Source organism: Vitiosangium sp. GDMCC 1.1324 (genome assembly GCF_003044305.1).
Classification (GTDB): domain Bacteria; phylum Myxococcota; class Myxococcia; order Myxococcales; family Myxococcaceae; genus Archangium.
On sequence record NZ_PZOX01000011.1, the window covers coordinates 173015 to 288357 of the forward strand.

89 protein-coding genes and 2 pseudogenes (2 of these 91 running past the window's edge) are annotated in these 115343 nt (G+C 66.0%); 48 read left to right on the top strand and 43 right to left on the bottom strand.

Annotation, left to right across the window (positions count from 1 at the left end; genetic code table 11):
- The 3 genes in view from DAT35_RS61050 to DAT35_RS29850 are tightly spaced (at most 35 nt apart) and all read right to left on the bottom strand, a layout consistent with a single transcriptional unit that may run on beyond the window.
- Positions 1 to 1912, bottom strand: partial view of a vanadium-dependent haloperoxidase gene (locus tag DAT35_RS61050; protein ID WP_233261794.1) — the 5' portion only. Its footprint begins 383 nt before the window's first position; the window shows 1912 of its 2295 coding nt (coding positions 1–1912); the start codon lies at positions 1910 to 1912; its stop codon lies beyond the left edge, outside the window.
- Between the two features lie 8 nt (positions 1913 to 1920).
- The gene (locus DAT35_RS29845; RefSeq protein WP_108071272.1) at positions 1921 to 2295 is read right to left on the bottom strand and encodes a hypothetical protein; all 375 of its coding nucleotides are present in this window, start codon (positions 2293 to 2295) and stop codon (positions 1921 to 1923) included.
- A gap of 35 nt (positions 2296 to 2330) precedes the next feature.
- The gene (locus tag DAT35_RS29850; protein WP_108071274.1) at positions 2331 to 2588 is read right to left on the bottom strand and encodes a hypothetical protein; all 258 of its coding nucleotides are present in this window, start codon (positions 2586 to 2588) and stop codon (positions 2331 to 2333) included.
- Positions 2589 to 2871: 283 nt separating this feature from the next.
- Here DAT35_RS29850 and DAT35_RS29855 point away from each other — a divergent pair, with 283 nt between their 5' ends.
- The 4 genes from DAT35_RS29855 to DAT35_RS29870 all read left to right on the top strand — a co-directional run bounded on the left by DAT35_RS29855 (position 2872) and on the right by DAT35_RS29870 (position 6717).
- Positions 2872 to 3288: an organic hydroperoxide resistance protein gene (locus DAT35_RS29855; RefSeq protein WP_108071276.1), complete on the top strand. Its 417-nt coding sequence runs from the start codon at positions 2872 to 2874 to the stop codon at positions 3286 to 3288.
- Positions 3289 to 3437: 149 nt separating this feature from the next.
- Positions 3438 to 4244, top strand: coding sequence for an alpha/beta fold hydrolase (locus DAT35_RS29860; RefSeq protein WP_108071278.1), 807 nt, complete (start codon positions 3438 to 3440; stop codon positions 4242 to 4244).
- Positions 4245 to 4306: 62 nt separating this feature from the next.
- Positions 4307 to 5371, top strand: a complete 1065-nt coding sequence (locus DAT35_RS29865) for an alpha/beta fold hydrolase (RefSeq protein WP_108071280.1) — start codon at positions 4307 to 4309, stop codon at positions 5369 to 5371.
- A 119-nt stretch (positions 5372 to 5490) separates the two neighbouring features.
- Positions 5491 to 6717 carry a cytochrome P450 gene (locus DAT35_RS29870; RefSeq protein ID WP_158501938.1) on the top strand — a complete coding sequence of 409 codons (1227 nt, stop codon included), beginning with the start codon at positions 5491 to 5493 and terminating at the stop codon, positions 6715 to 6717.
- A gap of 41 nt (positions 6718 to 6758) precedes the next feature.
- Here DAT35_RS29870 and DAT35_RS29875 read toward each other — a convergent pair whose 3' ends face one another.
- Positions 6759 to 7190, bottom strand: coding sequence for an SRPBCC domain-containing protein (locus DAT35_RS29875; protein WP_158501939.1), 432 nt, complete (start codon positions 7188 to 7190; stop codon positions 6759 to 6761).
- Positions 7191 to 7412: 222 nt separating this feature from the next.
- On the opposite strand from DAT35_RS29875, the gene DAT35_RS58325 reads away from it, so the two are divergent.
- The 9 genes from DAT35_RS58325 (at position 7413) to DAT35_RS29905 (ending at position 14453) form a co-directional block, all read left to right on the top strand.
- Positions 7413 to 8360, top strand: a complete 948-nt coding sequence (locus tag DAT35_RS58325) for a hypothetical protein (RefSeq protein WP_146209940.1) — start codon at positions 7413 to 7415, stop codon at positions 8358 to 8360.
- Between the two features lie 80 nt (positions 8361 to 8440).
- On the top strand, positions 8441 to 8803 hold the full coding sequence (locus DAT35_RS59185) for a helix-turn-helix domain-containing protein (protein ID WP_158501940.1): 363 nt from the start codon (positions 8441 to 8443) through the stop codon (positions 8801 to 8803).
- Positions 8804 to 8865: 62 nt separating this feature from the next.
- Positions 8866 to 9390: an IS630 family transposase gene (locus tag DAT35_RS60070; protein WP_255415220.1), complete on the top strand. Its 525-nt coding sequence runs from the start codon at positions 8866 to 8868 to the stop codon at positions 9388 to 9390.
- A 441-nt stretch (positions 9391 to 9831) separates the two neighbouring features.
- Positions 9832 to 10584 carry a hypothetical protein gene (locus DAT35_RS29885; RefSeq protein ID WP_146209941.1) on the top strand — a complete coding sequence of 251 codons (753 nt, stop codon included), beginning with the start codon at positions 9832 to 9834 and terminating at the stop codon, positions 10582 to 10584.
- A gap of 259 nt (positions 10585 to 10843) precedes the next feature.
- Entirely contained in the window at positions 10844 to 11062 is a 219-nt protein-coding gene (locus DAT35_RS60075; protein ID WP_199243037.1) for a hypothetical protein, read from the top strand.
- 1 nt (position 11063) lies between these two features.
- Positions 11064 to 11756 (top strand): cytochrome c biogenesis CcdA family protein, encoded by a 693-nt coding sequence (locus tag DAT35_RS29890; protein WP_158501942.1) that lies wholly within the window; start codon positions 11064 to 11066, stop codon positions 11754 to 11756.
- Positions 11757 to 11758: 2 nt separating this feature from the next.
- Entirely contained in the window at positions 11759 to 12298 is a 540-nt protein-coding gene (locus tag DAT35_RS29895) for a thioredoxin family protein (protein WP_108071291.1), read from the top strand.
- Positions 12299 to 12363: 65 nt separating this feature from the next.
- Positions 12364 to 13104 (top strand): response regulator, encoded by a 741-nt coding sequence (locus tag DAT35_RS29900; RefSeq protein ID WP_108071292.1) that lies wholly within the window; start codon positions 12364 to 12366, stop codon positions 13102 to 13104.
- Entirely contained in the window at positions 13101 to 14453 is a 1353-nt protein-coding gene (locus tag DAT35_RS29905; RefSeq protein ID WP_108071294.1) for a HAMP domain-containing sensor histidine kinase, read from the top strand. The genes DAT35_RS29900 and DAT35_RS29905 overlap by 4 nt, the downstream gene beginning before the upstream one ends.
- A 16-nt stretch (positions 14454 to 14469) precedes the next feature.
- Here the strand turns inward: DAT35_RS29905 and DAT35_RS29910 are convergent, their stop codons facing one another.
- Entirely contained in the window at positions 14470 to 15438 is a 969-nt protein-coding gene (locus DAT35_RS29910; protein ID WP_108071296.1) for a quinone oxidoreductase, read from the bottom strand.
- Positions 15439 to 15491: 53 nt separating this feature from the next.
- The gene (locus tag DAT35_RS29915; protein ID WP_108071298.1) at positions 15492 to 16058 is read right to left on the bottom strand and encodes a TetR/AcrR family transcriptional regulator; all 567 of its coding nucleotides are present in this window, start codon (positions 16056 to 16058) and stop codon (positions 15492 to 15494) included.
- 227 nt (positions 16059 to 16285) lie between these two features.
- On the opposite strand from DAT35_RS29915, the gene DAT35_RS29920 reads away from it, so the two are divergent.
- From DAT35_RS29920 to DAT35_RS29930, 4 genes are all read left to right on the top strand, one after another.
- Positions 16286 to 17224 (top strand): hypothetical protein, encoded by a 939-nt coding sequence (locus DAT35_RS29920; protein ID WP_108071300.1) that lies wholly within the window; start codon positions 16286 to 16288, stop codon positions 17222 to 17224.
- Positions 17221 to 17520 carry a hypothetical protein gene (locus tag DAT35_RS29925; RefSeq protein ID WP_108071302.1) on the top strand — a complete coding sequence of 100 codons (300 nt, stop codon included), beginning with the start codon at positions 17221 to 17223 and terminating at the stop codon, positions 17518 to 17520. The genes DAT35_RS29920 and DAT35_RS29925 overlap by 4 nt, the downstream gene beginning before the upstream one ends.
- Positions 17521 to 17525: 5 nt before the next feature.
- Positions 17526 to 17672 (top strand): hypothetical protein, encoded by a 147-nt coding sequence (locus tag DAT35_RS59190; RefSeq protein ID WP_158501943.1) that lies wholly within the window; start codon positions 17526 to 17528, stop codon positions 17670 to 17672.
- Between the two features lie 252 nt (positions 17673 to 17924).
- A complete protein-coding gene (locus DAT35_RS29930; RefSeq protein WP_108071309.1) occupies positions 17925 to 18677 on the top strand; it encodes an SDR family NAD(P)-dependent oxidoreductase in 753 nt (250 codons plus the stop codon).
- A gap of 55 nt (positions 18678 to 18732) precedes the next feature.
- Here the strand turns inward: DAT35_RS29930 and DAT35_RS29935 are convergent, their stop codons facing one another.
- Both DAT35_RS29935 and DAT35_RS29940 read right to left on the bottom strand, forming a co-directional pair.
- Positions 18733 to 19788 (bottom strand): hypothetical protein, encoded by a 1056-nt coding sequence (locus tag DAT35_RS29935; protein ID WP_158501944.1) that lies wholly within the window; start codon positions 19786 to 19788, stop codon positions 18733 to 18735.
- Positions 19789 to 20112: 324 nt separating this feature from the next.
- Positions 20113 to 22014, bottom strand: coding sequence for a hypothetical protein (locus tag DAT35_RS29940; RefSeq protein ID WP_146209942.1), 1902 nt, complete (start codon positions 22012 to 22014; stop codon positions 20113 to 20115).
- A 41-nt stretch (positions 22015 to 22055) separates the two neighbouring features.
- Between DAT35_RS29940 and DAT35_RS29945 the strand changes: the two genes are divergently transcribed.
- Genes DAT35_RS29945 through DAT35_RS29965 form a run of 5 tightly spaced genes read left to right on the top strand, consistent with a single transcriptional unit; the run spans position 22056 to position 26645 of the window.
- Positions 22056 to 23240, top strand: coding sequence for an FAD-binding oxidoreductase (locus tag DAT35_RS29945; RefSeq protein WP_233261796.1), 1185 nt, complete (start codon positions 22056 to 22058; stop codon positions 23238 to 23240).
- Complete coding sequence (locus DAT35_RS29950) at positions 23240 to 24253, top strand: glycosyltransferase family 2 protein (protein WP_108071317.1); 1014 nt, start codon at positions 23240 to 23242, stop codon at positions 24251 to 24253. Before DAT35_RS29945 ends, DAT35_RS29950 begins: the two co-directional genes overlap by 1 nt.
- Entirely contained in the window at positions 24250 to 25041 is a 792-nt protein-coding gene (locus DAT35_RS29955; protein ID WP_108071319.1) for a glycosyltransferase family 2 protein, read from the top strand. The genes DAT35_RS29950 and DAT35_RS29955 overlap by 4 nt, the downstream gene beginning before the upstream one ends.
- Before the next feature lie 6 nt (positions 25042 to 25047).
- Positions 25048 to 25815: an NAD-dependent epimerase/dehydratase family protein gene (locus tag DAT35_RS29960; protein ID WP_108071321.1), complete on the top strand. Its 768-nt coding sequence runs from the start codon at positions 25048 to 25050 to the stop codon at positions 25813 to 25815.
- Positions 25815 to 26645 (top strand): sugar phosphate isomerase/epimerase, encoded by an 831-nt coding sequence (locus DAT35_RS29965; protein WP_108071323.1) that lies wholly within the window; start codon positions 25815 to 25817, stop codon positions 26643 to 26645. The genes DAT35_RS29960 and DAT35_RS29965 overlap by 1 nt, the downstream gene beginning before the upstream one ends.
- Before the next feature lie 53 nt (positions 26646 to 26698).
- Here the strand turns inward: DAT35_RS29965 and DAT35_RS29970 are convergent, their stop codons facing one another.
- From DAT35_RS29970 to DAT35_RS29980, 3 genes are read right to left on the bottom strand one after another with little or no spacing between them, the layout of a single operon-like run.
- Positions 26699 to 27223, bottom strand: coding sequence for a DUF1801 domain-containing protein (locus DAT35_RS29970; protein ID WP_108071324.1), 525 nt, complete (start codon positions 27221 to 27223; stop codon positions 26699 to 26701).
- A gap of 51 nt (positions 27224 to 27274) precedes the next feature.
- The gene (locus tag DAT35_RS29975; RefSeq protein WP_108071326.1) at positions 27275 to 27841 is read right to left on the bottom strand and encodes an SRPBCC family protein; all 567 of its coding nucleotides are present in this window, start codon (positions 27839 to 27841) and stop codon (positions 27275 to 27277) included.
- Entirely contained in the window at positions 27838 to 28170 is a 333-nt protein-coding gene (locus tag DAT35_RS29980; protein WP_108071328.1) for a helix-turn-helix transcriptional regulator, read from the bottom strand. The genes DAT35_RS29975 and DAT35_RS29980 overlap by 4 nt, the downstream gene beginning before the upstream one ends.
- Before the next feature lie 212 nt (positions 28171 to 28382).
- Between DAT35_RS29980 and DAT35_RS29985 the strand changes: the two genes are divergently transcribed.
- Positions 28383 to 29990, top strand: coding sequence for a hypothetical protein (locus DAT35_RS29985; RefSeq protein ID WP_146209943.1), 1608 nt, complete (start codon positions 28383 to 28385; stop codon positions 29988 to 29990).
- Between the two features lie 124 nt (positions 29991 to 30114).
- On the opposite strand, the gene DAT35_RS29990 is transcribed toward DAT35_RS29985, so the two are convergent.
- From DAT35_RS29990 to DAT35_RS30000, 3 genes are all read right to left on the bottom strand, one after another.
- Entirely contained in the window at positions 30115 to 32703 is a 2589-nt protein-coding gene (locus tag DAT35_RS29990) for a hypothetical protein (RefSeq protein ID WP_108071332.1), read from the bottom strand.
- Between the two features lie 261 nt (positions 32704 to 32964).
- Positions 32965 to 33630 carry a hypothetical protein gene (locus tag DAT35_RS29995; protein ID WP_108071334.1) on the bottom strand — a complete coding sequence of 222 codons (666 nt, stop codon included), beginning with the start codon at positions 33628 to 33630 and terminating at the stop codon, positions 32965 to 32967.
- A gap of 328 nt (positions 33631 to 33958) precedes the next feature.
- The gene (locus DAT35_RS30000; protein ID WP_108071336.1) at positions 33959 to 34699 is read right to left on the bottom strand and encodes an alpha/beta hydrolase; all 741 of its coding nucleotides are present in this window, start codon (positions 34697 to 34699) and stop codon (positions 33959 to 33961) included.
- Positions 34700 to 35105: 406 nt separating this feature from the next.
- Between DAT35_RS30000 and DAT35_RS30005 the strand changes: the two genes are divergently transcribed.
- Entirely contained in the window at positions 35106 to 36128 is a 1023-nt protein-coding gene (locus DAT35_RS30005) for an alcohol dehydrogenase (RefSeq protein ID WP_108071338.1), read from the top strand.
- Positions 36129 to 36234: 106 nt separating this feature from the next.
- On the opposite strand, the gene DAT35_RS30010 is transcribed toward DAT35_RS30005, so the two are convergent.
- Complete coding sequence (locus DAT35_RS30010; RefSeq protein WP_146209944.1) at positions 36235 to 38079, bottom strand: Hint domain-containing protein; 1845 nt, start codon at positions 38077 to 38079, stop codon at positions 36235 to 36237.
- 549 nt (positions 38080 to 38628) lie between these two features.
- Complete coding sequence (locus DAT35_RS30020) at positions 38629 to 39873, bottom strand: MFS transporter (protein ID WP_199243039.1); 1245 nt, start codon at positions 39871 to 39873, stop codon at positions 38629 to 38631.
- A gap of 106 nt (positions 39874 to 39979) precedes the next feature.
- Here DAT35_RS30020 and DAT35_RS30025 point away from each other — a divergent pair, with 106 nt between their 5' ends.
- Positions 39980 to 40438, top strand: a complete 459-nt coding sequence (locus tag DAT35_RS30025) for a helix-turn-helix domain-containing protein (protein WP_233261797.1) — start codon at positions 39980 to 39982, stop codon at positions 40436 to 40438.
- A gap of 546 nt (positions 40439 to 40984) precedes the next feature.
- A complete protein-coding gene (locus DAT35_RS30030; RefSeq protein WP_158501945.1) occupies positions 40985 to 42631 on the top strand; it encodes a carboxylesterase/lipase family protein in 1647 nt (548 codons plus the stop codon).
- 106 nt (positions 42632 to 42737) lie between these two features.
- On the opposite strand, the gene DAT35_RS30035 is transcribed toward DAT35_RS30030, so the two are convergent.
- A complete protein-coding gene (locus DAT35_RS30035; protein ID WP_108071346.1) occupies positions 42738 to 43511 on the bottom strand; it encodes an alpha/beta hydrolase in 774 nt (257 codons plus the stop codon).
- A 141-nt stretch (positions 43512 to 43652) separates the two neighbouring features.
- Between DAT35_RS30035 and DAT35_RS30040 the strand changes: the two genes are divergently transcribed.
- Together DAT35_RS30040 and DAT35_RS30045 are read left to right on the top strand one after the other, a co-directional pair.
- The gene (locus DAT35_RS30040) at positions 43653 to 44339 is read left to right on the top strand and encodes a response regulator transcription factor (protein WP_108071349.1); all 687 of its coding nucleotides are present in this window, start codon (positions 43653 to 43655) and stop codon (positions 44337 to 44339) included.
- A complete protein-coding gene (locus DAT35_RS30045; protein WP_233261798.1) occupies positions 44311 to 45540 on the top strand; it encodes a HAMP domain-containing sensor histidine kinase in 1230 nt (409 codons plus the stop codon). Before DAT35_RS30040 ends, DAT35_RS30045 begins: the two co-directional genes overlap by 29 nt.
- A 12-nt stretch (positions 45541 to 45552) precedes the next feature.
- Here DAT35_RS30045 and DAT35_RS30050 read toward each other — a convergent pair whose 3' ends face one another.
- The 4 genes from DAT35_RS30050 to DAT35_RS30065 form a co-directional block, all read right to left on the bottom strand.
- Complete coding sequence (locus DAT35_RS30050) at positions 45553 to 46143, bottom strand: DUF4291 domain-containing protein (RefSeq protein ID WP_108071353.1); 591 nt, start codon at positions 46141 to 46143, stop codon at positions 45553 to 45555.
- 70 nt (positions 46144 to 46213) lie between these two features.
- Entirely contained in the window at positions 46214 to 49615 is a 3402-nt protein-coding gene (locus DAT35_RS30055) for a carboxypeptidase-like regulatory domain-containing protein (protein WP_108071355.1), read from the bottom strand.
- A 57-nt stretch (positions 49616 to 49672) separates the two neighbouring features.
- Entirely contained in the window at positions 49673 to 50002 is a 330-nt protein-coding gene (locus tag DAT35_RS60080; RefSeq protein ID WP_199243040.1) for a hypothetical protein, read from the bottom strand.
- Between the two features lie 52 nt (positions 50003 to 50054).
- Positions 50055 to 50849 carry an AraC family transcriptional regulator gene (locus DAT35_RS30065; protein ID WP_233261799.1) on the bottom strand — a complete coding sequence of 265 codons (795 nt, stop codon included), beginning with the start codon at positions 50847 to 50849 and terminating at the stop codon, positions 50055 to 50057.
- 260 nt (positions 50850 to 51109) lie between these two features.
- Between DAT35_RS30065 and DAT35_RS30070 the strand changes: the two genes are divergently transcribed.
- Positions 51110 to 51769 (top strand): glutathione S-transferase family protein, encoded by a 660-nt coding sequence (locus DAT35_RS30070; protein ID WP_108071359.1) that lies wholly within the window; start codon positions 51110 to 51112, stop codon positions 51767 to 51769.
- Positions 51770 to 51945: 176 nt separating this feature from the next.
- On the opposite strand, the gene DAT35_RS30075 is transcribed toward DAT35_RS30070, so the two are convergent.
- From DAT35_RS30075 to DAT35_RS30085, 3 genes and pseudogenes are all read right to left on the bottom strand, one after another.
- Positions 51946 to 53424 carry a hypothetical protein gene (locus tag DAT35_RS30075; RefSeq protein ID WP_108071361.1) on the bottom strand — a complete coding sequence of 493 codons (1479 nt, stop codon included), beginning with the start codon at positions 53422 to 53424 and terminating at the stop codon, positions 51946 to 51948.
- 137 nt (positions 53425 to 53561) lie between these two features.
- Positions 53562 to 55034: a chitinase gene (locus tag DAT35_RS30080; protein ID WP_158501946.1), complete on the bottom strand. Its 1473-nt coding sequence runs from the start codon at positions 55032 to 55034 to the stop codon at positions 53562 to 53564.
- Positions 55035 to 55155: 121 nt separating this feature from the next.
- Positions 55156 to 55695, bottom strand: a pseudogene (locus DAT35_RS30085) (substrate binding domain-containing protein); the annotation flags it as partial.
- Positions 55696 to 56104: 409 nt separating this feature from the next.
- Here DAT35_RS30085 and DAT35_RS59195 point away from each other — a divergent pair.
- Genes DAT35_RS59195 through DAT35_RS30100 form a run of 4 tightly spaced genes read left to right on the top strand, consistent with a single transcriptional unit; the run spans position 56105 to position 61287 of the window.
- Entirely contained in the window at positions 56105 to 56281 is a 177-nt protein-coding gene (locus DAT35_RS59195; protein ID WP_158501947.1) for a hypothetical protein, read from the top strand.
- Positions 56282 to 56333: 52 nt separating this feature from the next.
- Positions 56334 to 57584: a serine/threonine-protein kinase gene (locus tag DAT35_RS30090; RefSeq protein ID WP_108071365.1), complete on the top strand. Its 1251-nt coding sequence runs from the start codon at positions 56334 to 56336 to the stop codon at positions 57582 to 57584.
- Positions 57497 to 60070 carry an ATP-binding cassette domain-containing protein gene (locus DAT35_RS30095; protein WP_158501948.1) on the top strand — a complete coding sequence of 858 codons (2574 nt, stop codon included), beginning with the start codon at positions 57497 to 57499 and terminating at the stop codon, positions 60068 to 60070. The genes DAT35_RS30090 and DAT35_RS30095 overlap by 88 nt, the downstream gene beginning before the upstream one ends.
- A 5-nt stretch (positions 60071 to 60075) precedes the next feature.
- Complete coding sequence (locus DAT35_RS30100; protein ID WP_146209945.1) at positions 60076 to 61287, top strand: HlyD family secretion protein; 1212 nt, start codon at positions 60076 to 60078, stop codon at positions 61285 to 61287.
- Here DAT35_RS30100 and DAT35_RS30105 read toward each other — a convergent pair.
- Positions 61257 to 63572, bottom strand: coding sequence for an endo-1,4-beta-xylanase (locus tag DAT35_RS30105; RefSeq protein ID WP_233261800.1), 2316 nt, complete (start codon positions 63570 to 63572; stop codon positions 61257 to 61259). The two genes, DAT35_RS30100 and DAT35_RS30105, sit on opposite strands and share 31 nt — an antisense overlap.
- 827 nt (positions 63573 to 64399) lie before the next feature.
- Between DAT35_RS30105 and DAT35_RS30110 the strand changes: the two genes are divergently transcribed.
- Complete coding sequence (locus tag DAT35_RS30110) at positions 64400 to 66040, top strand: cellulase family glycosylhydrolase (protein WP_108071371.1); 1641 nt, start codon at positions 64400 to 64402, stop codon at positions 66038 to 66040.
- A 127-nt stretch (positions 66041 to 66167) separates the two neighbouring features.
- Here DAT35_RS30110 and DAT35_RS30115 read toward each other — a convergent pair whose 3' ends face one another.
- On the bottom strand, positions 66168 to 67349 hold the full coding sequence (locus tag DAT35_RS30115; protein WP_108071373.1) for a hypothetical protein: 1182 nt from the start codon (positions 67347 to 67349) through the stop codon (positions 66168 to 66170).
- A gap of 169 nt (positions 67350 to 67518) precedes the next feature.
- Here DAT35_RS30115 and DAT35_RS30120 point away from each other — a divergent pair, with 169 nt between their 5' ends.
- On the top strand, positions 67519 to 71088 hold the full coding sequence (locus DAT35_RS30120) for a serine/threonine-protein kinase (RefSeq protein WP_108071375.1): 3570 nt from the start codon (positions 67519 to 67521) through the stop codon (positions 71086 to 71088).
- 6 nt (positions 71089 to 71094) lie between these two features.
- Here the strand turns inward: DAT35_RS30120 and DAT35_RS30125 are convergent, their stop codons facing one another.
- Both DAT35_RS30125 and DAT35_RS30130 read right to left on the bottom strand, forming a co-directional pair.
- Positions 71095 to 71550: a hypothetical protein gene (locus DAT35_RS30125; RefSeq protein WP_146209946.1), complete on the bottom strand. Its 456-nt coding sequence runs from the start codon at positions 71548 to 71550 to the stop codon at positions 71095 to 71097.
- 53 nt (positions 71551 to 71603) lie between these two features.
- Positions 71604 to 73238 carry a sigma 54-interacting transcriptional regulator gene (locus tag DAT35_RS30130; RefSeq protein WP_108071379.1) on the bottom strand — a complete coding sequence of 545 codons (1635 nt, stop codon included), beginning with the start codon at positions 73236 to 73238 and terminating at the stop codon, positions 71604 to 71606.
- 238 nt (positions 73239 to 73476) lie between these two features.
- On the opposite strand from DAT35_RS30130, the gene DAT35_RS30135 reads away from it, so the two are divergent.
- Positions 73477 to 75648 (top strand): Vps62-related protein, encoded by a 2172-nt coding sequence (locus DAT35_RS30135; protein ID WP_233261801.1) that lies wholly within the window; start codon positions 73477 to 73479, stop codon positions 75646 to 75648.
- Positions 75649 to 76641: 993 nt separating this feature from the next.
- On the opposite strand, the gene DAT35_RS58335 is transcribed toward DAT35_RS30135, so the two are convergent.
- The 3 genes from DAT35_RS58335 to DAT35_RS59200 form a co-directional block, all read right to left on the bottom strand.
- Entirely contained in the window at positions 76642 to 77001 is a 360-nt protein-coding gene (locus DAT35_RS58335) for a hypothetical protein (protein ID WP_146209947.1), read from the bottom strand.
- Between the two features lie 617 nt (positions 77002 to 77618).
- A complete protein-coding gene (locus tag DAT35_RS30145; RefSeq protein ID WP_108071383.1) occupies positions 77619 to 77897 on the bottom strand; it encodes a hypothetical protein in 279 nt (92 codons plus the stop codon).
- A 117-nt stretch (positions 77898 to 78014) separates the two neighbouring features.
- Positions 78015 to 78164 (bottom strand): hypothetical protein, encoded by a 150-nt coding sequence (locus DAT35_RS59200; RefSeq protein WP_158501949.1) that lies wholly within the window; start codon positions 78162 to 78164, stop codon positions 78015 to 78017.
- 699 nt (positions 78165 to 78863) lie between these two features.
- On the opposite strand from DAT35_RS59200, the pseudogene DAT35_RS62465 reads away from it, so the two are divergent.
- The 3 genes and pseudogenes from DAT35_RS62465 to DAT35_RS30170 all read left to right on the top strand — a co-directional run.
- Positions 78864 to 79196: pseudogene (locus tag DAT35_RS62465) on the top strand (MJ0042-type zinc finger domain-containing protein); the annotation flags it as partial.
- Positions 79197 to 79265: 69 nt separating this feature from the next.
- Entirely contained in the window at positions 79266 to 80336 is a 1071-nt protein-coding gene (locus tag DAT35_RS30160; protein ID WP_233261819.1) for a hypothetical protein, read from the top strand.
- 460 nt (positions 80337 to 80796) lie between these two features.
- The gene (locus DAT35_RS30170; protein WP_233261802.1) at positions 80797 to 81258 is read left to right on the top strand and encodes a Vps62-related protein; all 462 of its coding nucleotides are present in this window, start codon (positions 80797 to 80799) and stop codon (positions 81256 to 81258) included.
- A 182-nt stretch (positions 81259 to 81440) separates the two neighbouring features.
- On the opposite strand, the gene DAT35_RS30175 is transcribed toward DAT35_RS30170, so the two are convergent.
- The 3 genes from DAT35_RS30175 to DAT35_RS30185 form a co-directional block, all read right to left on the bottom strand.
- Positions 81441 to 82415: a polysaccharide deacetylase family protein gene (locus DAT35_RS30175; RefSeq protein WP_199243041.1), complete on the bottom strand. Its 975-nt coding sequence runs from the start codon at positions 82413 to 82415 to the stop codon at positions 81441 to 81443.
- A gap of 160 nt (positions 82416 to 82575) precedes the next feature.
- Positions 82576 to 83622 carry a hypothetical protein gene (locus DAT35_RS30180; RefSeq protein ID WP_108071385.1) on the bottom strand — a complete coding sequence of 349 codons (1047 nt, stop codon included), beginning with the start codon at positions 83620 to 83622 and terminating at the stop codon, positions 82576 to 82578.
- 86 nt (positions 83623 to 83708) lie between these two features.
- Entirely contained in the window at positions 83709 to 84497 is a 789-nt protein-coding gene (locus DAT35_RS30185) for an alpha/beta fold hydrolase (protein ID WP_108071387.1), read from the bottom strand.
- A 190-nt stretch (positions 84498 to 84687) separates the two neighbouring features.
- Between DAT35_RS30185 and DAT35_RS30190 the strand changes: the two genes are divergently transcribed.
- Entirely contained in the window at positions 84688 to 87360 is a 2673-nt protein-coding gene (locus tag DAT35_RS30190; protein WP_158501950.1) for a hypothetical protein, read from the top strand.
- A gap of 258 nt (positions 87361 to 87618) precedes the next feature.
- Positions 87619 to 88998 (top strand): DUF3943 domain-containing protein, encoded by a 1380-nt coding sequence (locus tag DAT35_RS30195; RefSeq protein ID WP_108071392.1) that lies wholly within the window; start codon positions 87619 to 87621, stop codon positions 88996 to 88998.
- Positions 88999 to 89106: 108 nt separating this feature from the next.
- On the opposite strand, the gene DAT35_RS30200 is transcribed toward DAT35_RS30195, so the two are convergent.
- The gene (locus DAT35_RS30200; protein ID WP_108071393.1) at positions 89107 to 90294 is read right to left on the bottom strand and encodes a S9 family peptidase; all 1188 of its coding nucleotides are present in this window, start codon (positions 90292 to 90294) and stop codon (positions 89107 to 89109) included.
- Between the two features lie 270 nt (positions 90295 to 90564).
- Entirely contained in the window at positions 90565 to 91482 is a 918-nt protein-coding gene (locus DAT35_RS30205) for a type II CAAX prenyl endopeptidase Rce1 family protein (protein WP_108071395.1), read from the bottom strand.
- A 478-nt stretch (positions 91483 to 91960) separates the two neighbouring features.
- Between DAT35_RS30205 and DAT35_RS59205 the strand changes: the two genes are divergently transcribed.
- Positions 91961 to 92113, top strand: a complete 153-nt coding sequence (locus tag DAT35_RS59205; RefSeq protein WP_158501951.1) for a hypothetical protein — start codon at positions 91961 to 91963, stop codon at positions 92111 to 92113.
- Here DAT35_RS59205 and DAT35_RS30215 read toward each other — a convergent pair.
- Positions 92107 to 92922 (bottom strand): DUF4440 domain-containing protein, encoded by an 816-nt coding sequence (locus DAT35_RS30215; protein ID WP_108071399.1) that lies wholly within the window; start codon positions 92920 to 92922, stop codon positions 92107 to 92109. The two genes, DAT35_RS59205 and DAT35_RS30215, sit on opposite strands and share 7 nt — an antisense overlap.
- A gap of 332 nt (positions 92923 to 93254) precedes the next feature.
- Here DAT35_RS30215 and DAT35_RS30220 point away from each other — a divergent pair, with 332 nt between their 5' ends.
- From DAT35_RS30220 to DAT35_RS30240, 5 genes are read left to right on the top strand one after another with little or no spacing between them, the layout of a single operon-like run.
- Positions 93255 to 95150 carry a LodA/GoxA family CTQ-dependent oxidase gene (locus DAT35_RS30220; RefSeq protein WP_146209948.1) on the top strand — a complete coding sequence of 632 codons (1896 nt, stop codon included), beginning with the start codon at positions 93255 to 93257 and terminating at the stop codon, positions 95148 to 95150.
- Positions 95151 to 95152: 2 nt separating this feature from the next.
- Positions 95153 to 96292 (top strand): tryptophan 7-halogenase, encoded by a 1140-nt coding sequence (locus DAT35_RS30225; protein ID WP_108071403.1) that lies wholly within the window; start codon positions 95153 to 95155, stop codon positions 96290 to 96292.
- A gap of 30 nt (positions 96293 to 96322) precedes the next feature.
- The gene (locus tag DAT35_RS30230) at positions 96323 to 99391 is read left to right on the top strand and encodes a hypothetical protein (RefSeq protein WP_108071405.1); all 3069 of its coding nucleotides are present in this window, start codon (positions 96323 to 96325) and stop codon (positions 99389 to 99391) included.
- Positions 99392 to 99438: 47 nt separating this feature from the next.
- Positions 99439 to 99963, top strand: coding sequence for an inclusion body family protein (locus DAT35_RS30235; protein WP_108071407.1), 525 nt, complete (start codon positions 99439 to 99441; stop codon positions 99961 to 99963).
- 60 nt (positions 99964 to 100023) lie between these two features.
- Positions 100024 to 100566 (top strand): AidA/PixA family protein, encoded by a 543-nt coding sequence (locus tag DAT35_RS30240; protein ID WP_108071409.1) that lies wholly within the window; start codon positions 100024 to 100026, stop codon positions 100564 to 100566.
- Between the two features lie 190 nt (positions 100567 to 100756).
- Here DAT35_RS30240 and DAT35_RS30245 read toward each other — a convergent pair whose 3' ends face one another.
- The 6 genes from DAT35_RS30245 to DAT35_RS30270 all read right to left on the bottom strand — a co-directional run bounded on the left by DAT35_RS30245 (position 100757) and on the right by DAT35_RS30270 (position 114060).
- Positions 100757 to 101758: a lytic transglycosylase domain-containing protein gene (locus DAT35_RS30245; RefSeq protein WP_108071411.1), complete on the bottom strand. Its 1002-nt coding sequence runs from the start codon at positions 101756 to 101758 to the stop codon at positions 100757 to 100759.
- Between the two features lie 204 nt (positions 101759 to 101962).
- Positions 101963 to 106525 (bottom strand): pilus assembly protein PilY, encoded by a 4563-nt coding sequence (locus DAT35_RS30250; RefSeq protein ID WP_108071413.1) that lies wholly within the window; start codon positions 106523 to 106525, stop codon positions 101963 to 101965.
- 11 nt (positions 106526 to 106536) lie between these two features.
- Positions 106537 to 106995 carry a hypothetical protein gene (locus DAT35_RS30255; RefSeq protein WP_108071415.1) on the bottom strand — a complete coding sequence of 153 codons (459 nt, stop codon included), beginning with the start codon at positions 106993 to 106995 and terminating at the stop codon, positions 106537 to 106539.
- A 778-nt stretch (positions 106996 to 107773) separates the two neighbouring features.
- Positions 107774 to 108202, bottom strand: a complete 429-nt coding sequence (locus DAT35_RS30260; RefSeq protein ID WP_108071417.1) for a hypothetical protein — start codon at positions 108200 to 108202, stop codon at positions 107774 to 107776.
- A 118-nt stretch (positions 108203 to 108320) separates the two neighbouring features.
- Positions 108321 to 110159 carry a hypothetical protein gene (locus tag DAT35_RS30265; RefSeq protein ID WP_108071419.1) on the bottom strand — a complete coding sequence of 613 codons (1839 nt, stop codon included), beginning with the start codon at positions 110157 to 110159 and terminating at the stop codon, positions 108321 to 108323.
- A gap of 193 nt (positions 110160 to 110352) precedes the next feature.
- Positions 110353 to 114060 (bottom strand): IPT/TIG domain-containing protein, encoded by a 3708-nt coding sequence (locus DAT35_RS30270; protein WP_158501952.1) that lies wholly within the window; start codon positions 114058 to 114060, stop codon positions 110353 to 110355.
- A 202-nt stretch (positions 114061 to 114262) separates the two neighbouring features.
- Here DAT35_RS30270 and DAT35_RS30275 point away from each other — a divergent pair, with 202 nt between their 5' ends.
- Positions 114263 to 115343: the 5' portion of a phosphatidylinositol-specific phospholipase C domain-containing protein gene (locus tag DAT35_RS30275; protein WP_108071423.1), read on the top strand. The gene runs 809 nt beyond the window's last position; only the first 1081 of its 1890 coding nucleotides appear in the window; the start codon lies at positions 114263 to 114265; the stop codon falls past the right edge of the window.

Here is a 115343-nt window from a genome sequence, read left to right on the forward strand (position 1 = left end):
AGGCCGGGTGGGTGGGGCACCCCTCGGAGTAGGCCTGCGGGAGCAGGAAGGAGCCCCAGCGCGAGGGAAAGTACGCGCTGAGCAGTCCGGTGGACAGCGAAGTGAGGATGGACGCGTCGAGCGGGTAGGTGCGCCGGCCGGACCGGTGGTTGTCAATGCGCCCGCCGTACTCCTCGGGGCGCAGCCTCCGGTGCACTCCCCACTTCTGCCACCACACCGCTCGCGCGGCCCGCCCGGCCACTTCCATGAGCAGTTGCAGCAGATGGACGGGTCCGAAGGTGGCGAAGCCCATCTGGGTGCGCGAGTCGTTGGTGGTGCCCGGCGGGTCATAGGGATTGCCCGGGCCGCAGGGGAACTCCTTGTCCACCTGGGGCCGGCTGGCGCCCGTGCCCGCGAGCTGGTTGCCCAGGGGCTCGGAAAGCAGCAGGAAGGCGGCGTTCCAGAACGCGTTCACCACCTGATCGAAGTGGACGAAGTTGGCTCCGTCGCGCAGGTTGCGGATGAAGCGGCGGCGCGTGGTGTCGAACTGGTCCTTGCCCCGGTCATCCCGGCCGTTCTGCACGGCGAGCCAGTTGGTGAAGGTGGTCAGGTAGTCGGCGGTGGCACCGATATCGGGGAAGCCCTTCACGGTCCACTGGCGCTGATCGATGACCTGGGAGCCGTAGGTGATGAAGCCCTCGTCGGCGTCGCGCCCCTGGCCGTCGGGCTTGCGTGGGTCACTGTTGCCCTTCCAGAAGAACTGGGAGATATAGGGGCCCACCTGCTCCCCGGGGAAGATGCCCCGGAAGAGGTTCTGCGCGGTGACGGGCGCGGGCCCTCCGAACGAGGGGAACTCGGTACCGAGCGAGCGGATGGCGCGCTCGATGATGCTGTTGGCGATGCCCGCCTCGGAGGCGTAGTTGATGAAGGGCACGTCGCGGGCGAGCGCCATCCAGTACAGCTCCCCCATCTCCGCCGCGGCCTGCTTGCCGTCGAAACGGGGAGCGGGTGGCTGGGTGACGGCCTGAGCGTCCAGTCCCGCCAGCTCGAAGGTGAGGCCGGCCTGGGGATTGGTGAGCTTCAGGGCTCCCGGAGGCTGGAGGATTTTCTCGAACTCCCCCGGGGTACGGCTCTCCAGGGCCCGGAGGAGCGAGCCATAGGAGATGGGATCGGGATCGCCCACCGCGTCGTGCTTCAGGCTCTTGGAGTAGTTGCCGATGAAGGGGCGGTCCGGGTAGTTGACCTCGTCGTTGTTGTTGAAGTGCTCGGGGTGGAGGCGCGCGGCGGCGAGCTGGGCGACCTTCTCGCGGGTGCCCAGCACGGACAGGCGCCGCTCCTCTATCCGCCGGGGCTGGCGGGTGCCGGAGGTGTTGAACGAATCGAAGATGGCCACGCCGGGTGACGGGGACACCGTGGCGACGCCTGCATTGATCTCGACGAAGATGGAGGAGACGGAGAAGGGAGGGGCCTTGGAGGCCAGGGCGGTCCAGGCCTGCCCGTCGGCCGAGACCTCCCAATAGAGCACGCCCCCGCTTTCGCGCAGACGCCACCAACGGTGGCCCTCCGGGTCGTAGGGGACGCGCGCGAGCTGCGTGGTGGAGCCCGCCACACGCTGGGAGCAGCCCAGGCTCCCACGTGAGGCATTGAGATAAACCACGTTGTTGCCATCCAGCCTGGCCACGAACGTCGTATCGGAGGGGACCGCGGACAGCAGCGTCTGGACGACCTCGATCTGGATGAAGGAGCCGGTCAGGTCGTACGCGGCCCGGGAGAGGTACGCCTGCCGCCCTCCCCGGGGCGCCAGTGGTGGCTGTACACGAGCTGTGGGCTCGAGCTGGTGCTCTGGCAGGACTTCGTCTCGGGTGAGGTGAGCGTGGACGGAGACGAGTCGGCCGAGCTGGAACACCTCCTGGTACACCTGCCTTTCGAGCATGAGCTCCGCTACGTCTTTCCCGTCCGGGAGGAGGAGGCGGAGCGTCTCTCGGTCGGGGACTGCTTGAGCGAGCCGTCCGCGTGGTACACGGCCCGATCGTTGATGACCTCCTGCAGGCCGTCCCCGTCGATGTCCGCGGCGAACGAGATGGCACCCGCGATGGCTGCACCACCCATTCCGTCGGAGCCGATCCACTTCAGGTCGCCCGTGCTGCTGAAGACATGGCTGCCGTCGAGGATCTCCACGTCGCCGTCATGGTCCAGATCCGCGAAGGAGATGCCACCCCAGATCTGAGCGGGCGTGGACGTGCGGAACTTGAACGTGCCGTCGTGCTCGAAGCAGATGAAGTGTCCAGCGGCAATCACTGCGAGGACGGGTTGCATTCGCAAGGTCGAATAGGGAACTGGGGCATCGTCGTCTACGGCGGTGACCAGGCTGGGTGTTTCACCGCCGCCTGAACGACTCGCTGGATGGCGAGCTTGCAATCATCCCAGGGCGTGCACGTAACCAGGAGTTCGTGCACGCCCACGGTGCCCACGTCCCCGGCCCGCTCTCCAATCCAAGAGAGCTCCCACAGTTCCCGCTCGACAGGGTTGAGGTGCTCGGACGCCTCCCCGAAGACGCGAGTCAGGCGCTTGGGCCACCCTCGGGTGTTCAGGAACGCCAGGCGCGTCACTTCTTGCCCTCCTGGTGGCCGGAAAGGGCCCTCTGGCGCGCGTTCTACCGGGGTCGAGCCGGAGATTTGTATCTCACTGTATCTGGAGCGGCTACAGACACACAGCATTGAACTGAGACCGGTTCGGGACACATCCCGGATACGTTGCGGGCCTTGAATGCCGTCATCAGAGATACAGGACCGCATGAGGAAACCGAAGCCGCCCTCCGCGCCCTGCTCGCCGAACCGAACCAAGTCTGTCGCTCCACCGTTGCATCACTCAATCCACCTGAAAGGAAACATCATGAGCAAGATCGAAAAAGTCCTCTACACCGGCAAGACCCACACCACTGGCGGCCGCGACGGTGTCGCGCAAAGCGGCGACGGCCGCCTGAACATCAAGCTGTCCGCCCCCGGCAGCCACGGCGCCGGCACCAACCCGGAGCAGCTGTTCGCCGCCGGCTGGTCGGCCTGCTTCATCGGCGCCATGGGCCTGGCCGCCAAGGAACAGAAGGTGGCCCTTCCCGCCGGCACTGCTGTCGATGCGGAAGTCGACCTCGGTACCGGCAACGGCGGCTTCTTCCTGCAGGCGCGCCTCAACGTGAGCCTGCCCGGCCTGCCGCGCGATGTTGCGCAAGCATTGGTCGATGCTGCGCACCAGACCTGCCCGTACTCGAAGATGACGCGCGGCAACATCGACGTGAGCATCACCCTGGCCTGAAGCCCCAGTCCGTACGGCCTGAACGAGGAACGTGACCATGGCATCGCTTGATCTCGCCCCCGTTACCGGGTTGCTCACGGGTCCTGCCCAGTAAGCGCGAAAACTTCCACACCCATCTTCTCAATCTGATCGATTGCAAAGGAACCATCATGAAGAACCTGCTGCTCTCTCTCGTCGCTTCGAGCGTCCTTGCCGCCGTCGTACCGACGGCCCATGCCGAAGCACCCATCACTGCCGTACAGGGCACCGTCGCCAAGCCCACCATCGTGCTGATCCACGGCGCCTTTGCCGACTCGAGTAGCTGGGACGGTGTGGTAAAGAAGCTCACGGCCAAGGGCTATCCGGTGCTGAGCGTGGCCAATCCGCTGCGCAGTGTCGGCAATGACGCGCAATATGCCGCCAGCGTGATCGGCGCCGTCAAGGGCCCGTTGGTCCTGGTCGGCCACTCCTACGGCGGCATGGTGATTTCCAAGGCTGCCGAGGGCAACCCCGAAGTGAAGGCGCTGGTCTACGTCGCCGCCTTCGCGCCCGAGCAGGGCGAGACCGTCACCGGCCTGGCCGGCAAGTTTCCCGGCGGCACGCTGGGCGATGCGCTCGCCGATCCGGTGACGCTGGCTGACGGCGGCAAGGAGCTCTACATCCGCCAGGACAAGTTCCACCAGCAGTTCGCCGCCGACGTGGCGCCGAATCAATCCGCGTTGATGGCCGCCGGCCAGCGCCCGGTGACCGTGGTCGCGCTCAATGAAGCCGCGAGCGGTTCTGCCTGGAAGCAGTTGCCGTCCTACTTCGTCTATGGCACCGCCGACAAGAACATCCCGCTCGAAGGCCTGCGCTTCATGGCCAAGCGCGCCAACCCGAAGGATGTCGTCGAAGTGAAGGGCGCTTCGCATGTGGTCATGGTCTCGCACCCGGATGCGGTAGCGAAGGTGATCGAAGAGGCTGCCCAAGCAAAGTAATCAACACCGACTGGATCGGCATGCACTGCCGATCCAGCAAACAATCCTCGAAGGCGAAATTCATGTCAGAAGAATTCAACCAGCAGCGTCGCGGTTTTCTCGGTACGGCAGCCTTCGGCCTGCTTGCAACCCAGCTCGGCCTGATGGGCAATGCCGAAGCCGCGCCGGTCGTGCAAGACAGCATCCCCAGCGGCAGAGGTATCACCGACGCCGGCACCCGCTTCTCGACGCTGAAACAGATCAACGCCGGCGTGCTCAATGTCGGTTATGCCGAAGCGGGCCCCGCCGATGGCTACCCCATCCTGCTGCTGCATGGCTGGCCCTATGACATCCACGCTTTCGTAGACGTCGCACCCATCCTTGCCGCAGCCGGCTATCGCGTCATCATTCCGCATTTGCGCGGTTACGGCACGACGCGCTTTCTCTCTGCCGATACGCTGCGCAACGGGCAGCAGTCCGTGTTCACTGCCGATGCGATTGCCTTCATGGATGCGCTCAAGGTCGACAAGGCCGTCGTCGCCGGTTTCGACTGGGGCGCGCGCATCGCCGACACGCTGGCCGCGCTGTGGCCGGAACGTTTCACGGCGCTGGTGTCGGTCAGTGGCTATCTGATCGGCAGCCAGGAGGTGAACCGAAAGCCCCTGCCGCCCAAGGCCGAACTGCAGTGGTGGTATCAATACTACTTCGCCACCGAGCGCGGCGAGGCGGGTTATCGGCAATACACGCACGAGTTCGCCCGACTGATCTGGGAGCTGGCGTCGCCGCAGTGGAAGTTCGACGATGCGACCTTCGCGCGCTCCGCTGCGTCGCTCGACAACCCCGACCACGTCGCGATCTCGATCAGCAACTATCGCTGGCGTCTGGGCCTGGCGCCGAGCGAGGCGAAGTACGAAGCGCTGGAACAAAAGCTCGCGCAGTTTCCCAACATCACTGTCCCGACCATCACGATGGAGGGCGACGCCAATGGTGCTCCGCATCCGGACCCCAAGGTCTACGCCAAGAAATTCCCAGGCAAGTACGAGCATCGCCACCTTGCCGGCGGCATCGGCCACAACCTACCGCAGGAAGCACCGCGCGCATTCGGTCAGGCGGTTCTCGACGTGGCGAAGCGGGTTGCACGCCACTGAAAGCAACTGGGCGTACGCTCGCCTCGGCTCAGGTCTCCCGCGACATGGGACCAGGAAGACGGGCCTGCGGGCGTGCTAGAAAGGAGAGAGGGCTGCACCCTCCTTGCCCCCGGTGGTCCATGTCGCGTGTGTTTCCTTTTTTTTCGCCAGAAGTGCAGCAGGACCCGTACCCGCTCTATGCGCAGGCCCGCGCCGAGGAGCCGATCTTCTTCTGCGAAGATCTGGGCATGTGGGTAGCCACCCGGCATGCCGATGTCACCGCGATCCTCCGCGACACGGACCGTTTCTCCTCGCGGCTCACCACCGTGAGCGTCAAGGAGCCGCCGCCCGAGGTCGTGGCCGTCATGCGAAGGGGGTTCCCGCGGACCGGCTCGATCATCCACCTCGACCCGCCGGAGCACACGTCGGTCCGGAGGAGGATGAACGCCGCATTCACCCCCCATCGAATTGCCTCCCTGGAGGGCGCCATCTCCTCGCTGGCGAACCAGTTCGTGGACTCTTTCGAGGCCACGGGTCGGACGGATCTCATCGCGAGCTTCTGCGGCCCGCTGCCGGTGGCGGTCATCGGGGACATCCTGGGGGTCTCGCGGGCCGACGCCGGCAAGTTCGGCCAGTGGGCAGATGACTCAGCGCGCTTGCTCATGAGCGGTCAGCTCCCCACCGATGAATGGGTGAGAGTGGCCGAGAGCATGGTGACCATGCAGCATTATCTCGCGGATCTCATCTCCGCGCGCAGGAGCACGCCAGCCGACGACCTCCTTACCACGCTCATCCAGACGGCCACGGCTCCGAGCGGTCAGCTCGACATGACCAAGGCTGTCAGTTATGCGACCGCGTTCGTATTCGCGGGCCACAAGACCACCACGGACCTCCTCGGCAACGCCCTGCGCCTCTTGCTCCTGCACCCCGAGCAGCTCGCGGCGCTCGTGCGCGATCCGTCCCTCGCCGCCGCCGCCGTGGAGGAGACCCTGCGCCGGGACTGCCCGGTTCCTGGGACAGCCCGTGTCGCCAATGTCGACGTGAAGATCGGAGACGTCACGATCCCCAAGGATGCGCGGATCCTCGTGCTCCTGGGCTCTGCCAATCACGATGAGAGCGTCTTCGAGGCCCCGTCGAAGTTCGATCTTGGGCGCGCCGGTTCGGGCGAGCACCTCGGGTTTGGCCGTGGTGTGCACTTCTGCCTCGGTGCCCCCCTTGCGCGCCTCCAGGGGCGCGTGGCGCTCACCGTGCTCACGCAGCGCCTGCCAGGCCTCCGCCTCGCGGACGAACGACCGGTGAAGTTCCGGCAGGTCACCATGTTTCGGGGTCCCGTGTCCCTCGAGGTCGCCTGGGACGTCAAAAAATAGCTCACCCAGCGAACGCTGCCGTACGCCGCCGCGCCTCCCCTTCAGGGCGTGTCGGCGAAACCCGCCTCGGCCGAGCGTGACGCCAGCGTTCGCAGGTACAGGTCGAGGAGGTCGTAGCTCGCGGACAAGCCTTCCTTCATTCCCGTCGCGAGCGCGCGGTCGCGGGCGTGATTCGACGCGTAGAGGACCGTGCACATCATCGTCGTCTTTCCGTCCTGCTCGGTGAGGACGAGCGTGTCGAGCGTTTCGGACCAGTCGCTGCCCCACGATTCAGTCTGGACCAGCCGTTCGGGTGGCACGCGTTCCTGGTACACCCCGTTCATCTCCATCTCCGCGCCGTCGGGGCCGCGCCAGACGTAGTGCCACGTCCCGCCCGGGCGGAGGTCGATGTTGATTGAGTTCCGCGTGACACCCGCTCTGCCGCCACTCAGTTCGGGTTCTTTGACCACCGTTTCGGGAGAGTTCTTTGACACCGTCTCGGCGGCGCTCTCACGTCCAGGCTGCTGCGTGATCAGGATGAGATCCAGACCCCAGCCTACTGTCGCGCAATTGAAAAAACAGAGGCATTTTGTGTTTCCTGACCAGCAAGAGAACAGGGCTCAGCCTTCCTTCCTGGTTTACTCTGAGGCAGATTAAGAGGGAGAGAATTCGGTTCTCTCCAAGTACGGCTCAATCATTGAGAATCTGGGGGGCAAATGAAACGTTTGGCAACGTTGGTTGGCTCAATGCTGCTAGGATCGTTCGTCGCAGCTTGTGGAGGAGACCTTGCAGAGGCAACAGCGGATCCTTTGGCTACCCTCAAGCAAGGGATCGCCGTAGGGACGATTCCCGTCACAACTCCCGGTCAAATCAACCGTGGAGGAGACAGGTACCGTCACGAGATCGATCTGGTCTACGGAGGGCAGTGCACCTTCACGACATCACTAAATACTCTCCAGGATTCAGTGATGTGGTTGTATGACCAAAATCTCTCGCTTTTGCAATTTGATGACGATAGCGGTCCCGGCCTTGCATCTCAAATTCAGCGCACCCTTACCCCGGGACGTTATTACGTCGATGTTGGTGGTTTCAGTGCAATACAGACTGGCAATTACGATCTCGTAGTGAGTTGCGCCAATCCAGTGTTCTTCTTCGAGAACTTCTACGCAGACGAAGATGCAGGGCAATGCAATGCTCTCGCGTATGGAATGATCCGAACTGGGTTTGGTGACTGGACGCCTCCCATTCGCATTGACACGGATGGCCGCGCCGGCGGTTGCTACCAGCAATTTGGCGTAACCGATCCGACGGGTGTCTTGGCTGGATTGAATCTCGCAGTGAACTTCTATGCGGATGGAAATGCCGACCAGTGCAACTTTCCCGGCTATCGGACGATCCCCATTTCTTCAAGTACCAATGTCCAATGGAGTTATGGATACCGGATTGATGCGGACAACCGCGCTGGTGGATGCTGGCAGGTTTTCTATCTCAGCGGACGTAATGATATCGCACTTGACATTGAGTTCCTTCCTGATGGAAACCCAGGCCAATGTAATAATGCTGGCACGCATACAGTGACATCGAGCAATTCGGTGGCTATACGAATCGACACAGATAGTCGTAGCGGAGGTTGTACACAGCGCTTCCGCCTCCGGTACCAATAGGAACGCACGGTTTCCTGTGACTACGTCGGCCAGTTGAATATTCCGGTCAAAATTGTTCTACCAGGGCTGGAGGAGGAATCATGCCCCGACCCTATTCGGTGGACCTGCGTGAGCGAGCCGTTGCGGCTTACAGGCGCGGTAGCAGAACCCGGGAGGATGTGGCCGCCGAATTCAGTGTCTGCGACAAGACACTCTCTCATTGGCTGAAACTCGAGGCGGAGACGGGACGCCTGGAGCCCCGACCGAGGGGCGGGGGCCACTTCTCGCCCATCCAGGGAGAGGTCCTGGAGACGCTCCGGCACCAGGTACGCATGCGGCCCGATGCCATGGTGCAGGAGCACTTCGAGGCGCTGGTAGCTCGCACCCAGGTCTACACCAGTCGCTCCGCGGTCATGCGAGCCCTGCGGCGCCAGGGACTGGGGCTGAAAAAAAGTCGCTCATAGCCTCGGAGCAGCGCTCCCCTCGGGTCCAGTTCCTGCGACGTGTCTTCCTCCTGCTGGTTCTGCTGCTCGACCCCCATAGGCTCGTCTTCCTCGACGAAACCGGCTGCCACATCAGCATGACGCGCACTCATGCACGAGCCCCTCCGGGGGGGCGAGTGGTGGAACATGTCCCCAGAATCCGGGGTGTCGTCACCACCGTGCTGGGCGCCATGGCCCTGGACGGCATCCGGGCGCTGATGACCATCGATGGAGCCACCACAGCCGATGTCTTCGAGGCGTTTGTCGAGTCCATGCTCGTGCCCAGGCTCAACCCGGGCGATATCGTCGTGATGGACAATGTGGGCGCGCACAAGCCTGCATACATCATGGAACGGATTCGCGCCGCCGGCGCCCACGTTCTCTTTCTTCCTCCGTATTCGCCGGACCTCAACCCCATTGAACTGTTTTGGAACAAGTTCAAAGAACTGCTCAGGCGCATGGCCGCGCGTACCCCGCAGGAACTCGATCATGCCATCGCTGAGGCCATGGAGCTCACCACCCTCGAGGACATCGCTGGCTGGTTCAAACATTGTGGATATAAAATATAGGAACATTCAACTGGCCGGCGTAGTGACACCTTCTCTGTAGAGGGCCTGGCGGCCCGCCCCCACATCTGGATGGCCGAGGGTTGTCTCTACCGGGCCATCGTGCTCGGCCTCTTCAGCCGCCGTGTCGTGGGTTGGAGCATGGTGCTCGCCGCGCCCGACATGGCGCTCATGGAGTGAGTGGCCCCTGCGCCGCACCAGTCCGCCAGGGGCAGCCAGTACGCCAGCGAGGACTACCGGCATCTGCAAGAGTCGGTTGAATGCGCGGACGGGTGGGCGGGCAGACACACCTGTGGCCGCCCGCCCACGCGAGAGCGCCCGGAAGTAGCGCGGCGAGAAGCTCTGGCTCGGACGCCCTCCCTCCACAAAGCTGGCATGCACCTTGCCAAGAGCGTCCCGCCCGCCCTCGACTCACGGGCGGGCCCCCTTCTCAAGGAGAACAGCATGTCTCGAGGTGCTACACGGCGTGAGGTCCTGCTCCAGGCGATGGCGGGTTATGCCCTGGTCCGGACGCTCCTGCGGCAGGACGCGCTGGCGGGGCCTGTGCGCAACGAGGTCCAGGCCTGGCTCTCCCGAACCCATCAGCTCTGTGCGGAGGTGCGAGACCGCAAGCTCGCACCCAGGGAGTGGCAGCAGCAAGTCGAGGCGCTCTATGCCCGGGTCCCGCTCTCCGAGTTGCTCCGGGCCATCGACGTCGACCGGCTGAAGCCGAGCCTCGAACTGCCGGATGACCGGGCCGGTGCGATGTCCGCGCCGCTGCCTCGAATCGAGGGGCTGCCGCGCGTATTTGGCACGAAGCTCTTCGGGCTGGCGCAAGGCCGGGCCGTCGTGCCGCATGGGCATCAGAACATGGTGTCCATGCACGTGGTGCTGGCAGGAGAATTCCACCTGCGCCACTTCGAGCGGGTCGAGGACCAGCCCGAGCACCTGGTTCTGCGTCCGAGCATCGACCGCGTGTCCGGCCCTGGAGATCTCTCGAGCATCTCGGATCAGCGCGACAACGTGCATTGGCTGGTGGCCACGAAGGGCCCCGCCTATACCTTCGATCTCATCGTCGACCGGATCGACCCGGCGCTCGGTTTCGCCTGGAAGCTCGACTACGTGGACGTCGATGGAGCGAAGCCCCTGGAGGGGGGATTGCTGCGCGCGCGCCGCATCGAGTTCGAAGAGGCTCTCCGCCGCTACGGGAAGACCTGAGCAGGACCGCGAGGGCGCCCAGGCCTTTCAACATCAGGGCGGCAGTGCCACCCGGGCTGAGAGCAGGGCCGGAGGAGAGGCGGTGCAGCCCTCATCAGGCACACGCCCGTGTCGGGCGGGCCGGGCGTGGGCGTTGTGTGTCGAAACGTAGCCCCGCGCCGCGCCGACACCTTGTGTGACAAGACGCCGGCCGCGCGGAAACAGCGGCGATACAGTCCTGGCCTGCAATGGGCGCTCCTCTTCCACAGGAGCGCATTCCATGATTCGCAAGACGATGCTGGCCGCGCTGATGGCCACCGCCCTGATTCCGGTCGCCGCGGGTTCGCGTCCGGTGCATGCCGAGCCGGCCGCGCCCACGGTGAGCCTGGTGCATGGCGCCTTCGCCGACGTGTCCCATCCAGGTGAGGTCGCCGACGTCATCCTCGAGGCCGCCGGGGTGGAGTCGGCCGCTCCGTCGCCGGCCAAGGAGGGTGGCTGACATGTGGGCCTTCGTCCTGGCCGCGCTGGCTGGCGTGGCCACCATCCTCTCTCCGTGCGTGCTGCCGATGCTGCCCATCGTGCTGGCGCGCGGGGCCGGCGGCGACCGCCGCGAACCGCTGCTGATCGTCGTCGGCTTCGTCGCCTCCTTCGCCGTCGGCGGCATCGCCATCGGCGCGCTGGCGGCGTCCTCCGGCCAGTTCGAGGCGGGCGTGCGCGTGGTCGCGCTCGTGGTGCTGCTGCTGGCCGGGCTCGCCTGCGTGTGGCCGACGCCATTCGAACGGCTGTGGCAGCGCTGGCTGGCCGGCTCCCGTCTGTTCGCCTGGCAACCGCGGGCGGCTGGCGCGGGCGGCGCGCTGCTGGTCGGAGTCTCGCTTGGCATCGCCTGGACGCCTTGCGCCGGGCCGGTGCTGGCCTCGGTGCTGGCGCTGGCCGCCAGCGCCCAGGCCACCGCGCGCGCCTGCGCCCTGCTCGGCGTGTACGCGCTCGGCGCGGCCACTCCATTGCTGGCCCTGGTCTACGGCGGTCGCTGGGCCAGTGCCCGGCTGCGCCCGCTGCAACGCCACACCGCCTGGGTGCGGCGCGGCTTCGGCGTCTGCGCCGTGGCCATGGCCCTGCTCCAGTTGTGGCAGCTCGATGCCGCGCTCACCGCGCGACTGCTGCCATGGCTGCCCTCCATCTCCACCGGACTGTGAACATGCCTACCTTCCTTCGTGTCTTTCTCATCGCCGCCATCGCCGCCGTGTCCATCGTGCTGGCCTGGTCCTCCGCCCGCGCCGACGAGGCGCGGCTGGCCACTCTCACCACCGCGCCGGACTTCAGCGGCGGCGGTGAGTGGATCAACAGCCCGCCGCTGCGCATGTCGCAGCTGCGCGGCAAGGTCGTGCTGGTTGAGTTCTGGACCTACTCGTGCATCAACTGCCTGCGCGTGGCGCCTTACGTCTCGCAATGGCACGCGCGCTACGCCGAGCAGGGCCTGGTCGTGGTGGGCGTGCACACGCCCGAATACGGCTACGAACGCGTGGGCGCCAACGTGCGCGAGGCGGTGCGGCGTCTGGACATCCAGCATCCGGTGGTGCAGGACAACGGCTACCGGATCTGGAACGCCTATGGCAACCAGTACTGGCCCGCGCTCTACCTGATCGACAGAGAGGGCCGGGTGGTATACAGCCATTTCGGCGAGGGTGCCTACGACCGCACCGAGGCGCAGATCCGGGCCCTGCTGGCCGCGCGCTGAGTCCGGTGCGCTAACATGGTGGCGGCCGCGGCGCGGCCGCCGCCATCCTTCTCCCGGACGACACCATGGCTCATACAGACCACATCCTCATCGTCGACGACGACCGCGAGATCCGCCGCATGGTCGGCGATTACCTGCAGCGCAACGGCCTGCGCACCACGCTCGCCGCTGACGGCCGCGAGATGCGCGCGGCGCTGGACACCAGCGATGTCGATCTGATCGTGCTCGACGTGATGATGCCCGGTGAGGATGGCCTGTCGCTGTGCCGCAACCTGCGCGCCGGCAAGCACCGCAGCGTGCCGGTGGTGATGCTCACCGCGCGCGACGATGAAACCGATCGCATCATCGGCCTGGAGATGGGTGCGGACGACTACGTGGTCAAGCCGTTCTCCGCGCGCGAGCTGCTGGCGCGCATCAACGCGGTGATCCGGCGCACGCGCATGATGCCGCCCAACCTGCAGGTCACCGAGGCCGGCCGGCTGATCGGCTTCGGTCAGTGGCGGCTGGACACCACCGCGCGCCACCTGCTCGACGAAGAGGGCACCGCCTATCCGCTCAGCGGCGCGGAGTTCCGCCTGCTGCGCGTGTTCCTCGACCACCCGCAGCGCGTGCTCAGCCGCGACCAGTTGCTCAACCTCACCCAGGGCCGCGACGCCGAGCTGTTCGACCGCTCCATCGACCTGCTCGTCAGCCGCCTGCGCCAGCGCCTGCGCGACGACGCGCGCGAGCAGGCCTACATCAAGACCGTGCGCAGCGAGGGCTACGTGTTCTGCCAGCCCGTGGTCCTGCTCGGCGAGAACGCATGAACGCCACCCCGAGCACCGGCTGGCGGCGCCTGCTGCCACGCACCCTCGCCGCGCGCCTGGCCCTGATCCTGTTCTCCGGATTGCTGCTCGCGCACGCGCTGTCCTTCGCGCTGCTGTTCTCCGAGCGCTACATGGCCACGCGTTCGATGATGCTCACCAACCTGGACCAGGACGTGGTCGTCAGCGTGGCCCTGCTCGAACGCCTGAACCCGGCCGAGCGCGCGCGATGGGCGCCACGCCTGGAGCGGCGCACCTACCGCTACCTGCTCGGCCCGGCGCGGCCCGGAGTGCCGCTGACCAGCGACCGGGCGCGCGAGGTCACCGCCCTGATCGACCGCAGCCTGGACCATCGCTACCGCTTGCAGGCGCGCACGGTGTCCACCTCGCCGGAGCGCTTCGAGGTGCAGCTCACCCTGGCCGATGGCCAGCCGCTGACCATCGAGGTCACGCCCTCGGTGATGCCGATCGCGCGCTGGCTGCCGGTGGTGCTGGCGGTGCAGCTGGCGCTGCTGTTGCTGTGCGCGTGGCTGGCGGTGCGGCTGGCGACGAGGCCGCTGGTGCAGCTCGCCGACGCGGTCGAGCGGCTGGACCCGGCGCGCGCGCATCCGCCGCTGCCGCGGGAAGGGCCGGTGGAAGTGGTCAAGGCCGCCACCGCGTTCAATGCGATGCAGGCACGCATCGGCCACTATCTCGCGGAGCGGTTGCAGATCCTCGCCGCGATCTCGCACGACCTGCAGACTCCGATCACGCGCATGAAGTTGCGCCTGGAAGCGATGGAGGAGGGCGCCGACCGCGAGCGCCTGATCGACGACCTGGAGCAGTTGCTGCAACTGGTGCGCGAGGGCATCGCCTACGCGCGCAGCACCCACGGGGCCACCGGCCCGGCGGTGTGGCTGGACCTGCACGCATTGCTCGACAGCGTGGTGTGCGACTACCAGGACGTGGGTAAGCCGGTCACGCTGGGCGAATGCGCGCGCGCTTCGTTGAGCACGCGGCCGCCGACATTGCGGCGCATCGTCGAGAACCTGATCGACAACGCGGTGAAGTACGGCGGCAGCGCCGAGGTCGGCGTGCGCCGGCTCGACGACGGGCGCATGGCCGTGGACGTGTGCGACCGTGGCCCGGGCATTCCCGAACAGGAGATGCAGGCGGTGCTGCAACCGTTCTACCGGCTGGAAAGCTCGCGCAACCGCGATACCGGCGGCACCGGGCTGGGGCTGGCCATCGCCCAGCAGTTGGTGGCCACGCTGGGCGGCGAGCTCGTGCTCGCCAACCGTGACGGGGGTGGCCTGCGCGCGACGCTGCTGCTGCCGGTGGCACCGGCATCCACGCCCACGCCGGCGCGCTAGCCGGCCCGCTGGCGCTTCACGGGATGAGCAGGAGCTTGCCGGTCGTGCGGCGGCTTTCCATGTCCGCATGGGCCCGCGCGGCTTCGGCCAGCGGATAGACGCCCCCGATCCTGACCTTCAGCGAGCCGGCGGCGATCCAGTCGAACAGGCGCGCGGTGCGACTGCGCAGCAGCTCGCGGGTCGCGATATGGTCGGAGAAGACCGCGTAGCCGAGCTTGATGCTCTTGGGCAGGCTCATCAAGTCGATGGGCCCGGGCCCGCCGAGCACCGGCCCGTACCAGCAAAAGGTCCCGCTGCGGCGCAAGGAGGCCAGGGAGGCCTGGAAGGTCTTCGGACCCGAGCCATCGTAGACCACGTGCACGCCGTCGCCGCCGGAGAGACGGACCGCCTCGTCGGCGAACCGGCCCTCGTCGTCGACGATCACATGGTCGGCGCCCGCCTCGCGCGCGACGGCGACCTTGTCCTCGTGCGACACGCGGCCGATGACCTTGCCACCCCTCAGCTTGATGATCTGGGTGAGGAGCAGGCCAAGGCCGCCAGCGGCGGCATGGACGAGCGCGACCTCGCCGGGCTGCACGGGGTGGAAGTCGGTGGCGAAGTGGCTCGCGGTCAGACCCTGCATCATCACCGCCGCCGCCGTGCGATCGTCGATGGCGTCGGGCAGTGGCACGAGCGCGTCGGCCGGGATGGCGACCCGTTTGGCGTAGCTGCCGGGCGCGTAGACCCAGGCGACCCGGCGTCCCACCCACGTCGGATCGACGCCGGCGCCGACCGACAGGACCCGCCCGGCGCCCTCGACGCCCAGGACCTTCGGGTCTGGCTTGTCGCTCCAGGCGAGCCCCCGCCGCACGCCCGTGTCCATGAAGTTCACGCCCGCCGCGGCGATCTCGACGAGCGCCTCGCCCGGCCCAGCGACCGGCTCGGGACGCTCTACAAACGCCATGACCTCGGGCCCGCCCTGGCGGGTCATCACGACAGCTTTCATCGTTCTCTCCTCATGTTGAATGATCATTCCAGAAACGCGCAAAAAAGAGAAGCTCACCGCAGGGCGCGCAGCGCGAGACGGCCCAGGCCGCGGAGTTGGCCGGTGTCGGCGCCTCCCCGGGCGGCGATGCGGATGGCGGCGAAGCTCGAGATGAGGAAACCCGCCGCCTCTTCGGGGTTCAGATCGACGCCGACGTCGCCGTCAGCCTGGGCCGCGCGCACGCGTTCGACGATCGCGCGGTGCAGCGCCCGCTCGGCGGCGTCGTGGATCTTCGCCAGATCGGCCCGCGCGCGGCCGAACTCGCAGATGGACCCGATCCCCAGACAGGCCTGCCCGGCGTCCTCGACCAGGCGCTCCACCATGGCCCGAAGGCCTTCGATGGCCCGCGGCCGACTGCGCAGGGCCGCGACGTGGGCGCCGCCTTCCAGGGATGAATAGCGCCGTACGGCGGCGCAATAGAGGCCCCATTTGTCGCTGAAGGTGTCGTAGAGGCTCTGGCGGCCGATCCCCATGGCCTTGACCAGCATGTCGGCCGAGGTCCCCTCGAAGCCATGCTCGCGGAACACGCCGATCGCGGCGTCCAGCGCCTCATCCGTGTCGAACGCCTTGGGTCTGGCCATGGTCGTTGGATAAGGGTTTTGGAACAGATAGTCAAGAAAGGGTGGTGGGCCGCCGTTCTTTTCCGATCCAGGTCAGTTGGGTCACGTCGAGCACCGCCTGGGCGAAGGCCTTGGGCTCTCGGGCCGGGGGAGAGGTGGAACCGCCCGGGCCGGCTTTTTCATGCACGCATAGATCGATCCCGCCGCCTGCACGTTCAAGCCCGGACTCACGGACAGGAGAGACCCACATGGTGCGGAGCAGGATCCAGCTCGCCGCGGCGCTCGCGGTGTTCTTCGCGGGCAGTGCGGCCATGGCGCAGTACACGCGCTCGGCGGGGCAGAACGCGCCCTCCGCGGTGATGAAGCAGGAATACGTCGACGAGAAGGGCCAGCGCCAGGTCCGCGAGGTGGAGGTCAAGGCCGCGGCGGACAGTTTCGGCAACGCCGCCGGCAACCAGCACGACCTGGCGGTGGATGGGGCCTTCGACGGGCAGACGGTGGCCGTCCTCCACCTCTATACGGGCGAGGGCTTCGACTTCGCGCTGCCCAAGAAGGCGCTGGCGGAGAAGGGATTCTCCGTCTACCGCTGGATGAACCAGCCGCCGAGCCCGGAGGTCCTGGAAGAGAAGCTGAAGCAGGCCTGCCAGCTCTGGATCATCTCGGACGCTCGGCGGCTCCTGACCGAGAAACACCTGGAGGTCATCAAGCGCTTCTTCGACAGCGGCAAGGGCGTCTACATTTGGGGTGACAACGAGCCCTACTACGCGGATGCGAACGCGGTGGCCAGGAAGCTGTTGGATGTCGGGATGAGCGGCAACGTCCTGGGAGATAAGGTGGTGGGACTCCAGAAGGCGCCGGGTCAGAAGGGGCTGCTGCCTCGCCACCTGCTGACGACCGGGCTGGAGTACATCTACGAGGGCATCACCATCGCCACCATCCAGCCAAACCAGTCGCTCACGCCGCTCATCTACGGCTCGGCGGGCAACCTGGTGACGGCGATCTATGATCGCAATGGCAAGCGAGCCATTCTCGATGGCGGTTTCACCCGGCTCTTCCTCAAGTGGGACACGGCGGGCACGGGCCGGTACGTGAAGAACGCGGCGGCGTGGCTGGTGAACGTGGAGCGGTTCGGCGATGCGGTGGTCTCCAGCCAGCTCCGCGAGGGCGGCACGAAGTCTCCGCAATGAGCGGCGTCGAGGCACCAGGCTGCCTGGGCCTCCTGGCGATACCCGCGTGCCTCTTCCTGTTGCTCCTCTCCGCCTCGACAGCCGCCAACACCGCGCAGGCCAGGGAGCAGCAGAAGTACGAGCGCATGGAGAAGCTGCGTTCCCAGGTGTTCGGCAAGAATCAGGTGAGCCTCTCGCGCGAGCTGGCGTGTGCCCATCTCGAGCTGGAGCTGCTCGCGAATTTCGCCAAACCTACGGCTATGACATCACCAGCGAGTTCCGCTGCGAGTCCGCGACCGTCGAGCAGTCTGGACTGAAGGCCATGCTTCGCAGAGCACATCTCAAAACGGAGAAGCTCTCCGGCGAGGTGTATGCCTGCTTCGGGGGGTTGGGCAAGCAGGACACCCGCTGGATCCTGGATCGGGTGAGCCTCGATGGGCGGTGCGACGGTCCGCCCGCTGGCAGATAGCATCGAGCTGTCTGGAGAGCACCATCGCCTCCTCGAGTACTCGACCGACGCGGGAAGGACGTGGACCGTGTACGCTGGACCCCCACTCCAGTGTCGGGCCAGGTGCTCCTCAGAACCCGCGCGAGCGATGGCCGGGTCAGCCGCACCATCAGGCTGGACTGAACACGCCATCCGTCGGAGTATCCCGCCTCCCATGCGCGGACGTGGAGCCCATCTCCGAGGCGACCTCTCGCGGCAGGGAAGAGGGAATACATGCTGCTCAAGGACAAAGTCATCATCGTCACTGGCGCCACGTCTGGTATTGGAGCCGCCACCGCCGTGGAGGCGGCCCGGCAGGGGGCTCGGGTGGTGGTCGCCGGCCGCCGCGCCGACAAGGGCGAGGAGGTGGTAGGTCTCATCCGCGCCAACGGAGGTCAGGCGCTCTTCGTCCGCACGGACGTCTCGCAGGAGGCCGATATCGAGGCGCTCATCGCGCGCACCGTCCGCGAGTACGGCAGGCTGGATGGCGCCTTCAACAACGCTGGCATCCCCGGCCCGCTCGGGAAGCTCGCCGAGCTCCCGGCGGCCGAGTACCGCCAACTCATGGCGATCAACCTGGACTCCGTCTTCCTCTGCATGCGCCACGAAATCCAGGCGATGAAGAAGACCGGTGGCGGCTCCATCGTCAACTGTGCCTCCGTCCTCGGGCTCGTCGCGGGGCCTGGCTTCGGGGCCTACTCGTCGGCCAAGCACGGGCTGCTGGGTATGACCAAGGCCGCGGCCCTCGACTACGCGACCGAGGGCATCCGCGTGAACGCGGTGTTGCCCGGCCCGATCGAGACGGAGATCTGGAGCCACATCGAGCACGGCGGGCCGATTCGCCAGGGCTTCGTCGACGGCGTGCCGATGCAGCGCGCGGCCCGCTCGGAGGAGGTGGCCAGGCCGGTGCTGTTCCTGCTGTCCGACTGGTCCACGTACATCACCGGCACGTCGCTCGTCATCGACGGCGGGTACACGGCCCGGTAGGGCGTCCGCAGAGCGCCTACCCTACATAGAAGAGCAGGCGCGGGGCGGGTAGACCTCAGTAATCAGTCGCGCGGGTGCTGTTGTCGGGCCGCAGGAACTGGTTCGCGTAGGGACCGTCCGCCCAGCGATTGTTCGACCAGGCGTTCCCACCGGTCTTGTAGTTCGCCGCCCCGGAGCTTCTATAGACGGCTGGAGTGTAGTCCGGGTCGTCGAAATCAGGGCTCCACGCCCAACGGTTTCCGGTCACGATCATGTTCGTGACCGGCACCCCCATCGGCGCGTGCAGGCCGATTCCACTGCCCCGCCCGATCACGATGTAGTTGTCCTGCACGGTGACCTGGTCGTAGCCGGCGAACCCGCCCTGCGAACCGTCGGAATACATCGCGATCAGCCCGGACTGCGTGCTGTTCCAGGAACCGTTCCACTGCAGGCGATTGCGAGAGAAATTCAAGTACGACTGCCCACCCCATGTCTGAATGCCATCCACGTGATCGCCGGCACCACCGGGATCCACGGCAATCCACGATTCGGTGATGGTGACATTGTTTGAATAGACATTTTCCAACCCGCTGTTCGGGAAGTAGCAGCGATGGCAAATCGCCTTTGCTGGCTGCCTGCCGTCTTTCGCCCCCACCGTGTTGAATGCGCCGAGCTGGCTGTACAGTGCCGCGCCGCCGCCTCCATTTCCCGCCGGATGGTTGAGGAGGATGCTGCCCTTGCAGCCGCGTAGCACCAGCCATCCGGAGTTGACGGTGACGAGCGACGTGATGTTCGCGCCCTGGAGGACGACGGTGCCCTGCGGGAAGAAGAAGCCGTCGATTGTCTCGCCCCCGGTGCCGACGGTGCGCGCGAGAGCGCCCCAGCCGCCCAGCGCTGTCCCCGTGAAGGTTCCTCCGGAGACGTTCGTGAAGGAGGAGATGCCAATTCCCGCCGGTCCCACGTCCGAGACGGTGAGCTGCGAACCATGGGTGATGGCGACGCCACCGACGCCCTCGCCCGCGGAGCAGGTTCGACCATCCCCACACGTGGTGCCATCGGAGACATTGGCTCCGGTGTCAGGGGGCGCGTCGTCCGTGCTGGGAGCCATAGAGGGAGGGGCGCAGGCCGACACGGCCGCTGCTCCCACGAGGAGTAGGAAACGAAGACCGTGCTTCAATCGGGGAACACTCGAGCTGAACAAGGGATGCCTTACTTTCTGAGGAATGGAGGCCCTGGACTGGAAGGTCCAGCCAAGACCGCGGTTCACCCAGAAGGAGGGCTCGTCTTCCCATCCATCCCAGAATTCAGCTCCTGCGCCGGACGAAGCTGTCCTTGGGGATTCTCCCGGGTCAGAGCGGCTCGAGCCGGGTCACCTTCACCACGGGGGTGTTGCCGATGAGGCCGAGGACGTCGATGGGCGGCGGTGCGGAGCGCATGGCCGCTCACACCACACCACCTAGCTTCCGTTGGCTGGTGCACTCCCCTCGGTCGCGGGGGTGGGGCGGCGGCCGGCACGCAGGACTGTCCGGAAGAGGCCCAACAGGAGGAGCCCGATACCGATAGAGCCGAGCGCGATGGCTCCGACCCACCGGTTCTGCCGGTTCTGGCTCCAACCGAACTCGACGCGGACGAAGTTCGGAGCGCCGTCGGTCGCGGGGTCGAGCACGGGTCCTTCGACCCAGACGTCTCTTCCATCGAGCTTGCTCAATTTGCGCATCCCCGAGCCAGCGAACGTGAGCGTGGCACCGGTGCGGATGGAAGCCAGGCGCGACTGATCCTCGACGAAGAAGCCCGCCTGGAGCCGGTGGATGCCGTTCTCCCAGTTCTCGTCGGTGAGGCTCGAGGGGGTTATCAGCCGCGAGGTGGGCGGGTACACGGCCCAGGCGAGGCCGAGGACGGTCGCGGCGAGGAGTAGGTGCCCCCGCGCCAGCCCCCGCCTGTTCGCCTCAACGGTGCCCTCCGGAGCCTGCCACCGCCCGCCGACGACGCGTGCGGCCACGGCGTACGCCGAGAACACGGCCGGCATCGCCCTGGCCAGGAGGAGCCCCAGGGCGAGGTTGCCGAGCAACAGGGCGGGCACATGGAACAGGATACCGTTGATGAACGGATGGAAGACCATGTGGCCCTTCGCCAGGATCAGCCAACTGAATGGCGCCAGGAATGCGAGCAGCGAGAGCGCGGACACGTGAAAGAGCACCTGCTCACCCGGGTTGCGCCGCCGCCGGGTGAAGGCCGCCGCGGCGAGGAGCGCGGCCATGACGGTGCCCATCGCGATGCTGGCTCGCGGAGCGTCGGTGGGCATGCCCAGTCTCACGCCCGGGAGCGCGAAGGCGGGCAGCCAGAGGTGGCTCAGCAGCCGGAAGAAGACGACGCGGCGATATCCCTCCGTGGCCTTGGTGAACAGGCGATCCGGGAGCTCCACTCCGGTCTGGTTCGCCAGCAGCTCGCGCTGGAGCCTCATCTGGGAGAGGACCTCGGGCGCGACGACCTGCATCGTCAGGTTGTTGTAGCCCGAGCCTCCGGTGCGCAGCTCCGCGGAGCTACGCAGGCCCTGCAGCCCCTCCTCCCCGTGCAGCACGTAGATCTGCGTCAGGTGGAGCACCATCGCGGTGGCGAAGCCGGCGATCATCGCCACCGACGGCAGGACGAGCAGCTTCACCAGGCGCCGCGGCTGCAGGGTCTCGGTGGTCTCGTGGAAGAGGATCGCCACGCAGGGCGCGAGCAGCACCGTCGAGGTGAACTCGTACCCGCACAGCGACTTCACCAGCACGGAGAGCCCGAGGACGGCGAGGAACTTCCAGCGGGCCAGCTCGCCGCGCTGGACCCGCGGGTAGAGGCAGAACGCCGCGACGAAGGGGGTGAACGACAGGAACATCACCCAGTACGTCTCGGACGCCAGCGCCACCAGGTACGGGGAGAGCGCGGTGAGCCCCGCCGCGATCGCCACCGGCCAGGTCCCGAAACGCTTGCGGGCCTCCAAGAAGAACGCCGAGAGCAGGAGCGCCATCAGCAGCGCGAGGACGAAGTTCACCGATGCGTAGAACGTCTCCGGAGCGGGCGAGCCGAGCGCCCGGTAGAGCCAGTACAGCGAGCGGCCGTGCAGCCCGAGCTGGGAGAAGTACGGGGTCCCCGGCCCGAAGACGAGCGGGTAGAGCAGGGGCCTGCTCGCCTGCTCCTCGATCGTCTTGCGCATCAGATCGAACGAGTAGGCGTCGTAGGCCTCGGTGTGGCCCTTGCCGAGGATGCGGAAGGCATTGAAGTGGAGCGATGCCTGGAACAGCAATGTCAGCGCGAGCAGCGGCAGCCACTTTCGTGCGCGGTCGGCGAAGCGGAGGGGGGCAGGGCGAGGAGGGGTCATGACGGCACGGACGGGACGCCCCGTATGCCATAGGGAGCCCCGTGCGTCGAGCCGAGGGGGTGCTTGACCCGGTCTTCTCTCCTGTGCTCTACGCCCCATCGTCTATGGGAGGTCCGGACTACAGCTCGATCGTGGTTGGCGGAGGCTTCTTCGGCGCCTCCCTGGCCGCTCACTTGGCGGGTTTCCAGGAGCGGGTGCTCCTGGTCGAGCGGGAGCCGGCGCTGCTTCAGCGCGCCTCGTACTCCAACCAAGCCCGCGTGCACAACGGCTACCACTACCCGCGCAGCCTGCTGACCGCGCTCCGGTCGCGGATGAACTTCGATCGCTTCGTGGACACGTACCGGAGCGCCATCGTCAACGACTTCGCCAAGTACTACGCCGTGGGCCGGGTCTTCTCGAGCGTCACCGCCGCGCAGTTCAAGGCCTTCTGCGAGCGGATCGGCGCTCCGCTCAAGCCGGCTCCCGGGGCGGTGGGCCGGCTGTTCAACCCCGACCTCATCGAGGCGGTCTTCGAGGTGCGCGAGTACGCCTTCGACTCCTCCATCCTGCGCCAGGAGATGGACCGGCAGCTGGATCGGGCGCGCGTCGAGGTCCGGCTCCAGTGCGAGGCGCGCAAGGTGCGCTCCGCCGGGCAGCACCTGGCCGTCACCCTGCGGCGGAGCACGACGGGGAGCGAGGACGAGCTCACCGCCGGGCGGGTCTTCAACTGCACCTACTCCGGCATCAACGAGCTGCTCAGGGCCTCCGAGCTTCCGCCCCTCTCGCTGAAGTTCGAGGCGACCGAGATGGCGCTGGTGCACCCCCCGAAGGAGCTGGAGCAGGCGGGCATCACGGTGATGTGCGGCCCGTTCTTCTCGGTGATGCCGTTCCCCACGCGCAAGGCGCACACGCTCAGCCATGTCCGGTACACGCCCCACTTCTCCTGGGACGTTCGGGCGGGCGGAGATCCGGTGGGCAAGGGTCCTCCGGGGCCGTCGCGCTTCCTTCACATGGTGAAGGACGCCTCGCGCTACCTGCCCTGTCTTTCGGGGTCGCGCTATGTGGACTCGCTCTGGGAGACCAAGACGATCCTCCCCGCGAGTGAGGCGGACGACAGCCGCCCCATCCTGTTCAAGGCGCATCACGGATTGAAGAACCTCTTTTGTGTGATGGGCGGCAAGATCGACAACGTCTTCGATGTGCTGCAGGAGATAGACGAGATGCGCGCCCGGGGAGAGCTGAGCTGATGGCGATCAAGGATTGCTTTGTCTCCGTGGTGGCACCGCTCTCCAATGACGGGGCCATCCTGGAGTCGTTCGCGGACGAGGTGCTCTCCGTCCTGCGAGCCAACTATTCGAACTACGAGCTCATCCTGGTGGATGACGGCTCCGAGGACGACACTGCCCAGCGGATGGGGGTGCTCCTCAAGCGTCAGCCCTGCATCCGCTACATCCGCCTGTCGCGCAGCTTCGGGGTGGAGAACGCCATTGCCTCGGGTCTGGACATGACCATTGGGGACATGGTGGTGGTGATGATGCCGGACTCGGATCCGCCCGCGCTCGTCCCCGAGATGGTGGAGCAGGCCCGCTCGGGAGTGGGGAACGTGTACGGCGTGCGGACCTCGCGCCAGGGCGAGCCCTTCTGGCTCCGGGCCGGGGCGGCGCTCTTCTACTGGCTGTGTGTCCGGCTGCTGGACATCCACCTGCCGAAGAACTCGACCCACTTCCGGGCGCTGAGCCGCAAGGCGGTCAACGCGGTGACGCGCATCAAGGACCGCTACCGCTACCTGCGGCTGCTCAGCTCGTCCGTGGGCTACTCCAGCCGGGAGATTCCCTACGAGCCGCTCCACCGGCACCAGCCCCCGCGCCACCGGAGCTTCATGCAGTCGGTTGGCCTGGCCATGAACATCATGGTGAGCCAGTCCACCAATCCCCTGCGGCTGGTGAGCTGGCTGGGCCTGGGCGCCAGCCTGGTGAACGTCGTGTACATGGGCTACGTGCTGGCCATCTACCTGCTCAAGTCCACGGTGGCCGAGGGCTGGACCACCCTGTCGCTGCAGGTGGGCGGCCTCTTCTTCCTGGTTTTCCTCATCCTCTCCGTCCTGTCGGAGTACATCGGGCGGCTGATGGAGGAGTCCCGGGAGCGGCCGCTGTACCACGTGCTCGACGAGCAAAACAGCAACGTGCTGCTGGCGGAGCCGGAGCGTCGCAACATCGCCACCGACTCCGCACCGGAGCAGCAGCTCTCGAGGGTTGGATGATGGATTGGGAAGTCCCCACGTACGAGGCGACCGAGCTCCGGCCTCCTCGCTCCAGGTATTGCGTCGTCATCCCCGTCATCAACGAGGGCAAGAAGATCCGCGCCCAGTTGGAGCGGATGCGGGACGTCTCGGCGAACACCGACGTCCTCATCGCGGATGGCGGCAGCACGGACGGCTCGGTCGAGCCCGGCCTCCTGCGCGAGCTGGGCGTGAGCACGCTGCTCGTGAAGACCGGGCCTGGCAAGCTGAGCGCGCAGATGCGCATGGCGTTCGCCCATGCGATGAAGAAGGACTACCAGGGCATCGTCACCATCGACGGGAACAACAAGGACGACCCGTCGGCGATCCCCGCCTTCATCGCGGCGCTCGAGGAGGGCTACGACCACGTCCAGGGCTCGCGATTCATTCCCGGCGGACACGCGGAGAACACGCCGATGGCGCGCTGGCTCGGCATCCGGCTGGTGCATGCGCCGCTGATCAGCCTCGCGTCGGGCGTGCGCTACACCGACACCACCAACGGCTTCCGCGCCTACAGCCGCCGGCTGTTGATGGACCCTCGGGTGGCTCCCTTCCGCGACGTGTTCTCGGCGTACGAGCTGCACTACTACCTGGCCATTCGCGCCGCGAAGCTCGACTTCCGGGTGAAGGAGCTGCCCGTCACCCGCGTCTACCCGGCCTCCGGGCCCGTCCCGACGAAGATCAGCTCGGTTCGCGGAAACCTGCTCGTCCTGCGCACGCTCTTCGCGGCGTGCATGAGCCAGTTCGACCCCGGCGTGGAGAAGAGGTAGGCGGCCATGGCCAACGCATTGATCGGATACACGGGGTTCGTGGGTGGCAACCTGCTGCGGCAGGCCACCTTCGAGGGGCTGTTCAACTCCAAGAACGTCGAGGAGCTGGCGGGGAAGAGCTATGACATCCTCGTCTGCTCGGGCGCCCCCGCGGAGAAGTGGAAGGCGAACCAGGAGCCCGAGACGGATCGCAAGAGCTTGGGGCGGTTGATGGACGCACTCGGCCGGGTGCGCGCGCGGAAGGTGGTCCTCATCTCCACCGTCGACGTCTACTCCGTGCCCCGGGACGTGGACGAGGACAGCCCCATCATTCCCCAGCCGGCGAACGCGTACGGGCGGCACCGCCACGAGCTGGAGGAGTTCGTGCGCGCGAGGTTCGATGCGCTGGTGGTCCGCCTCCCCGGGCTGTTCGGCGAGGGCCTGAAGAAGAACGTCATCTACGACTTCCTCCACGACAACCGGGTGGAGGCGATCCACTCCGAGGGCGTGTTCCAGTTCTACGGGCTGGAGAACCTGTGGAAGGACGTGAAGACGGCCCTCGACGCCGGGCTCCAGGTGGTCAACTTCTCCACGCAGCCGACCCGCGTCGCGGACATCGCCCGCGAGTGCTTCGGGAGGGATTTCGACAACCGTCCCCACAATGCGCCGGCTTCGTATGACATGCGCAGCCGGCACGCCCACCTCTTCGGTGGACGGGACGGTTACCTCTACTCCAAGCCGCAGGTGCTCGAGCGCATCCGCGCCTTCGTGCACGCGAAGCGGAAGGAGGCGTGATGAGGCTCGCCGCGTCCAACATCGCATGGAAGAGCGCCGAGGATGCAGCGGCCGCGGAGGCCCTGCGGGAGGTGGGTGCCGAGGGCGTGGAGATCGCCCCCACCGCTGTCTGGCCGAAGCCGCTGGAGGCGTCGGACGCGGAGATCCGCGAGTACCGGCGGCGCTGGGAGTCGCGGGGACTGAGGATTGTCTCGATGCAGGCGCTGCTCTTCGGGCGCCCCGAGCTGCGCATCTTCGGCGATGAGGCCGCGCGCAAGGCCACTTTCGACTACCTGGCGGGGATCATCCGCCTGGGAGGGCAGTTGGGCGCCACCGCGCTCGTCTTCGGCTCACCGAAGAACCGCGCCATCGGGGAGTTGCCGAGGAGCGTGGCGGAGGAGCTCGCGCTGCCGTTTTTCCGGGGGCTCGGGGAGTTCGCGGTCCAGCACGGGACCGCTCTGTGCATCGAGCCCAACCCGCCTGCCTATGGCGCCGATTTCATCACCACCGCGGCGGAAGGGCTGGAGCTGGTGCGCAAGGTCGGGAGCCGTGGCTTCCGGCTCCACCTGGACGCGGGCGGCATGACCATGACGGGCGAGTTGCTGGACTCATCCGCTTTCGCCGAGGCGGTCCATTTCCATGCCAGCGAGCCGAACCTCGCGCCGGTGGGCAGTGGCGGCACGAGGCACGAGGACTTCGCCCGGAACCTGCGGAGCGTGGGCTACCGGGGTTGGGTCTCCCTGGAGATGCGTGCGAGCGGGGAGACGGGCAACATCGAGCCGTTGCGCAAGGCGCTTCATCATGCGGCGAGCGCCTACCGCGAGTTGCTGAGCGCGCCCGTCAACGGGTAGCTCCGGGCGCAGAGGGTCCCTCGGCGCCGGGCCTGCCCGCCTGCTGAAGTACACTACCGCTTCGAGCTGGCACCGCGGGCGGCCGCGCGTTTTGCCTTCGGCGCTGTCCTGGTGCCCTTCGTCGTCTTTCCTGTTGCCTTGGCCAGCCGCTCCTTTGCTGTGGCCGACTTCCCGGTTCGTGCCCCGCTGGCCGTGGCTGGTTTGGCCTTGCCCTTTCCCTTGGCGGCATTGAACGCCACGGCGGCGCGGAGAAGCTTCTTCAGCCCGCTCGCGTTCACCTTGTCGCCCTGGAAGAGCTTGATGGCGCGCCACTTGTTGCCGCCGAGCTCGGCATTGAAGACGCCGTCCACGTCCTCCAGCTTCGCTCCGTTGATGAAGGTCACCTTCACCATGTCCTTGAAGGCATTGCAGATGCAGAGGATGCCGTTGTGGCTCCACGTGGGCGTGCCCATCCACTTCCATTCCTCCGTCACGTCGGGGACGGTCTCGCGGATGATGCGACGGATTTCCGCCATCGTCTGTCCCCGCCAGTCGGGGTGATCGGCGATCTCCTTGTCGATGAGCTCAGAAGGGTTCATGTCGTCTCCGTTGTTGGTGCCGCGCGCCTGACTCGTCGCTTCGGCTCGAGCTCAAGTCCGTGGGGGAGAGGGCCAACCGGGGGGCTCGACGCCGAACTGCTTCGCGTACTCGGCGTTCAATCGCTGCCAGCCGTCGAACTTCATGGCCTCGGGGCCGACGATGCGTCCAATGGGCTGACCGGCGAGAAGCTGATCCAGCACATCGAAGCAGATGTGCCAGCCCGCGGCGCCCATCGAGATGAATCCACGGTTGATGTTGTGCCAAAGCGTGAGCCGAGTGCCGCTGCCTCCCAGCGGCTCCAGTTCCCAGCGGATGTCGGCTCCGCCCCAGGTATATTCGAGCGCCTTCGGCGCGTCAGCCCGCTTCACGCGGGTCTCGGATACGTTCGGCGTCGGCGTTCCCACTGTGGAGAGCTTTGCGGTGCCAACGGCACCGAGGTTCCGGTCAGAATCGAACGGAGCCCATTCGCGGAGATGCTCGGGCTCCGTGAGTGCCCTCCAAACCTTTGCAGGAGGATGGGACAGGTCGCGGACGAGAACGAGCGTCCACTTCTCTCCCTCTTTCTGGATCTTGGCTCCGGCCGCGGGGCCGGGCGCGTACTTCTCACGGTGGCTCATCGCTTCTTTCCTTTCCTGGGGGCCTGATCCATCTGATCGAGATGGCGTTCGAGCGCATCGACGTGGGCCGTCCAGAAGCGTCGGAAAGGCGCCAGCCAGGCGTCGACCTCCATGAGCGGCTCGGGCCGGAGCCGATAGACGCGCCGCTGGGCTTCGACGCGCGCCTCCACGAAGCCGGCCTCGCGCAGCACGCGGAGGTGCTTGGACACGGAGGTCTGAGGCATCTGCAGCTGGCGCTCGATCTCGCCGACGGAGCATTCCGACGACGCCAACAGACTGAGGATGGTCCGGCGGTTCGGCTCCGCGATGATCGCGAACGATGATTCCATATGGAGTATATACCTATCGGTTCATATTCCCGTCAAGCCACATTCGGCCACGAAACTTTTGCGCGGCTCCCGTGTTCATGCTGGAAAGCGCGATTTCCGCGCCTCCAACCGCCTGCCCGGATTCCCCGCACTCCAGCTGCGCCCCGTTCAATTCCCGAGGAAACGACACCATGGCCTCTGATTCCCCCCTCTTTAGAAAACCCCCGTCTCTCATGGCACTCTTGCTTCCGGCCCTCGTCGCCATGGGGGCTTGCCTGCCAGAACCGGACTCCGTTGACGGTGCCGCAGTCGAGACCATCACCGGGCAGGCGGAGGACGCCGTTTGTAGTCCCTACGTGCCGCTCAACGGCACTGTCAGCATCACGCTCGACAACACCCTGCCGGCGCCCACCCTCGTGAATGACAGGAGCCTCCTCATCACTAGGCAGGCCGGGTATTCTTCCGTGAAGCCGCTGTTCACGCTCGGAAGGCTGCTCAAGGATAACGGCAACTTCATCAACTATCGCATCTGCCAGGATCGCCCAGGCGACCCGCCCAAGGATCTGTCGAGCTTCGTACGTTCTCCGTTCCAAGGAGGCGCCAGGGACGTGGACGAACACAACGCTTGGACCCAGGTCAAGGTCGGGACGATTCCGACGATCAGAAACACGTTTCAAGAGAAGATTCTGACCCCGTGGGCGGCCGACGACGAGGACGGTCCGTTCCGCCTTCTCGCGGTGGTCAACCGACTGGATATCGCCGGTGACGTCGATAGCCGCGGCGGCGGCCAGTTGGCGGGGGGCGAGCGGCGATGGTTCGGGGAGGCACGGCTGGTCTTCGGTCTGAACCAGGATGTCAACGGGAGCACGCCGTACCCCATGACGCTCATCCTGGAATTCCGGTTGCCGGCATTGAAGGAGACCACCGCCGGTAGCAGCACCACGTACGAGATCGACACCCACTTCGACTACGTGACCGGGCCCGCGGGCAACGACGCATGGAGAGACGGCCGCGCACGCTGGGCAAGGCTCTGGCAGGAACTGTCCCGGTATCCTCACACCGACGCCAACTACAAGGCGCTGTTGCTCAAGATGGTCAAGCTGTTCGCCACCGGAGACAACCTCCTTGCCCTTCGAACAGGAGAGAGGGTCTACGATCCGACCACCGGCGCATTCACCAACGAGTTCGAGTACCGCGAGTTCTACCTGAACGATCAGTGGAACCTCGCGACGCGCAAGCTCCGTCGAGAGCCAATCCTCTGCGCCCAGGGGAGCACCACCCTCAAGAACCGAATCGTGGAGGAATGGAACGCCCCAGCCAATGACTTCCACTTCACGTTCATGCTGGGCGAGCGGAAGCTCGAACAGGCCGAGGTCGACGAGTTGTCGGGACTTTGCGGGAACAACCAATACCCATCACCGGAGGGTCTGCCCTACGGACAGGACCTGAAATCCGGCGGATACGGGCTCCGAGCCAAGTTCACGCGCTTCACCAGCAGCACGGTATGGAGGATGAGCAACCTCGGCGAGACCAAGCGGCACAAGGCCGCCGCGGCCACATGCAGCGGCTGTCATGCGACGGAGACGGGAAACTCGACGGTCTTCCACATCAGCCCCAGGTTGGCCGGTGAGGATGCCCAGGTCTCGGCATTTCTGACCGGGCCCGTGACGGTCAACCCGAACGGCACTCTCTACACCTTGAACGAGATGGCCGATCGTGGCACCAGGCTCGCCAATTTCGCCGCCCGATACGATTACTCGCTCGACTATCCCGCGAGCCACACGAATGAACAGCTCTACTGCAACGCGAACCCGTGCTCGCAGACGATTTATCCCCCGTGAAGCCCGCGTGACGAGCGGTGGACGCCACCGATGGAAGTCTTGATCGACAAGCGCGCCGCCCGCAGCCGGACCCTCAAGCTGTGGGCGGTGCTGCACCAGTGACTGGAGGCCACCTGGGGCCCGGCTAGACCGGGAGGTGCTGGTAGCGCAGCCAGGCGACCGCATCCTCCATCCCCTCCAGCCGCACCTTGGTCACCGAGCCGCCCTTGCCGCCGCCGATGGTGGTGGTCTTCCACTGGCCGGGCGTCGTGTCCTTGTTGTCGTTGAAGACGCCGTTCTTGTCGTGCTCGGTCTCCTTCGCCGCCTTCATGAAGGTCTCGAGCTGGTCCTCGTTCATCCCGTTCAGCCTGGCGAGCAGCTGCTCCGGCTTGATGGCCAGCTCGGCGGCGGCCTGGCGGAAGAAGCCGCCCGCGTCCACGCCCTCGTCGAACGCCTTGAGCTTCTCCGCCACGTTCTTGGGGACGCCGCCCGCCTCCAGGAACGCCTGCGCGTCCTTCTCCGCGTCCTTCGTCTTGTCGTTCGCCGACGAGAAGACCGCGGCGACGGTGCCGCCGACGAAGAGGAGGCCACCGATCACCTGGCCCGCCACCGGGACCACCTGCGCGCCCACCGCGCCCGAGATGAGGGTGGTGGCCAGCACCGCGCCGCCCACCGCCGCCGCCGCCTTGGAGCCGCCGGTGAGGGCGTGGCCGTTCTTGAACTCCTGCCAGGAGGAGATGCCATCGGACACCGCGCCCAGCGCCGTGCCCACACCGGACGCGCCGCCGAGCAGCTTGGTGAGGGTGGCCGGGTTGCGGCCCATGATCTCCAGAACCATCGCCGCGGTGTCCGCGCCGCCGCCGACGGTGTCGCCCACCGCCTTGATGCCATCCTTCAGCTCCAGGTCGCCGGCGGCGCCGTCCTTGACCGCCTTCACCACGCCCACCGCGGAGGTGGCGATCATCAGCCCGCCGAAGATGCGGTTGCCGTTGGTCAGGGTCGTGGTGCCGCCCACCCCGCCGTTGATCTCCCCGGAGAGCGCCTTGTAGCGCTCGTTCATCTTCGCGACCGCGCCCTCGTCGCCGCGGACCACCGCCTCCATCAGCGGGGTCATCTCCTGCATCACCTCGTCGCTGACGCCGAAGAGGGCGGCGTGGTTCTTCAGGCCGTCGAGGATCTGAGTCGCGCCCTCCGGCCCCTTCTCCGCCATCGCGTTCAGCATCAGCGCCCCGACCGCCTTGGTGGCCGCGCCGGAGAACTTCAGCGCGGAGTCGCCCAGGTCCTTGTCCTTGGACAGCTCGCCAGCGACGGAGTCGAACCAACTGGACGAGGACGGCTTGTCTCCGTCCGTCTCCAGCGACTGCGCCAGGTCGTCCTGGATCGCCTTCTGGCCGTACTCGGTCTCCGCGAAGGCGCCGGCCTGCTTGAGCAGGTTCTTCACCTCGCCCTGGAGCTCCTTCCCGTCTTCGCCGGAGACCTGCACCTTGTTCATCTCCGGCGCAGCCTTGAGCAGCCCGTGCAGGTTCTGCGCGGCCGCCTCCACCGCGGCGTACTCGTCCTTGTGGCGCTCCTTGAAGGCGGCGATGGCGGCCTTCTTCTGGTCCGCGCTCATCCCGCTGCCGAAGCCGGAGACCAGGTGCGCCAGGCGCGCGTTCAGCTCCTCCACCTTGCCGGCCTTCTTCTCGAAGTCCTCGCGGACCGACTTGATCTGGTCCTTGACGATCCGCGCCATGTACTGCGCGGACTCGGTCTTGCCGGCGCTCTGCAGCGACCCCGCGAGCACCCCGAGGAACCCGCCGCTCTCGCCCCGCTTGCCGGCGCCCTTCAGCGCCTCCAGTCCCTCCTGCCCCAGCAGGCGGGCGCCGTCCTTGAAGCCGGCCGCGAAGCCGTCCGCCAGCGCGCGCTGCGCCTCCGGCTGCAGCTCCTTGGTGAGCTGGTCGAGCTGGCCCAGGGTGTTGGCCGCCGCCTGCTGCTGGGAGCTGTCCTTGCGCCCCACGTTGGTCCAGACGTCCTCGGTGAGCCCCTTGGCCAGCTCGGTGAGCTGGGGCTTGAGGTCCTGGATCAGCGCTTTCTGGTAGGCCGGGTCGTGGTTCTCCTGGAGCTGGGCCTTCAGCTTGTTCAGGTCCACCGACGCGCCCGGCGCGGCGATGCGTCCGGCGTCCGACTTCGCCGCCTCCACGGCGGTGACCTGCGACGGCGCGCCGAACAGCTGGGTCTGCTGCTTCGCGGTGAGGCTGCCCGCGTCGAAGGTGTCCACCACCGCGTCCGCCAGCGGGAAGGGCACAGGCTGCCTGGACTTGGTGGCTTCCTGGTTGGCGGTCTTCTGCGCGGCCAGCGCCTTGTCGGCGGCGGTCATCGCCTTGGCGCGGGAGTCGCCCGCCTTCGTCTTCGCCGCCTTCACGTCGTCGGTGGCGTCGTCCAGCTGCTTCTTCGCCTCCTCACGTGCGTCGCGTCGCGCCTTCTGCTGCTCCGGCGAGAACTTGGGGTCGTTGTCGGCGTCGCGGTTGAGCCGGTCATAGTGCGACTGCGCCTTCTGCTGTTTCTCCTCCGCCTTCTCCAACGCCCGGGCGTCCTTCTTCGCCGTCTGCTGCGCGTTCTTCGACTCCTTGATCGCGGTGGTGGCCTTGTCCTTGGCCGTCTCCACCTTCTCGATCTTCGGCGCGGGCTTCGGGGGCGGCTTCGGCTTGGCGACTTCGTCGGGGCGGGGAGGGATGCGGCGATCGATGGGGGCCATGGCGGTGCTCTCTTTGCTCGGGGGGGGCGACCGGAGTGGTCGGCCTGCCTGAGCGCACATGCACCGCGCATGCCTCACCTAACTTGTCGTCATTTCAGGCATTAGGTTTCTTCGGAAATAGTCTTCAGCCTACAGTCCGACCCGACTTTGTAGACTCCCGCCTACACCTTGCGCGATTGGACGTTCGGCGTGGATGTCCTCTCCGCCGTCCCTGGGTGCAGTTGAACCAGCCAAAGCCTTTGACACGTTCCCAGCCAGGCATCACGGTGACGGGAGGATACGGATGTCCTCCTGGAACACGGGGTCCACTTCGTACTCCCCGAGGAACTCTCCGCTAAAGCCCTGGATGACGACGCGCTGGCCCTGTTCCAGCCCGCTCACGTCGATGCCCGTGCCGGCATTGACGAACACGAAGGTGGGGCCGGTGCCGTCATCCACCGCGAACTTGAACCCGAAGGGGGTGTCATCCTCGATGTCGCTGACGAGGGTGCCCTTGATGCGGACGAGGCGGCCCTCGGTCTCCTCGCTCACATCGCCCGTCTTCACGGGGTGGGGTGGGGGCTCGTTCGCCTCGCCCAGCACCTCGATGGAGGTCGGAGCGACGCTGAGCACCTGCCCGAAGGAGTTGGTCAGCGTGCCCGTCACCCGGACCACCTGGCCGACCTGGATGTTCGCATCGAGCGAGTCGAGGATGTAGATGCCTGCCTTCTTCTCCTGGATGGCGAAGCCGTTGTCATTGGGGAAGAAGGCTCCGGTGAACGACGTCGCCACGCCCACCACCGTCACGGTGCTATCCAGGGGCTGCTGGCGCGCCTCGGCGATGGAGTCGTGCGAGCCCTCCGCTACGACCGCGCCTGGAACAGCGAGGACCGTCACCACAAGCAGGGCGGCCAGCCCGACCTTCCACTGCGTCCGGACCATGAACATAGAATGCTCCTGGTTCTGCATCCCGAAGGAATCGGTGAGCGCCCATTCCAGTGTCGCGTCCAATCTCATACTTCGAGGTTCGCGCACGCGCAGTCGCACACCGGTCGCAGGTACCTGTCCGGAGTTCGACGTAGTGGTAGCGGCTTGAAGGCGGACGGGTGCAGCGCTCGGCGAGGGTCGCGAGCGAAGCAGTGGTCGTGCTCGGAGCAAGAGCTACTTCGGGGCGAGCTCAGGAGGTATGGACGGCGCGCAGGCGCTTCCAGGCGACCGGCAGTAGCTCGTCGAGGCGGCTGTTGGAATTGATTTCAGACCCACTCGCCGTGACGAATCAATCCGGCTGCACGGCAGCATTCACTTCAGACTCCCTCGCCGCAGCCTTCGTTCCGCTCGCGGCTTCGGCGATCAGGGCAGCGACAGCTTTCGGCTGAGACACATAGATTGCGTGGCTACCCCTCTGCTCGACGATCGTCGCTCCGGCACGCGTGGCCATGGACCGCTGAGCCTCGGGCGGAATCATCCGGTCCTCGGTGGTGACGAGGTACCAGCTGGGCTTGGTCCTCCAGGCCGCCTTGCTGACCGCGCCACGCAGGGCATGGAGCCCCCACGGTACCTGCGAGTTGGCCATGAACCCGGCAAGTCCTGCGTCCAGATCGGCGGCGAACGCTCCGTGGAACTTCTCCTTGTCGAGGAAGAGACGACCGTCCCGCGGCGCGAGGATCGGCGGTACTGGAGCTCCGGGCGGTGGGTTCTTGATCAGCGTGTCCACGGACTCGCCTTCGCTCGGCGCGAAAGCGGCGACGTAGACGAGCGCCGCGACCCTGGGGTCGTTTCCTGCTTCGGTAATCACCACGCCGCCATAGGAGTGTCCCACCAGGATGACGGGTCGGTCCTGCTCCTCGAGGATGAGCTTCGTCGCCGCGACATCGTCGAGCAGAGAAGTGGTCGGGTTCTGCACCACGCTGACGCTGTAGCCGTCCCGCGTCAGGAGCTCGTACACACTCCGCCAACCAGAGCCGTCCACGAAGCCGCCGTGAACGAGAACGACGTTGAAGCGCTTGTTCCGTGCCATCACGCTCGTCTCCTTGCGACGCGGTGCTCACCGCTCGGACCACTCCGAGCCCCCAGAAGGTGCGGTCTCGGTGGCGTGAAAGCAACGGCCCACACGAGGCGGCCCGTCGCGGTTGCCTCACGCCTCCAACGAATGGGTCCGACGAACACGGAGAAGACCCACCGTGCCATCGAGCGGATGCTCGAGCACGAGGCGGGCGTGAGGGGGGTCCCCGGCACGCCTGGCCATGAATCGCTGGGCCGCCACCGGAATTGGCGCTTTCCATCGTGAACGCAGCATTTGTCTCACTTTGGAAAGACCTGTCCGATTGTCTCCACACGGAGGCGTGCCAACGCCGTGCATATCCTCCAGACGTAGCGCCACGCTCGCGCCGTAACGGACACTCTGCTTCACGACCGGAGTCACCATGCCGAACATGCGTGCCGTACAGGTCTCCCGCCCCGGTGGTCCCCTCGAACTGGTCGAACGCCCCATCCCTGAACCCACCCCCGGCTCCGTGCGCATCAAGGTGCAGGCCTGCGGTATCTGCCACAGTGATGCGCTCACCAAGGAAGGCCACATGCCCGGCATTCAGTACCCGCGCGTCCCTGGCCACGAGGTCGTCGGCGTCATCGACGCCCTCGGCCCCAACGTCCCCCCACGGTGGGCCGTCGGCCAGCGCGTCGGCATCGGCTGGCACGCCTGGCACTGCGGCTACTGCGACGCCTGCCGCCGTGGCGACTTCTTCGCCTGCCAGACGGGTGTGCAGGTCACCGGCCTCTCGTTCGACGGCGGCTACGCCGAATACATGATCGCCCCTGCTACCGGCCTCGCGCTGATTCCCGCGGAGTTGTCCGCCGCCGACGCCGCGCCGCTCATGTGCGCGGGCCTCACCACGTTCAACGCCCTCCGCCACAGCGGTGCCACACCTGGCGACCTCGTCGCCGTCCTCGGCCTTGGTGGGCTCGGCCACCTCGGTGTGCAGTACGCCGTCAAGATGGGCTTCATCACGGTCGGCATCGCCCGTGGGAAGGACAAGGCGCCGCTCGCGCGGCAGCTCGGGGCCTCCCACTACATCGACAGCCAGGCCTCTGACCCCGCCGCCGAACTGACGAAGTTGGGCGGCGCGAAGGTCGTCCTCGCCACTGTCACCTACGGCCCGGCGATGAGCGCGACAGTCGGCGGCCTCGCCCCGCACGGGCGACTGATGGTCCTCGGCGCCGCCGACACCCTCCAGGCCTCACCTCTCGTCCTCCTCTCGGGCCGCCGCGCGATCGAGGGCTGGTACTCCGGCACCTCCATTGACGCCCAGGACACCCTGAACTTCAGCCTCCACTCCGGCGTCCGCTCGATGAACGAGGTCTACCCGCTGGAAAAGGCGGCCGAAGCCTACGACCGCATGATGAGCGGCAAGGCGCGCTTCCGCGCCGTGCTCACGACGGGGAAGTAGAGTCAGGAGCCCTACGTATGTGGAAGGAGGCTCATAGGGAGGAGCCTCCTTCCACAGCCGCGACGTTTCTTGGGTTGCTCCGCCCGAACGAGGGGAGCCTGTGCACCTACCGGGTGGCGCTCTTCACGTAGTCCTGGCGCCAGCGCTTGTCCACACGCGTGCGCATGTCGAGCCTCGCGTTGGCATTCTGCTCGGCGGACTCGTACTTCTGCTGGATCTGCCCGTCACCGACGAGGAAGCCGTTCGCGTACACCACGGTCTGATCCGTGCCCAGCTTCAGGGCCTCCTCGTTCGAGCCGACCTTGAGGTTGTGCACCTTTCCGCCGAACGGCTCGCGGGTGACGCTCACCAGTTGGCTGACGCCGGTCTGGGTCTGGACCTTGTCTCCCACGTGCAGCTTCCGGGCCTGCACCATGCCCCGGTCCACCGTGGCGATGGGGTGCATCTCCGTCATCAGCAGCTCCCTCCCGGCCTTGTCCTTGATGCGAACCATGGGCACGGTCTCGAAGCCCTTGGCGATGTCGGTCACGGTGAGTGCCTGGTCGCCCGGGTGGAAGGGGTTGAAGATCTTGTCCCCGATCTGGATGGACTCGATGGGCACCATGCGGCCGTCGGCCAGTTGCACCTTCGTGCCCTCGGCGAGGCAGCTGTTCGTCATGGTCATGCACGGCAACTGCCAGTCCGTGGCCTGGGAGTCTGGATCGTTGCTGATGACGATGGGACGTGGCGGAATCTCGACGGCTCCCTGCTTCATCGGAATGCCCAGAATCATGGTGAGCTCCAGCTGATCCTGGACCTGCCGGCAGCTCGGGTCGAAGAGCGCCGCGTCCGCCCCCGTGAGATTCCAGTTCATCGTCTTGCCGTCAGGGGAGATCGTGACGTGCTGCCAGAAGTTCTGCATCGGGGTGGACAGGGCATTGTTGCTGTCCACGTCGCAGCCGCCGCCCACGTTGGCCAACACGACCTTGATGTTTCCCGGAGGCGTCAGGGTTCCGTTCTGGTACTGCGCGATCCTGTTGGTATCGAAGACGCAGGTGGGGTTGTTGAAGGTGATGCCGATGGAGCCGGACAAGGGGATCTTCAACGCCCACGGGGTTCCGGTCAGGTCGTAGTCGCAATCACCCGTCCAGGTCCGGTTCAGACAGAGGTCCACGCACTGTCCGCCCGTATGGTTCACGGGGTCGGTGATGTTCAGTGTGGACAGGTCGAACTGGCACCTCCTGTTGTTCTCGCGGAAGGTGTAGTAATTCTTCAGGCCCTCGGCCGAGTCGATGAGAGCGTACGACTCCACCTCGTAATCCAGCGCGCTGGTGAGAGTGACGTCCCCGACCGCCGCCACCCTCACGATGGAGCCACTGTACTTCTCGGCGTAACCCATCGCCCCGAGGGCGTTGCCATTTTTGTCATAGGTGGCACTGTCGATATAGAGGTAGTTGGCCACGCCGGGGTAGGTGACCAGCGCGTTGGCCTCCATGTACGGGCTGGTCTCGGAGAGGAAGTTGGTCGAGTTGAGGAAGTGCTGGGGCGTCCGGGTGGCCGTGAGCGTCTGTGTGCGGTCCGTCTTTCGCAGTTGATCGGCGGCACGCTGCTGGTTGATGAGGTCAAAGAGACGGGGCGCCGTCCGCGGCGTCTTCCCGGCCATCTTCAGGCGGGCGAGGACGAACCGGAACACCCGCGGATCCGAGTAGTCGAGGCTCGTGGCGACGTCCGGCGTCACCATGCTCCGGACGTAGCTGCGATCCTCGTGATATGTCTTCAGCTCGGTGAGGGATAGCACCTCGGGACGAGCCACCCCCGAGAATTCGGACTGCGTCCAGTCGATCTGGCTGTTCTGCCCGCCAGACGGCAGTGCGCTCGCGGTGAGCGGCCCCATGAGCCCCACCAGCAGACTCCCCAAAGACATCTTGCGCAGCAAAGCGGGAGACTTCGCCACGTTGATACGGGTCGACATGAATTCGTTCTCCTTGCTTCGATTTCGGTAGTTGGTGCGACGGCATTCCCTTCGAAAAGGGCGCACCGCGCTTCAGCAAGCCACGTGCCTGCCCATGGCCGAGGGCTCCTCAGCGCGACGGTGGTCCTGCATCCCGGGAATGGGGGCGAGTGCGGAGCCGAAGCCGCGAGAGGCGAGCCCTCCACCGAGGCAGCAGCGATGGCGGAACCGAGGGAGGAGCGGACGTCGCGACTGGATTGGGCCGGGCTGCTGCGCAAGGCGTTCACACTGTATTTCTTCGCCTGTATTGGGTGTGGAGGCAGGCGCCGGGTGTTTGGCTGTCAACACCACGCTGCCTGCCGGGGGGCTGAAAAGGCGCGAGCGCGACGCCTGGCCCGGCGATTACGGGCGTCTCTGACGCGTCGGTTGACGCGTCAACGGATTCCCCTGGCGCGTCAACTCTTCCTCAGATGTACAGCTTTGCGCATAAGAGAAATCGCCAGGGCGCACGCTGCCGTCAGCCTCCCACGGGCCTCGGTGGAGCTCCTGCCTGCTTGTGGGGTTCGGGGCCTACGAGCGCCGGGGACGGGCCCGGTGCGCGGTGGCCCATACGAGTATGGCGGCGCCGCTGAAGCTCGCACCCAGGAGTGAAACGCCGGACCAGCCGGCATTGGCGAAGGCGAGCGTAGAGGTGATGGCGCCGATTGCGCTGCCAATCGAATAAAACACCATGTATCCACCGACGAGCCGACTCCGCGCATGTGGAAACAACCCGAAGATGATGCTCTGGTTGGTGACGTGGACCGCCTGAACCGCCAGGTCGAGCAGTACCACTCCGACGATGAGCGCCGGGATTGATGCCGGCAGGAGTGCAATCAATCCCCAGGATGCGAGCAGAAGGCCGAGTGACAGGCCTGTGGTCCATTGTCCGAGACCACGATCCGCCAGCTTTCCCGCGCTGCCGGCAGCCAGCGCTCCCGCGACGCCGATGAGGCCAAACAGCCCGATCTGGCCATGCGACAAGGCTAGCGGCGGTGCGCTGAGCGGCAGCACAAGCGCCGTCCAGAAGGTGCTGAATGTCGCGAAGATCAACAGCGCGAGCACGCCACGCACGAGGAGGACCGGCTCGTGAAGGAACAGGACTGGGACAGAGCGGAGAATGGCGAGATAGCCGGCGGAGGTTTCGCTCGGACGATGTCTGGGCAGGACGCAGAAGAGAATCGCCGCCATGACAAACGTCAATACGGCCGAAGCCAGGTAGACAGCTCGCCAGCCACCGAGATCGGCAAGAACTCCGGAGACGAAGCGTGCGGCGAGGATGCCGATCACCACACCGCTCGTCACCATGCCCACCGCCTTGCCGCCTTCGCCCGGCGCGGCAAGCGTTGCGGCAAAGGCAACGAGCACCTGGACCACGACCGCGAACAGGCCAACGGCCACCATCCCGCACAGTAGCGCGCCTTCGGTCTGGGCCGTGGCCACGAACAGCAGTGCGACCGTCGAAAGGATGGCCTGGCCAACGATGAGACGCCGGCGGTCCAGGAGGTCGCCGAGCGGGACGATGAAGAGTAGCCCAAGCGCGTAACCGACCTGGGTCAGGGTGACGACGAGCCCGATCGCGCCTGGTTTGATTCTGAAATCCTGCGCCATCGCATCGAGCAGGGGCTGGGCATAATAGATGTTGGCAACGCTCAGACCGCAGGCGACGGCGAAGAGCAACGTCGTGCTCTTCGACAGCCCCACCGCCATCGAAGGCGCTTCATCCCGGACGTCATATTCCTCCCCAATGCGGGGCCTCGCCATCTCGTCGCTCATTGCCGCACATCCCTTTCGATGGTCCTATGATAGAACCACTTGCGACGAGGCGGTTCTAGTTCTATTTTAGGACCAGATTGCAGGGGACTTCAGGAGAGCGGAAACCGTGGTGAAACGTATCAGTCTGGCAGGGGAGGATTGTCCGGTGGCGCGGGCGCTCGACATGATCGGCGACTGGTGGTCGCTGCTGATCATCCGAGATGCCTTCGATGGCGTCCGGCGTTTCAGCCAGTTCCAGACCGGCCTCGGCATTGCGAAGGGCATGTTGGCGACGCGACTACGCGATCTCACAGAGCGGGGCGTTCTGGAAATGGCGCCAGCTTCCGATGGTAGCGCCTATCAGGAATACGTTCTGACCGAGAAGGGGCGTGGGCTCTTCCTCGTCATCGTTGCCTTGCGCCAATGGGGCGAGGACCATCTCTTCCAGGAAGGTGAGCGCCACTCGGTCCTGGTCGAGAAGGAAAGCGGCAGACCCGTCATGCGCCTCGAACTGCGTTCGGCCAAAGGGCGCGTTCTTGGCTGGGATGAAACGACGGTCCGGAAAACCGACGAAGGAGGGACTTGAGACCGTCAGCCTTCCACGGGCTTGCGTGGAGTTCCTGGCTGCTCGTGTGGTTCGAGGTCTGCGAGAGCAGGAGGCGCAGGCGGGTCGCCGCCCGCACCGGGTTGTCTCCTTTAGAGTGGCCCAGGCTGCCCTCCCCACGGTCGAGGAGACAGGATTTGAATCCGTCCGCTGGGTCGCTGACTTTCGGGGCTGGCCCCTGCTCCGCCGCACCCAGCCGGGTTCGGGTTTTGCCCGGTGGCCTATCTTCGTGAGGTGCTGATGTTCAGTAGCAATGCATTGTTCTGGGCGGAACTGTACACGCCGTGACGAACTGTAGAAGGCCGGGGGGCGGCCTATGTCCTCCTACGCCGTCCTTGGGTGCAGTTGAACCAGCCAAGGCCTTTGACACCTTCCCAGGACACCTCCCCAGCTATCCGGCAGCGGTCATTGCTTCGAACCTGGGAGCAGATGCTGAGACCCCGCACCCGCCCAAGCTTCCGGTTCATCGCGCGTCGCATCACGCTGCCCAGGCCAGTGCCGGGTAGCAAGGCAAGGGGAGGAGTGTCGATGATCATTGAAACAGACAAGGGACACGTCGAAGGAACCATCGAGGAAGGCATCCACGTGTTCAAGGGCATCCCCTACGCGGCGCCGCCGGTGGACGACCTGCGCTGGCAGCCGCCGCAGGCGGTCACCGAGTGGCGGCCGGACGTACTCAAGGCCGACACCTTCGGGCTGGCCTGCCTCCAGCCCGTCTATGAGGACTCGCTGGATGGCTCCGAGCCCGTGGGTGAGCAGAGCGAGGACTGCCTGTATCTGAACGTCTGGACGTCCGGCGTCGACACCTCGAAGCCCAAGCCGGTCATGGTGTGGATCCACGGCGGTGCCTTCAAGATCGGTGCCTCCCACATCACGATGTTCAGCGGCTTGCCCCTGGCGCGGAAGGGCGCCGTGGTCGTCAGCTTCAACTATCGCCTCGGGAATCTTGGCTTCTTCGCGCATCCTGGCCTGGAGGCGGAGACGGGGGAACAGGGGCCGGTGAACTTCGGGCTCCTGGATCAGATCGCGGCGCTGGAGTGGGTCAAGCGCAACATCGCCGCGTTCGGAGGCGACCCGAACAACGTGACCATCTTCGGCCAGTCGGCCGGAGGAGTGAGCGTGCTCGCCCTGTTCGCCTCGCCGCTGGCGACCGGGCTGTTTCACAAGGGCATCGCGCAGAGCCCGTATGCGATTCCCGAGCACTCGCGGGAGAAGGCCATCGAGAATGGCACCCTGGTGGCGAGCGCGCTGTTCAAGCTGGGCCCCGATGCCACGGCGGCCGAGCTCCGGAAGGTGCCGGCCGAGCTCTTCGCCGCCAATGAGATGGAGGGCCCGGACGGGGAGCCGGTTCCGGTAGGTGGGCTGGCTCCGGTGCCCGTGGTCGACGGCGTGGTGCTGAAGAAGAAGATCCGGCAAGCCTTCAAGGACGGTGATCAGAAGGTGCTACCGCTGATCATCGGGAGCACCAGCAACGAAGCCAGTGTGCTCGCGGCCTTCGGTATGGATCCGGTCGCCGTGCTGGGCAGGTTCGTCGATGCCGGCGGGGAGGATGCGACAGCCTTCTTGCAAGAGCTGAAGAGCCTCTACGCCAAGGATCCAGAGGTAAACCCCAAGGAGCTCGACAACAAACGGCGCTTCGCCCCCCTGCTGCTGCGCGACATGCTGTTCACCATGCAGGCCCGCTGGATCTCGGATCAACACTCGAAGAAGTCGTCGAGCTGGCGTTACTACTTCAGCTACGTCACGGAGGCCGATCGCGAGGAACATCGCTACGGCGTCGCTCACGGAAACGAGGTCGTCTACACCATGGGGACGGGCGATATCTTCGTGGGGAGCAAGGACGTTTTCACGGATAACGACCGGGCGGTGTCCGAGAAGGTCGTCGACTACTGGTACTCGTTCGCGAACACCGGCACCCCCAGCGGGAGCGTGGCGTGGCCCAAGAATGAGTACGGGCTCCTCAATCCGAAGGACCACACCCTGAAACTGGACGACCCAATCACCCTCGAGAAGGGTTTCCGGAGGGCCCGGCTCGACCGGTTCATCATGTTGTATCCCACCCTGGAGGCGGTGCTCTCGGGCGAGGGTGCGGAGGAGGCCGAAGCGACCGGGACGGGCGAGTATCCGGGCGTCGAACCCGCCCAGGAGCCTGCCTCTCCTGGGGACCACTCGTGACGGGAACCAACCTCCTTCACGAAGTTACCGGTGAGGGGGCGGCGATGAGGCTCCGCGAGCGCTTTCCTCGCGGAGCCCTCTGTCCCCCCGGGGCCGCTCCGGGACGCTACCGCCTGGCGCCGAGCCAGCGGTGCACGTCGTCCAGGTACTCGCGCGGCAGGGCGTGCCCGCTGTCGAAGGTCTTGTGCGACTTGCGGCGGGAGGGGGAGGCATCGAACAGGGCGCGGCTGTCCGCGACGGGGGCGAAGTCGTCCTGGTTCGCGGTCAGCAGCAGCCAGTCCTGGTGAATCCGCGCCATGTGGCCCGCGGGTGCAATCTCGCCCAGGGAGGGGTCGATGTGCGGCGGCACCATCGTGACGAGATGGGTGATGCGGGGCTCACGCGCGGCGAGCAGGAGGCCCACCTGCGCTCCCATGCTGTACCCGGCGACGAGCACGCGCGGCGGCTTGCGGGTCGCCAGGACGGAGGAGAGCAGTGCGTGGGCATCCCGGACGGTGTCCGCGATCATCGCCTGGTACAGGGCGGGCTCGCCGCGATGGGCACGCCTGGCGAGCTCGCCGGGTCTGGCGTCGGGAGTCGCCCGCTCGCCGTGCCGCCTCGCATCGAGGAGATAGACCCGGTACCCCGACCGCACCAGGTGGTCCCTCAGCGCGCCACCGTAGGTGGGGGCCGCATCCGACAGCCAGTCCTCCTTGCGCCGGGTGAGGCCATGCAGGAGGACGGCCACCGGAGGATTCGCCGCGCGGCCTTCCGGTTCCAGCACGAGCACGGGGATTCGCTCTCCGTCCTCCGCACGGATCTCCATGGGAGCACCGGGACCGGCGGCACGAGCCACGGAGGCAGCGAGGAGCATGAGGCACAGCGGCAGCAGGCGTTTCATGGCGGGACTCCTGGGAGTGAGAGGCCCTGGCACACTGCCGTCGTGTACGTCAGCGGGGCGTCAAGCCGCGGTTGACACTCGTTTGACGGAGCGGCTGGTAATCTGCCGCCGTTCCCACTCCGAAGCACCTCTCCTGCCCCCATGCGTGTGCTTGTCATCGAGGACAACCGAGACCTCCAGGCCAACATCGCGAGGTTCCTGGGGTCGGACTTCCTGCTGGACTTCGCCGCCACCGGGCCTCAGGGACTCACGCTCGCGCTGAGCCACGAATACGACGTCATCGTGCTGGACCTGATGCTGCCGGGCCTGAGCGGCATCGAGCTGTGCCAGCGCTACCGCCAGCTCGCGCCCCGGCTGGTGCCCATCCTGATGCTGACCGCGCGGGACACGCTCGAGGACAAGGAGGAGGGCTTCCGCGCGGGGGCGGATGACTACCTCGTCAAGCCGTTCTCGCTCCGGGAGCTGCGCTGGCGTCTCGAAGCGCTGGCGCGCCGGCCGGTTCCACCGAGTGGACGGCGGCTGACGGTGGGAAGACTCTCGCTGGAGCCGGACAGCGGCCAGGCCCACCTGGGCGAGCGCACCGTCCGTCTCAACCGGACCGAGGCGCTCATCCTGAAGCTGCTGATGGAGGCCGCGCCCGAGCCCGTCTCGGCGGCCACCCTGGCCCACCATCTCTGGGGCGACGAGGTCCCGGAGTCGAGCGCGTTGCGCACCCACGTCTATGCCCTGCGCAGAGCGCTCGCCGAGCTGGGCATGGACCCGTCCATCACCACCCGGCGCAGCGAGGGATACAGTCTGGATGCGCGGAAATGCCAGGTCGGTCCGTAACATCCTCCTGGGCGCCATGGGGCTGTCCGCGGCGCTCGCGCTCGTGCTGATGGGCGCGTTCTTCACGCTCTTCAGCTACGACCTCGAGGATGTCATCTTCAGCCGGCTCGTGGCCGCCGAGGCGGACCGGCGCCTGGAGACGGCCGCCCCGGAAGGCAGCACGCTCGAGCAGGCACGCCTGCCTGGAATGACGGCCTACGTGGGCCACGCGAGCCTGCCACCCTGGCTCGGGGAGGCGCTGCCGGAGGACACTCCCCGGCGTGAGCGCGAGGTCTTCACCGAGGGCCACGGCCACTTCCACGTCGCGGTGCGCCCGGGCGCGGCGAATGGACGTGGGCTCTACGTCGTCTTCGACGTGACGGAGCTGACGAGCGCCACCAGCCACCTGCGGCGGACGGCCGGACTGCTGGTGACCAGCGCCCTGCTGGCACTGCTGGCCGCCGCGCTGCTCTCCCGCCTCGTCGCGCGGAGGCTCAGCCGTCCCCTGGAACAGCTCGTGGAACGGGTGCGGGCGGACGGCGCACCGCCTCCGGGAGACGATGGCGGCGTGGCCGAGGTGCGCGCGCTGGTCGAGGCGCTGAGGGCCCGGGACGAGCGCATCCAGGGGCTGCTGGAGCGGGAGCGGGCATTCAACCGCGACGCCAGTCATGAGCTGCGCACACCCCTGGCGGTGGCGCAGGGGGCGGTGGAGATTCTGGAGCTGGACCCACCCCGGGACGTGGAGACGTTCGCGCGTCTGCGTCATGCGGTGCACCACATGGGCCTGTTGACGGAGGGAATCCTCTGGCTGGCTCGCACGGGCCACTCCGAAGAGCACTGCGAGCTGGTGGGCATCACGCGCGAGATGGTCGCGCTGTACGGTGGCCCGCGGCAGAGCGACAGCGTGGAGCTCGTCATCGAGGCGGCAGGCGAGGTCCGAGTGCCCCTCCCGGGACCGGTGGCCCGGGTGATGCTGGGCAACCTCATCAAGAACGCACTCGCCTACACGAGCGAGGGGCGCATCGTCATCCGCGTGGAGCCTCGGAGCTGGACCATCTCGGACACGGGCGTGGGCTTCGGCCGTGTCGAGCCCGGACGGACGGGGTTCGGCGTGGGCCTGTCGCTCGTGGAGCGGCTGGCGCGGCGGTTTGCCTGGGAGCTGTCCATCAGCGCCCTCGAGCCGCATGGGGCGAAGGTGCAACTGACGTTCGGCGAGGAGTAACCGCCAGCGCCGTCACATCCCGAGTCGACAGCGCAAGTCCGCGGGGAGCGGATAGACGGATTCCCGCGGCAGGTGCCGGGTGGCCTGCTCGGCTCGCCCGGCATCGAGGAGCTTGCGAATCTTCCGCACCCGCTCCGTGAGGTCCTCGATGGACAGGCACCACTCGTCGACGTAGCGGCCGATGACCGTCCGCCCGAGCCCCACCTGGATGCTGTCGTGCGGGAGGGCCTGACCTCGCAACGAGCGCTCGGGATCCCACTGGATGTGGACGGCCGCGGCTTCGAAGGACCGGCTCCACGCCTGGGGAGTACCGTGGGCCGCTGGCTCGAAGCTCGTCAGCACCCCGAGAGCCAACGCGGCTTCCCAGCCCTCGCGCTGGATGCGGATGGCGAGGATCCGCTCCTGTCCCGACTTGAGCCCCCAGTTGCTGCGCTCCATCAGCCACAAGAAGCTCGGTTTGATCCACGTCATCCGATTGAGCGAGAACGGCGGAGCAAACCGCTGCCGCTCGAGCGCCACGTCCGCGATGGCATCAGGGTAGGCCTGATACACGATGATGGACGTCTGGTCGTGATCGGCACGGATCTCGCGACGGCTGGGCACCTGGAAAGGCTAGCGCATCCCCCCTCGTGCGAGCGAGCCCGTGTGGCGGGAGCCCGGGCAGGAGGCCCGGTCACTGCCCCTCGGGCCCATCTGGTTCCGGGTCCCACCCGTCGAAGGAGCAGCGGGTGCGACAAGGCTCTCGAATGATGCGTGGAGGCCTGGCCACGATCGACGTCCATCGGGGTTGGATTCGCCGGACGATGTCTTCTCCCGGGCCCACGTCCACCACCTCGCGGTGGGCGACCTTGTCATCTCGGCCCCTGGTTCCCAACACGAAGTAGGTGTAGCGCCCTGCGGACAGTCCCGAGGCGGAGGCGCTCGCCGGGTTCCCTCGGTCTTCATCGAGAGGGACTTCCAAGGCACCGCGCGCATTCTGCAGTCTGATTTCGTATTCAGGCAGGGGAAGGTCTCCCTCGACGAGCACCCTGTCATCGAGGGTGACCCGCTCATCGTCGGGAGTGGTGGGCCCCCCATTGGACAGGAGCAGGGTCAGCCGGGAGTTCCCACGCTGCTCATGGAAGTCCAGGACGTGTCGTGAGCCGAGGGCCAACACCACGGTCTGAGGCTTGAACCGGATGGGCGTCTTCCCTGGGGATGTCACCGGAGTGGGAACGACCAGGTAGGTTCCCGGGTCAATCCCATCGATGTCGTAACGCCCATCGCTGACCTGGATGGGGGAGACGTCATAGACAGAGGAGAGGTCATACCCTGGCAACTCGGGTGAGTCGGTGAGCAGCTGGAGAGACGTCTCGACCGGGTGTCCCTCCGAGTCCGTCACGGTGCCCAGCAGCCTCGCGCCAGGCATCATCCGGATGTCCAACCAGGTGTCGCCCGCGCCAATGGGTTGGCGATGCGTTGGAAATTGGTCGTGCGAGACTTCCAGGACGAGGCCATCGGCCTCCACTCCGTCCATCTCGAAGCTTCCGTCGTGACCGGTGACGGCGGAGGACTTGAGGTCCCTCCCGAAGCCGAGCAACTCATCCCCCGAGTCCGCTCTGAGGCGCGAGACCCATGCCCCTTCGATGGGGTCACCGGTCCGTGCGTGGGTCACCCTGCCGCGCAGCGGCTGTCGGGCCTTCATGACGATGTCGCCCAGGTCCTTGACCTGCCCTGGCGCGACCTCGACCTCGCGCAGCAGGATGGGCGTTCGCTCGGGGGCGGAGATGGCCAACTGGGTGGGGCCTGGCCTCTGGAGGTCCAGTTGGAAAGCCCCCTGGGGATCCCGGTGTTCGTAGGTGTCGATGGAGAAGTAGGTGATGGGCGTGCCGTCCTCGCGAACCAGACGCCCGCGGACTCCGCCGATGTAGCGGAAGGTCAGCGTCACGTCCGTGGAGCCGGCGGGGACCACGAGCGGGGACTGCTCGCCCGTCGAATCGGTGCCCGCGGCGCGCACCCTGCTCAGCTCGTGGCCTGGGATGTCGATGGCGAGCTCACACGGGCCTGGGCGCAGGTGCCTCACCGTGAAGCGGCCTTGTTCATCCGTGATGGCGGGGGAGGAGGAGGGGGAGTCTCCCTCCTGGGGCTCATAGGTCCCCTTGGCAGACGTTGCCTCGATTCGGACGTGGGGAATGGGGCGGTTCGACTCGTCCATGATGATGCCGGAGACGCTCAGTCCGGTGTCCAGCCGGACCACGGCCTCGACGGTCTCCGTGCCGAGGACCTCGATGGGGAGCGTCGTGCCGTGGGGTGCTCCCTGGTCGAAGCGGGCCCGGAGGATGTAGTGGCCTGGGGGGATCCCCCCGAGCGCGAAGCGGCCATGCTCGTCGGAGGTCGTGGGCGCGATGACCTCCGTCTCGTCGGGTCCTGTGCGCAGCGAGAGTTTGACCTCCGCCAGGGGCATGCCCTGGGCATCCACGACGTTTCCCTTCACCCGTGCTCCCGGGTGAAGGACCAGGCGCAGGCCGGTGGCTGGCGCATCCACGAGGGTGTGCAGGGGCATGTATGGGTCTGAATCGACGCGGAGCGCGAAACGGCCGGGCGCGGCGCGCTCGAAGGCGAAGCGACCGTTCTCGTCCGCGCGGAACTGATGCACGCGCGACTCATGAGCGTCGATGGGGCCGCCCATGGGGCCTGGCTCATCGTTCCCATCCTCCTCTGGCGGGGAAAGCCAGGGTTTGTCGTCCTCATCCTCGTCCATGACACTCTCCGAGAGTTGGACGATGGCCTTCGGCACGGGACGGCCCTCGGTGTCGACGAGCACGCCACGGATGCGGACGGTCGGCTTGAGGACCCAGTCCCGTGTCGGAGTCCTGGCCGGCGCTACGTTGGGGAAGCGTCTGTCCGCGTAGCCTTCGGCCCTCACCGTGACCTTGTAGTCTCCTGGAGACAAGGCCTCGAAGGTGAAGCGTCCCTGCGTGTCCGTGAGGGTCTTCTCTTCGTCGGGCCCCTCGACCTCGACCACGGCGTCGGGGATGGGGTTCCCCTTCGGGTCCTTCACCGTGCCGCTGAACGAGACGAGTGGCTCGAGTTCGATGTCGACCGCGGCCTCCGGGTAGCCTTCTTCCAGCTTCACGCGGGCGTGGCCGCGCTTGCGCGAGGTGCTTGCCGTCAGTTCGTGGTCACCCGAGGGCATGTCCTCGAGGATGAAGCGCCCGTCCCCGCTCGTTCGTGTGGAATGCCCTGTCCCGGTGGCCACGACCTCCGCGTCGGCGACGGGATGCTCCCCGTCGCGCACCTGCCCGACGAGACGCCGGGGCGCATGGAGCACCACGTCGTCATCCAGGTCCTGGAGCGAGGACAGCGACTCGTACGCGGGCAGCAGGTCGGGATGCTGGGCGACGAGTCCGTAGTTTCCATCGGGCAGCGGGCCGAGCGAGAAGCGGCCCTGCTTGTCGGTGGTCGCCTCGAAGTAGCGCGAGTGCTCGGCGAGAAAGAGCGTCACGCTGGCGTCCTGCAGGGGGCGATTGGCCTCGTCCACGACACGGCCGGAAAGGGTGGCGCTTCTTCCGAGCACGAGCTTCAGGCCGGTGGCGCCCGCTTCCACGTGGGGAGCCACCCCGGCGCCTCGCGCATCCAGGGCCCAGAGGGCGATGGCTCCATCGGGCAGTCCCGTGAGCGAGAAGGTCCCATCCGCGGAGGACGTGGTCCTCGCCACCACGGGCGCTGCACCCAGTCCTTGCTCGATGAGCCCGGTGAGCCGCCGTCTCGGCGCGCCCCGGCAGTTGGGAGAGGACAGGAGGGTGTTCGGAGACTTCCCCTCACAGGGGAGGGCGGACAGGGACTTCCCGGGCAGGCTCAGCGTCGCGGAGACCTCGACACCGGCGACAGGGGTGTCGTCCCAGGCGACGACCCTTCCCTGGATGACCCCGTCACCGCGAGGCGGCGGCGTGGGCGCCTCTCGAACGGGCCTGGCGCGCTGGGGCGGCACCGCGGGCTTCGCGCCGGGAAGGACGCCCCCGACCACGGCGGCTCCCAGGACGAGCGCGACGAACGCGGATGCGGCCAGGAGTTGCTTGTGTAATGCGGTTGCCATGCTGTCCGGAGACTAGCAGCATGTCGGGCCGGAGCCGAAGGCGGGGCGTCGGCCGCGCTACTGCGCGACGATGTCGAGCATCATCGCCTTGTTGGGGCCGAGTATTCTTCTGGCGATCGGGCCCGTCAGGCGATTGCCCATGAGGCGCAGGGCTGCCCCGCGAATGATTCGCTGAGCCTCGTTGGCCGGGGTGAAGAGCTGTCTCGACTTCAGCCCTTGAAGCTGCATGTTCACAATGAACGGGCGCAGCTTCGCCTGGTTCAGCGGGTAGAAGAAGTCCTCCTGCGGACCAAAGACGAGCTGACGGACGGTCGAGCGCATGCCGTCCGCGCCCACCACGAGGTCGAAGCGTTCGGTCGTGGTCGTGCCGCTCTTCGTGTGGGTCATCGTGACGTCGACCCAGAGCGTGGTCTGGGGCGGAAATCGGCTTGGATTGGGGTTAGCGGCGGCGCTGCTCGCGCCAGGCCCGGGGCGTCACTCCGTGGACGCGCCGGAAGGTGCGGATGAAATGGGTGACGTCGGTGTAACCCACCTGGCTGGCGATGGTCTCGATACTGGCTCCCGTTTCCAGCAGGCACCGCCGGGCCTCGGCCATGCGGTGCTCTCGCAGCCAGTCGCCCACCGTCAGCCCCGTCTCCTTGCGGATGACGTTGGCCAGGTGCGAGGGCGTGCACCCCACCGCCGCCGCGACGTCCTGGAGCGAGAGGGGCCGCAAGCAGTGCGCCTCGATGTAGGCGAGCGCATCGTGCACGAGCCCGCCGCTCATGGACGGCGCGATAGGCGCGTGCTCCTGCAGCTCGCGCAGGAGCTCCGTGACCAGCAAGACGAACCATGCGTGTGCGGCGTTCTCCACGCCCCACCGGGCCTCTCGCAGTTCGGCTTCCAGCTCGGCCACCTGGTGCACGATTCGACGCCACCGGGATGGTCCGGGCCGCAGCCGAAGCAGTCCCCGGACGAAGAGGCTCCTCGCCGGAGGGGGCTTCGTCTTTCCAGTGTCTCGAGGCGATTCTGGCAACCATTCCGGTCCGAGCGAGCGGAGCAGCAGCGGATCGAACCCCACGATCCACCCCTCGAGGTTGCCAATATCGAGGGGCTGGTGCTCCACGCCGGCGGGGACGAGGTGGATGTCCCCCTCATGGAGCTCGACTTGCTCCAGGTGGCGGCCTCGCCCCCTTCCCGCCGTCAGCACGAAGACCGTGAAGAAGGTCGAGACGAGCGGCCCGGGCGGAGGCACGGGCCTGTGTCCTGGTATACGAATGACACGCAAGGGCAGGCCCCCTGCGCCCATCGTGTCCAGGGTGACGAGATGGGGAGGTGAGCGCTGCGGTGTGCGTTTCATGGACGGTGAGTATGGGTGAGTATGTCCCCCCGTTCAGCCATCCCGGAAGCCCCGCACGGCCGTTCTCCCGAGGTTGGTACTTGCAATGTGCAAGCGGTAAGGGTACCAATGAACCGGTTGCAAACTGCAATCGGTTTGAATGAAGAGGTCTCACAATGTCACTCGCGCTCTATGGTCATCCCTTCTCCTCGTACACGCAGAAAGTGCTCATCGCGCTGTACGAGAACGGCCTGCCCTTCGATTTCCGCTGTCTCGGGCCGGAGACGCCGCAGCACTCGGCGGAGTGGCTGCGGCGCTGGCCGCTGCGCAAGTTCCCGATGCTCTTGGACGGCGAGCGCCACATCGTCGAGACCAGCATCATCATCGAGTACCTGCAGCTCGTGCATCCCGGGCCGGTGCGCCTGTTGCCCGCGGACCCAATGGCCGCGCTGGACGTGCGCTTCCTCGACCGCTTCTTCGACCTGCACGTCATGAACGAGGTGCAGCACGCGGTAAACGGTGCGCTGACAGGTGACCCGGTGAAGCGCAAAGAAGGACTGGCGCTTGCTACACAAAAGCTGGAACTCGCCTACGCGTGGCTCGAAGGACAGCTTGCTGGCAGGACCTGGGCCGCTGGCGCTGACTTCACACTGGCGGACTGCGCGGCCGCGCCCTCGCTGTTCTACGCGGACTGGACGCACCGGATTTCCGAGGCGTTTCCCGTGCTGCGTGCCTACCGCGCGCGGTTGCTTGCCCGCCCGTCTTTCGCCCGGGCGGTGGAGGAAGCGCGGCCGTTCCGGTCGCTCTTTCCCCTCGGGGCGCCGGATAGGGATTGAAGCCCCGCTCCGCCTGGAGAACTGCGCAACCATGACACGTGGTAGCCGATCAGGGCCCCAGGTTCTCAGGAACCTGGGGCCTTTTGTTTTTCCGGGGGGTGCACCGTGCCAAGGCACCGTTCGAGTCCTTTGATACCTTCTTCCGGATACCTTCTTCCGGGTGTCCGGAGCGGACCCTACGGCCCTCGGAGGACGGTCAGTCCCCGGTCGGTGAGAACAAGCAGCATGCTTGGCTTCACGGTGGGTTCGTAGACGAGTTGCAAGACTTTCTGGCCGGACACCTGCTGCACCCTGGACAGCGTCGTGCCGTCCGGCTCCAGCCGCCAGAGCCCCGCACCATTCGTGCCGATATAGAGCGCGCCGTCATCCGTCGCCTTGAGCGCGATGATCTGATTCGTCGGCAGCCCGGCGAGCTTCGACCAATCCCCATCGGAGCGTGACCTCAGCGTCATCGCCCAGACGCCGAACTCCGCGCTCCCCAGGTAGTAGCGACCCGAGGTGGTCTGCTCGAAGGCGCGCCAGTAATCATCGTCCGCCTGGCCGTTGAGCTTGTCATTGTAGCCCTTGTACCGCCAGGGCGTGGGCCCTTCCCAGGTGTTCTCGCGGTCCCACTCCTCGAGCTTCGGACTCGGGATGAGCACTCCCACCATCTGCTCGTTCGCGACGAGGACGTCTCCGTTCGGCGCGATGCCGAGCCCGTACATCGACGAGAGCTGGAGCGAATATTGCGGCGTTCCGTCCGGATTCGTGGCGATGAGCAGCTCCCAGCCCGGATGACGGTGGCTGTTGTACGTGAGCCCCTGGATACGGGTCACGCCGTGGTTCGTCGTGATGTAGAGGTCGCCGCGATACGGGCCGCGCGTCACGCGAGCGCAGTTCAGGATGCTGCGATCCTCCTCGTAGTGAAAGTCGTTCGTGTTGTGGATGCCGATCTTCCTGCCCGCATTCGACGCGCCGGTGGTACGCCAGATGTGCTCCTCGAGCACCACGCTTCCATCCGACTGGAGGCGGACCGCGTCGAGGTCTCCCTTCTGGTACTCGGCGTAGCGCTCGGGCGTGTAGTACGCCTCGCCCGGTCCGGGGATGTACGCGTGATCCCAGATCCCTTCCGCCGACTCCATGGTGAGCGCTCTATACCCCACGTAGGCGCGCCCGGCCTCACCGCCGCAGATGACCGTCGAGCCGAGCGCGAGCGAATTCCCACCGAACGGCTGGCTCGCCTGTCCGATGCCCGTGGTCCACGTTGGAGCCTTATTGCCCGGGCGCAGCACGCCAATACGATTGTCCTTGAGCAACCAGAGGTTCAGCCCCTCATCGAGTCCAACGCTCTGCGGTGTGCCGGCGCCAAACGTCTGCGTGTAGTCGAGCACCGCGTCGACCGGCCACGGACCCGCGGTCTGACCGGCATCAGGCGTCGTCCCCGCGTCCTCCGGCGTGCCGGCATCGGGCGTCGTTCCCGCATCTTCGTCCGGTGGGGGGGTGCCTGCATCCTCCGCGGGAACTGGAGGGGGCTCCGAGGGAGTTTCGTTTCCTATCGATGGATCGGGTTCCTGCTTCCCCTGCGAGCCGCCTGTCCTGGTCTGGTCAGAGCAACCCACCGCGAGCAATGAAATGACCACCAGTCCAGCACCCACCACGCCTGCTCGGATGCGCATTCGTTCCTCCGTTCACGGAGGCGTGTTCGCAAATTCCAGGCCGAGCGCGGGTCCGTCGGGCGCGAAACTTCAGTTCTCGGGCCACTGGATTCGGTTTCGGCACTGCCCCCCCTCTCGAGGGAGCAGTGCCAGGCTGCTCAGGGCAGTGAGTTCAGGTGCGGCTCGACCGCGTTGGAGAAGGCCCAGTTGCTGGTGCCGTCCCAGCTGATGGACCAGTCCATCACGCCGCGGATGGACGCGTACTTCGCCACCGGCTTGTAGCTGCCACAGTTGGTGCCCAGGGCCAGGCAGCTCAGGGCCGCGTTGACCACCGAGGGGCTCACATAGCCGCTGCCAGCGCCCTGCGTGGAGGCCGGCAGGCCGAGGGCGACCTGGTCGGCGCGCAGCGTGGCCAGGAGCAGGTCCGCCTGCGCGGTGATGAAGTCCACGGAACCCTGGCTGTACACCTTGCCATCGCGGCCCAGCATGGCTCCCGAGTTGTAGTACTGGGTGTGGACGATGGTGAGGATGTCCTTGGTGTTATTGATGAGCGGCATGTACCGCCCGCCCTGCTGTACATCGAGCGTCTGCGGGGCCATGGTGAGCACGAAGCTCGTGCCGACCCTGTTGGCGAGCTGCCGGGCGGCGGTGCTCATGCTGGCGGTGTCGATGCCGTTCTCGAGGTCGATGTCGAGCCCGTCGAAGCCGTACTCGTTCATCAGCCCGTGGAAGCTGTCGACGAAGGCGGTGATGGTCGCGGAGCTGTTGACGGCGACGTTGCCGCGCTCGCCGCCGATGGAGAGCAGGACCTTCTTGCCCGCGGTCTGCTTGGCGCGGATGTCACTGATGAAGTCCGCCTTCGAGTAGCCGCCCAGGGCGCTGGAGAGGCCCGAGTCCACGGCGAAGGTGACCTGGCCGGGCGTGGCGGTCTGCTCGGCGAAGGCCACGATGATGACGTCGTAGGCGGCCGGCACGTCGCGGATGCGCAGCGTCTTGGCGCCGTTATTGAAGTTCTGCCAGTAGCCGATGAGCGCGTGCTTCGGAATGGTGGTGGTGGGGGGCGGCTGTCCGCCGATGTTGACCGACACGCTCACGGCCGAACTGGTCGCGTTGGCGGAGGAGGTGTACGCCTTGGCCGTGTAGTTGTAGGTGCCGTTCTGGCTCGAGGAGCTGAACGCATCGGAGGCCGTCCAGCCATCCGCGCCGTTGCTGTCCGTGCTCAGCAGCGTGGCGCCCCGGTAGAACTCCACCTTGGTGCCCGTGCCGCCGCTGAGTTGTGCCGTCAGGCCGATGCTGCCCGCCGCGGTAATGGAGGATGGGCTCGCCGAGAGGCTCACCGTGAACGCGGGCGTGCCGCAGTTGCCCCCGGCCGTCCACAAGGAGGGCGTGTCCCGGGGGTTCCAGCCGGTGCCGACGTAGGCGGTGTGGGTCACCAGCGCCGTGTACGACAGGCCCTGGTAGGAGACGACCTGCCCGGCCGTGTAGGTATTGCCTTCCGCCCACTCGGCGCAGGCCGCGGCGGTCAGGGTCCCTTCCTCCAGTTCCAGAGGAGTCATTTCCTGCCCACCGCAGGCAGTGCCAAACAGCTGGATGGCCGCGAGGAACACGGCGGAGCGAATCGAACGTTTCATGAGCTCTCCTGTGCAGGTGCTCGTTTTCACCCACTAAGAGAGCGGTGCTCGATTTTTCGGGTTTTTCGGGTGTGTCACCCGTTCAGTTCACGCCCACCGCGCTCCGGCTTTCGGTACGGCCCTACGGCTCGTTACGACGCGCTCGTCGCTCGCCGCTGGCCCGGTCGCCTGACCGATGTGCCTGGTCGGTCTTCGACGCAAGGGCGCCGGTTGACGAGGGCTCGCGCGTCAGTGTGACGACGAAGTCCAAGAAGGCGCGGACCCTGGCCGACATGAGTTGTGCGGAATGATGGTACGCGTAGAGCGGATACGTTTCCTCGGCCCACTCCGGGAGCACTTGAACGAGCCGTCCGTCGGCCACGAGGTCGCGCGCGTAGAGCTCGATCAGCTGCGCGATTCCTAGTCCCCCGAGACACGCCGCGAGAAGCGGACCGGAGCCGTTCACCATCAGCTGTCCAGACACGTCCACAGGGACGGTCTTCTTCCCGCGCACGAACTCCCATCCGAAGTGGCTTCCCGTGGAGGGATCTCGCATCAGCACACACCGATGCTTCTCGATGTCGCTCGGATGGCGTGGCAGCCCGTGACGTGCGACGTACGCGGGCGATGCGCAGGTGATGACGCGCGTGCGCATGAGGAGGCGAGACTTCAGCGCCGACGGTTCCGGGAGACCAAACTCGAAATCACCCGAGGAAGCAGCAGCTCATTTTGCCTGGCTCGCACGCTTCTTCGCGCGCGACATCGCGGCCTCGAGCACGCGAACGCAGGCACAGCTTGGATGGCGCCCACGCCAGCCTGGGCTCATCGCCGATCTCGAGCGGGGCCGCTACTTCGAAATCTGAAGAGAGAACTCGACATGACCACGGCGAATGAAGCGCGATTGGGCAAGAACGGTCCTTTTGTATGCTGTGCGCCGTCAAGGCCATCCTCAAGGACAGTTCTTCCGCGAGAGGGCCACTGCCTAACATCCTGTTGCGGTGCGATTTGGAGTGGGTCGCATCGGGGGCGGGGTGCGCTACGGCATTGTCATCTACAGCAGTCACCTTCAATCCTTTCTTGGAGAGACTTCAATGCTGAACCTTTCGAACGTTCTCAATGAGTTGACCGAAGAGCAGATGGACCGCGTCCTAGAGTTCAAGGCCGGCTGGGAGAAGTCGCACGGCAGTAAGAGCAAGAGCCACAGAAAGAGCAGCAAGAGCCACAAAAAGAGCCACAGTAGTAGGAGCCACCACCACCACACCTGCTAGAGCGGCTGAAGAACAGGCTTCAGCCCCGGCGCACCACGCCCCTGTCTCGGTCATGACTGAGCAACATCTCTATGTGTTTCCGGAGTACTTCGAGCTCCACCCCTGGGGTGAGGGCGAGGGCTCGAGTCTCCTCGGTGGCTCGGAACCGAGCACCGGCGCAAGCGTCGGCGAGCGCATCATGGTGGTGGACACGCGCGCTCACCAGAACTGCTATCTGGTCAACCCCGTCATCAAGAGCTACCTGGAGCTGTTCAGGAAGCCGCGGGCGGAAGCGGAGGCACTGGAGGAACTGGCGCGCCAGGCGGGGTGTCCGCCGGAGGCCATCGCCGCCACGGTGCGGACCTTCTTCCAGCGCATGCGGCGCGCTGGCCTGCTGCGCTCCGCAGGGGCGGACCTCCGGGAGGACTCCACCTGGGCGCTCACCCCCGGGCAGGTGCTCGGTGAGTACCGCGTCGGGGAACTGATCGTGGAGAAGCCAGACGTGGCGCTCCATCACGCGCGGCAGGTGGGCACTGGGATGCCCGTGGTGCTCAAGGTCTTCATCCTGCAGGGGCCCAGGGCGGACTGTGATCGCGAGCTCTTCGAGCGGGAGTTCTCCCTCATGGCCGGGCTGGCCCCTCATGAGAACATCTGTCGCCTGCTGGCCTTCCACCCCGGGGAGCCCTGCTACGCCGCGCTGGAGTACGCCGGCAGCACTCCGCTTCGTCACACCATGGCGGAGGTCTTTCTGCCCCTGCCGGAGCGAGTGCGCATCGGTGCCGAGGCGCTCGCCGCGCTCGCCCACTTGCACCGCCACGGCTTGCTGCACGGCGATGTTCACTCGCGCAACTTCATGCTGACGGACGAGCACCGGGTGAAGCTCATCGACTTCGGCCTCTCGCGGCGCAGCGGCGACGCGGCGGAGGAGGCCTCCGTCCCTCACGGCGGCCTTCCCGCCTTCATGCCCCCCGAGCGCATCGAGCCCGGCTCGCTCAGCATCAGCAGCCGCCCGGGTGACATGCGCTCGGAGGTGTTCCAGCTGGGGGTGCTGCTCCACGAAATCCTCACGGGCCACCGGCCCTTCTCGGAGAAGGTGCTGTGGAAGCGTCTGGCGCAGGCCATCCGCGATCAGCCCGCCCCCCGCGCGGTATGGACTCCCGAGGGCGTGCGCATCCCGGAGGCCCTCGCCGACGTCATCGAGCGCGCCCTCGCCAAGGCCCCGGAGGAGCGCTTCCCTTGCGCCGTGGAGCTGCTGGAGGCCTGGCGTGCGGCGTGGCGGCGCGGCGCGCGGCGCGCCCGGGCCGGGGAGCACGTCTGCCCATGAGCCTCGGGGGATGGTGGCGCCGGGCCCGTCCGAAGGTGGACCCGCAGCTGAGGAGCAACGACTGCGGAATCAGTGCGGTGAAGACGCTCTGCGAGCGGCTCGGGGTACCCCTGAGCCGCGAGGCCATTGCCGCTGCCCTCCCTCTGGACGTCGAGGGTCTGCGCCTCGACAGCCTCAAGGCGTTTCTCCAGGAGCACGGCTTCGGGGTGCGCACGCAACCGCTGGACGTCAACGATGTCGCGGGGCTGGAGAGGAAGCTGGGCGAGCTCGCCCCGTGTCTGGCCACGGTGCGCGTGGAGGCCACCGGACTGCTGCACTACGTGGTGGTCGACGGGGTGGAACGGGGGCGGCTGCGCATCCTCAACCCCACACGCGGGCAGGTGGAGCGCTGGACAGTGGCCGACTACATCCGGCGTGCGCACACCGTCCAGGTGCCCCTGACGGAGGAGCTGTGGCGCAGCCGCATCCGGGGCCAGGTAATGGAGGAACTGGAGAGGCACGGACTCCAGCTGGACGCTCCTCCCAGCGAGGCCGAGGTGGCGGCGCTGTACAACAAGCTGCTCTACTTCGGCTATGTGAAGCAGAACTTCGGGTTGAAGGACGAGGCCGCCGAGCGGGCCTTCCTCGCCGATCTGGTCCACCACCAACAGCTCTCGTCCGTGCCCCAGCGCTTCCGCGCGGTGGAGGGCAGTGAGGAGAGGCGGATGCTGGCGGCGCCCGTGGTGCTCGCGGTGCGGCCGCCGGCCTCGAGGGCCGAGCGGCAGGTGCTTGACGAGACGCCGGACCATCCGCTCCGGCGGCTGATGAAGGAGCTCGGCTCGCTGCGCGGTATCTGGTACCTCTTCCTCCTGGCCGCCGTGCTCTCGTCCGTGATGACGTACGCCGCTGTCTTCGTCAACCAGTTGCTCGTTGACGAGATCATCCCCCAGTTCGACTTCGGAGTGCTGTTCACCTTCACCCTGGGCCTGGGACTCTTCAGGCTGTTTGACATTCTCATGGGGGTGTTCACCCGGTACGTGGCGGTGCACCTGGGAATGGAGCTGGACCGCTATTTCCTGCTGCGCTTCGGGGAGCGGATGTTGACGGGGAGCATCCAGTACCTGCGCTCCTTCACGCGGGGGGACTACCTCGAACGCATCAGCGACAGCCTCAAGCTCAAGAGTTTCTTCACCAGCTACTTCTCACGAATCGCCGTCAACGCCTGGGTCTCGCTCAACGCGCTCATCGTGCTGTTCGTGCTCAACTCGCAGGCCGCCGCGCTCGTGCTGCTGACCCTGCTGGTGCTGGGCGCCCTCCTCGTGGGAATGACGCCGGCGCTGCGGCGGCTGGAGAACGAGCGCTTCCGGAACAAGGCCGACCTGCTCTCCTGCATGGTGGAAGGGCTGGAGGGAGTGCAGCCCATCCGGGCCTTCAGCCTGGAGGCGCACTTCAGCGCGCAGCTGGGGGCCCAGGCGGGGCGCTACCTGGAGACGCAGCGCAAGGGGAAGCTGCTCGACCTCGCCAGCACCGCGGCCGTCTCCCTCGTCACCACGTCCTCCTCGCTGCTGCTCATCCTGCTGTGCGCCCGTGGGCTGATTGCCCAGCAGGCGCTCACGCTCGGACAGCTCCTCACCTTCATCTCCCTGTCGGCGAAGATTTTCTCCTCCTTCACCACGCTGCTCGAGGAGAACCTCTCGTTGCAGGAGAACCTCGTGATTCTGAGGCGCTACTTCGACTTCGGCGAGGGCACAGCCCGCCCCGCCCCGCGCGCGCCGGAGGAGGACGTGCGGGTGGAGGTGCTGGAGGCGCGGGGGCTCGCCTACCGCTACCCCTCGGGCCTGGCCGTCCTGGAAGGAGTGGACCTGACGCTGCGCAGGGGGGAGAAGGTGCTCCTGCTGGGGGCCAACGGGAGCGGGAAGTCCACCCTGGTGCGCGTGCTGACCGGGCTTCAGCAGCCCTCCGGTGGGACGGTGCTGGTCAACGACGTCGCCCGTGAGCTCTTCGGCGAGCGGGCGCTGCGGCGTCGGGTGGTGCTGGTCTCGGCGGAGGACACCCTCTTCAACGAGACGCTGCGCTTCAACATCACCTTCGGCAGGCACCACAGCACGCGGCGTATCGTGGAGCTGGCGAAGCGAATCGGCTTCTACGACTGCCTCGTCCAGCACCCGGACAACCTGGAGCGGCTCATCGAGGAAGGGGGACGCAACCTGTCCACAGGTCAGCGTCGCAAGGTGCTGGTGCTGCGCGCCCTGCTCTCGGATGCGGACGTGCTGATCTTCGACGAGATCTTCCGGGGGATTGACCAGGAGTCGAAGGCGGCCATCGCCAGGCTGCTGGGGGAGATTGGCGATCGGGCGATGCTCTTCATCTCGCACGAATCCGTGGCGGGGCTGCAGCTGAGCCGCAAGGTCCTGCTGCGCGGCGGGCGCATCCAGGAGGGGTGCGGGGAGGGCGCGACGGATGGCACGCCGGCCCGGGAGGTGGCATGGGCGGCCTCCGCCATATAAGGGGAATGTTTGCCCTGCTCGTGGGGTGCTTCGGCATCGGGGTGGTGCTCTTCGCGACGGTGGAGGTGAATGCCGTCGTGCACGTCCGCGAGGGGGAGGTGCTCTCCTACCGGCCTCGCTCCGTCCACAAGGCGCCGTACGAGGTGCGGGTGGTTGCCCAGTACGTCAGCGAGGGGGACGCGGTGCAGGAGGGCCAGCTCCTGATGCTCCTGGAGAACGAGGAGGTCGACACTGCCGCGCGAAAGGCGGAGGCGGACTACCAGGCCCTGGAGGAGGAGCTGCGGACGGTGGTGGAGGAGATGGACAATGCGGGCGAGCGGGCCGTGCGCCACCGCCGTCTGCTCGCCATCCTGGGGCAGAAACACGGGGTGGAGAAGGCCCAGGCCCGCGAGAGCCTGGGCGCGTTCTCCCGCCAGCTGGAGCTCGCCCGGGAGAAGCAGGCGCTGGCGGAGGTGAAGGCGGAGCGCAGCCGCGGGCTGTACGAGCGAGAGCTGCTCTCGAAGGAGGAGCACGAGGCGGACTACCGCGGCGTCCTGGAGGCGAAGAGCGCCGCCACCGAGCTGTCGAGGCTTCGGAGGGAGCAGGAGGCGGCGGCGCTGAAGCTGGGGGACACCTACCGCGACGAGCTCACACGCGTCGAGCTGGAGCTCCTCGGCGCGGAGGCGGCGCGGCTCTCGTTGCTCGAGCGAGCCAACAAGCTGCGGAGGGAGCTGGAGAAGCAGCGCGAGGAGAAGGAGTTGCGCGGCCAACTCGCGGCCAGGCGGGAGGTGCGCGCGGACATCCGCGGCACCATCCGCTACGTCTACAATACGAAGGCGCGCAGCGACCGGATCCTCGCGGGAGAAATCCTGGTCGAGGTGGCGCCCGTGCTGGAGGAGGGGAGCGCGCTGTATGCGAGGTTCAAGCTGACGCAGGACGAGGTGAAGCGAGTGCTGTCAGGCCAGCCGGCGCACCTCAAGGTGGACGCGTTCCATTTCCATCGGTACGGGGTGCTCAAGGGACGCGTCCGCTACGTGTCCCCACCGAACGATGCCAATGAATTCTTCGCCATCGTGGACCTGCCCCCTCCACACCCGTTCGAGGTCCGCCCGGGCTACAAGGTGCGAGGAGAGATTGTCACCGGGCAGATGCGGCTCTACGAGTTCGTCCTGGCGAAGCTCTTCGACCGCTTCGAGGGGGCGCAGTCTCAGGGCGGCTCCGTCCCCCAGACGAGCTGACCGTTCCGGTACAGCGTCACCCGCTCCCAGTTGGAGAAGGAGGTCTTGGAGGGGTCGAAGGAGTAGTCATTGGACTCGTTGAAGTTCGACCAATCGGTCTTGTGGGTGCGGGTCTGGATTTCCCCCGAATTGCCACCGGCGGGAATGCTGCCAGCGGAGGAGTTGAAGGTGATTTCCAGATAGTGGTCCGCCCCTGTCTTCCCCGTGCCCAGCGTCACGTACCTGCCGGTGACGTTCGAGTTGCCGACGCCCGCATAGTCACAGTAGAAGGCAAGCGGCTTCTCCCCATCGATCGTGAACCAATAGCGGATGGCCAGCTCGCTCATCGCCACGGGGTCGCCGCCAGTGTTCTGGATCTTGAAGTGCGGCTTGAAGCCGTTGTCGCCCGTGTTGATGTCCGCCGCACGGTACTGCACCACGAGACTGCCCTGGGGCGGTGGCGTCGAAGTGCCCCGCGGGGTTGCGCTGAGCTGGGCCGAGTTCGCACTCTCACCCGCGCTGTTCACCGCGCTGACGACGTAGTGGTACGTCGTTCCGTTCGTCACCGACGTGTCGGAGTAGCTCGTGCCGCTGACCGCCGCCAGGGTGGTGTACGGGCCCCCATCCGCCGTCGCGCGCTTGACGTTGTACGAGGTGGCATTGCTCGAGGCGCTCCAGCCCAGATCGACTCTTCCGTTGCCTGCCGTTGCGGTCAGGCCGGTGGGGGGATTGGGAAGCGTCGTCGCGTTCACGATGGCCCAGTAGGCCAGCTTGGATTGCAGACGCTCATCGAACAGGAGCGGCCAGTCGTTGCGGGCCACCGGGAACGTCCGCAGCCAGGTGTTTGCATCATCCTTGCCCCACAGCGTGACGCTGGTGACCTGGTTCTTGTGCCGCTTGAAGACGTCGAACAGCTGCTTGTAGAGGGCGGCCTGCTTCTGCTTCAAGTCCTCCGGGAACGTGTCGTACCGCTGCGAAGAATTGGAGTACACGCTCACATCCAGCTCGGTGATGTGCGTTTCGACACCCAGGTCGGCGAACTTGACGATGGAGTTCTCGATCTCCTGGAGCGTTGGATAGTAGAGGCTGATGTGCGTCTGATGTCCGACGCCATCAATCGGAATCCCCTTGGCCCTCAACCGCTGGACCAGGTTGTAAAGGGCCTGGCTCTTGCCTGCTTCGTGCGTGTTGTAATCGTTGATGAACAACGCGGCGCTCGGGTCCGCTTCGCGGGCATACAGGAACGCCTTCTCGATGAACTCCTCCCCGGCGATCTGGTACCACGTGCTGCGGCGCAATCCGTCGGGCTGCGAGGCATCGATGACCTCGTTGACCACGTCCCAGGCGTATACCTGGCCCTGGTAGCGGCCCATGACCTCGGTGATGTGCCTCTTCATCCGTTGGAACAAGAGCTCCTTGCTCGCCAGATTCCCGCTCGCATCCCGGAAGACCCAGTCCGGCGTTTGCGAGTGCCAGACCAGGGTGTGTCCCCGGACCTGCTGTCCGTTCTGGAGCGCGAACTGAACGGCTGCATCCGAGCGGCTGAAGTCGAAGACCCCCTCCTGAGGCTCCGTGCTGTCCCACTTCAAGACGTTGCCCGGGGTCATGCTGTTGAAATGCTTGGCGAGCAGCTTCCTGTCCGCCTCCGCGATGAGCTCATCGTTGGTGAACGCGGTTCCGAGCAGGAAGTCGTTGGCGAAGACGTCCTTGAGCGAGGGGATGTTCTCTTCGATGACGATGGGCCCGAGGTCCGGCAGCTTCTCCAGGCGGAAGTCGTCGAGCTGAAGCACCAGCGTGGAGTTGTTCGGTGCCTCGAAGTAGATGGAGAGATTGTCCGCCGCCTCGAGCAGCTTGTACTGGGCCTTGAAATTCACCCAGTTGCTGGACGTGGCCGTATCGAAATACAGCTGCTCGTAGTAGGTGGTGCTCGGCACCTTGCGCTGCATCGTCATGTAGACGGTCGTGTTCGAGACTCCTTGTGGCAGCTTGATCCACCCCGAGAACACGTAGGTCTGGCCCGGCTCCATGTATGCCGTGACGTCCAGCGTCGGTCCGTGCCAGGACTGCTTGAAATTACCGACCTTCAAGCCGTACGAGCCGTTGCGGGCCGCGTCCGATGCGGCCGCCAACGTCTCCACACCGCCGCGTCCGGTCCATCCCTGCGTCGTTCCATCCTCGAAGTCAGTCTGGAGGAGCAGGGTGTTTTGAGAATGCGCGGGGGGCGACGAGAAGACCAGCAGAGCCAAGGATGATACCAGGAGCCCCTGAAGCACCTTCAGGACAGGCTTGTTCTTCATGGGTTTCATGTCCCTTTCTTGTCTTGCGCTTGGAGATGGCTGGACGAAACGGTCCTCGGCCGCAATGGCCAGGCGTAATCACCCAATCGCATCAAATAGAGAAAGGATGATAATTCGTGATTTCACGGCCCGTCAAATGGTTTCAATTGTCTTCAGGTGTCTTCAGGGCGGGAGATTTTCTCGCACCTCCCGCATGACGTTGTGCGGCAAACCCGCCGAGCCCTCACAACGTCCGGCATCGCCTCCCGGATGACTCGCTCCCCTGCCTCCGAAGAACTGTTCTGTACTGAATATGCTCCGGAAGAGACGGTTTCGCTTGAATTCCTTCGCAATCTGGTTCATTTACTGTCATTGGCGTTTCGCATTCTGGGGCGACTCAGTGGGAGCGCCCCCCCAATCCCAGGAACCCCTACGAGGAAACATCTCATTGTCGCCGGGCTGGAGTTTTCTTTTAAGAAGAAATGACAACGTTACGATTCGTTCTCCCCCAGCGGTCGCGCACTCCAATCCGGTGACCTCGGGAGGAATCATGCTATTGCCATCGGGCTGAAAGATTTTTGTTTTGCTGAAATGACAACGTTGCGATTCGCTCGCCCCCCCTTGTGACCTCGGAGCCGCCATCACCTGGGGCAGCTGGGGCAGGGATGGGCTGTCGAGACATCCCTCCAGGGAGAGGGTGCGCAATGCTGTCAAGAATTGCAGACCCATGACGGGCCCAGGCCTGCCACTGGGAGTTGTCTTGCTTTGGAATGGACCGCGCCCATGCACCGGGCCGTGGCGCTCCATTGGATGAAGTTGTGAATCACGCCTCGATCACTCACTTCTGGAGACACCTCATGTCCCGACAGATTCACCACACTGAAACCCGTAGTACCTGGTTCTGGTGGCGCAGGCTTCTCACTTCCGTGACAACCGCGGTGCTGACTGTTGCGCTCTCCGTCCTCGCGCCCATCAGTGCCGCCCATGCTGCTGACGGCGGCTTCCATATCGTCAACGGCCGGCTCCTCGACGCGAACGGCAACGACTTCATCATCCGCGGTATCAGCCACCCGCACGTGTGGTACGCGCAGAGGACCAGCTCGTTCGCCGACATCAAGGTGGTTGGGGCCAACAGCGTCCGCGTCGTGCTGAGCGGTGGCCGGTGGCCGGTCAGCACGGCCAGCGACGTGGCGAACGTCATCTCGCTCTGCAAGCAGAACCGGCTCGTCTGCGTGCTCGAGAACCACGACACGACGGGCTACGGGGAGGCGAGTGGCGCCTACAGCCTCTCTCAGGCCGTCGACTACTGGCTGAGCATTCGCAGTGCGCTCGTTGGCCAGGAGGCCTACGTCATCATCAACATCGGCAATGAGCCGATTGGCAACACCAATCCCACGACGTGGGTTGCGGCGACCATCGATGCCATCCAACGCCTGCGGAGTGCGGGGCTGACGCACACCTTGATGCTCGACGCGCCGAACTGGGGGCAGGACTGGTCCAACACCATGCGGGACAACGCCCAGGCGGTCTGGGAGGCCGACGCGCTGCGCAACTCCATCTTCAGCATCCACATGTACGGCGTCTACAACACCCCAGCGAAGGTCAAGGCCTACCTCGACTCGTTTACCAGCCGTGGCCTGCCCCTCCTCGTCGGCGAGTTCGGGTGGTATCACTCCGACGGCGATCCGGATGAGGTGACAGTCGCGGAGTACACCACGACGCTGGGGCTCGGCTACATCGGCTGGTCGTGGAGCGGCAACGGAGGTGGCGTCGAGTACCTCGACATGGTCACCAACTTCAACCCGGCCAGCCGCACGGACTGGGGCAATTGGCTCATCACGAGTGCCAATGGTCTCGAGGCCACCTCCGTCGAGGCCTCGGTTTTTGGGGGTGGTGGTGGCGACACGCAGCGCCCGACCGCGCCCGGCAACCTGGCGGCGACAGGTACGACGTCGAGCAGCGTGTCGCTCGCGTGGAGCGCCTCGACCGACAACGTCGCGGTGACCGGTTACGATGTCTACCGCGGGTCCACCCGAGTTGCGACGCTGTCTGGCAGCATGCTGTCGTACACGGACACGGGTCTGTCGGCGAACACGGCTTACAGCTACAAGGTGTATGCGCGTGATGCCGCTGGGAACGTGAGCGAGGCGTCCAACACCGTTTCCGCGACGACCCAGTCCTCCGGGGGAGGAAACGGCGGCTGCACGGCGACCTACCAGGTCGCGAGCGACTGGGGCTCTGGCTTCGGCGCCAACGTGACGGTGACGAACACCGGGACCACTGCGACCCAGGGCTGGACGGTCAGCTGGACCTTCGGTGGCAACCAGCAGATCTCCAACATGTGGAACGCCACGCCGACCCAATCCGGCGCGAGCGTGACGGCGCGGAACATGGGCTACAACGGTGTCATCCAGCCAGGGAGCAACACGACCTTCGGATTCCAGGCGGCGTATTCTGGTTCCAACGCCTCGCCATCCCTGACCTGCACCGTCAACTGATACAGCGGCTGGAGACCGGAGGCGAGACTCGAGGCCTCATCTCATCCGAGGTGGGCCTGCCCCGATTTCGTGGGGCAGGCTCAGGGGGCTCACGCGTGCCGGTGCGGCCGGGCGCGAGGCGAACGCCTCATGGGCACGCGTCGGAGTAGACAGGCGTGCGAGTGAGCGTGCCGGTCTCGTCGATCTGGAGCGTGGTGCCCGCGACGCGGCCGGACACGGCACGCGCCGTGGCGATGAAGGAGGACGGGCCCGTCACCTGTACATGGTAGATGAAGCGGCACCCACCGAGCCATGAGCTGTCCGGACCCGAAGGGCGCGTGCCATCCGTGCAACTCAGGGGCAGGAAGCCCACCTCCGCGAGGTTGCTCGAGTACCGATCCTTCTCCTGGAAGATGGCCTGCTCCGACGTGAAGAGAGCTCGGATGTTCGCCACGCCCTCTTGCTCCTGGGCGGCGTACACGGACTCGGTTGGCACCCGCTCTTCCCAGTCGATGAAGCGGCGCACCCCGGCGCGCTCCACCCAGAAGACGATGTTCTGTATCGAGGGCGAGCCGATCCCCAGCGTGACGTCCGCGACCGGAGTGCCCGCGGCCCCTTGCGCGATGACCATGAAGGAGGGATTCGGCGAACCCGTCACCGACGTCACCCGGTAGGTGAAGTGACATCCCGCCACCCAATCGGTTCCAGGCAGGGGCGCACGCGAGCCATCCGTACAGCTCATGGGCCAGAAACCCATCTGCGTGAGGGTGGACGGATACTGGTCCTTCTCCGCGAAGTACGCCTGCATCCCTTCGAAGACGTGGCTCATGGCCTCGACGCCCTCGAACTCTCGAGTGGAGAAAGAGCCGGTGGGCCGACACTCGTTCCAGTCGACGTAGCGACGCTCCCCGGAGTGTTCCAGCCAGAAGAAGATGTTCTGGAACTGGGGCGAGCCGATCTCCAACGTCACGTCCTCGGCTGGGGTGCCCGTGGCGCCCCGAGCGATGGCGGCGAAGGACGAGGCCGGCAGACCCGTCACCGACGTCACCTGATAGGCGAAATGGCAGCCCGCCACCCAGCCGGGTCCGGGCACGGGCGCACGCGAGCCATCCGCGCACGCCGCGGGCGAGAAGCCCACCTGCGTCAGGTCCTGTGAATACCGATCCTTCTCCAAGAGGAAGGACTGCTCCGCTTCGAAGAGCGCCCGCATCTCGCGGATGCCCTCGCCGCTGACACCCTCACAGTCGATGGGCGTGCCCTCCGCCATCGCCACCGGGGTCCACGGCCCGCACAGCGCTCCCATCACGGACAGCCACCGCACCTGACGCATCCTGTGAACCTCCTCTTTCCGCATGCGTTCCGGACGACACGGATGCCCCTACCACGAGGGCCGGGCCCATTGCTCCATCCTCGGCGGCACGAAGGAGTTGCCGGGCACAGAGGCCCTATCTGGCTGAAAGCGCTGTTTGTACGATGGGGGCTCCGAGGAGCGTTCCCCCATGCATCCGGATTTCGAGGTCGAGCTGCGCGCGGCCCTGGCCGAGGGTCTTCTCTCCGAGCAGGAGGCGGACAGCTTGCGCGAGGAGGCCCGGCGCCTGGAGCGGAGTCCCCTGGCCTTGCTCCGTGAGCGCGGCCGTCTGTCCGAGGGGACGCTCATCTCGATGATGGCGCAGGTCCGCGGCGCCACGCCCCCCCAGGTGGCCGCCCCTCCACCACCGCCAGCCCCCGAGGTCCCGGTCTTCCCCGTCAGCGGTTGGGAGCGCTACCAGTGCGTGCGCTTTCTCGGCGAGGGTGGAATGGGGCGGGTCTTCCTCGCGCATGATCCGCGGCTGAACCGGAACGTGGCCTTGAAGTTCGTCCGGGGTGACGAGCCCGAGCTCACCCGGCGCTTCCTCTCCGAAGCCAGGGCCCAGGCGCGGGTGACCCACGAGCGGGTGTGCAAGGTCTATGAGGTGGGCGAGGTCCAGGGGCGCGTCTACATCGCGATGCAGTTCATCGAGGGGCGGACGCTGAGCGCGCTCGCCCGCGAGCTCTCCGTCGAACAGAAGGTGCTGGTGCTCCGGGAGGCCGCCGAGGGCGTGCACGAGGCGCACCGCGTGGGCCTCATCCATCGGGACCTCAAGCCCTCCAACATCATGGTGGAGCGCGCGGAGGATGGGTCGTTGCGCCCCTACGTGATGGACTTCGGGCTGGCGCGAGACTGGAACGATAGGGCCACCGTCACCGGCGCGGTGATGGGCACGCCCCAGTACATGTCGCCCGAGCAGGCCCGCGGTGAGGTCTCCAGCCTGGATCGCCGGGCGGACGTCTACAGTCTGGGCGCCACCCTCTACAGTGTGTTGACGGGCCAGCCTCCCATTCCCGGCGGCAACGGGTTGGAGGTGCTCAACAACGTCCTCGAGCTGGAGCCACGCCCACCTCGCGCGGTGGATCCGAACATCCCCGCGGACCTCGAGGCCATCGCGCTCAAGTGTCTGGAGAAGGAGCGCTCGGCCCGGTATGACTCGGCGCGCGCCCTGGTCGAGGAGCTCGACCGCTTCCTCTCGGGCGAGCCGGTGCAGGCCCGCTCCAACAGGGCCTGGTACCGTCTGCGCAAGAAGCTCCACAAGTACCGGCTCGTGGTGTCCGTGGCCGCGGTGCTCGTGCTCCTGGCCCTGGGCCAGGCGGGGCTGGCTCGCCGCGAGGCCGCCGTACGCGAGCGTCTGGCCCGGCGTTTCACCGAGTCCGTGGAGCGCATCGAAGCGCTGGCGCGCTACTCGGACCTCTCCCGCCTGCACGACACGCGCGCGGATCAGCGTGTCATCCGCGCGAGGATGGCGGCGCTCGAGGCGGAGATCCAGGAGGCGGGCGAGCAGGCCGTGGGGCCCGGCCACTACGCGCTGGGGCGCGGCTATCTCGCGCTCGGAGACGAAGCCAGGGCCCGCGAGTCCCTCGAGTCCGCCTGGAAGCACGGCTTCCGCGAGCCCCGGGTGGCCTATGCGCTGGCGTTGGTGACGGGGCACCAGTACCAGGAGCAGTTGCTGGAGGCCGAGCGCATCCGCGACACCGAGCGGCGTGAGGCCCGCAAGCGCGAGATCGAGCGCGGCTACCGGGAGCCGGCGCTGGCCTATCTCCGCCAGAGTGAAGGGGCCGAGGTTCCCTCCGCCGCGTATGTGGCCGCGCTGCTCGCCTTCTACGAGAACCGGTGGGACGAAGCGCTCTCTCAGTTGGACGCCATCGGCACGGAGCTGTCCTGGTTCCATGAGGCCCCCAAGCTGCGCGGAGACATCCTCCTGGCTCGCGCCATGCGGCACTGGAACCAGGGCGAGCACGAGGGCGCGCGGGCGGACTTCGAGGCGGGCCGGAAGGCCTACGCCGAGGCGGCCGCGATCGGCGAGAGCGTGGCCTCCATCTACACGGCCCAGGGAGAGCTGGAGTACGGCGCGCTGATCCTGGAGCAATACGGGAAGGGCGAGGTCACTCCCCACTACACCCAGGCCCTCCAGGCCGTCTCTCGCGCGCTCGAGGCCATGCCGGAGCATTACGACGCCCGGGTGCTGGAGTCCCGCCTCCACCGGCGGCTCGCCGAGCATCAACGCGACCTGGGCGATTACTCGGAGACGTTGCCGGAGAAGGCCGTGGCCGCCGCTCGGAGCGCGCTGGAGCTCGAGTCCTCACGCTCGAAGGCCCGGCTGGAGCTGGGACTGAGCTACTGGATCTGGGGCTACACCCGCCAGAGCCACTCGCTGGACCCCCGCGAGCAACTCCGCAAGGCCGTGGAGAGCTTCGAGAGCATCGCCCCGGCGGAGCGGGACTACGACTTCCTCCTCAACCTGGGCTTGGTCTACAAGACGTGGGCCGACTACGACGAGCAGGTGGGCGCGGACCCGCTGCCCCGGTACGGCAAGGCGATTGAGTCCTTTCACTCCGCCATCGAGCTGGATGGCCAGGTGCCGGAGGGGTGGATCAACCTGGGCATTGCGCACTACACCCGCGCTTCCCATCCCCGAGCCCCGGAGCCGGACGGAGACCTCACCCAGGCGCTGGCGGCATTGGACAAGGCCCGGATCCTCAACCCCGGTCACGTGGTGCCCTACTTCTACGCGGGGCTGGCGCACGAGCTGGTGGCCCGGAGGCTCCGCGTCTCGGGGGGTGAGCCGGGTCCCTCGCTGGAGCGCTCCGCGGAGATGTACCGCAAGGGGCTCGAGCTCGGCCCCGGCATTCCCCAGCTTCACAACGGCCTGTGCCTGACCCTGGTTCAGCAGGCCCAGGCGAGCTGGGACCGCGGCGGGGATCCCTTCCCCGTGCTGGACCAGGCCCGGGCGGCTTGCGAGCAGTCCGTGGCCATCGCTCCGAAGAGTGGCTACGGGCAGATCAACCTCAGCGAAGTGCTCGCCCATCGAGCCCTGTACCAGCGTGCCCGGGGAGAGGATCCAGGCCCGAGCGTGCACGCGGCCGATGAGGCCCTGCGGCAGGCGCTCCAATGGCTTCCAGAGAACGCGGGAGCCCTGGCCAACCGCGGCATGGTCCACGCCATCCTGGCCACGTTCGAGCTGGAACACGGGCGCGATCCCCGCCCCAGCAGCTCGCGGGCCGAGAAGGCGCTGCGGCAAGCACTCGCGCACAATCCGGCCCACGCCGAGGCCTGGTACTACCTGGGAGAGGCGCTGGGAGCCCGGGCTCTCTACACGGGGGGACGCCCCCAGGACTCGGACGAGGCGGACCATGCGTACCAGAAGGGGCTCGCGCTGGCTCCGGAGCGGCAGGAGTTTCGCGTTGGCTTCGGGCATTTCCTCCGCCGCTGGTCCACCCGCTTGATGCAGGAGAAGCAGGACCCGGGCCCCTTGCTTCAACGAGGGCTGGAGATGGCCCGGGAGCTCCTCGCGGTCCGTCCTGGATGGCCGGATGCCCGCCTCTTGCGAGGCAGTCTGTTGGCGCTCCAGGCGGCGCTCCCTTCCGCCGACCCTGGACAGAAGCAGGAGTGGCGCAGACAGGCCCGGGAAGATCTCTCCAGCGCGCTCGCCGCCAACGCGGGCTTTCAACGGGAATGGGGAAGCTCCCTCCAGCGCCTCCAATCCGGCGTGCCCTGAGCCACCTCAGGGCCTGGTCGCCGTCAGGGTGCCGGGCTGGCCCTGCCCGACGATGGGCATGGGAATCTCCCCCATCGCGCTGATGCGCAGGTCATAGCGCGACTCTCCCGCGTCACGGGCAATCGCCCGGTTCACTTCGAGGATCACGCTCCCGCTCTTGATATCAACGCGCTCCACGCCGCCCTGACGCTGGTCTTCAGGCAGGGGCAGGAGCAAGGAGGGCAGGGGGCGCACCCGATTGTAGAGCCAGAGGCTGCTGCCCTCGTCCTTCTCCGCGGCGAGCACGATCTCCAGCTCATCCCCCGGAGCCACCACCAGGTACTTGTCTGGGCGATCGTTTGGCTTCCACGTCCCATCCCAGTTGACCACCAGCGTGCGGGTCTCCTTGAGCTCCCCAGCTTCGGAACGGACCGGGTAATTCCTGCTGATGTCCTTGGAGATGATCAGTTGATGCTTCGCCACGTTGTTGCTCCTTTCGACACTGAGCCCACCCAATGCATCCGACATGCCACGCGTCAGGAGCTCCTGGCGCTCAGGCCCAATTCCTTGAGGCGCCGGGCGAGCGCCTTCTTGGAGACCTCCAGGCGCTGGACCATCGCGTCCAGGTCACCCCCGCATTCCCGATGGCAGGAGGTGAGCTCCTCCGCGCTCAGGGTGCTCGCCCTGCGGATGTTCGGGTGCTTGTCGATGAGGTCGTAGATGGAGGTGCGCGGAATCCCGAGCGAGTCCGCCGCCGACTTGAGATCCCAGGCATGTTGCCGGAGCGCGGAGAGAAGCTCGTCTCCGGTGACCTCGGTGGACTTGCGCCGAGCCACCGCCGTGGAGGGTTTCGGGGTGGGCTCCGCGGCGTCTTGCGATGGCTTGGGGACGGGCCCCGGGGCCTCCAACTCCCCGGCGAGCCGCGGATCCAACTGCAGGACGGGCTGCCCCCGGCTCCCAATCACCAACTGCCGGGTGAGGTTGCGCAACTGCCGGATGTTGCCGGGCCAGGGGTGGCGCAGCAGGCTCACCGCGAGCGACGCCGGCAACCAGGGCTCGGCATAGGGATCCCCGGGAGTCAGACGATGGGCCTCGCCAATGGCCTCCAGCGCCTCCCGGGCGAAGTGCTGGAACAACATGCCGATGTCCTCGCGGCGCTCGCGCAGGGGCGGCAGCCGGATTTCATAACCGGCCAGACGATGCAGCAGCGGCGCCTTGAAGCGCCCATCCCGGATGTGCTCCTCCAGGTTGGCGTCGGTCGCGGCGATCAGCCGGACATCCGTCTTGATGGGCGTATGTCCGCCCACCGGGTACAGCTCTCCGGTCTCCAGCACCCGGAGCAGCATCACCTGCACCTCCGGAGGGGCCTCGCCCACCTCGTCGAGGAACAGGGTGCCCCCCTGGGCCGCCCGGAAGAAGCCCTCGCGGTCGCGGGTCGCTCCGGTGAAGGCACCCCGATGCGCGCCGAACAGCTCGGCGGCCGCCAGCTCCTTGGGGATGGCGCCCAGGTTCACGCTGAGGAAAGGGCGTCCCTTGCGCGGGCTGTGCTGGTGGATGGCCTGGGCCACCAGCTCCTTGCCCGTGCCCGTCTCTCCCCGGACCAGCACCGGGACGTGGAGGTCGGCGATGCGCTGGATGTGCTCGCGAACGCGCAGGATGCCCGGGCTCTCGCCCACCATGCCCAGCGTGTCCCCGGGCGTTCGCGTCTTGCGCGAGGCCTGGTGCAGCAGCACCACCACCCGGCCCGAGAGCTCCAACAGCACGCCCGTCGCCAACTCCTCCGGCGTGAACTCACGGTTCGTCACGAGCTGTCCGTCCACCACCACCCGGGTTCCGCCCTCGCCCACGCGCAGCCGGAGGCGCCCCCCTTCGCCCGGTGAGAACACGAGGGGCGTCCGGCTCACGAAGGGATCGGCCAGGGGCTGCCCGAAGGTCTCTCCAGGCCGGGTGAAGTTAGGGCCGTTGCGAGACAGGGACAGCTCCCGGCCCGCCGCGACCCCTTCCAGCAGGAGCCGCTCCCCGGCCCGGGTGGCCGTGGGGTGGGAGATGAGGGTCAGCACCGGCACCACCTGGTCGGCGGATGCCGCGGCGCGTTGCTCTTGGCCGATGGCTGTGGACACCTCGGCGACCAGCGGGGGGGACTGGGAATCGCGGGGCTCGGAGCGGGACATCGCCCGCGACTGTAGCACTTCCCTCCCGAAGCTCGTTCCACGGGGCTCTGGAGGTGTGCCCCCTGCCGCCGCGACGTTTCGTGGAGTCGGCGACATGTCGCCGACAGACGCTCCGCGGCCTCCGAGGCCTTCCCCTCGGGGTTCCTCCTCGGAAGAGTTCCAGGGGCGTGCTGGCACGAGGCGTGCTCACGGGCCCCGCGAACTCATCCAAGACTCTCCGAACCCAGAAGGTCCCACCATGAAGAAGAATCATCCCCCTGACTTCGCCGTTTCCCTCTCCGTGAAATCGAGGAGCCTCTCCCTACGGGGATTGCTCCTGGGCGCCGCGCTCATGACGAGCGTGGGCTGCGGCCCGGGGGAGGAGCTTCCCGTGCAGGAGGAGACCGGCTCGAACGGCCAGGCTCTCGCCACCACGGTGCTCCTCTTCGAGCATGGGACCTACGGGGGCCGCGTCCAGTCCCTCCAGCCCGGCCGCTACGACGTGGGCCAACTGACCACCGTGGGCAATGACTCGGTCAGCTCGCTCCAGGTGCCGAGCGGCTGGAGCGTCACGCTCTACGAGCACGGCGGCTTCAACGGCAGGTCGAAGACCTTCACCGCGGATACCACCTGGGTGGGAGACGACTTCAACGACTTGACCTCGAGCGTGGTAGTGGAGGCGCCCTCCCTGCCGCAGGGTAACTCCGTGTATGGCTATTGGAGCAGTTCGGGGGGGAGGGTCCCTACCAGCCCGGCCAACCGGCAATTCATCGTGGACTACACCGGCCCGGCCAGCACGGTGACGTTCAATCTCACCGCGCCGCTCGACACCTACCTCTACCTGACGGATGCGAATGGCAACGTCCTCGCCCAGGACGATGACGCCGGTGGGAACCTCACCTCGCGCCTGTCCTATTTCCTGTCGCCGGGCACCTACAAGCTCGTCGCGGCGACCTACTCCCCCGGGCTGAGCGGGGAGTTCACGCTGAAGGCGGACAAGGCGGTCATCCGCTATCCCCAGCGGCTCTACGTCCAGGCGGCGACGGCGTTCAACTGGGTTTACGACGACCACGGGACGGGTGCCGACAGCGACGTGGCCGTCTGGCGCGCCAACCTCGCCCAGTACCCCGGTTACTACTCGCTGGGCGACGTGGCCCAGCCCTTCCATGGCTCGGCGCCCCGGGGGAGCTTCGTGGCCTCCGGCGAGGGAGATGTCCTGGCGCGGCCCGTCGACTACGCCTGGGTGTGGAGCGACTGGGGCTCGGGCGGCACCCATGACGTCTCCATCTGGGAGCCGCTGCCCGCCGCGGGCTACACCTGTCTCGGCACCGTCACGGTGCTCGGTTACGACAAGCCCTCGACCGACCTCATCCGCTGCGTGCGCAGCGAGTACGTGCTCCCGGCGAACCCCTCCGGGCTCTGGAATGACAGCGGCTCGGGCGCGGACTACGACGTGGGCATCTGGCAGGTGGAGCCCCGGGACCCGCGTGGCCTGGCGCTCTCCACCTTCATCGCCCGGCCCAGCCACACGGACACCGGCGGCAACCGCTACTGGGTCCTCAACAAGAGCGCCCTCGCCAACCCGGAGATGAAGGGCGTGCCCGTGGATGCCGTGACGGTCTCCCAGTACGCGCCGCTCGTGTGGCTGCATTCGGAGGAGTATTACTTCCCGTCCTCGGTCGAGTTCTTCCTCCCCAACGTGCACGAGTCCGGTGGGTACATGGTGACCAACCAGGCCCTGGGGTGTGACTCCTGCACGGATCCCCAGTTCCTCGATGGTCAGCGGCCGGACACGACCCAGGTGCCCGTCTACGCGGAGATCGTCAACCGCACCCAGGGTGGCCAGCCGACCAACATCACGGACATCGTCTACTGGACCTTCTACCCGTACAACAATGGCAAGCGCGTGTGCATCGGCTGGTACTCGCCCTGGGGCTGTGTTGGCGGCTACTCCACCTTTGGCAACCACGTGGGAGACTGGGAGCACTTCACGGTGCGCTTCGTGGATGGCCGGCCGTCCCAGGTGTTCCTGAGCCAGCACTCGGGGGGGCAGACCTTCAACTTCGGAGACAAGAACCTGGCCCTGACGGGCTTCCACACGGAAGTGTACTCGGCCCTGGGCTCGCACGGCGTCTATCCGGACGCCGCCCGGCACATCTACCAGACCATCGGAAACGGGGACTTCCTCGCCGACGACACGAGCCGAGGCATTGCCTGGAACACCTGGAACAGCACCGTGCCCTTCTTCCGGCAGGCGCCCGGTACGTATGGCGGGAGCCTGTCGTGGCTCAACTCCACCAGCCGTTGGGGCAATCCCAAGTCTGGCTGCGGCTTCTCGGAGCAGGTGAGTGGTGAGTGCGTGCTCAACGACGGACCCACCGGAATCATGGACAAGTCCGCCTCCAACCCCGAGAACCTGACGCTGGAATGAGGCAGAAGCGCGACATCCGGGCAGGGCAGGACAGGAGCCCCTGCGTGCGAAGGACCGGCACGCAGGGGCAGGGCCGTTTCAGGGGAGAGGCAGCTCAGCCCTCTTGTTCTTGCCAGGGCACACGCTACCGTCAGCCTCCCACGGGCCTCTGTGGAGCTCCTGGTCGCTCGGGTGGTTCGAGGCCTACGAGAGCAGGAGAGAGCGCCTTGGGGAGCAAATCGGTTCTTGTCGGACCAAATTTGGACCAAATCCGTATGCGTATAGGAAAGATGGGGGCGCTTATGAGGGTGGCGGGCTGGTGCAGAGTGGCGAAGGAGGACTGCTGACGGGAGCGGCCTGGGCAGTGCGTCAAGTCGGTGGACAGGCCGTGAAGCCCCATGTGGGAACACGCCTGCCCAGGCCGCCCTCCCAAGCAGGAATCATGTTCGTAGTGACGTCCACCACGACGTTGACCAGGAACCCACCGCTACTGCCCAGACCTTCGCGGTCCATGGCTTCTTTTGAATGTTCCTATGTCTATAGGAATCCGTATCGCAGAGGCACGAAAGAGGCCGAAAGCTCGGCCCCAGCGCAAACAGATGCTACGAACGTCTCTTTAGAGCAAGTTTGACCGTAACATTCAACTGGCCGGCGTAGTCACATACCCTGGGGACTGCTGTCCATCCCTCGCTGAGCCTGTTGTAGCTCGACCTTGGTCCTGGCCAGTCGAGCCGCCAGGAACTCCAGCTCCATTCGTGTCGTCATGACGGCGGGTAGTGCAGAAGGAACGTCTGCCGCAGTTACCTCCCTCAGCCCAATAGCGCGTTACCTCGTCGGCCCAGTTCGCCAGGGTCGTGGGCGATCTGGCGAGCCATATTTCTTAGCGTGCGTATGCATCGACGTTGGTGATACGCTCCTGCGTCGCAACTGGTGGCACCCGGAGGCGCAATGTTTTGGATGGTCGAATGGAAGGCTTGGTCGGCTCGATATGAGGCGATTGCCGCGCTAGTGCAGCTATACGTACAGGCAGGCACGTTTGCTACTTTTGCCGACTTGGCAGGACGACAAATTATTCCACAGCTCGTGGATCAGCGAGCCTTGCTTGTGGGGTTTAGGGATAGATTTGCTTCGCAGCTGCCGCCCGATGCTGCGCGGTCGCTTCAAAAGCACCTTCAAGGACAACTGGCCGAGCAACAATTCGATGCGCAAGGGGCCGCCGGCCTGCCAGGCGCCTTGAGACTGCTGGGCGCGCTCGCAATGGTAAAGGCCGAGATTGATTTTTGCTTGGCGGACAAGGGGGCACATGCGGTTCGCGCTAGCGAGCGAGCATTTGAGCATCTTCAGCGCAGCTTGATTGCGGATGAAGATGTCCATGCCAAATGGAGGAGGGCATTCGATGTTGGGGAGGTGGCGTGCGAGAAACTGGGGGCCGTGCATATGCTCCTCCATGGTATTTGGGCATTTAAGGCGAACGCCGAAGGGGGAAGGACAGATCTCATTCTGGGAGACAGCGTAAGGGATGCTGATGCAGCGCGCTCATCCGATGCGATGGTGCTGACGGAATGGAAGATGGTGAGAGATGGGGATGATGCTAACGACAGTGTTCGGACGGCCTTCAGGCAGGCAGAGAGATACTCTCGCGATACGCTTGCTGGGTTCGAACTCTCCACCCATCGCTACCTGGTGCTTGTGTCGTTAAAGAAGCTGACCCCTATCCCAGAGGCGCCTCGAACGGATAAGTGCCTCTATGTCGTGCGAAACATTGCGGTTGAGCCCTTAACGCCTTCGATGGAGTCTAGGGCAGGCTAACTGCGCAAACTGGCTGTGGATTAAAGGCGACAAAATCTGGAGCCTGACGCCCCACTATCCTCCGTGTCTGGTGCGGCGTGAGCAGCCGTCTCCGCCGCCAGAACGGCTCTCGGGTCCTTGCATACATCGTCCTCGCCTCGGGAACGCCGTCCAGTTGTTGCTGCGCCTGCCTTGGCTCCATCTCAGTCCTGGGCAGTCAAGTCGCCAGTGCCTCCCGCTCCGTTCATGTCGTCATGGACCGGAGCGGTCGCAGAATCCGCGCCCGCCATCTCGGTAGTAGTAGCGAACCCCTTGCCCTCGCAGGTGTTGTGGTACGTGAGGACGAGGCACGTGCCTCCGTCGAGCAGCTCGCCATCCCCGGTATCGCCGCAGTCCTGGCAGTGCTCCACGCCCATGGCGGCGAACTTGCGGGCGAGGAAGAGCTCCCGCTCGAGCTGCGCGCGCAGGCCCCCGACGTCCACGCCGAGGAGCCGCTCCTGATGGCGGAGGCAGGTGGCGTCCCGGTACCGGAGGGCCCATTCCTCGTAGGTGGCTTGGTTGAGCGTCGCCCTCCGAAGTTCGGCCTCTGCGGCGTCCAGCTAGACCCGGGAAGACACCTGCCGCTCCTCGAGGGCCTCGACCTCGGGGTGGAGGAGCTCGGCGCCGACGGGGTCCACCGCGGCAAGTTCGGCAAGCATCTCGGCCAGGGTCGGCTGGGTGGGGGACGATGGCGGGGCGAGACAGGGCATGGGCTTCCTCCGGGGTGGGTGAAAAGACACGAGCCCCAGAAGGGGTGTTCTGCCGGGACCGCGTGTGCCCGGGGATACGTCCCCTCCGGAATGCAGGTTCGATTCACACTTGCTGCTGCGAGAAAAGCGTGGAACACATACGGGTAGGTCCACGAGCAAGGTGAGCCACGGCGAAACCGGGGGGCTACGTGAGCGTCGAAGAATGGGTCGTGTCGCTTGGTGGGAGTGGAGCCGTCGCAGCGTTCTTCAGTTGGCTCTTCCATCAGACTTCTGCCCAGGCCGCCCGCCCAGGAGGGAGAGAGGGCAGGGGGGGTGGGCCTGTGGGCACCTGCGGCTTGGGGCTCAACACCAGGCGAGCTGCGGTGGCCCCTGCGCCGGGGCCAGTTGAGCAGGCCGAGAGGGCAACTCCAAGTGGTCCAAAAGGGCGCGTACTCCGTCGGGTGCCGTCAGGTACGCCAGCACCATGCGCCGGCCTGCACACCGGGCGCAGGCAGGCGAACACGTCCAGCGCGAAAGTACGGCGAAGCGGTCCGGCCCAGTCCACTCGCGGCGTGCGCTCCGTCTTCGCCACCCCCTCCGTCGTGGCCAAGGATAGGCTCTCCTCCTCCGGCGCGGACTCCATCCCTGCTTGAGGGCGTGGTCGCGCATAAGCCCCAAATACCTTAAACTGCGTAAATAGATTTCCGAGGTGCTGACCGAATGTACTTCATATGTGATAGCTGCCGCTCGCGGTACCTGATCAGCGACGACAAGATCGGTCCAAAGGGAGTCAAGGTTCGCTGCAAACATTGCGGCTATAGCATCGTAGTTCGCCCTGCTGGTTGGACGGGAGATACGGACTCTGCTGCTCCTGACCCACCTCCAACCTCATCTTCGCCTTCGGTCTCCCCATCGGCTATCTTCAACGCAAGCACTGTGCAGGCTCCAGCGCCAATCCGATTTGCTTGCGATAGCTGTCGTGCGCAGTACATGATCGATGCTGGCAAAGTCGGTCCAAAGGGAGTCAAGGTCTGTTGCAAGCGGTGCGGGTACAACATAGTAGTTCGCCCTGTTGGCTGGACCTCTGCCCAGAATCTCCTTTCAATTACAGGCAAAGAGGCTGTGCCTTCGACTGTTCATCAGTCGGTAACTGAGAGTAAAGTCATCGATTCGTCCGAAGTACGTCTCGGCCTAAATTCCTCTGGAAGCCCACTAGAGACGAGCCCTTTCAAGCTCGCGGTCGAAACGCAGATCGGTGAAATAACCGACGAGATGCGAGCACGAATCGCACTCGTTCGTCCGATTCTGAATGCAATTCTGCACGCATTGCAAAAGGAGCGCATGGAACGATTGGGGGGCGTCGCAAAAATCACGCTTGCAGACTTGGCAAGGGAGTATCGTGAGGGCTCGGGGGACTGCGGCATTTGTTTTGAATATGCAGTGCACGATGCGATATGCCGAGGGGATCGCCTGATAGCACCACTCATAAATGAGGTGCTTGAGGATTTCTGCGGGATTACTGGGAATGCGAAATCTATCCTCTTTGGTGCTGAAAAGGCAGGACGAATTTCGCTCATCGAGCCCGCCGAAGCATTGCTTACAGAAGAATCCAGAATATGGGTGGGCAATCGTGGGCAGCCAGCCAAGTTGAAGCAATATATAAAAATTGCAGAAAAGGCGTTCCATCAGCCTGAGCATCGAAATCTTCTCCCCCGCAGCATTCGTGGCATTTGGCGAGCGGACCTGTTTCTAGGCTCCGCGACCATGGACAAGTGGGTGGCCACAACCCTGAAGATCAACGCTCGCGATCTCTCTGGAGATGCAGGACTCCGCATCGGAATTTACCCGGAGAGCCGAAACGGGGAGCGACCCTATCTCGACGAAAGCAAGAACCTCATTATTTGCCCCCTGCCTTACAATGCAGGATTTATGGAGATTTTCTACAAGAGCTTCCTTATCGTCAGGCAGTTCCTTGCGGCTGATGCCCGGCTTCCCAGGGAGGTGGCACTTCCCGATTCAGTTGATCGATATGTCGCCAGCGAACTCGTTGCGCGCAGGGCTTATGCGATTTTGGATGTGATTGAAGCGCTTGCGCCGGTGGCTCAGCCCAGCTTGGTTGAAAGCACAGAAGTCGGCACCTTCCAGCAGAACACTCAAACACAGGCCATCGCTCCAATTGCTAAGACCGTTTGAGCGTATAGGAAAGATGGGGGCAATTTTGAGGGTGGAGGGTTGGTGCAGAGGGGCGGAGGAGAGCCGCAGACGGGGGCCGCCTGGGCGGTGCTCCAGGCCGGTGGATGGCCCTGCAGACCCATGAGGGAACACGCCGCCCAGGCTGCCCGCCCAGGAGGGAGAGGGCAGGGGGGTTGGGCCTGTGGGCACCTGCGGCTTGGGGCTCAACACCAAGCGAGCTGCGGTGGCCCTTGCGCTGGGGCCGGCTGAGCAGGCGGCGAGGGTAACTCCAAGTGGTCCAGAAGGGCGCGTATCCCGTCGGGTGCCGTCAGGTACGCCAGCACCATGCGCAGGCCTGCACACCGGGCGCAGGCGAACACGGAGCCCCAGTTCCTTGATGATCAGCGGCCGGACACGACCCAGGTGCCCATCACTCGCCCTTTGGGTGTGTTGTGGCGGTTACTCCACCTTTGGCAACCACGTGGGAGATTGGGAGCACTTCACGGTGCGCTTCGTGGATGGCCGGCCGTCCCAGGTGTTCCTGAGCCAGCACTCGGGGGGGCAGACCTTCAACTTTGGGGACAAGAACCTGGCCCTGACGGGCTTCCACACGGAAGTGTACTCGGCCCTGGGCTCGCACGGCGTCTACCCGGACGCCGCCCGGCACATCTACCAGACCATCGGCAACGGGGACTTCCTCGCCGACGACACGAGCCGAGGCATTGCCTGGAACACCTGGAACAGCACCGTGCCCTTCTTCAGGCAGTCGCCCGGTACGTATGGCGGGAGCCTGTCGTGGCTCAACTCCACCAGCCGTTGGGGCAATCCCAAGTCTGGCTGCGGCTTCTCGGAGCAGGTGAGTGGTGAGTGCGTGCTCAACGACGGACCCACCGGAATCATGGACAAGTCCGCCTCCAACCCCGAGAACCTGACGCTGGAATGAGGCAGAAGCGCGACATCCGGGCAGGGCAGGACAGGAGCCCCTGCGTGCGAAGGACCGGCACGCGGGGGCAGGGCCGTTTCAGGGGAGAGGCAGCTCAGCCCCCCTGTTCCGTATGCGTAGAGCCGCCTGGGATGTGCACCAGGCCGGTGTCCACCCAGCTACCGCACAAGACTGCTGGGCTCCTATAATCCTTTCGCAGCCAGCGCGGCGATTTCGTAGTCGCCGTCATCCACCAGCCGTTCCCATCCCTCGAACCTGCCGAGGCCCAGCACGCGGGCCATCGACAGCAGCAGGCTTTGCCCTGCGACCGGACGATCCGGCGCGAGCGCATATACCGGGTCGGCGAACGCCGCCTGCGGCGTGGTGATGGTCCACCCCATCTGCTTGAACATCGCAATCACATCATCCAGCCACATCGCGTTGATCAGGTTGTGGTGCAGGAGAATCACCTGCGCGATATCACGGCCCTGCAGCTTCTGCGACAAGTCGCGATAGGCCAGGGCGCGCTGGCGGATGTGACTCAGATAGGCATCTCTGATCGCACTCACGTCGGCGGCGGGATTTTTCGTCAGCGTCTCCACCAATTTTTCATTGAGCCGCCAGTCGCTGGTATCGAGGCTCACGTACGCATTCCGGTAGCCCTGCTGCTTGAGGAAGCTGCGCATGCCGTCGAGCTTCTCCGGCGTGTTCCCTTCGCGCAGGAAGGTAAAGCGGAACCACTTCTGATAACCCGGGAGGCCGCTGATGATGCGGTCACAATCGAGCATCTCGCGCTGGTATTCTTCGAGCGGCACCTTGTGCAGGTCCGGATGCGTCATCGTATGGTTGCCGATCGCGTGGCCTGCCTTGCCCCACGCACGCGCCAGTGCCAGGCCCGCCTCGGTATTGGCGCCGTTCCCCGCCGTGACGAACAGCGCGGCCTGCACGCGATGTTTTGCCAGTGCATCGAGTATGGCCTGGTTGCGCTGCTGCGCGTTCATGCGCGGCATGTCGCTGACATGCGGGCCGTCGTCGAACGTGAAGGCGACGGATTGCGCCTGGGCGGCCATCGACGCCAAAGCGAGCGCGGCGATGATGAATCGAACGGTCGTATGTCGCACTGCGGTTCCTTTTGGCGTGAGCGGCCGGGGCGCTTCGTTCTCGGCTGGCTTGGACACGGTCCCAACCTCCGAGCCGCAAACTACTAAGGCCTTAGTTGGATCGCAACTAAGGATTTAGTTGGTCGACGAATGGGGAGTCGCGCAGAGGCGGAATAGAAGCCGTGCGTCGCTGCGGGCTCGTATTCGCCGCCATCACGAGCTCGGCTCGCCGGGCCGCTCAGGACCGAGCGAGCACGTCGAACTCCACCTGGGCGAGCTCGGGGTAGTAGCACTTGAGGAAGGTGAGGATGAACACCCGGAAGGAGTCGAGCCGCTGGGCCTTGTTCTCTCCGGTCCACCGGTAGAAGCCGAAGTTGGGATCGAAGAACTCCAGCACGCTCTGCGTCCCCGAGGAGAACGCGGAGACGGAGCGGTGATGGATGCCCATGACGTGGCCGCCCTTGCCCTGCTCCTTGAGGCCGAAGTTGATATACAGCTCCGTCGTGCCGAACGTGGCCGAGCAGCTCGAGATGGCGGTGAGGAGCAGGTCGCCCACCTCCAGCAGCTCCTCGGTGGTGACCTTGGGGACCTTGGTCCGATCCAGCGTGGCCCGGAAGTTCTGGCTGCGGCTCTTGGTGTTGAACTTGTTGGACTCGGTGGACTTCTTGAGGATCTTGCGCACCACGAGCTGGTGTTTGAGCTCCATGCTCCAGAGCTCCATCTGCGGCAGGTTCGTCACCGGGGTGATGTGCTTGTACGTCCCCGAGGGTTTGCTCAGGTAGCCGGCCCCTTTGGTCGCGTGGTTGTACTTGCTGTCCTTGTCGAGGAGCACGCCCGGCTCCTTGGGGTTGGCCAGCGAGGTGACCGAGTCGGGCATCGTGATGGGATCCGAGACATCCACGATGTGGTCGACCGTGATCCGCACGGGCGCGAAATGCTGGCGCTTCATCCACTTGTCGAGCTGCGCATCGCGCGCGGTGAGACTGGCGTGGGTGCTCACGTCGCTCACATCCATCGTGGGGGTGTCGGACAGGAGCCACTTGAAGAAGGCCGCGTCGCTCTCGCCCGCGAACTTGCCTCGGAACCAGCGCGTCACCATCGCGAAGCAGGCGCCCCCCACCGAGTACTTGTAGGTGGCGGCGTCCTTCAGGCTGTTCTCCCGTCCCTGGCAGAAGCCGGAGACGAGACTCCCACTGTGGTCACGGGCGAGCTTGGCGAGCGCATCGATGGCCTTCACGACGTCGGGGTAGGCCGTATAGCGCTGCTGGTAGTCGGTCGCGGGCATTCAGGGCTCCTTTGGGGGGGAAAGGACCGCTGAAGAAGTCTAGCAAAAGCGCGGATTTGCGGATGCCCCCCTTCCTTCGGTGGACCTCAGGCAGTGAAGAACCCGGTCACGGCCGGGGCGAGCACCTTCGGGTTGACGTTGTGCGTCTGTCCGTCCAGCGTGCGGCGCTGTGCCCGAGGCAGGATGCCCGCGGCGGTCTCCGCGGCCTTCTTCAGCTTCGCATCGGTCTTGCCGCCGTACAGGATGAGCGACGGGACCTGGATGGACGCGAGGCGTGCCGTCGGGACGGTGAAGTCCCCCATGATGTTGGCGTCATACGGGAGCGTGTGGGCGACGGCCTCGAGCTTCTTCCAGACGCCCGGCATCAGCCGCGTCATGACGACCGCGAAGGCCGGCACGCCGACCATGTCCCGCATGAAGTACTTCAAGGCACGGCCCCGCTGGCCCTCGGAGAGCAGCCGCTTGAGTTGGGCTTCGTGGTTGGCCTTCGCGTGGTTCGCGTCCTGCGCCGCGATGTACGGAGGCTCGTAGGCCACCAGCTTCAAGATGTTCAGCCCGCTCGCAGCCGCCTCGAGCGCGAGGCCGGCACCGGATGACAGCCCCACGACGAACGCGGAGCCCCCTGCCACCTGGATGAGCGCATCGAGGTCTTCGAGCTCGCGCTCCTTCGCGTATGGCTGCGTGTCACCGCTGTCGCCACGGCCTCGGCGGTCGTACATGAAGACCGTGAAGCGCTGCGCGAGGAGTGGAGCGAGCTTCGGCATGGGCCCGAACTTCCGGCTGCACAGGGCGCCGTCCACGAGGATGAGGGCAGGGCCCGAACCGAGCTTCTCGTAGGCAATGGGAGTGCCGTCCTTCGAAATCACCTTGTCCATGGATTCTGTTCTTGTCTTGCGAGGTATGGCTCGTACTGACAGTCAAGCAATGATTGCTGGAGTGCAATCCCCTGAGGGGAGAATTCCGGCTTTCCCTTTACTCAGTGTGAAATATCGGATAGATGTGTTTAGGCAGTGAGCCGAGTCATTCATCCATGGTGGACGTGCAGTGGCTCACTCTGGAGTAGAGATGAGGAAGTCAGAAAACACACCTGTGTGGGTGGTGTTGCTTGCGCCAGTTGTCATCGGTCTTGTGGCCTGCGGCGGTGAAATGGAGTCCGCTCCGAAAGAGCTCCCATCGCAGACACAGGAGGTCAGCGAAACCGTTTGGGATGGAGTCTATCCGCCGAGACCGTGGACCGCGCCAACGCTGCTCGTGGACAGCAACTTCCCGAACGGCGTCCTGAATTTCGCGACGGCCAGCGACTTCGCCAATTTTTATCTCGCCCTCGACTCGGCCGTCAGCTCGAGTTCCGCCAGCAGCGGCAGTAGCGGTGTCACCCCGTTCAGCGCCGGCAGCACCGCGAGCGCGACCACGAACTATGCGGCGTTTTCGGTGAAGCTGAACGCCGGCCAGGTCCTCGAAGTCGGCACGTGCGATCTCGAGGGTTCCTCGTTCACCGGCGACACCTTCCTCCGCCTGACCCTGGGCGGCACCGAGGTCGCGTCCAACGACGACGCATGTGGCGGTAGCGGCAGCCGCCTCTCCTTCACCGCCGCCACGGCCGGCTTCTATGAGGTCCGCATGGGCTGCTACTCGGGGGGCAGCTGCAGCGGCACGGCGAGCTACTCGGTCTTGACCCCTGGCATGAGTGGGGGACTCAGCGGCGCGCGCACCTACGGCGGCGTGAGCACGAGCAGCACCACCGCCAATTACTCCACCCTCGTCATCAACCTATCGCAAGGCCAGGTGCTCGACGTGGGCACCTGCGGTGTCACGGGCTCCTCGGTGACCGGTGATTCGTTCCTGCGCCTCATTGATGCGGACGGCAACGTCGATATCGCATACAACGACGACGCGTGTGGGGGACACGGCAGCCGCATCACCTACACTGCGGACCGCACGGGTGTCTTCGAGCTGCGTCTCGGGTGCTACATGGAGACCACGTGCTCGGGAACGCTTGCCTATACCCTCACCCCGAAGCTCAGCCCTTCGCAGATGCTGCCGGCCTCGTTCGTGAGTGCGAAGACCTACCTCGCGTATGCCCGCCCGGGCGAGCAACCGGGAGATGCCGTCGTCGACGTCGACTACAACGAGTTCGTCGACGATATCGCGGACTACCTCACCGAGGATGACACCCTCCGCCGCATCGTCGATCAGAACCTCCAGGTCGTGATCGAGGGGCAGTTGTACCAGCTCACCAACATGGGCGTGTTCCAGGTCGACATGTCGGCCCTCTCTGCTTATCGCGCATGGCTCAGCACCAACGCGTATGCGATGAACACCGACCCCAACTTCCAGGCGATTCCGGGCGAGGTCGCGATCGGTGGCAGTTCCTACCGGGTCATGCCGGGCGTCATTCGCACGGTCGGGGGCTTTGGCACGCCGTCGGTGAAGCTGCTGGGCTTCGACGACGACGGTGGCGACACCACCTCGTGGCGGGTGGTCCCGCCCGTCGAGGGCCAGTCCACGCTCGACGGTCATGGCACCGCCGGAGCGGCGGTCGCCAGCGGCCAACCTGTGTTTGAGCAGGAGCGGAGCGCGGTGAGTCGCGCCTCGGACATGGTGGCCTCGGGGGTGCTCAAGGGCGCTGGCGGCGCAGAGGTCGGCCGCATCTCGTACTGGTACGGCAAGGTCAATGTGCACAAGGCGCCGGGTGGATCCTGGCTCAAGGATTCCGACTGCACCTCGGGCGCCGACATCGATCCTCTCACGTACTGCCGCAAGTTCTTTCCGGGGACGACCTCGGTCACCGAGGTGTCGGTGACGGCCAAGCCGGACAATCTGTGGAACACCGCGTCCTGCGCTCAGGTTTACTCTGGCAATGGTCTGCGGGAGTGGACCTGCAACGATGACTCCATTCCGCCTCCGAGCTGCACCACCACGCCACCCGCGATCAACTTCGCGAACTATACGGTCGGATCGAACTTCAAGAGATCCGAGTCGATTACCTTCAGCAACAGGCGCTTCGTCTTCAAGACCCAGTCTCCTGGCTTCCTGCTCAAGATTGGCGGTATCGAGTTCGGCTTCCACAAGATCGATATCAAGGGCAAGCTGCAACGCAAGAAGCGCTTCCTGGGCATTGGCTACTGGGGTCCGTCCTATGCCGACGAGATTGTCGTCGGCATGGACAACATGAAGCTCGATACGGACTACATCGTCCCGCACCCCCAGATGTACAACAGCCTCAACAAGCCCAAGTTCAACGGCCTGGCTGACTACGAGATTGGCAACTGGGTGGTGCAGGCGGCGAACATCTCCGTGAACCTGAAGCTCCCCTACTACCCCATCACCACGCAGGATGTGGCGAACTGGGTCAACGGCGGGATCAATTCGGTGATCGGCAATGTCTACAACGACATCTGGAAGGGGATCGAGACGCACGTCATGGATGCCATCGATCCGACGTACAACACGCGGTACGCGGCGTACACCAAGATGGTGTCCGACATCGACGATGCGTACAAGCTCCGCTGGGTCTCGGGCAAGGGCGAGAAACCCCAGTGCTACAGCCATGAGAACACCTGGAGGTTCGACGCGAATTTCGGCTTCCGCTACGTCAAGGGCGGCGGCGTCGCCGGGCCGCCGGGTTCGCCGCCGACCCAGGTCAACTACAAGTACTCGATGAAGGCCGGCAGCTTCTACGGCCGCGCCCGTCTCGGCGGAAGCTGGTACGGCATCCGTATCGTTCGTACTCCGTAGTGCGCAATCCGGGGCTTCCCTTCGGTGGGCTGGCTCCATGAAGGGAAGCGGGTGATGACCCGGGCTCGACGGGAGAGGTCGCTCCGTCGAGCCCGGTTCCTATCTGGGGCTGTTCGCGTTACCGGCTCACTCCAAGTGGTTCAGAAGGGCACAGCAGTCCGGCCCCTGGGGAAGTACGGCAACCAACAGGCTCGATGCGCGCATGGGGCGTCGAGGCACGGGAGGGCTTACATTGGCGAGCGCGGGGGAGGTCGTTGATTGCACATCGCAGGCGTCCTCGTAGCACTTCACCTGGTGACGGCTGGGCTCCCGGCTCTCGTAGACGAGCACGCGGAGGCTCCTGCGGCCAAGGTCGCGGAACAGCAGGAGGTCGCTCCCCCGCATGAGCACCCCTGGCTCGCCCTGGCGGAAGTGACGGCTCTCAACGGGTTGGTCTGGGCATACGATCGTTTCGTTCAGAAGCAGGACTGGGCCCGGGTGGGTCCTTCCACGTGGGCGGCCGGCGTGAGGAACGGGCTCGTGTGGGACGAGGACGACTTCGCGACCAACCAGTTCCTGCACCCGTACCACGGGGCCTTCTACGCGACCGCCGCGCGCGACAACGGGTTCGGCTATTGGGAATCGGGCCTCTTCGCCCTCATCGGGGCCTTCCAGTGGGAGTACCTCGCCGAGAGAGATGCTCCCTCGGCCAATGACATCATCAACACCACCCTCGGCGGAAATGCCATGGGAGAGGTGCTCTACAGGCTCTCCTCGCTGGCGCTCGACAACGGCGCAACCGGGGGCGAGCGCGTGCGTCGGGAGCTCGTCGCGGGCCTGCTGAGCCCCCTCCGGGGAGTCAACCGGCTCCTCCGGGGCGATGCGTGGAGGCTTGGCCCCACCCCTACCGAATGGCGGCCCTCCCGCTTCGTGCACTCGGTGTCGGGTGGCTGGCGGAGGTTGACGTACGTCGACTCCCCGAACAGTGTGCAGAACGGGGTCGCCATCGATGTCGACCTGTTCTACGGCGACCTGTTCCGCGAACCGGTCCGCCACCCGTTCGATGCGTTCGACGCGAGGCTCCAGCTCGCCTCGGGCACGAGTGTGACGGTGGTGAGCCGCGCCGAGATCCTGGGAGCGCTCGCGGCGCATGCCTTCCTCCGGACGGAGCAGGAATCGTTCCTGCTCGGGGTCGGCCAGGCCTACCGGTACGCCAACAACAGGGCGTACGAGCTCGGAGCGCAGTCGTTCGACGGCGGCCTCTTCTACCGGCGACAGCTCTGGGCGGGCACGGAGGTGCGGGCGAGCCTCCTCCTGCGGGGGGTCCTGCTCGCCGCCATCTCCTCCGAGTACGCCGCGCGCACCGGTCGGAACTACGACTACGGTCCCGGTCTCGGCATCCAGCTCGAGGCGATGTTCTCACGGGGGGACTGGAACATCCTCACCTTTGAGGCAGGCAGTTCGTGGATCCACCCCGTGAGCGGCTCGAACGGCAATCACTTCGTCCGTTTCGGCCGGCTGAAGCTGGATGTCCCCGTGTACGGTCACTGGGGGCTGGGCGGGGCCTTCGACCTCTTCGTGCGCGAGAGCCATTACGAGTCCCTCGGAGATGTCTTCCGGCGCAGCCCCCAGTTCCAGGTGTTCGTGTCGTTCCACTGACGTGGGCCCTACGTGTCGCCAGAAACGGTGGATACCGCCGGGCCTGCCTGCACACCACCGCGCCGCCCCTCTTCGTCGCCTACAGAGAGGGGCGGGAGGCCGGGCGCTTCATTCGACCTTCGGGAGCAGGCCGGCGAGCCAGCCCGTCAACGCGTCCGAGTCCGTGTCGATCAGCCCGAAGTGGTATCCGAGCTCTTCGGGATCATGGGTCGGCGAAACCGTGAGGTACGGCTTGTACGTGACCTTGTCCCTCCCGTTCTTGGCCGCGAGCTGCTCCGAGAGGATCTTTGTGAGGGCCGCGTTCACGCGCTTGTCCGGGATGGCCTGAGAGATCCGGATCGGCGCCTGGATGTCGAGGTTCGGGTGCATGGCCACGAACTGATTGAACAGCGAGGCCCTGCTCGTGCTCTCCTCGGACCGGAGGAGCTGCTTCCCCGTCAAACCGCCCCAGGATTTCGGATGGCTCAGCCCCACCCGGCACCGATCCTCGACATGGGGGTACAGCGCGAGGGACTCTGGCTTCAACACCTCTTCCAGTTTGATGCTCGGATCCCCGGCGATGGCTCCGGTGACGAACAGGGCGACGAAGGCGTTGCCGCCATCCGGTTCATCCTTCTGGCAGGCGAGCTCGACGAGCGTTCCGATCGCGGAGGCGGGGGCCAACGCCGCCACGCCGCGCAGGGTGAGCTCCCGTGTCCATTCCGGCGCGTAGTGCGCGCCGAACAGCGCCGCCTGACCGCCCTGGGAGTGGCCGACGATGGCGAACTGGTCGGAGAGCTCCGGGTGGAGCTGGCGCGCGGCACGCACGATGTCGAGGATGCCGCGGGCCTCGGACTTGCCGAGCAGGTAGGGGTGAGGACCCTCGGTGCCGAGGCCCTCATAGTCGGTCATGACGACGGCCCAACCCTGGTCCAGGAACTTGTTGAGCAGGACATGTGGGAAGGCGTTGTAGGGATGCGCCTGTTCGCCCTCGACGTCACGTGACGGCGCGCAGCGGTCGGCGCTGCCCACGGTTCCATGCGCCCAGCTGATGACCGGGTAGCCGCTGTCGAGGGGCGCCTTCTTGGGCAGGGCGATGATGCCCGAGACGGCGATGGGTTTGCCGTGAACGCTCTCCGAGAGATACACCACGAGCTCGTTGCTCCGGGCGGAGGAGAGGCCGGCCAGACTGTTGCTGTCCAGGTCGCGGTACCAGATGACGTCGCCATGTGTGCCCTTGAGCATGGACGCGGGAGGGCGATAGGCGGCCAGTCCCTCGGGGGCTTTCGGCGGTCTGGCTGTGGCGGAAACGGTCATGATTGGCTCTGGGCGGGTGGGAAAGAGATGGACGAGGGCGGGTCACGCCCTCAGGGAGTGACTTCCCGCTTCAGCCTCGAGTCCCACGGGCACCAGTGGCCGTTTCACCTCTGTGGGATGGACGCTTCGTGGTTCTCGTGGCGCTCTCGCCTATAGCCGCGGGTGCCGGAGAAGGTCCATTCAGCGCTTGGTGAATTGACACATAGGATGCATTGCCTCCGGCGATGGGACTCGCGGGTCGCGGCGCCCGCTCTTTCCCACGAGGAGGGGCTACACACCCGCCGCCGCTTCCACCCCACCGGCGACGCGCTCCTCTCGTGAGACCCGGAGCGCGCCGTGCCGCCGGAAGAGCATCCACCCGAGGCCAACGGCCAGGAGGGTCCACGAGACGGAGTCGGCCCACGCGCTCCCGAAGCGCTCGCCGGAGGCGAGGCAGAGGGCGCCCATGTGCCACTTGCCCGAAGCGAGGAGGACCGCCTGGTTGGTGCCGGTGTGGAGACCCGATGCAAGCCAGATGTCGCGAGTGAGGAGGTAGGCGAGGCCGAAGACGATGCCGGCGAGGGTGCGGCTGTAGAAGGCGCCGAGGCGGAAGGGCTCGTCGGCGAGGTGGAGGGCGGCGAAGAGGAGGGCGGGAACGAGGAGGCGGAAGAGGCGCGCGCGGTGCCGGAAGAGCTGGAAGGGGACGGCGCGGCTGGTGGCCTCTTCGACGATGCTATTGGCGGTGAGGGTGACGGTGCCCAGCGCGAGCATGCCGAGGATGCCGGTGACCTCGAAGCGGGAGAAGAGGGTCTCGGTGATTCGCATCTGGCCGGAGGCGAGGGAGACGAACAGGGGCCACCCGGCCGTGATGAGGCCGAGCGTCAGGCCCACCAGGTAGTGCCCGAGACCGCGGACTCCCGGCACGAGCCCGAGCGCCGGGGCCTCGGGGCCGGCGACCTTGCGGTACACCCATACCGAGACGCCGATCATGGCCGAGAAGAGGACGAGCATGCCCACGAACTCGACGGGGCCCATCATGTCCTTGCCGCCGTGGATGCTCTTGCCCGTGAGGAGGCGCGCGCCCTGGAGCAGGACGACGGCCAGGATGAACACCAGCACCTGTTGGAGGAGGAAGGCGAGCCAGTCGTGACGGCGGAAGAAGGCGAGCACGGAGGTGGCGAGCCTGCCGAAGCGGGACGACGAGAACATGGGGGGAAGCTCCTCGGGGGAGGGCGGGCGGATTCCACCTTCCCCACGGAGCACGAACGGGCTCCCGAGCGATTGCCCGGGATTCAGCGTCCAATCGATCACCACCCTGAGTGTGGGTTCTGTCGACCCATCCACCTGGAGCCAGGTTCGCACCTGCCGTGGGCAATCCCAGACGCTGGCCGCGCACCGGGGCCCGCGACAGAAGCGTTGAATACAGTGCCTGTAGATTCCTCAGCTCTTGCGCAGCCAGAGCGAGCGGGGCCCGCGCAGGAAGAACGAGTCGCCGTAGTCGACGCGCTCGGGCTGGCGGGGCGCGAAGCCATCAGCCCCAGCACGGGCGAGTCGTAGCGCAGCGTCTCCTCGACCACGGCGGCGCAGGCCTTGAGCGAGGGGTTGCGCCGCAGCTCTTCCAATATACGAAATCCGGAAATGCCAGTCCAAGTGGAGTAAGCGGGAGGGCGGGCAGGAGCCCTGTCGGATGTCCGGGAGACAACAGACCGATGGCCACGCCGAATGCCGCTGCTCTGGGAACCAGGACGAGCGCCCGGTGATGCGGCTCAACCCCGCGCTCACCGAGGACGCCCAGACGCTGCACTTCGAGTTTCGCGCGCTCTTTCCGAGGGTCTACTGACCACCCTCGGGGCTGATGAGGTTCAGGATGTTTCCGTCGGGGTCCTTGAACCAGGCGACCTTCATCCCGGACGAGACGTGGAGCTCGCCCTCCAGCCGCATGCCGGGCATGTCGTAGTGCTCGAAGGTGACGCCCTTGGACTGGAGCTCCTTCACCACCTCCTCGATGTTGCTCACCGTCCAGGTGACGGCCGTGGCCTGGTTGGTGCCCGCGTAGTCCGAGCGGTAGACGTTCACGGTCGAGTTTCCGCTCCGGTACACGACCAGCTCGCCGCCCTCCTCGTGGACGGGCTTCAACCCGAGCGTCTCCTCGTAGAACTTCCTCGCCTTGCTCAAATCCCTCACCGCGAGGTTGGCGACCGCGTCCTGCGCGGCGAGGGGCTCGTCCGTCGGTTCCCTCGAGACGCGATCACGGCCGAAGGGGTCTCCGACGAGGGATTCGGTGTGCAGCGCGCACCGCCATTTTCCGTCTCGGCGCACCCACGTCGACGCGTCCGCGGCCTCGAGGGTCAGCGGTTGTCCCTCGACCTTCATTTCCTCCTTCACCTTGTAGGCGACGACTGCCACGTCGGGGCCGAGGAAGCGCACCGAGGGTTCGCCGAGGAGCTCGTAGCGGTGGAGCTGCCACCGCTCGCTCTTCAGCATCTGCGCGAACTGGTCGCGCTCGATGCTCGCGTATCCCTGTGACCCGGTGACCACGCAGCGCTCGTCCGTCAATTCCAGCGCCGTGTCGACATCCTGCTCCTGGATGGCCCGCCAGTAGGCGTGCTCGAGGTTGATGATCTCCCGCTCGCTCTGTGCCTGTTCCATGATCTCCTCCCCGGACCCGTCACGATTGGCACGGGAAGCTCTGGAGGGAGGAGGCCGTCGAGCGAGCCCTCGCAGCGCAAGCCGGAGTCGGCGGAGGCTTCTCGCGACAACTCCGTTGACACTCACCGCCCGGACAGCCCTCGTGAAGATTTCCCGGCTGCCTGGATTGACGCGTCAACGCCTGGGATTGGCACTGGATTGACGCGTCAACGTCCGAATTGACGCGTCAGTCTTTGCTTCTCAAATATTAGTCAAAAATAAATGTTTGCCTTTGTGGTCTTTCGTCATTTACCTTGCTTGTCCGTGAGGGGCTCCGTGCCCCGGGGGACCGAATGAGCACGACATTCAAGATCCATCCTGCTATCGGCATTGCACGCGTTGGAAACAGCCAGGACTACTATCTGGCACCCGTGACCGCGGGGGGGCTACCGCTCGAGCAGGATGGCACGACACACGTCTCCCGATTCCGTGACGATGCGGGAGGCATTCGAAGGCAGGCGGCCCGATTCCAGATCTACGCCTATGACTCCACGAGCCCGAACGGGCGGCCCGTTGGGCCAGGGCTGTCCAACATCAAGGACATCCAGTGGACCGTGCACCTGGCCAACAAGAAGTCCTCCTGGTACGAGTTCCAGCAACTCACGGGCTCGGACGGCAACCACACGGGCCAGCCGCTGAGAAACCCCAGGACCCTGGGGCAGGGCCGCAACCAGCTCATCATCGACCCCGGCCCCCAGACCATTTCCTGCCTGGGCATCAACTCGACACCGCAGCAGGCCCACTTCGCCAAGGGCCAGGGCCCCTCCGGCTATACGCAGACCTTCCCCCCCACGGGTCTGATCCCCGAGGGCAATGACATCACCACCCTGGGGCAGATCTCCGCGGACAGCAGTGGCTACCTCTATGTCCTGGGCGGCCTGGGCCGCTCCGGGTGCTCCGTGGCGTATGACCTCACCGCTGCCGTGCTCTCCCGCATGCGCAAGGACGAGGCGATTCCCCCGTCCGTCGCCGACCAGCTGACGCCGATCGTGGACATCGGTTACCAGAGCCAGGAGGACTTCGAGGCGGCCATCCGGATGGCTCTCGGTCCCGCCAACTACGCCGAATACAACCCCATCATCCAGCAGTACGCCTACCCCCAGCCCCGCATCGACGCCTACGCCAACAACAACTTCTGGTGGGATGACACCTCTGACGGCCCCATCACTGCGAAGGTAATCCTGGAGGGCGACGTGACGGTGGACGTGACGCCCTCGTGGGTGCTGGTCGCTCCGCCGGCCTATGCCCCGCAGATGCTCAACATGACCACGCTGTACGACACGATGTACGACGTGTTCGTACGCAACCAGGGCTACAACCCGAACCTCTACAATCCCAGCACGCAGGAGTGGAACAGTCAGTACAAGCCGAACTTCAAGGCCGAGATCCTCCCCATCCTGAGCCGCCCTCCCGACTACCAGTGGGCCGCCAATATCAACTCGCAGGGAAACTCCGGACACAATGCGCTGGAGCTGCCCGATGGGAGTCCCTCCGCGTTCTTCGACTTCATCCGGGAGCCCGGGGATGAGAACACCGTGTCGCCCGGGCTGATGCCAAAACTCGCGGGCGACAACCCCATCTCCTCGGTCATCCCGAGCAAGTACATGACCCTGACACGAACCCAGTACTTCATCCTGGGCCAGTTCAGCCAGTATCAGTACGACACCTCGGAGCCGGTGGACTCCTCGGGGCCTGGAGAGCAGTTGGATCGCGCTGTCCTGGCGAACTGCGTCGGAGGGCCGTTCTGCCCGGGGATTGAGATGACATGGGTTTCCCGGAGCCTGGCCATCTACAGCGAGCCGTTCCGGATCAAGCCCAAGCCGGCCAGCGGCAATGGCCTCCAGTGGGACACCGAGCCGACGGAGGGCAAGGGGCTCGAACCAGGGGACGTCACCAAGTACATGGCGCTGCCCTGGCAGGCGGACTTCAACGAGTGCTCGGACCAGACCGTCGACAGCACCACCATCTGGTGGTGGCCTGCTCAGCGTCCCTACTTCGTCTCCTACAAGAAGGCAGATGACACGGTGGAGCAGGGGTTCTGGACCCGCCCGGAGGGCAGCCAGTTCGAGAAGGATGAGACGATGGTCTACAACTGGAAGAGCCTCGGCTTCCTCCTCCAGCAGGCGGGAACTCCCAAGTACCTGGAGGTGCAGCGTCAACCTCTGGCGAAATCGAACACGGAAGACTGACCGTGGACAGGGCACGTCATGATGTCGCCGTCCTCGGTGGCGGTCCCGCGGGCACGGCGGTGGCCCTGGCGCTTCGCAGGCATACGGGCCACTCCGTGGCGTTGATCGAGCGCTCCACCTACCAGGAGCCCCGGCTCGGAGAGACGCTGCCTCCGGACAGTCGGACGCTCCTGGCGAGGCTCGGTGTCTGGGAGGCGTTCCTCCAACAGGGTCATCTGCGCTCGGGCGGAACGTGCTCCAACTGGGGGAGCGAGACGCTGGGGTACAATGATCACCTCCTCTCCCCGTGGGGCCCGGGGTGGCATCTGGACCGGAGGCGCTTCGATCTGATGCTGGCCGAGGAGGCGGCCCGGCGCGGCGTGGACCTGTACACCTCCGCGGCGCTGGCGGGATGGGAGCACCTCGAAGAGGGAGGCTACCGGCTCCACGTGCGGAGGCCCGGGGAGGGTGGACCCACTACCTGCCTCCATGCCCGGTTCGTCGTGGATGCAACGGGCCGGCGTGCCGCCTTCGCGACGGCCCGGGGCGCCAGGCGGCTCACCCTCGATCGGGCCTTCAGCCTGTATGGCTTCTTCCACGTTCGGCCAGGGCAGATGTTCGACGCGTACACGCTCGTGGAAGCCCGCGAGGAGGGATGGTGGTACTCCGCGCTCCTGCCCGGGGGAAGGGTCGTGGTCGGGCTGGTAGGGGATGGCGAGTCGCTCCGGGGCCTGAAGCCAGGCCATCCGGAGCCGTGGCTGGCCCTGCTCGAGCGGGCCCCGGCGACGCGGCGGAAGCTGGATGCCTGCGCCTTCACCGGCGAGACGCTGCTGTCGCTTCCGGCCAACATCGCCCGGCTGGACCGGATGCGCGGAGAGGACTGGCTCGCGGTGGGAGACGCGGCATGCACGTATGATCCCCTCTCCTCCCAGGGCATCTCCCAGGCGCTTCGCTCCGCCCTGCTCGCCGCCGAGGCGCTGCGCCGGCACTTCCGTGGCGAGCCGGGTGCCCTGAACTCCTACGAAGACACCTTGCAGAGACAGTTCCAGGCTCATCTCCATACCCGGGCCCGGTACTACCGGATGGAGCGGCGCTGGCCCACGGCCCCTTTCTGGAGCCACCGCGAGCAGGTGCCAGGGCAGGGCTTCGCGCGGGCGCGATGAACCATTTCCACGAATGAGCAGGAAGGACGCATGAAAACAGGACGCCATGGAAAACTGCGGCTCTCCCTTGCCGCCGCGGGCGCGCTCTCGCTGGCCTTCGGGCTCGCGGTGGGTGCATGCACCTCGGTGGACAGGAGCATCGTCAACCCGGACCCGGAGACGCTGGCCGTCAGCGCGTCCAATGGGTACCTGTCTCCACCCTATCCGGTGTTCCCTCGCGGCAACACCCTGATGCAATCCCTGCCGGACAGCGACTCCCAGGTGCGGCAGTTCCTGAGCTTCTACGGCGGGGTGAGCGGGGTCTCCTTCCCCGACCTGATGCGCGACTTGCTGGTGCGACTCCCGAACCGCAACCTGGACATCGCGCACAACGGGTTGAACGTGTCATCCGGCGACTTCAACTCCTCGCTGGTGTGCCAGTCCTGCCACGATGGTGACTGGAAGGCCTCGGGGACGGACGTGGGCAACATGATGTTCTGGTCACAGCCCTCGGTGCAGGACCTGTATCCGAACCCACCGCCCAACTCCCTGGCCGCCAACTGGTCCCTCTTCGGGGACTGGAGCGCCTCTATCAAGGCCCTGGCCGCACGAGATCCCATCTTCCTCGCCCAGGTGGAGAACACCCGCAACCTGTCTCCCAACCAGCCCGAGCAGGTCGACAACCTCTGCCTGCGCTGCCACTCCCCCCTGGGCCAGCGTCAGGCCCAGAGGGACGGCAACCTCTTCAGCCACTACATGCTGTACTCGACGCCGACCGGCTCCAATTACAACAATCCGTTCCCCGAGCAGCCTTACGCGCATTCGAAGTACTCGGTGTATGGCGCGCTGGGCCGGGATGGCGTCTCGTGCAGCAGCTGCCACTCCACGTCGCCGGCCGGGGGCCTGCCCTGGAATGGCACGGACTACACCGTCTTCTACGGCAGTGACACCCAGAGCGTGTACGGGAGCGGGGTCTCCAACCGCCTCAAGGATCTGGGCGATACCACGCAGCCGCCCCCCTTTCCCTTCACGTCCTCCATGAACACCCGGCCGGGCACGGTCGTGGCGCCCGACTCGGATCTCAACATCGCGCCCATGGCCGCCGCGGGGCTGAGCCTGGAGACGGCCACCACCCAGGGCTCGAGTCAGCCCTACCTGCGGGATGCGACCATCTGCGGCTCGTGCCACGTGGTGGTGCTGCCGAAGGTGCCCGACAAGTACAGCAGCTCGCTGACCATCCAGCAGGCGCTGTCCCGAGGCGGCTACTCCAAGCCCGCCAGCTGCCCCCCCAGCCAGACGAACTTCACCGGGAACTTCCTCACGGACCCCTGCGTCGCGCTGGCGTACGAGCAGACGACCTATTTCGAGTGGCTCAACAGCAGTTACGCCACGCAGACCGCCTCCTGCCTGACGTGTCACATGCAGCTGGGGACCCAGACAGACACGACCGCCGGAAGCCTGGACGTGGCGCAGGTGAACGGAGATCTGACGAAGTTCTACGGGAGTGACACCGGGCTCACCCCGCGCCAGTACAACCGCCACACGCTGCTGGGCATCAACCTCTTCGTCCATGAGATGTTCCAGCAGTTCCCGGACATCCTGGGCATCGAGTACTACCTGAAGGATGGCTCGCTCATCCCTCCATACCTCCAGGATCTTTCCATCCTGAACAAGACAGGGAACCTCGTCCTCAACCCGGGCGCGGAGAGCGGGAATGCCAATGGCTGGGTGGCGGAGGGGAGCCAGATCCAGGCGGTGCGGAGCGAGCAGGGGTCCATCAATCCCAACCATGGGCAGTACTTCTTCACAGTGGGAGGAAACAGTGGCGGAAAGGTGACCCTGAGCTTCGACGTGTCCCAGTATGCCGACATCATTGGCCAGGGGGATGGCACCGTGAGTGTGACCTGGGGAGCCGCTTCCTATTGTTCCACCGGCAATCCCTGCCCGGCGCTCGTGCTCTCGCAGGACTCGGGCGGCGGTAGCCAGCTCGTGAACAACACGCCAGGGACGTGGACCGCTCTGCAGGGAGCCCTGTCCCTCTCCCGGGGGACTCGCAACCTGACCCTCACCCTGCCGAATGGCAGCAGGGTGGATGATCTGTTCCTCGCCCTGCAGTTCCCGGTGGGCTCCGTCGCGTCGCTCAAGGACGCGAAACGGCAATACGCCGTCGCCCAGAACCTCCTGAACGCCGAGCAGTCCATCCTGGACCTGGCCGTCAATACGTCGAAAGGCGAATACAATCCGAAGGTACCCGCGATGAAGGCGTACGTGAGCCCGCCGACCGTGTCCGGCTCGAACCTGAAGGTCGACGTCACCCTCACCAACAACGTGGGCCACAAGTTCCCCAGCGGCGCCGGCTTCCGGCGGGCCTTCATCCAGCTCGAGGTGCTCGACGGAGGCGGAAATGTCCTCTGGGCCTCCGGACAACCCAATCCGTGGGGAGCCATCTGTGACGGTGTCTGCAATTCCGATGGCGGCAACTACCTGCCCAGCGAGTTCACGACCAATCCCCAGGCGCTCCAGCCCCACTACCAGGTCATCACCCGTCAGAGTCAGGCGCAGATCTACGAGGTGCGGGTGGTGAACGACTACAATCAGCTGACGTCCACGGAGCTGCAACAGTTCAAGGTGGTGAAGGACAATCGCATCCTGCCCCTGGGGTGGGTCCCCCCGTCCAGCCGCAAACCGAGCGAACAACTGCTCGGACTCAACCTCCAGCAGCTGGCCGCGCTCACCGAGCCCGAGAGCAGCGTGTTGGGGAACAACGACACGAGCATCACGGACGATCCCGACTACACCGCGGCGCATGCGCCGGGAGTCGATCACATCACGTACCAGATCCCCCTGTCCGCGGTGAGCGGCTGGCAGTCGGTCCGGGCCCGGGTGAACTACCAGACCATCCCCCCCTCCTATCTGTCCGCGCGGTTCAAGGAGGCGCTGTTGGATGGCACTGGCAAACCCACCACTCCGGGGCCCGCGATGTCGCGGATGATCTACATGACCAGCCGCCTCAACACGCAGACCGGGCTCAAGTACACCCCCACCCAGCAGAGCCAGCCGGTCGACTTCATGAACAACTGGACGATGGTGCTGGGCGAGTGGACGCAGTCGGCCAACTGAGCTTCGCGGCTCCCTTCACACCGGAAGCACCCCACTGGAGAACAGACATGTCAGAGACCGAGAATCTGATCGACATCCTGGTCGTCATCGACGCGGAGAGCGTCATGCAGCAGTTCACGCCGAGCTCCGACGCGGGGAAACCCACGTCCATCGGGTCCAACCCCAACCTGATCTACATGTTCGTGAAATGGGATGAGGTGATCAGTGGAGATGCCTCCTCGGGCCTGAGCGTCTCCGTCTCGCCCAACAACATCATCCGCTGGAGGGGAACCTCCCTGGCGCTGAACACCCACTACAGCGTCGTGCTCACCGCCTGCGAGTTCACCCAGGGGCAGAACCTGATCTCATCGCCGGCCCCCATCACTCCCTCGGTGTCCGTCCCGCTTCCCCAACTCAACGGCAATGTGGTCGTCACGAACCCGCTGCCCCTCCAGAACATCCAGGACTTCTATTTCCAGTCCGTGGCCCTGGACACCGGTAAGGTCACCTACACGTTCTCGTTCGCAGTCACGAACAACGACGGCAACGTCCTGGGGTACTTCAAGTGGGATCCCTCCCTCGTGGTTTCTTGAGCCCTCCAGGCCTCACCGATTCGGATCGCTGACTCTCAAAGACATAGGAAAGGCACGACCATGGCCAGCAACGACCCTTTCATCGACATCCTCACCGTCATTGATGCGAAGAGCATCGTGAGCGACTACAGCCCCAACCAGAGCACGAGTGGGTCACCCATCTCCCTCGGAAACAGGGCCAACCAGTACGTCTTCATGCTCGTGAAGCGGAGCGAGGCGGCGAACGGCATCGAGGCGATACCCGAGCTGAACGTCGCCGCCCAGACAGGTGATATCCTCCGCTGGAGGACCAGCTCCCTGACCATGAACACGGGCTACAGCACGCTGCTCTACCAGATGCGCCTCCAGAATAATGGCTCGCCTGGAAATGAGCTCATCACGATCCCAGCGCCATACGAGGGTTCGATCAAGATTCCCAAGCCGGCGCCTGACGGCAATGGGGTGTCGATTGGCTCCCAGCCCTACAAGGACTTCTACTTCCAGTCGACCGCCCAGCGGCCGGGAAAGGTCACCTACCAGCTCTACTTCATGCTCGCGGACAACCAGGGCAAGCCCTTCGGGTACTTCTACTGGGATCCGTTCGTCACGATCACGCAGTCGTGAGTACACGAGCTCGATGACCGGCGGCGCCCTGGCCAGCGCGGTATCGCCCGCCAGCGCGGCAATGGTTGGCCTCGCGCGAGGGGCCCGCCGGTAGCGCCGTGTGTCGCCTGACGTTGGAGGAGTGGACGTTGCCCCCGCTGTGTGGGCGGCGGGGGCGTTCCATCTACCTTCGTCAGCCCGTCCTGGGTGTCTACGCGGGCAGGGTGCCGTTGCCCGTCTGGATGGTGTTCCAGAACTGCTTGACCTTCTGCACGTAGGTGGCGTCACCGGTGCCAGCGGGAATGGCGTTGGGGTTGTTGCGGTCCACACCGTTGGGACCCGAGTTGTAGGCGCGCAGCGCCAGGTCCCAGTTCCCGAACTGCTCCTTCATGTCCTTCATGTAGAAGGCGCCCGCCAGGATGTTGGTCTCGGGGTCCGCGAGGTTCTTGCCCGCCAGCTCCGGGTGCTTGGCCTGCAATTCCCCGAAGGTGTTGGGGTTGACCTGCATCAGACCCGTGTCCGTCAGGCCGTTGCCGCCGTTGATGGTGGTCGCGCTCAGGTTGCCGCGCGACTCCTGCCAGATCTGCCCGGCGATCATGGCCGCGGGCACTCCGGCCTTGGCGGCGGCCGACTCGATGGCGTTCTTGTACTGGCCCAGGGCCGGGGGAAAACCGGAGCCCAGCTTGGCGTCACCCGAGGCGCTGACGGAGCCGGAGTCCTTGGGGGTGGAGGGGCTGGACTCCACGGGGGCCTGCTGGGCGGGGGGGACGATGCCGCTGTTGCCCGAGGGGGCGGATGGGGCGGTCGGAGCTGCGCTGGCGCCACCGGCCGGCTGAACGCCACCGGTCTGCGGGGCGGCCCCAGCGGCGCCCTGGACCATCTGCTGCTGCTGCTGAATCATCTGCTGCAGCTGCTGAAGCTGCGTCTGCACCTGGGCCTGCACCATCTGCTGATAGGCCTGGATGATCTGCTCCTGCTGCTTGCCCGCGTCGAGGCCCTGCAGCCCCTGGAGGAACTGGGTCCACTGAGCGCCGCTCTGCGGGCCCGCGCTGAAGCTGTCCTTCTGCATGTCCAACGAGCCCGTGCGCTTGGAGCTGGTCTCCAACGGAGCTTCGGACTGCCTGGCGGTCTGCACGCCGCCCACGCGGGCAGCGGAGATGTCCTGCGTGGGGAGGCGAACGGCGAGGTCACGAGAGGAGATGGGCGAGGTCATGGTCGGGGTCCATTCGAGGCAGTGGAGATGTCCTGCCCTGAAGCAGGACGCATGCCAGCGGCGCCTCGGCTCCTGGAGCGCCCGAAAAGGGCCGTTCTTCCTCGAAAACGGCCCTGGAGAGGGGTGTTCACCCCTCGATTCGGATACTCGGGGACTGGTGACTGCCGTTCTTCCTGGTGACTGGAGTCACCACTCCCGGTCTTCCTACATGTCCGAGGGCATGCAGAAGGCCTGTCCACCGTTCACCTGGTCGTGCCGGCACGTGTGCAGATCCTTCGAGACGGGCAGCTCGTAGATGTACTGGAGCACGTCTCCTCCGGACGACACCGCCACATCGCTCGCCTGCGACTTGCCGGGCTCGATGAACATGGTGCTGTACTTCACCTTCCCTGTCTTCGACACCTGGATGGCCGTCGCCGGCTCGGGCGGAGGCGCCACCACCGAGCGCGTCTGGTAGCGCGTGTAGCCGGTGGTCTTGTCGAGGAAGGCCACCGCGCAGTTGGGGGCGCCGGAGATGTAGTCGCCCTGGAAGAGGCGGGCCTGGTTGGTGGACGTGCTCGAGCAGGGCCCGCTGCTGGTGGTGGTCGACGGGAACATGGCGTTCCAGATGGCGCAGCTGGCCAGCACCGCCGAGCCGCTGGCCGTCTTGTGCTCCAGTCCCTCGTACTCGTAGAACCAGCCGGCGTCCTGCGGGCCCGACACCAGCTTGGTGCCGCACGTCATTCCGCTCGCGCACGTACAGACGCCCAGGGCATTGCACTGCACGTTCGTCACGTTGACCAGGTTACCCGTGCCAGACGTATTGCCGGTATCCGTCAGCCGCCGCGCATCGAAGTCCTTGGCCACGTTGGCCGACCCACCGCCCATGTCTTCGTCGAACGTGTGCTCCGGCATGTTCGCGGGACCGCCATAGACCCAGACGCCGTAGAAGCGGTTCTTGCCGAGCGTGCTCGAGGTGCTGGAGACGTTCACATCCAGGTCGCTCATGTTCAGCGGGTTGCCCAGGTCGGACGACAGGCGGCAGTCGAAGGTGGAGCCCGACGAGTCCTGACCGCACAACACCTGGGGGCGGGAGAAGTCGTAGCTGGTTGTTCCGGAGCCACTGGGCGAGGAGCACGCGGAGGCGTTGCGGGACTCGAACTCGGCCTTGAGGTACGTGTTACCCGGTGAGCCGCAGTAGTCGGTGGGCGACGAGCCACTGAAGGCGGTATAGCGGCCGAGCTTGTAGGCGCGATCCGTCCACTCGTTGCTCAGCCGCTGGTAGTCCGTGCCGCGCGTCGTCTTGTAGGCCACCTGCGTCTGGGTGCACCCCAGCTTGGAGCACGTCTGCGGGTTGTCGAAGCGGCAGGTGCCGGCGCTCTTGTCGAGCAGCGAGTAGCGGTTGCCCGTGCCCACGTAGGCGCGCAAGGCCTTGTTGCCCGGCTGCACCGCCAGCGAGGACATGTAGTAGTAGGGCGAGCGGGAGCGGATGCTGTTGGAGCTGCCCACGGCCACGCCATCCCGGTCCATCGAAAAGGAGCGTGCGCCACTCCAGTTCCTGACGAGCTTGGTCACGTTGTCGACCACTCCCGGCTGGTAGAAGCGCAGCGTCCAGAGTTGGCCGCCCAGGTCTCCCACCACCCCGGTGTCGAAGAAGCCGTCGAAGCCCGCATTGCCGTTGGCGCCGTAGTCCGCCAGGGCCACTGGGGCCACGATGCCGTACGTCATGGCCTTGCGCGGATCATCCGGGTTGGTGGGGGTGCCGCTGGAACCGGGGTCCACGAACTCCCACTTCCACAGCAGGTTGTCGCGGCGGCCGTTCACCGTGCCGTTCCACACGTCCACCATGTAGATGCCGCGCCCCTTCTCGCCGCCGGGAGACCAGCCTCCCGACAGCATCGCCACCCAGCGCTCCACGCTCTTGGGCCCGTTCGGGCCATGGCGCTCCTGCCCCTTGTTGGACTGCAGCAGCACGGGGCCGATGGGCGGCGGCTTGGGGCTGAGGCTCAGCAGCGTCTTGCCGAAGCGCTGTGCCTCGTCCGTGCACGGCTGCGGGAACATCCAGCGGAAGGCGGGCGCCTGCGCATCGGTCGTCGCCGTGCCATTCACCAGCCACTTCAGCTCCAGGGCGAAGTAGTGGATGCCACCGCGTCCCTCGGACACCACGGCCACGGTGCGGTACTCGTCCCAGTTCTTCTGGCCGTCCCCATTCGAGTCCGCCCAGATGTCGCGGACCATGATGTCGCCATCGACGAGGTAGGCGTGGCCCTGCAGCAGCTCCTGCAACCGCGGGAGCGCGTCCGGAGGGATGAAGGCCCACTTCTCCTTGCCGCCTTCACCATCCTGGCCCGTGTAGTCGTAGTCGCACGTCTTGGCGTCCTTCAGCGTCCCCTTCCCATCGCTGAAGGCGTGCAGCATGCCATCGTTGGCGCCCACCAGGATGATGCGCTCGCGCTGACGGTTGAGGAACTGGTAGTACTCGTAGGCGTCGCGGGGCTTGGTCTGTGTGGTACCGGTCTCGCACGTGGCGGGTAGCTCCGTGGGTGGAGTGACCATCGGGGTGGCCCCCTGCTTGGCCTGGTCATTGGGGACGGCGTACAGCGTGCGCACGCACTGGTTGCCGACACCGAGATCGCACACGAACTTGTCCGCCGGAGGGTCCACCATCACCGGCGACGAGTGGAAGATGTCGCCCAGCAGGGACGGCCGGGTGTCGAGCCGGTTGCCGTTCACGTTCTCGTCGAAGATGTCCTGCCCGCGCACGTACTGCATGACGAGCGCCGCGCACAGCAGATCATAATCCTGCTGGGTCGTGGGGTTGGCCGGCAGCCCCGCCACGGAGGACAGGCCCGTCGAGGATATCGCTCGCGAAAGGTCCGTCTGCTGGAGCATCTGCATCCGGGTCAGGAGGAGGCCCGGCTTGTAGGTGGTTCCAGTCCCAGTAGGGCACAGCGGTGCCCCGCCCACCGCCAGGTATTGGCGCAGCTGGCCCAGATTGGTGAGCGTGAAGGGGATGACCGCGTCGTACTGGTTCAGCATTCCATCCTGGTTGCTGTCCGTGACCGTCAGGATGTTCCGGCCCGAGTGCGTGGTCTCGTACAGCCGGGTGCTCGCCTCCCAGTAGGCGGTGGCGGTGTTGCCGAGGAGGGGCGTGCCGTCGGGGTTCTGGCCCACCACCTTGCGGTAGGTGCTCGAGCCGTCATCCGCGATGACGCTCCCATCCTTGTCGACGAGCAGCACGTCCGAGCGGTCGCCGTCGCCGTTCTTGTCCTGGTCCTCGACGAACTCGTTGAACAGCCGGTAGCGGAACAGCTTGCCCGTCCAGGCGTCGTTCTTGGAGGGCAGCATGCGCGGGACGATCGCCGTCAGCGCCTCGCTCTGGGTCTGCAGAGTGCTGATGGCCGACACGGAGAAGGACGTGTTGCGCGCGTAGATGTCGTCCACAATGGAGAGGATAGAGCGCTTGAGCTCGCTGGTGCTGCGGGCCGAGAAGAACTTGCCGCCGCCCACCTGGGCCGCCGTGCGCAGCAGCGCGTTGTTGGCCGCGTTCTCGGAGAAGCCAATGGTGTACGTGGCCACGCGCTGCTGGCCCGCCATGTCGAAGCGCAGGTCCTTCTCCCACAGGAATTTGGCGACCTTGTGCAGGTTGCTCGTCTTCGTGGGGTCGGGGAAGCAGCCATCGCAGCCCACCGGGTCACTGGTGATGGCGGAGGGCAAGGCAGTGACCACGTCGCCCTCTTCCTGGAAGTTACCGTCCGTCAGAAGGATGATGGCGTTGAAGCCGCACTCGAAGCACACCGCGTCCGTGAGGTTGAAGTTGCTGCTCGTCGGGTGGGCGCCCAGGTAGGTGGAGAAGGGCGTGGGAGCCGTCTTGGACTGGAAGTAGTAGCCCGCCGCGTAGAGCGCATCCGCCAGCGGGGAGGCGCAGCCGCCCCATCCCAGGCCGTTGTTGTTGTTGGCGTTGACGTTGGTCAGGTCGTTGAGCAGCGAGTTGCGGTTGTTCTCCACCGCGCTGCTGTCCAGCGGGTAGGACTTGGCGCAGCTGGGCCCCGAGGACTGCTCGATGCACAGACACTGGTTGCCGTTGCTCTGCTTCTTGCCCCAGCACGTCTTGGCGGCCCGGGTCTGGTAGCCGAGGACTCCGAGTCGCACCTCGCGCAGGTCTCGCACCACGTCCGCCAGGACCTTGACGGCACCCGAATCGCGCGGCGCGTAGAAGTCCAGGAAGTTGCCCTTCACCCGGCGATTGGTGCTGTCGTAGATGTAGTAGCCCTGGTTGTCCAGACACGCCTGGCAGGTGGACAGGTCGGCCGTGCCAATCCCATTGAGGGACGAGCACGCGGTGGAGGCGCTCGTCCAGGTGGTGGCGGCCGGGGAGCCACCGAAGAGGACGCCGTACCCTTGCGTGGGGGCGTCGTAGTACTTCGTGTTGTCGAACCAGGTGCTGGACTGGCTGTTGATGCCCGTCCACAGGCGGTCGTACTGGGTGTTCTTGTCATAGCCCAGGCCGTTGAGGAACGGGTCCGAGCAGCCCCGCGTGCTGGACCAGGCCGTGGGCCAGGAGCGCATCGACGCCGCGGTGTCCATGATGAAGAGGATGTTGGGAGGACCGCCGGAACGCGAGAAGAACTTTTCGTCGCCGCCCTTGACCGGGTTCATCAGGGCATCCAACCGCGACGTGGTCGGCAGACAGCAGGCAGCCTGATCGATCGCGACCGCGGTGTCCGCCCGGAGCGCGATGGCGCCCACCAGCAACATGACAAGGTTGAGCGACAGCTTGCGGAACATGGCGCCTTTCCTCATAGCCCGTAACGGAAGAGGAACTCGACCTCGGACTCGCGGCCCGAGCCCTCCTGACACTTCACCACCACGCGGTAGTACTGGCCGCCCAGGAAGCCGCCACCGGCCGGAGCGATGTTGACGACGTCGCGCACCTGGCGATCCGAGGCCCCCATCTGCTCCGGGCTCACCAACACCACCGTGGGTTGCGCATCCGCCGAGCCGTAGTGGCCCGTCATCATCGACGTGCGCGCCTGAGGATCCGGATCATCGATGAGCTTGGTGTCCATCAACTGGAAGATCGAAGACGGGCCGTACAGCTTCAGGCGTGACAGCAGGTGCCGGCGCGCCACGTCCGTGCAGGCACTGATGCCATCGCCCCGCAGCTTCTCGGTCGAGGCTTGTCGGTTGGTGGTGGTGAACTGGATGGCCCCCACCACAAGCACCATCAGCACCAGGTTGGCGATGATCGTCAGCATCAGAGCGTTTCCGCGGGGGAAACTCGTCCTCAAGGTCATCTTGGGTATTAACTGTAATCCCATTTCACAAGAAAAGACTAGCCTACCCCCCCCTGGAGCGGGGCTCGCCTTGGATTGGAGCGCGTGGTTTTGAGCCTGGAATTTTGATTGTCAAAACATCCAGGTCCCCTGCCTGGCTGGCCAGCAAATAGGGGCCAGGACAGAAGTGTGTCCCAAGCGGGCTGCGTCCTGGTCACGTTGCGCAAGGTGGCGTGGGGGCCTTCGACGCCACGCTGGGTGAGCTGACCGTTTCGACCTGCGCGTACGGAGAGTGTTGGGCCGCCTGTGACACACCGAGCAGGCTTTCTCCCGAGGGGGTTGTGCGACTTCCGCTCACGCCAGCGCATAGCGGTGATGAAGCGGCCAGGCAGCCACAGGCGTGGAGGCCCACCGAGCCCTACATTGCGGCGGCGCGCGGAGTGGGGGAGAGGGCAATGGAATGCCTCAGTATCGATGAGGTGGTGTTGGAGCGGCGCATCCGCACGCGGGTAAAGACAGACAGGAGAGAGGCTCGCAGCCTGGCGGAGGCGACAGTGTGCAGGTCATCCTGCACCTGGGGGAGATGAAGCGTGTGCGCTGCTGATGCTGCTGGGAGCGGCGGGGGCGAGTCTCGGAATACTCTCAAGCCACTCCCATGATGCCGGAAAGCAGGCTGCTGCCCTTGATGGTGCGGTTCGTTGAACTCCTCCGCGAACAGCCTGTCTTCCGTGAAGTCTTCGGCCCAATATGAGGGGATGCCTCAGGGACTGGGTAGCCGCGCCTGACGCGCGCACTGCGGGGAGCCGGAGCAGATCCACTCCTCGCCGCAGGTACCCGGAGTGCTGCTCCAATAACAAACCTGGTCGCACGCGGACTCGCAGGTGCAGACCTGGGCGCAGGTCTTGCCGGGCGCGAGGTCGAAACTGGCGGCGGCCTCGTCCTCGCGGGCCTCTTGCTCCACGGACTGCGGGGCATCAAGACCCTCGGTGCACGAATAGCCGACCTGGCCGCACGTGTAGATGTGTGGGTTCCCCGGGTAACCCAGCGTGCAGTACTCGCTGCAGAGCGCGTACCCATCACAGACATCCTCGCAGTCCAGCGGAGGCCAGCGCTGCGCCGAGGCGGAGGTCGGGTTGAAGGCGAGGACGGCGAAGGCGACGGCGGCAAGGGTCTTCAGCAACGGGTGCATGATTCCTCCTGAGAATACGGGAAAACAGGGAATCCTAGCACGAGGGCCGCGCAGGCCAGCACGTGAACTTCATCCTCGGCGCGGCGAGGTGAAGTACCCCTGCGTCTTCTCGGATGACTCAGGGCCCGAGTCCTCCACCCGAGGGCCGCAAGTGGGCCACCTGGACGTCCGGGCGCGATTGCCTGTCGATGCCCTCGCTTCCGCCCAACAAGTACACGTGCTCGCCGTGGAGGATGGTGGCGTGGCCCATGCGCCCGGGAGTCAACAGGGGCCGGGCGGTCCAGGCGCCCAGCGTCCCATCGGACTTGACGGGGACGGACTGGAAGAGGTTCGTCTGGTATTTCCCGTCGCTGCCCTGACAGTCCCCGCCCAACAGGTAGAGGTAGCCATCGCGGGTCTCGGCTGTGTGGTAGCCGCAGTTGTAGGGCATGCTGCTGGTGAACCAGATGCCCACGGTGCCGTCCGCTTCGAGCGCCGCCTGATACACGGTGCGGGTGCGGTAGCCGCCAACTGGCATGACTCCGCCGAGGACGTAGAGGGTGCGGCCCACCACGACGGCTGCATGACCCAAGAGCTCCTGCGGGAGCGGGGTGCCGGTCTGCCACACCCCCAGGGAGCCATCGAACAGGAAGCGGCCGATGGCGACCGATTTCTGCGTCCCGCCGGCCGAATCCCCGAGCACATAGAGGAAGCCGTCATGGCTCACCACGGCGGGGTGGTCGAAGAACTCGGGGAGGGCGCCCGCCAGCGACCAGGCACCGAGCGTCCCATCCGAGCGGATATCCGCCATCAGCACCTCCTTCGTCGCCGACCAACACTCCGAGCTGGAGGTGCAGGCCACCCGGCCGCCCACGGCATAGAGACGCCCGCCGAAGACAACCACCCTCACATGGGAGCGCGCGGAGGGCAGGGAGGTGGTGCGGCTCCACTCACCCAGGTCGCCCGACGGGAGGATGGGAGCGAACCACACCTCGTCTCGGGGTCCGTTGGCGGAGCCACCCACGACATAGAGGTAGTCTCCGGCGACCGCGCTGCCGAACCACAAATGGGCCCCTGGCATCGGGGTGGTGGACCTCCACGGTGAGCACTTGCCTTCCGGAGAGGCGAAGTAGCCCTCCGTGCACGAGCCCTCGAGGACACAGCGCCCATCTCCCCCATCCTGGAAGCCCAGGGAGCACTTGTTTTCCGCAACGCACCAGCCGTCACCGCCGTCATGCATGCCGGGCCCGCAACCCGACGTGTCCAGACAGCGCTCGCTGGTGGAGCCCTTGCTGAACAGCTCACCTTGCAACTCCAGGTCCTTGAGGTTGACGGTCAGCTCCGCGAACGTGGGATTCGAGCGGAAGAGGCGGATGGTCCTGTCTGGGAAGGTGATGCGCACCGGGGCTCTGCACGTCGTCTGGGCCTGGTGCTGGGGACTGGAGGTCACCCCCAGGAAGGACCAGGGAGCAAATCCCTCCGGAGCGGTGTAGGTGCCCTCGGCCGAGTCGAGGAAGCCCGGACACGACGAGTCCGCCTTGAGCTCCACCGCCGAGAGACCTCCAAAGGCCCCATTCTCCCCGCGGAACTGCAGCGAAAGCTGGCAGCTGCCCGAGAGGACGACGGACAGCTGGCTCATGCACCCATCCTCTACGGCATCCACGTCCACCTTGTGTGTGCCCTTCACCCAGAAGGGGATCCTCTCGTTGTAGTCGATCGGCGTCTGGCTCGTCAGGACGGAGCCGAAGGCGACCATCCGGGACTCGGAGCAGGAACCCACCTGGTCACAGGAGCACGCTTCATACAGGGTCCCCTTGTCGTTGCAGAGCTTCAGGCCCGCCCGGCCGTCGGCGCACGTGCAGTCGGCGACCTGCCGGGGGACACACGGCCCGGGAGAGGAGCCCTCGGGGACCTCCTCTTCCTCGTTGCTCGGCACACACCCCATGACCGCTCCCATCAACACGAGGATGGGCAGCAACCCTCTACACCCTGAAATCACAGTCCCTCCCAGAGATATGTTCGTCTCTTCGCGCTGTATTGATTGAACCCCTCCGGGGTGGATCCCGCGGTGGAGTGCGGGATGCCACTTTCAATCCGGAGCGATTCCTGGAGGGCGGTGATGGCCGCGTTGTCCACATCGACGGCGGCGTGTGGAGGGGTCTCCGCTCCGGTCAAGCGGCGTTGGCGGTGGCCGTCCCCACCTGGAAGCTCGCCGAGGAGGTGGCCGGCGGGGACAGCGTGTTGGTCACCGTGATCGGTCCCGTGGTGGCCCCCTGGGGGACGCGCGCGACGAGCGTGGTGTCGCTCGCGACGTTGTAGGACGTCGCCTCGATTCCGTTGAATTTCACCGAGGTGGTCCCCGTGAAGCCGGTTCCCGTCACCGTCACCTGAAGTCCCGGCATGCCCACGGCGGGAGTGAATCCGGTGAGGGTGGGGGCCGTGCTGCTCTTCACGGTGAAGCTTCCCTGTGACATCGCGACGCCCCCAGGTGCTTCGACCACGAGGAGCCCACTCACGGCGCCGGATGGCACTGTGGTGGTGATTTGTGTGTCACTCCGCACCGAGATCGTGGCCGGCGAGCTTCCCCCGCCGAAGGCCACGTAGGTGGTGCCCGTGAAGCCGGAGCCGGTGATCGTCACCGGGGTCCCCTGCGTCCCCGTGGCGGGCGTGAAACCGAGAATCTTCGGCGCCGCCAGCACCGTGAAGGACTGACTGGACGCGGCCGTGTCCACCGTGTTGGTCACGTGCAGCAACCCCGAGGTCGCCTGGTTCGGGACGACGACGTCGAGCAGCCCGTCCCCTCGCAGCGTGAAGGGGGCTGCCGCGTTGCCCGCGAAGGTCACCTGGGTCGTTCCGGTGAAGTTCGTGCCCTCGAGGGTGATCGTCGCTCCCACTCCCGCGCTGGCTGGCGAGAAGCCGCTGAGGGTGGGCTTCCCCACGCTCTGCACGGCGAAGCTGTCGGACGACACCACGGAACCGCCGGGCGTGGTGACGGTCACGGGGCCTGCCGCGATTCCAGAAGGGACGACGGCCATGATCTGCGTGTCGGAGTTCACGCTGAAGGACGAGGCCGCGGTGGCCGGCCGTCCGATGGTCACCGACGTCGCTCCGGTGAAGCCGCTCCCATGAAGAGTGATGCTCGTTCCCGGCGTTCCCAGGGTGGGGCTGAAGCCCGAGAGGGCGGGACCTGGCAGCACCGTGAAGCCGATGTCTTTCGACGCTCCCACCGTGTTCGTGACGACGACGGGGCCGGTGCTGGCCCTGGGCGGCACGGTGGTGGAGAGCTGCGTGTCGGAGAGCACCTGGAACGTCGCGCCTTTCCCGTTGAAGGTCACACCGCGGGTGCCCGTGAAGCCCTCCCCGGACAGGGTGACGGTGGTCCCCTCGCTTCCGCTCGAAGGCGTGATGGCCTGGATCACGGGCAGGGTGCTGCTCGTCACCTGGAAGATGCTCGTCGAGTTCGACTTGCCCGCGGGCCCGGTGACGACGATCAGTCCCGTGGAGGCGTTCGAGGGGACGGTGGCCACGAGCTGGCTGTCGGTCTTCACGGTGAAGGACGCCAGGGTGCCGCCGAAGCTCACCTGGGTCGCGCCCGTGAAGCCGGAGCCGGTGAGGGTGACCCCGGTACCGACCTTGCCCGACGTGGGGGAGAAGCTCGCGACGACCGGCGGCGTCAGCACGGAGAACTTCCCCGAGGACGTGGCGCTTCCGGCGGGAGTGGTGACCACCACCGGACCGGTGACCGCGCCATCTCCGACCTTGGCGACGATCTGTCCGTCGTTCTTGATCTGGAAGACCGCGGCCGGAGCGCCTCCCAGCGTCACCCCGAGCGCGCCTGAGAACCCCGAGCCCGTGACGGTCACCGCCGTTCCGGGCGCTCCGGTGGTGGGGCTGAAGCCGGTGATGCTCGGCGGGCCTCCCGACGCGATGACCTCTGGCGCCGTCTGGACGGGCTCGGCCGTGGCATTCACGACGATGTCCGTCAGCCCGAAGTAGAAGACGACGCCCCCGTTGTAGACGATGTCATTGAGCGTGATGAGGACGTTCTTGTCCTTCTCGATGTTGGCGGTCGTGCCGGCATTGGAGATCTTGTGCTCGAGCTTTTTGGAGATCCGCCCGAGCAGCGAGTTGAGGATGGCGAGGAGGATTTCGGCGATGAATGGCGACAGCGGCACGAGGATGACGGCGACCGCGGCCAGCGCGGCGGTGACCGCGGCCAGGAATGCCATCCGGAAGAAGCCCTGGTCATTGGTGTGGAGGTCGATGTCCGGTGACACGAAGGCCAGTGAGATGCCCCGCGTGCCGTCCTCGGCCTGGACCACGGAGAAATTGACGGTGACCGAGCCCGACCCTTCGAGGGCGAACGTCTCACCCGCCGCCCGGAGGTAGAGCCCTTTCTCGACCACCTTCGACATGAGGTCCGTGATCGTCAGGGAAAGCCCCTTCTTGAGGGAGTAGTCCACGTCCTTCGCCAGCGAGAGCACGGCCGGGTCCTTGGTGAGGTCGAATGCGGAGGTGCTCACGTCGAGCGCGCTCGCCAGCGCGGGCATGAGCAGCCGATCGAACAGGGCGTAGTCCGAGATGGCGATGGTGATGTTGCTGCCCGAGGGGGGTTGGATGAGGGGGTCGCTGGCGAACGCGGTCGACACGTCCGTGGAAGGGGGCACCGTGTTGGCGGTCATCATCACGATGAGCAGCTCTGGCTTCCCGGCCACCGAGGACACCTGGAAACAAGAGGTCGTCGGCAGGATGGGGGCATAGGGATTGGAGGAGTCACCCGGTGCCCCTCCCGCGGCGGTGCCCTGGGCGATGACCGAGTACGGCTTCATCGTGGACTCGAGGAAGCTCTGGACGAGCGTGTTGACGCTCTGGGAGACGCGCGGGTTGTCGTTGATGTCGCTCGTGACCGTGAAGGCCTCGTCCAGAGCGAAGCAGTAGAAGCAGACGGAGAACGGCAGGTTTTTCGTGTCCTCGGTCACGAGCGTGGCGCCACCCGTGACGCTTCCCTTCGCGCCGGTCACCGCGTTCTTGACCGAGCCGTCGAAGTCGAAGCTGCCAATCAGTCCGCTCTGTGGCACGGGGAGGTGGCAGTTCATCGCGAGCTGGAGCTGTGGCGCGGTCCGGACGACATTCCAGATGCGGACCTGGGCGAGGGCTCCATCGAGCGACGGTGCTCCACCCGGGGCGCCGCCCATCATCAGGCTCGCGCCGGAGGTCAGCTCCGGCATGGCGAAGGCGACCTCGCACTTCATCATGCCGTCCACGTAGAAGAAGAGCAGGCCCGCGTCGAACGCGACCGCCACGTGGTGCCACTGGCCGTCGGTGATGGAGAGGGGCGTCGTGCAGACGTACTCCGCCCCCCAGTCGACGACGAGCTGCCCACCGCGGAGGGACAGGCCGGGCGAGGCCGCTCCGCCCGAACCGGGGAAGGACAGCAGGGTCTGGTCCTCCGTGGAGAGGGTACGGAGCCACATCTCCAGGGTGGCGGCGCCGCCGCTGAGGGGCTTGTTGGTGATGCACTGCGCATAGGCGCCCGTCCCTCCCGTTCCTTTCAGATAGTTCTGCTGGATGACGGTGGCGAAGGACAGGGTCGAGACCTTCACGCCCACCGTTACCGGGCCGCTGATGGACGTGGCCGGTCCACTCTGACCGCTCAACGTTCCACTGGTGATGGGCAGCGTGATGTTGACCAGGCCCGACGTGGCGTCGAGCGCGACCGTTGGCTCTCCGAGCGTGGCCGAGATGGAGAGACCATTGTTCTCGTAGTCGAACTGCGTCGGGATCGAACCGTCCTTGTACAGGTTGTCGATACCGGTGGAGAAGAAGTCCTCCGTCAGGCCGATGACCGCATCCCAATCATTCGTCGTCGTCGTCGTCATACTGCCTCCTGAGCTGTCGCCCATTTCCCCCGGGCAGTGGGAGAACGTTGTGATGGGTGAGCAAGGTACGGACGAGTTGTTGAGGAACTGTTGAGGGCGATGCGGGGACGCGCTCCATGGACCCTCAACACTTCCAGGACGTCATGGCGGGTGACAGGCGCGGCGGGACGCGCCCGCAACCCCGAAATGGGAGGGACACTCCATGGCATCGCAGAAGGCACAGTGGATGGAGCTGATGGCGGACTCGCTGGGGCCTCGGAGGCTCGAGGACCTGGTGCTGCCGGGGACGCACAACTCGGGCACGTATTCGCTTTCAGCAGACGATGATTTCTCGCCGGACCAGGTGGAATTCCCCTGGTCCGCGGTGCTCAACAAGTCGGGGCTGTCGTTGACGGAGACGCGCAAGCTCTTCGCGAGGTGGGGCAAGGCGCAGGGGATGAACCTCCCCGAGCAGCTCGAGCAGGGCATCCGCTACCTCCACTTTCGTGTCGCCCACCGCAAGGGAGGCTTCTACGCCTGCGAGGGATTGTATGGCGCGGACCTCGGGAAGGTACTGCCGGACGTGCAGACGTTCCTGACGAATCATCCGCGAGAGATCGTCATCCTGGACTTCGAGCGCTTCTACGAGATGGAGACGTTTGCCCACCATGCGCTCGTCCTGTTGCTCCAGAGCACCTTCCCGCGGCAGCTCGCTCCGAGGAGCCTGGGGACCGACGTCACCCTGAACGAGCTCTGGGCCCACGGCAAGCGCGTCATCGTCGCCTATGGCAACTCGGAGATGGTGGATGCCTACCCGGAGTTGTGGGCCCGCTCCTCGAAGGAGGCAGCCCCGCTGGTGTCACCGAACCCCCATACCCAGAGCAAGGGCGAGCTGGAGAAGAAGCTGACGGGATATCTCGCGCAGCGTTCGCCGGAGTCGTTCCTCGTCCTCCAGGGCGTGCTGACACCCGATGAGGGGATGATCTGCGCGGGGCTGACCTCGGAGGTGGGCGCGGCGGTGGACACCGTGACCGGCTGGTTTGGCGCGGACACGGACGTCGAGCAACCCTCGTCGCTGCGCGAGGTCGCCCGGGAGGTGAGCCCGCGTGTCGCGGCCTGGGTGAGGAACGAGTGGGCCGACGAGCCCGTCAACGTGGTGATGGTGGACTGGGCCGAGGACTCCTCGCTGGTCGACGTGGCGCTCATGCGCAATGGCACTCCGGACCCGTGGTCTCCGCAGGTCAACATCACCGAGCGCAACCAGGCGGAGACGTCGGACATGCCCGCGGCGGTGGTATATGGGA

Excerpts from the sequence above, each read along its gene's own strand:
- DAT35_RS29845 (WP_108071272.1), bottom strand. The coding sequence starts at position 2,295 with ATGCAACCCGTCCTCGCAGTGATTGCCGCTGGACACTTCATCTGCTTC.
- DAT35_RS29855 (WP_108071276.1), top strand. The coding sequence starts at position 2,872 with ATGAGCAAGATCGAAAAAGTCCTCTACACCGGCAAGACCCACACCACT.
- DAT35_RS29860 (WP_108071278.1), top strand. The coding sequence starts at position 3,438 with ATGAAGAACCTGCTGCTCTCTCTCGTCGCTTCGAGCGTCCTTGCCGCC.
- DAT35_RS29865 (WP_108071280.1), top strand. The coding sequence starts at position 4,307 with ATGTCAGAAGAATTCAACCAGCAGCGTCGCGGTTTTCTCGGTACGGCA.
- DAT35_RS29870 (WP_158501938.1), top strand. The coding sequence starts at position 5,491 with ATGTCGCGTGTGTTTCCTTTTTTTTCGCCAGAAGTGCAGCAGGACCCG.
- DAT35_RS58325 (WP_146209940.1), top strand. The coding sequence starts at position 7,413 with ATGAAACGTTTGGCAACGTTGGTTGGCTCAATGCTGCTAGGATCGTTC.
- DAT35_RS59185 (WP_158501940.1), top strand. The coding sequence starts at position 8,441 with ATGCCCCGACCCTATTCGGTGGACCTGCGTGAGCGAGCCGTTGCGGCT.
- DAT35_RS29885 (WP_146209941.1), top strand. The coding sequence starts at position 9,832 with ATGTCTCGAGGTGCTACACGGCGTGAGGTCCTGCTCCAGGCGATGGCG.
- DAT35_RS60075 (WP_199243037.1), top strand. The coding sequence starts at position 10,844 with ATGATTCGCAAGACGATGCTGGCCGCGCTGATGGCCACCGCCCTGATT.
- DAT35_RS29890 (WP_158501942.1), top strand. The coding sequence starts at position 11,064 with ATGTGGGCCTTCGTCCTGGCCGCGCTGGCTGGCGTGGCCACCATCCTC.
- DAT35_RS29895 (WP_108071291.1), top strand. The coding sequence starts at position 11,759 with ATGCCTACCTTCCTTCGTGTCTTTCTCATCGCCGCCATCGCCGCCGTG.
- DAT35_RS29900 (WP_108071292.1), top strand. The coding sequence starts at position 12,364 with ATGGCTCATACAGACCACATCCTCATCGTCGACGACGACCGCGAGATC.
- DAT35_RS29905 (WP_108071294.1), top strand. The coding sequence starts at position 13,101 with ATGAACGCCACCCCGAGCACCGGCTGGCGGCGCCTGCTGCCACGCACC.
- DAT35_RS29910 (WP_108071296.1), bottom strand. The coding sequence starts at position 15,438 with ATGAAAGCTGTCGTGATGACCCGCCAGGGCGGGCCCGAGGTCATGGCG.
- DAT35_RS29915 (WP_108071298.1), bottom strand. The coding sequence starts at position 16,058 with ATGGCCAGACCCAAGGCGTTCGACACGGATGAGGCGCTGGACGCCGCG.
- DAT35_RS29920 (WP_108071300.1), top strand. The coding sequence starts at position 16,286 with ATGGTGCGGAGCAGGATCCAGCTCGCCGCGGCGCTCGCGGTGTTCTTC.
- DAT35_RS29925 (WP_108071302.1), top strand. The coding sequence starts at position 17,221 with ATGAGCGGCGTCGAGGCACCAGGCTGCCTGGGCCTCCTGGCGATACCC.
- DAT35_RS59190 (WP_158501943.1), top strand. The coding sequence starts at position 17,526 with ATGCTTCGCAGAGCACATCTCAAAACGGAGAAGCTCTCCGGCGAGGTG.
- DAT35_RS29930 (WP_108071309.1), top strand. The coding sequence starts at position 17,925 with ATGCTGCTCAAGGACAAAGTCATCATCGTCACTGGCGCCACGTCTGGT.
- DAT35_RS29940 (WP_146209942.1), bottom strand. The coding sequence starts at position 22,014 with ATGACCCCTCCTCGCCCTGCCCCCCTCCGCTTCGCCGACCGCGCACGA.
- DAT35_RS29950 (WP_108071317.1), top strand. The coding sequence starts at position 23,240 with ATGGCGATCAAGGATTGCTTTGTCTCCGTGGTGGCACCGCTCTCCAAT.
- DAT35_RS29955 (WP_108071319.1), top strand. The coding sequence starts at position 24,250 with ATGATGGATTGGGAAGTCCCCACGTACGAGGCGACCGAGCTCCGGCCT.
- DAT35_RS29960 (WP_108071321.1), top strand. The coding sequence starts at position 25,048 with ATGGCCAACGCATTGATCGGATACACGGGGTTCGTGGGTGGCAACCTG.
- DAT35_RS29965 (WP_108071323.1), top strand. The coding sequence starts at position 25,815 with ATGAGGCTCGCCGCGTCCAACATCGCATGGAAGAGCGCCGAGGATGCA.
- DAT35_RS29970 (WP_108071324.1), bottom strand. The coding sequence starts at position 27,223 with ATGAACCCTTCTGAGCTCATCGACAAGGAGATCGCCGATCACCCCGAC.
- DAT35_RS29975 (WP_108071326.1), bottom strand. The coding sequence starts at position 27,841 with ATGAGCCACCGTGAGAAGTACGCGCCCGGCCCCGCGGCCGGAGCCAAG.
- DAT35_RS29980 (WP_108071328.1), bottom strand. The coding sequence starts at position 28,170 with ATGGAATCATCGTTCGCGATCATCGCGGAGCCGAACCGCCGGACCATC.
- DAT35_RS29985 (WP_146209943.1), top strand. The coding sequence starts at position 28,383 with ATGGCACTCTTGCTTCCGGCCCTCGTCGCCATGGGGGCTTGCCTGCCA.
- DAT35_RS29990 (WP_108071332.1), bottom strand. The coding sequence starts at position 32,703 with ATGGCCCCCATCGATCGCCGCATCCCTCCCCGCCCCGACGAAGTCGCC.
- DAT35_RS29995 (WP_108071334.1), bottom strand. The coding sequence starts at position 33,630 with ATGTTCATGGTCCGGACGCAGTGGAAGGTCGGGCTGGCCGCCCTGCTT.
- DAT35_RS30000 (WP_108071336.1), bottom strand. The coding sequence starts at position 34,699 with ATGGCACGGAACAAGCGCTTCAACGTCGTTCTCGTTCACGGCGGCTTC.
- DAT35_RS30005 (WP_108071338.1), top strand. The coding sequence starts at position 35,106 with ATGCCGAACATGCGTGCCGTACAGGTCTCCCGCCCCGGTGGTCCCCTC.
- DAT35_RS30010 (WP_146209944.1), bottom strand. The coding sequence starts at position 38,079 with ATGTCGACCCGTATCAACGTGGCGAAGTCTCCCGCTTTGCTGCGCAAG.
- DAT35_RS30020 (WP_199243039.1), bottom strand. The coding sequence starts at position 39,873 with ATGAGCGACGAGATGGCGAGGCCCCGCATTGGGGAGGAATATGACGTC.
- DAT35_RS30030 (WP_158501945.1), top strand. The coding sequence starts at position 40,985 with ATGATCATTGAAACAGACAAGGGACACGTCGAAGGAACCATCGAGGAA.
- DAT35_RS30035 (WP_108071346.1), bottom strand. The coding sequence starts at position 43,511 with ATGAAACGCCTGCTGCCGCTGTGCCTCATGCTCCTCGCTGCCTCCGTG.
- DAT35_RS30040 (WP_108071349.1), top strand. The coding sequence starts at position 43,653 with ATGCGTGTGCTTGTCATCGAGGACAACCGAGACCTCCAGGCCAACATC.
- DAT35_RS30045 (WP_233261798.1), top strand. The coding sequence starts at position 44,311 with ATGCGCGGAAATGCCAGGTCGGTCCGTAACATCCTCCTGGGCGCCATG.
- DAT35_RS30055 (WP_108071355.1), bottom strand. The coding sequence starts at position 49,615 with ATGGCAACCGCATTACACAAGCAACTCCTGGCCGCATCCGCGTTCGTC.
- DAT35_RS60080 (WP_199243040.1), bottom strand. The coding sequence starts at position 50,002 with ATGACCCACACGAAGAGCGGCACGACCACGACCGAACGCTTCGACCTC.
- DAT35_RS30070 (WP_108071359.1), top strand. The coding sequence starts at position 51,110 with ATGTCACTCGCGCTCTATGGTCATCCCTTCTCCTCGTACACGCAGAAA.
- DAT35_RS30075 (WP_108071361.1), bottom strand. The coding sequence starts at position 53,424 with ATGCGCATCCGAGCAGGCGTGGTGGGTGCTGGACTGGTGGTCATTTCA.
- DAT35_RS30080 (WP_158501946.1), bottom strand. The coding sequence starts at position 55,034 with ATGAAACGTTCGATTCGCTCCGCCGTGTTCCTCGCGGCCATCCAGCTG.
- DAT35_RS59195 (WP_158501947.1), top strand. The coding sequence starts at position 56,105 with ATGCTGAACCTTTCGAACGTTCTCAATGAGTTGACCGAAGAGCAGATG.
- DAT35_RS30090 (WP_108071365.1), top strand. The coding sequence starts at position 56,334 with ATGACTGAGCAACATCTCTATGTGTTTCCGGAGTACTTCGAGCTCCAC.
- DAT35_RS30100 (WP_146209945.1), top strand. The coding sequence starts at position 60,076 with ATGTTTGCCCTGCTCGTGGGGTGCTTCGGCATCGGGGTGGTGCTCTTC.
- DAT35_RS30105 (WP_233261800.1), bottom strand. The coding sequence starts at position 63,572 with ATGAAACCCATGAAGAACAAGCCTGTCCTGAAGGTGCTTCAGGGGCTC.
- DAT35_RS30110 (WP_108071371.1), top strand. The coding sequence starts at position 64,400 with ATGTCCCGACAGATTCACCACACTGAAACCCGTAGTACCTGGTTCTGG.
- DAT35_RS30115 (WP_108071373.1), bottom strand. The coding sequence starts at position 67,349 with ATGCGTCAGGTGCGGTGGCTGTCCGTGATGGGAGCGCTGTGCGGGCCG.
- DAT35_RS30120 (WP_108071375.1), top strand. The coding sequence starts at position 67,519 with ATGCATCCGGATTTCGAGGTCGAGCTGCGCGCGGCCCTGGCCGAGGGT.
- DAT35_RS30130 (WP_108071379.1), bottom strand. The coding sequence starts at position 73,238 with ATGTCCCGCTCCGAGCCCCGCGATTCCCAGTCCCCCCCGCTGGTCGCC.
- DAT35_RS30135 (WP_233261801.1), top strand. The coding sequence starts at position 73,477 with ATGAAGAAGAATCATCCCCCTGACTTCGCCGTTTCCCTCTCCGTGAAA.
- DAT35_RS58335 (WP_146209947.1), bottom strand. The coding sequence starts at position 77,001 with ATGGACATCTTCATCCGCAATCAAGCTGCGCTGAAGATGCTCAAATGC.
- DAT35_RS59200 (WP_158501949.1), bottom strand. The coding sequence starts at position 78,164 with ATGCCCTGTCTCGCCCCGCCATCGTCCCCCACCCAGCCGACCCTGGCC.
- DAT35_RS30180 (WP_108071385.1), bottom strand. The coding sequence starts at position 83,622 with ATGCCCGCGACCGACTACCAGCAGCGCTATACGGCCTACCCCGACGTC.
- DAT35_RS30185 (WP_108071387.1), bottom strand. The coding sequence starts at position 84,497 with ATGGACAAGGTGATTTCGAAGGACGGCACTCCCATTGCCTACGAGAAG.
- DAT35_RS30190 (WP_158501950.1), top strand. The coding sequence starts at position 84,688 with ATGAGGAAGTCAGAAAACACACCTGTGTGGGTGGTGTTGCTTGCGCCA.
- DAT35_RS30200 (WP_108071393.1), bottom strand. The coding sequence starts at position 90,294 with ATGACCGTTTCCGCCACAGCCAGACCGCCGAAAGCCCCCGAGGGACTG.
- DAT35_RS30205 (WP_108071395.1), bottom strand. The coding sequence starts at position 91,482 with ATGTTCTCGTCGTCCCGCTTCGGCAGGCTCGCCACCTCCGTGCTCGCC.
- DAT35_RS59205 (WP_158501951.1), top strand. The coding sequence starts at position 91,961 with ATGTCCGGGAGACAACAGACCGATGGCCACGCCGAATGCCGCTGCTCT.
- DAT35_RS30215 (WP_108071399.1), bottom strand. The coding sequence starts at position 92,922 with ATGGAACAGGCACAGAGCGAGCGGGAGATCATCAACCTCGAGCACGCC.
- DAT35_RS30220 (WP_146209948.1), top strand. The coding sequence starts at position 93,255 with ATGAGCACGACATTCAAGATCCATCCTGCTATCGGCATTGCACGCGTT.
- DAT35_RS30230 (WP_108071405.1), top strand. The coding sequence starts at position 96,323 with ATGAAAACAGGACGCCATGGAAAACTGCGGCTCTCCCTTGCCGCCGCG.
- DAT35_RS30235 (WP_108071407.1), top strand. The coding sequence starts at position 99,439 with ATGTCAGAGACCGAGAATCTGATCGACATCCTGGTCGTCATCGACGCG.
- DAT35_RS30240 (WP_108071409.1), top strand. The coding sequence starts at position 100,024 with ATGGCCAGCAACGACCCTTTCATCGACATCCTCACCGTCATTGATGCG.
- DAT35_RS30245 (WP_108071411.1), bottom strand. The coding sequence starts at position 101,758 with ATGACCTCGCCCATCTCCTCTCGTGACCTCGCCGTTCGCCTCCCCACG.
- DAT35_RS30250 (WP_108071413.1), bottom strand. The coding sequence starts at position 106,525 with ATGTTCCGCAAGCTGTCGCTCAACCTTGTCATGTTGCTGGTGGGCGCC.
- DAT35_RS30255 (WP_108071415.1), bottom strand. The coding sequence starts at position 106,995 with ATGCTGACGATCATCGCCAACCTGGTGCTGATGGTGCTTGTGGTGGGG.
- DAT35_RS30260 (WP_108071417.1), bottom strand. The coding sequence starts at position 108,202 with ATGCACCCGTTGCTGAAGACCCTTGCCGCCGTCGCCTTCGCCGTCCTC.
- DAT35_RS30270 (WP_158501952.1), bottom strand. The coding sequence starts at position 114,060 with ATGACGACGACGACGACGAATGATTGGGATGCGGTCATCGGCCTGACG.